Genomic DNA, 113,100 nt, shown 5'->3' with positions numbered 1-113,100 from the left:
CGAGCCGGTCAGCTCCGCGCTGGCCGACCGGGCGGCGGCGGCCGGGGTCAACATCGGGCGGGGCGCGCGGTTCGGGGTGGACCCGGGGACCTTCGAGCACCGGCTGAGGATTCCGTACACGCTGGGCGCGGAGCGGCTGGACGAGGGGGTACGGAGGCTCGCGGAGGCGTTTCACGGGGGCGTGCCGCTGCCTTCGGCGGTGGACCGGCCGTACTGGGTCGCTTGACGGGCCCCGGGCCCCGGGCCCCGGCCCGGGCCGCCCGGTGCGGGCAGTGGGCCCTGCGGGGCGGAGTCCCCTACCCGCCCTTCGCCCGTTCCCCGGGGCTGTGCCCCGGACCCCCTGGGGCTGTGCCCCGGACCCCCTGGGGCTGTGCCCCGGACCCCCTCGGGGCTGTGCCCCGGACCCCCTCGGGGCTCCGCCCCAGGCCCCGGTCCTCAAACCGCCGGACTGCTGGATTGCCTACGGTGTGCGGATCAGGCGGCGGGTCGCGGCCGCCGCCACCGCCGAGGTGCGGGAGTCGACGCCGAGTTTCGCGTAGATGTGGACCAGGTGGGACTTGACCGTGGCCTGGCTCAGGAAGAGCTGTTTGGAGATCTGCTGGTTCGACAGGCCGTCCGCGACCAGCTGGAGGACCTCCAGTTCGCGCTTGGTCAGGGCCTCGGCAGGCGTGCGCATGCGGTCCATCAGGCGCAGGGCCACCGCCGGGGCCAGCGCCGACTGGCCGCCCGCCGCGGTGCGGACCGCCGCCGCCAGTTCCTCCGGCGGGGCGTCCTTGAGGAGGTAGCCCGAGGCGCCCGCCTCCACCGCCGCCAGGATGTCCGCGTCCGTGTCGTACGTGGTCAGGACCAGCACCCGGGGGGACGGGGACCCGGCCGTGATCAGGGCCGTGGCCGCCGAGCCGTGCATGCCGCCGCCGGGGCCGAACTGGAGGTCCATCAGGACCACGTCGACCCCGGCGGAGGCGGCCAGCTCCACCGCCCGTTCCGCCGTCGCCGCCTCCGCCACCACCTCGAAGTCCGGCTCCGTGTCCAGCACCGCGCGCAGCCCGGCCCGGACCACCGGGTGGTCGTCGGCGAGGAGCAGCCGGATCGTCATGACAGGGCCTCCGCGGGCAGGGGAAGGGTGACGGCCACGGCGGTGCCCTGGCCGGGTGCGGATTCGACCGTGAACAGCCCGCTCAGGGTCTCGGCGCGCGAGCGCATCGCGGGCAGCCCGAACCCGCCGTCACCGGAGGGCGCGGACGTGGGGTCGAAGCCCTTGCCGTCGTCGACGATGTCCAGGGTCACCGAGGAGTCCATGAAGGTCAGGGTGATCTCGGCGCGCCCGGCCCCCGCGTGCCGCACCACATTGGCCAGCGCCGACTGCGCGATCCGCAGCAGCGCCACCTCGTAGGGCGTGGGCAGGGGGCGCGGGGTCCCGCTCAGGGAGAAGCGGACCCGGGGGCCCGGAGCCCCGGTGCACAGGCGTTCCAGCGCGGCCGGCAGCGACCCGTGCTCCAGGTCCGGAGGCGTGAGGGCCCGTACGAAGCGACGCGCCTCGGCGAGGTTCTCCTGCGCGGCCTCCCGGGCCCGGCCGATGTGCGCGAGCGCCGCCGAGCCCTCGGGCAGGCCGCGCTCGGCGGCCCGCAGGAGCAGCTGGATGGAGGACAGGCCCTGGGCGAGGGTGTCGTGGATCTCCCGGGCCAGGCGCTCCCGCTCCGCCAGGATCCCGGCGCTCCGCTCGGCCGCGGCCAGCTCGGCCCGGGTCGTGATGAGCTCCTCGATCAGCTCGCGCCGCCGCTCGCTCTCCCGGTACAGCGCCTGGTAGCCCAGGACGGTCGCCACCGCCACGGCGCCGCCCAGCAGCGGCCCGAGGAAGGCACCCGGGGTCACCGCGCTGCTGTGCGCCACGAACCCCCCGATCGCCGCGGCCGCCGTCGCCGCGACGGCCGCCACGCCCCAGCGCAGCCGCAGCAGGTGCAGCTCCAGGAAGTACAGCGGGAAGGCGATCCACAGCCCGTCGGGGGAGACCACCAGCAGCGCGGCCCAGGCCGCGCACAATCCGGCCAGCCACACCGCCCCGGCGCGCGCCGAGCGGTGCACCGCGGGGGTCCGTACGCCCGTGAGGTACACGCCGGCCAGTACCGCGCAGGCCGCGACCACCCAGCCCGCGCGCGGCGCGGAGTCGGCGACGGCCCGCCCGGCGGCGAGGGCGAGCAGGCCGAGGAGCAGGGCGTGCAGGCACAGCCGCAGGACGCGGGAGACGGGGGTGAGCGTGCGGACGCCGGGGTCGGCGCGTGCGGGGGACGGGAGGGGAGCAGTCATGTCCTGACCAGCGTAAGTCCGGGTCCGGGAGCCCCGGTCAACCAAAGGATTGATGTCTTGGTGCGCCCTTCGATACGAGGATCCCTACTGTGGCGCGATGCCTTGTGTCCACGCGGAAGACCAAGGTGGGGAACATGTTCGTCGCATGGAGAGATCTACGGTTCGCGAAGGGCCGTTTCGCCCTGATGGGCTCGGTCGTACTGCTGATCACGCTGCTGGTCGGCCTGCTGTCCGGGCTCACCGCCGGCCTGGCCCGGGAGAACATCTCGGCCATCACCGGCCTGCCCGCCACCACCCGCCTCGCGTTCGCCGCGCCCGCCGGGGACCAGAAGGTCTCCTTCACCAACTCCCAGGTGCCCGAGAAGGCCTGGCTGGCCTGGCGGGAGCAGCCCGGGGTGACCTCGGCGCAGCCGCTGGGCATCCGGACCACCAACGTCGTCGCGGGTGAGCGCACGGCGGGCGTGTCCGTCTTCGGCGTGGATCCGGCGGGCTCGCTGGCACCCCGGGGGAGCGGGCTCACCCAGGGCAAGGTGGTCCTCACCGAGAAGGCCGCCAAGGAGCTCGGCGGGCTGAGCGCCGGATCGAAGCTGCGGATCGGTCAGGTCGAGATGACCGTGGCCGCGGTCTCCGGCACCGCCGCCCACAGCCACACCCCGGTCGTCTGGATGGACCTCAACGACTGGCAGCGCGTCGGGAACCCCGGCACCTCCACCGACACCCTCGCCACCGTCGTGGCCCTGGACGGCAAGGACGGGGTGGACTGGGCGGCCGGCGACGCGGCCACCGCCACCCGGGCGCAGACCGTCGACGAGGCCCTGAGCGCGATCGGCTCCTACACCTCCGAGAACGGCTCGCTCCAGCTCATGCGCGGGTTCCTCTTCGCCATCTCGGCCCTCGTCATAGGAGCCTTCTTCACGGTGTGGACCATCCAGCGCAGCGGGGACATCGCGGTGCTGAAGGCACTGGGTGCCTCCACCCCGTACCTGCTCAAGGACGCCCTCGGGCAGGCCGTGGTGATGCTGGCGCTCGGCACCGGTGCGGGCACCGCGCTCGCGGCCGGGTTCGGAGCGCTGATCAGCGGCGGCGACGTGCCCTTCGTGCTCGACGCGGCCACCGTGCTGGTCCCGGCCGCCGTGATGATCGCGCTCGGCGCGCTGGGCGCCGCCCTGTCCATCCGGCGGATCACCGCCGTCGACCCCCTGACCGCTCTCGGGAGCGCCCGATGACCCTGCTCGTGGACGACGTGACCCTCACCTACCCGGACGGCGACGGCCGCCTCACGGCGCTGGACGCGGTCGGCCTGGAGGTGCCCGCCGGCACCCTGACGGCGGTGGTCGGCCCCTCCGGCTCCGGGAAGTCCAGCCTGCTGGCGGTCGCCGCCACCCTGGTCACGCCCGACAGCGGCCGGGTGGTCGTGGCGGGCCAGGACACCTCCGTGCTCTCCCCGGGCGAGAAGTCGGCGCTGCGCCGGGAGAGGATCGGCATCGTCTTCCAGCAGCCGAACCTGCTGGCCTCGCTCACCGCCGCCGAACAGCTCCAGGTCATGGCCCACCTCTCGGGCCGGCCCGCGCGGGCCCTGCGCCGGCGGGCCCTGGAGCTGCTGGACGCGGTGGGGCTGGCCGACAAGGCCGACAAGCGGCCGCACCAGCTCTCCGGGGGGCAGCGCCAGCGGATCAACATCGCCCGCGCCCTGATGAACGAGCCCGCCGTGCTCCTGGTCGACGAGCCCACCAGCGCGCTCGACCACGAGCGCGGCGCCGCGGTCCTGGACCTGCTGGTCACCCTCACCCGGGAGCGCTCCACCGCCACGGTGCTGGTCACCCACGACCACGCCCACCTGGAGCGGATGGACGCCGTGGCGCTGATGACGGACGGCCGTCTGACCCAGGGCGCGGACTCCGTCCCGGCGGCCTGACCGGCGCGATCACCCGCACAGCCCCCTTCCGGCGCCCGCCCGGAGGGGGCTGCCGTGCGCCCCGGCCGGCCCCGGAGCGCCGGGGGAGTACGCGAGAGCCCGGCGTCCCCTGGAGGGGCGCCGGGCTCTTTCGGGTCTACCGCCCGGCCAGGGCCTACGCCGGGTTCTGGCTCTGCAGGGCCACCGAGAGCTCCGCCGCCACGCCCTGGAGGATCGGCACGAAGGACTCGGCCACCGCCTCGGTCACCCGGCCGGCCGGGCCGGAGATGGAGATCGCGGCGGCGGTCGGGGAGTTCGGCACGGAGACCGCCAGGCAGCGGACTCCTATTTCCTGCTCGTTGTCGTCGACGGCGTAGCCCACCCGCCGGACGACCTCCAGGGCGTCCAGGAAGCCCTCGGGGGTGGTGATGGTCTTCTCGGTCGCGGCCGGCATCCCGGTGCGCGAGAGCAGGGCCCGTACCTCGTCCGCGGGGGTGTAGGCGAGCAGCGCCTTGCCCACGCCGGTGGAGTGCGGCAGCACCCGGCGGCCGACCTCGGTGAACATGCGCATCGAGTGCTTGGACGGCACCTGGGCGACGTAGACGATCTCGTCCCCGTCGAGCAGGGCCATGTTCGCGGTCTCGCCGGTCTCCTCCACCAGACGCGCCAGGTACGGGCGGGCCCAGGTGCCCAGGAGCCGCGACGCGGACTCGCCGAGGCGGATCAGCCGGGGTCCGAGGGAGTAACGTCGGTTGGGCTGCTGCCGGACATAGCCGCACGCCACGAGGGTGCGCATGAGGCGATGGATGGTGGGCAGCGGCAGACCACTGGCGGCGGAGAGCTCGCTGAGGCCGACCTCGCCCCCGGCGTCGGCCATGCGTTCGAGGAGATCGAAGGCGCGCTCGAGGGACTGGACGCCACCGCTGGCGGCGGTGGGCTTGGTGGAGGCGTCGGTGGTGCTGGCGCTGGACGTCGGCACGGGCGCGGTCCTTTCGGTGCTGGCAGGCAAGCAAGCAGCCTACCGGTCGGTCTGCGTCGGCCCTAGAGCCGGGGCACTGCCGTCCCCGCCGGTCAGAGGTGGTTTGTCCTGGTGGCGGACGTCCTCGGGAAGTTGCCCGTCCGGTTCCTGGTGGTGGTAGCTACATTCTGCATAGCGAAATCTTAATTCCATCCTGTGGAAACATCCAATTGCGGTACGTCGGCGTCGGTAGTCCGTCCGGGCGCTCTTGACTGGTTCCGCATCGACGTGAAGACTCCTTCAACAGAACGTTGAATTTCGCTCTGTGGAAGTAGATGGGGAGGTTCCGGTGTCCGACCTGGCTGTGGAACTGGTACTGCGCTCGACGCGCGTCATCACCCCCGAGGGGACGCGTGCCGCTTCGGTGGCCGTCGCCGGCGGGAAGATCGCGGCCGTGCTGCCGTACGAGGCCGACGTACCGGCCGGGGCCCGGCTGGAGGACTTCGGCGACGACGTGCTCCTCCCCGGCCTGGTCGACACCCACGTGCACGTGAACGACCCCGGTCGTACCGAGTGGGAAGGCTTCTGGACGGCCACCCGCGCCGCCGCGGCCGGTGGCATCACCACCATCATCGACATGCCGCTCAACTCGCTGCCGCCGACCACGACCACCGCCAACCTGGTGGTCAAGCAGGACGTGGCCCGCACCAAGGCGCACGTGGACGTCGGCTTCTGGGGCGGTGCGCTGCCGGACAACGTCAAGGACCTGCGCCCGATGCACGACGCCGGCGTCTTCGGCTTCAAGTGCTTCCTGTCGCCCTCCGGCGTCGACGAGTTCCCGCTCCTCGACCAGGAGCAGCTCGCCGCCTCGCTCGCCGAGATCACCGGCTTCGGCGGCCTGCTGATCGTGCACGCCGAGGACCCGCACCACCTGGAGTCCGCGCCGCAGAACGCGGGCCCCAAGTACGCCGACTTCCTGGCCTCCCGTCCCCAGGACGCCGAGAACACCGCGATCCAGAACCTGATCGACCAGGCGAAGCGACTGAACGCGCGCGTCCACGTCCTGCACCTGTCCTCCGCCTCCGCGCTGCCGCTGATCGCCGCGGCCAAGGCCGAGGGCGTGCAGATCACCGTCGAGTCCTGCCCGCACTTCCTCACCCTGACGGCCGAGGAAGTCCCGGACGGCGCCACCGAGTTCAAGTGCTGCCCGCCCATCCGCGAGTCCGCCAACCAGGACGTCCTGTGGGACGCGCTCGCCGACGGCACGATCGACTGCATCGTCTCCGACCACTCTCCCTCCACCGCGGACCTCAAGACCGGCGACTTCGCCACCGCGTGGGGCGGCATCTCCTCCCTCCAGCTGGGTCTTCCGGCCATCTGGACCGAGGCGAAGAAGCGCGGCCGCACCCTGGAGGACGTGGTCCGCTGGATGTCCGCCGCGCCGGCCGCCCTCGCCGGCCTGTCGGGCAAGGGCGCGATCGAGGCCGGCCGCGACGCCGACTTCGCCGTCCTGGCCCCTGAAGAAACGTTCACTGTGGACCCGGCCCACCTGCACCACCGCAACCAGGTCACGGCGTACGCGGGCAAGACCCTGCACGGCGTCGTGAAGTCCACCTGGCTGCGCGGTGCGCAGATCGCCGACCACGGCACCCCGTCCGAGCCCACCGGCCGACTCCTCGAAAGGCAGAACTGACAGTGGCGATTGAATCCTTCACCGGCAACGCGAACCCGTACGGAGGCGGCGACCCGTACGCGGACTACCGCAGCGCGGACTTCCCGTTCACCCAGTACGCGAACCTCGCCGCCCGTGAGCTCGGCGCCGGTGTCATCGAGGCCAACGACGAGTTCTTCGCCCAGCGCGAGAACCTGCTGATCTCCGAGGCCGCGCACTTCGACCCCGAGGACTTCGGTCACAAGGGCAAGGTCATGGACGGCTGGGAGACCCGCCGCCGCCGCGGCATCTCCGCCACCCAGCCCTGGCCGACCCCCGAGGACCACGACTGGGCGCTCGTCCGCCTGGGCGCCCCCGGCGTCATCCGCGGCATCGTCGTCGACACCGCCCACTTCCGCGGCAACATGCCGCAGGCCGTCTCCGTGGAGGCCACCAACTGGGAGGGCGCCCTCGCGCCGACCCCGGCGGAGCTCCAGGGCGACGACATCAAGTGGACGACCATCGTCGCCCGCACCCCGGTCGGCGGCCACGCGGCCAACGGCTTCGAGATCGACTCCGAGCAGCGCTTCACGCACCTGCGCGTCAACCAGCACCCCGACGGCGGCATCGCCCGCCTGCGCGTCTACGGCGAGGTCGTCCCCGACCCCAAGTGGCTCGCGGCGCTCGGCTCCTTCGACGTGGTGGCCCTGGAGAACGGCGGCTCCGTCCAGGACGCCTCCAACCGCTTCTACTCCCCGCCGACCAACACCATCAACCCGGGCCGCTCCCGCAAGATGGACGACGGCTGGGAGACCGCCCGCCGCCGCGACAACGGCAACGACTGGATCCGCTACCAGCTCGTCGCCGAGTCCGAGATCCGCGCCGTCGAGATCGACACCGCGTACCTCAAGGGCAACTCGGCCGGCTGGGCCTCGCTGTCCATCAAGACGGGCGAGGAGGGCGAGTGGACCGAGTTCCTGCCGCGCACCCGCCTGCAGCCCGACACCAACCACCGCTTCGTGCTCGACGCCCCGGCGGTCGGCACGCACGTGCGCATCGACATCTTCCCGGACGGCGGCTTCTCCCGCCTGCGCCTCTTCGGTGCGCTGACGGAGGCCGGCACCGCCGCGCACACCGCCCGCCACCAGGAGCTGGGCGGCTGACGCCACCCCTCGTGACCGCCCCGGGGGCCGACACCTCCGGGGCATGCGCGAACTCCCCGCAGGGGCGCACCGTTTCGACGGTGCGCCCCTGCGGCGTTCGTGCGGTGTGCGGTGTGCGCACCGCCAAGGGCCTCGGGCCCGTACGTCGTCGCCCCCGCGGGCCGTGCGGACCGCCGGGCCCGCTAGCCTGCCGGCTACAGCGGACGGCGGACACCCGGGGGGCCACGATGACGCAGAGCACGCCACGTACGAGGGAGCAGCGGCGCGAGGACGCGCTGGCCCGGTTCGGGAGCGACGTCGACGTGTGGGTCGCCACCGCCGACGCCACGGGCGTCCCGTGCCTCGTGCCCCTCTCCTTCCGGTGGGACGGCGAAAGCTTCCTGCTGTCGACCGGGCGCACCCTGCCCACCGGACGCAACCTCGCCGCGAGCGGCCGGGTGCGGCTGGCCTTCGGCGCGACCCGCGACGTGGTCCTCGTGAAGGGCACGGTGACCCGGCTGGAGGCGGCGGAACTCGCGCCCGGCGAGATCGAGGCCTTCGCGGCGCACTCCGGCTTCGACCCGAGCGCCCTCAAGACGCCCTACCCGTACTTCCGGGTGACGCCCGTGTGGATCCAGGCCTGGCGCGAGGCCGACGAGATCGCCGGACGCGACCTGATGAAGGACGGCCGCTGGCTGCCCTGACGGCCCCGTCCAGATCCTGACGGGTTGTGAGGCCATGCTGGTATGCACGGCCTTGACGCCCCGCCAGACTGTTTCGGATCGCCGGACCTTGACGGCCACCAGGCTGTGACGGGTCGGCCAAGCTGCGACGGCCGTGAGGCCTTTCCGACCCGCCAGGCCTTGGTGGCCCGTCACGCCCCGGCGGCCCGCCAGGGCGTGGCTGCCGTCGTGGCCGGCGCTGCACCCGGAGCCGCGGCGGGCTACGCCGCGTGGCCGCCGTCCACCGCGAACTCGGCGCCCGTGACGTACGTGGAGTCCGGGCCCGCCAGGAAGGACACCATGGCGGCCACCTCCTGCGCGGTGGCGAAGCGGCCCAGGGCCGTCATGGCCGACTGCGAGGCGGCGTAGGGGCCGTCCGCCGGGTTCATGTCGGTGTCCACCGGGCCCGGGTGGACCAGGTTCGCGGTGATCCCGCGCTCGCCGAGCTCGCGCGACAGGGCCTTGGTGAGGCCCGTCAGAGCCGCCTTGCTCATCGCGTACAGGGTGCCGCCCGGCCCCGGTACCCGCTGGGTCATGCAGCTGCCGATGGTGATGATCCGCCCGCCGCGGCCCATCCGGCCGGCCGCCGCCTGGGAGGCCAGGAAGGCACCCCGGACGTTGACCGAGAGGACCCGGTCCACGTCCGCGAGGGTGAGCCCCTCCAGCGGGCCGAGCACACCGGCCCCCGCGTTGTTCACCAGGACGTCGAGCCGGCCCAGGCCCCGTACCGTCTCCTCCACCGCCCCGGTGGCCCGCTCCGCGTCCCCCGAATCGGCGCGCAGCGCCAGGCCGCGCCGGCCGAGCGCCTCGATCTTGCCGACGACCTCCCGGGCGGCCTCCTCGTCGTTGACGTAGGTCAGGGCCACGTCGGCCCCGTCCTGCGCCAGCCGCAGCGCGGTCGCCGCGCCGATGCCCCTGCTGCCGCCGGTCACCAGGGCCACTGTGTTGCCGCCGTTCATGGTGTTCCTCCCGCTCGTGTGGTTGAGAGTTCAATGAAATCGTCCGGGGAGCAACGGCGCTGGCAGGAAACGGACATCGCGTTCGCGCGCGCCGGAGCGATGAGTCCGGGGCGGCCCGGGAGTCTGAACCCGTGACAGCGGACGTACCGGAGCCAAGGAGCGCAGTGCCATGGGAAAGCTGACCCTCACCACCTTCCTGACCCTCGACGGCGTGATGCAGGCCCCGGGGGGCCCGGAGGAGGACCCCAGCGGCGGGTTCGCGTACGGCGGGTGGCTCGTGCCCTTCGCCGACGAGGGCATGGGGGAGTTCATCACCGAGGTCTTCGACCGGGCCGGGGCCTTCCTCCTCGGGCGCCGGACGTACGAGATCTTCGCCGCGTACTGGCCGCAGCACGACGACCCGGCCGACCCGGTCGCGAGCAGACTGAACCGGCTGCCCAAGTACGTGGCCTCGACCACGCTCAAGGAGCCCGCCTGGGGCCCCGCCACCGCGATCGACGGGGAGCAGCTGCAGAGCGAGGTCGTACGGATCAAGGACGCGACCGAGGGGGAGGTGCAGGTCCACGGCAGCGGCGCGCTGGCCCGGTGGCTGCTGGCCCGGGACCTGGTGGACGAGCTGAACCTGCTGGTCTTCCCCGTCTTCCTGGGCGGCGGGCGCCGCCTCTTCCCGACGGGCGGGCTGCCGACGGCCTTCGAGCTGACGGGCTCCCGCACCACCTCGGCCGGCACGGCCATCCACAGCTACCGGCCGAAGGGACGCGCCGCGTTCGGCACCTTCGCGTGACACCGGGCCCGGCGGTCAAATGGCTCGACCGGCCGATCACGCTCGGGTAGCTTGAGTCCTTCCCCCGTGCGAGCCGCCGAAGTCTCCACCTGCCTTCTGCCGTTGGAGAACCGGTGTCCACCATCGCCGCCCCCGTACCCGTGCCGGTCGCCCCCCGCCGGGCCTGGCTCGCCGACCTGCCGGTCCTGCTGGTCGCCGTCGTCTGGGGCGGCAGCTACCTCGCCGCCAAGGGCGTCACCACCACGCACACCGTGATCGCGGTGCTCGTCCTGCGCTTCGCGCTGGTCCTGCCCGTCCTCGCCGTCGCCGGCCGTCGCAAGCTGCGCGCGCTGACCCCCGCCCAGCTGCGCGGCGCCGGCGCGCTGGGACTCGTACTCGGCGGGATCTTCCTGCTGGAGACCTACGGGGTCGTCCACACCTCCGCCACCAACGCCGGGCTCATCATCAGCCTGACCATGATCTTCACCCCGCTCGCCGAGTCGGCCGTCCGGCGCCGGGCCCCCTCGCCCGCCTTCCTCGGCGCCGCGGCCGTCTCCGTCTGCGGGGTCGTGCTGCTCACCCAGGGGGCGGGCTTCACCACCCCGAGCCTCGGCGACCTCCTCATCCTCGGCGCCGCGCTGGCGCGGACGGCGCACGTCCTGCTCATGTCCCGGATCAAGGCCGTGCAGGAGGCCGACTCGCTCTCCCTGACCACCGTCCAGCTCGGGAGCGCGGTCGCCGTGTTCGCCGTACTGGCCCTGATGCCCGGCACCGGCGCGAGCCCCTGGGCGGCCGCCGCCGATTTCGGCGCCGCCGAATGGGCCGGGCTCGCCTTCCTCTCCGTCTTCTGCACCCTGTTCGCCTTCTTCGTGCAGATGTGGGCCGTCCGCCGCACCTCCCCCTCCCGCGTCAGCCTGCTGCTCGGCACCGAGCCCCTGTGGGCCGCCGCGGCGGGCATCGCGCTCGGCGGCGAGCGGCTCGGCGCGGCCGGTTTCGCCGGGGTGGCACTCGTACTCGCGGGTACCGCATGGGGCCGGCGCGCTGCTGGCTGAACGAATGTCCGAAAGCCGCTCGGGACGGATCAACTCCCGGTCTAGTGTGGCGACATGCCGGTTCTGGACCTCAGTTCGATCGCCGAAGACTTCAACGAGAACCCGTACCCCCACTACGCACGCATGCGTGCCGAAGGGCCCGTCCACCGCGTGAAGGCGGCGGACGGCCAGGAGGTCTGGCTGATCGTCGGTCACCAGGAGGCCCGCCAGGCCCTCACCCACCCCGCGGTGTCCAAGAACTGGCTGGCCTCAGGGCTCTACACCGACCGGGAACGGACCGAGGCCAGCGCCAACATGATGCGCGCGGACCCGCCCGACCACACCCGGCTGCGCCGGCTGGTCTCCCGCTCCTTCGCCCCGGGCCGGATCGAGGGGCTGCGGCCGCGCGTCCAGGAGATCGTCGACGGACTGCTCGACGCGATGGAGGCCCTTCCCGAGCGCCGCGCCGACCTGATCGAGTCCTTCGCGCAGCCGCTCCCCATGACCGTGATCTGCGAACTCCTCGGGGTTCCGGAGGCCGACCGCGGAGCCTTCCACGGCTGGATCACCGAGATGGTCTCGCCCACCGGGGTCGAGTCGGAGAACGCGGCCGTGCGCGCCATGACCGCCTACACCTCCGGGCTCGTCGACGCCAGGATCTCCGAACCGGGGGAGGACCTGCTCAGCGACTGGGTCACCAGCCGGGGGGACGGCGGTGACCGGCTCTCGCGCCGGGAGCTGGTCGCCATGGCCGTCCTGATGATGGTCGGCGGGCACGAGACCACCGTGCACCTGGTCTCCAACGGGATGCGGGCGCTCCTCACCCACCCCGACGAGCTCGCCGCGCTGCGCGCCGACCCCGACGGGCTGATCGACGGGGCCGTCGAGGAGATCCTGCGCTACGACGGCCCGGTCGAGACGGCCACGTTCCGCTTCGCCGGCACCGATCTGGAGATCGGCGGCACCTTCATCGAGGCGGGCAGCGCCATCCTCGTCTCCCTCGCCGGAGCGGACCGGGACCCCGCCCGCTTCGACCGCCCCGACACCTTCGACATCCGCCGCCCCGGCCGCGGCGGGCACATCGCCTTCGGCCACGGCATCCACCACTGCGTCGCCGCCCCGCTCGGCCGGCTGGAGGGCCGGATCGCGATCCGGTCCCTGGTGGAGCGCTTCCCCGGCCTCCGGGAGGAGCCGGCCGTCCTGGAATGGGCGCCCGGGACCCTGGTCCGCGGGACGACCCGCCACCCGGTGCGCTGGTAGCCGCCGTGCCCGACGGCTCACGCACCCCGGGCATCCGGGCGCGCTCCCCGCAGATCCGGGCCCCGAGGATCCGCGCCTCGGAGCTCCGGGCCCCGGGACTGCGGGCCCCGGAACTCCGGGCCCCGAGGATCGGCGCCCCGGAACTCCGGGCCCCGGAACCCCGCGTCTCAGAGATCCGGGAGTTCTTCCAGGGCCACCCGGCGCCGCTCCCGCCGCGAGAGCTCGCAGGCCTCCGCCACCCGGAACGCGGCGAGCGCCTCGGGTCCGTCGCACGGATTGGGCCCCTCGCCCCGCACCAGCCGGACGAAGGCCGCCAGCTCGGCCTCGTAGGCGGGCGCGAAGCGTTCCAGGAACCCGGTCCACGGCTTGGTGGCCGGGGGCGGGCCCTGCGGTTCGGCCGAGGCGATCGGCGTACGGTCGTCCAGCCCCGTGGAGACCTGGTCCAGCTCCCCTGCCAGCTCCATCCGCACGTCGTACCCGGCGCCATTGCAGCGCGTACCGGTACTGGAGACCAGCGTCCCGTCGTCCAGCGTGAGGACGGCGGCCGCGGTGTCGATGTCGCCGGCCTCCCGGAAGCGGTCCGGTCCCGCGTCCGACCCGGTCGCGTACACCTCGCGGACCTCGCGCCCGGTCACCCAGCGGACCATGTCGAAATCGTGCACCAGGCAGTCCCGGAACAGCCCGCCCGAGCTCCGCAGGTACTCGGGGCCCGGCGGCGAGGGGTCCGCGGTCATGGTCCGTACGGTGTGCAGCCGGCCCAGGGCCCCGGAGCGGACCAGCTCGCGCGCCGTCGTGCAGCCCGCGTCGAAGCGGCGCATGAACCCGATCTGGAGCGTTCCGCCGGCCGCCGCCACCTCGCGGAGCACCGCCAGAGTGCGGGCCAGGTCCGGGGCGACCGGCTTCTCGCAGAACACCGGCAGCCCGCCGCGGACGGCCCGTACGACGAGGTCGGCGTGCCCCTCGGTGGCGCAGGTGACCACCAGCGCGTCCACGCCCCAGGTGAAGATCTGCTCGACGGTGGGCGCGGCGGTGGCCCCGAGCCGGTCGGCGAGGCGCACCGCCCGCGCGGGGTCGGCGTCGGCGAGCAGGAGCGAGCCCGCGTCCGCCTGCCGGGCCAGTGCCGACGCGTGGAAGGAACCGATCCGGCCCGTCCCGATGAGCCCGATGCGCATGCACTCAACGTGGCCCCGTCCGGGGGAGCTGTCAATCTGTCCCGCTGTGTCCGGCACGGTCCGCAATGGCCCCGATGACCTTGCATGGTGCACTGTGACGGATACTGGGCGGCTGCGGCTGGAAACATACGACCGTTTTGACGACCGGGTACCGCGGCGGGACAGCGCGCGCGGAGCGGCCCGACAAGCGAAAGGCACGGGCAGACGTGGCCAGGAATCGGACAGGGGTACGCCTCGTGGGCGCGGTGCTCGCGGCGGTACTGGGTGCCTCCCTCGCGGGCTGCAGCAGTACGGGCGGCAAGCGCGCCGAGGACCGCGCGAAGGCCGAGGCGGCGGGCCGGCCCGCCGTTTCCACCCCGCGCTGGACCTTCGCGATGGTCACCCACGCGGGCGACGGCGACACCTTCTGGGACATCGTGCAGAAGGGGGCCAAGGAGGCCGCGGCGAAGGACAACATCAACTTCGTCTACGCCCACGACGACCAGGCGCAGCAGCAGGCCCAGTTCGTCCAGAACGCCATCGACCAGAAGGTCGACGGGCTGATCGTCTCCCTCGCCAAGCCCGAGGCCCTCAAGGACGTCCTCGCCAAGGCCGTCAAGGCCGGCATCCCGGTGATCACGGTCAACTCCGGATCCGAGCAGTCCGCCGCGTACGGGGCGCTCACCCACATCGGCCAGGACGAGGCGATCGCCGGCGAGGCGGTCGGCACCGAGCTGGGCAAGCGCGGCCGCAAGAAGGCCGTCTGCGTCCTGCACGAGCAGGGCAACGTCGGCCACGAGCAGCGCTGCGCCGGGGCGAAGAAGACCTTCGCCGAGTCCGGCGGCACCATGGAGAACCTGTACGTGGAGGGCACCAACATGCCGTCCGTCCAGGCGGCCCTGCAGGCCAAGCTCCAGGCCGACCCCTCCGTCGACGCGATCGTCACCCTCGGCGCCCCCTTCGCCCCCACGGCCGTCAAGGCCAAGGAGGCGGCGGGCAGCAAGGCCGAGGTGGACACCTTCGACCTGAACGCCTCCGTGGCCCGCGACCTGAAGTCCGGCACCCTCGGATTCGCCGTCGACCAGCAGCCCTACCTCCAGGGCTACGAGGCCGTCGACCTGCTCTGGCTCTACCGCTACAACGCCGACGTGCTCGGCGGCGGCCGTCCGGTGCTCACCGGACCGCAGATCGTGACCGGGGCCGAGGCGGCCACCCTGGAGAAGTTCATCAACCGGGGCAGCCGATGAGCACCACCACCAAGGCCCCCGCCCCGGCCCCGGCCCCCCGCGACGAACGGCTCGCGCCCACCTCGCTGCTGCGCCGCCTGCTCGGCCGGCCCGAGCTCGGCGCGGTGGTCGGCGCGCTCGCCGTGTTCGTGTTCTTCTCCTTCGCCGCGGACAGCTTCCTGCGGGCCTCCAGCCTGAGCACGATCCTGTACTCGGCCTCCACCATCGGCATCATGGCCGTCCCGGTGGCCCTGCTCATGATCGGCGGCGAGTTCGACCTGTCCGCCGGGGTCATGGTCACCTCGTCGGCGCTGCTCAGCTCGATGTTCAGCTACCAGATGACCGCCAACGTCTGGGTGGGCGTCCTGGTGTCGCTGCTGGTCACCCTGGGGATCGGGTTCTTCAACGGGTTCATGCTGACCCGCACGAATCTGCCCAGCTTCATCATCACGCTCGGCACCTTCCTGATGCTGACCGGCCTGAACCTCGGCTTCACCAAGCTGATCAGCGGCTCGGTCTCCACCAAGACCATCGCCGACATGGAGGGCTTCTCCTCCGCCCGCGCGCTCTTCGCCTCGCAGTGGACCTTCGGCTCGGTCACCCTCAAGGTCACCATCCTGTGGTGGCTGGTCCTGGTCGCCGTGGCCACCTGGATCCTGCTGCGCACCCGGGCCGGGAACTGGATCTTCGCCGTCGGAGGCGGCGCGGACGCGGCCCGCGCGACCGGTGTCCCGGTCGTGAAGACCCGTATCGGCCTGTACATGGGCGTCGCGCTGTGCGCCTGGATCTCCGGGCAGCACATCCTCTTCTCGTTCGACGTGGTCCAGTCGGGCGAGGGCGTCGGCAACGAGTTCCTCTACATCATCGCGGCCGTCATCGGCGGCTGTCTGATGACCGGCGGCTACGGCTCGGCCATCGGCTCCGCCGTGGGCGCCTTCATCTTCGGCATGACCAGCAACGGCATCGTGTACGCCCAGTGGAACCCGGACTGGTTCAAGTTCTTCCTCGGCGCGATGCTGCTGCTGGCCACGCTGCTCAACGCATGGGTCCGCAAGCGGGCGGAGGCGAAGTGATGACGACCGATCCCGGAACCGCGGCGGTGTCCCCGGACCTGCCCGACCCCGCACCCGCCCTGGTGAAGCTGACCGACGTCAGCAAGTACTACGGCAACATCCGCGCCCTCCAGGGCGTCTCCCTGGAGGTCTCCGCCGGCGAGATCACCTGCGTCCTCGGCGACAACGGCGCCGGCAAGTCCACCCTCATCAAGATCATCGCGGGGCTGCACCGGCACGACGCCGGCACCTTCGAGATCGAGGGCGTGGAGACGGTGCTCGCCAACCCGCGCGCCGCCCTCGACCACGGCATCGCCACCGTCTACCAGGACCTCGCCGTGGTCCCGCTCATGCCCGTCTGGCGCAACTTCTTCCTCGGCTCCGAGCCCACCAAGGGCCGAGGCCCCTTCCGCCGGCTCGACGTGGAGCTCATGCGCGCGACCACCCGCGCCGAGCTGCTGCGCATGGGCATCGACCTGCGGGACGTGGACCAGCCCATCGGCACCCTGTCCGGCGGCGAGCGGCAGTGCGTGGCCATCGCCCGGGCCGTCCACTTCGGCGCGAAGGTCCTCGTACTCGACGAGCCCACCGCGGCCCTCGGCGTCAAGCAGTCCGGGGTGGTCCTGAAGTACGTGGCCGCGGCCCGTGACGCGGGTCTCGGCGTGGTCCTGATCACGCACAATCCGCACCACGCCCACCTGGTCGGGAACCGCTTCGTGCTGCTCAAGCGCGGCACCATGGCGGGCAGCCACACCCGCGAGTCGATCACCCTGGACGAGCTCACCCGGCAGATGGCGGGCGGCTCCGAGCTCGACGAACTGAGCCACGAACTGGAGCGGGTGGCAGAATCAGGACCCGACAGCACTTCCGGCCCCGCCACGGGCACCACCGCACCCTGAGGGACGACACGACTCGATGAGCACGTACCGGGACTTCACGCTCGCCCACCGGGGGGCGGCGCGGGGCACCGTCCTGCGGACCATCGGGACCCGTGAGCGCAGGTCGCACCTGACCGCACCGCGCGTTCCGACCGTCGGCATCGACATCGGCGGCACCAAGGTGATGGCCGGGGTCGTCGACGCCGACGGGGTCATCCTGGAGAAGATCCGGACCGAGACCCCGGACAAGTCCAAGAGCCCCAAGGTGGTCGAGGACACCATCGTCGAACTGGTCCTCGACCTCTCCGACCGGCACGACGTGCACGCGGTCGGCATCGGCGCCGCCGGCTGGGTCGACGCCGACCGCTCCCGCGTCCTGTTCGCCCCGCACCTGGCCTGGCGCGACGAGCCGCTGCGCGACGCCCTCCAGTCCCGGCTCGCGGTCCCGGTCATGGTGGACAACGATGCCAACACCGCCGCCTGGGCCGAATGGCGCTTCGGCGCCGGCCGGGGCGAGGACCACCTGGTCATGATCACTCTGGGCACCGGGATCGGCGGGGCCATCCTCGAAGGCGGCCAGGTCAAGCGCGGCCGCTACGGGGTCGCCGGCGAGTTCGGCCACATGCAGGTGGTCCCCGGGGGCCACCGGTGCCCCTGCGGCAACCGCGGCTGCTGGGAGCAGTACAGCTCCGGCAACGCCCTGGTCCGCGAGGCCCGCGAGCTGGCCGCCGCCGACTCCCCGGTCGCCCACAACCTCATCGCCCGGGTCGGCGGCAACGTCCAGGAGATCACCGGGCCGCTCATCACCGAGCTGGCCCGCGAGGGCGACGCCATGTGCGTCGAGCTCCTCCAGGACATCGGCCAGTGGCTCGGCGTCGGCATCGCCAACCTCGCGGCCGCCCTCGACCCCTCCTGCTTCGTCATCGGCGGCGGCGTCAGCGCCGCCGACGACCTGCTGATCGGCCCCGCCCGCGACGCCTTCCGCCGCCACCTCACCGGCCGCGGCTACCGCCCCGAGGCCCGCATCGCCAAGGCCCAGCTCGGCCCCGAGGCCGGCATGGTCGGCGCCGCCGACCTCTCCCGGCTCGTCGCCCGCCGCTTCCGCCGTGCCACGCGCCGGCGCGTGGAGCGGTACGAGCGCTACGCGCAGTTCGGCCGGCGCGACACCACCACCGGCCCCGAGGACCAGGAACAGCAGTGACACCGCCCTCCCTGCCCCGCCAGGCCCCGTCCCCCGACGAGCGGTCCGGCGGGCCGATCCCCGCCGAGGACCGCAGGCACGTGGTGCGGCGGCGCTGGATCACGGCGATCATCATCCTGCTGCTGGTCGGCGTCCCGGCGGGCTACCTCGCCGTCTCCGCCCAGCAGAGCCGCCAGAGCGGCCGCGACAAGGCCTCCAAGGTCGGCGCGGCCAAGGTCCGCACCGGCTGGCCCTCCAAGGTCCAGCGCAGCATCTACGAGGTCCCGATCCCGGCGACGGCCTCACGGGTCGGCTACCTGGAGACCAACAACTGGCACACGAGCCGGCTGTACGTGCAGTTCGGGCTGACCCCGGAGGAGCTCGACACCTTCCTGGCCGACGTCGGCACCAGCCGGGAGGCCCTGACCAGCGGGGTGTCCATCTCCTCGAGCGACACCAGGATCGCCGGCTGGAACTGGGGGCCGGAGGGCGACTGGCACGGGATCACCCTCGACGCCCCGGCCCGCCGGCCCACCCGTGACATCACCGTCGACCTCAGCCACCCCGGGTACCCCAAGGTCTACGTGGTCTCCACGACCGTGCCGTAGGCGCGGGCGCCCCCGCGGGTAGAGTGCGCCCCGGGGGCGGAGCCGTAGCGCAGAGGTCGTCGCGCGCGGTCTCCAAAACTGCGAGGACGCCGGTTCGAATCCGGTCGGCTCCGCCTTCCCGCAGTGCACCGGTGCCCGCGGCGCTAGCCTTGGATCATGAAGCTCACCAAGCGGCTGCACTCCTGCGTCCAGCTGGAGAAGGACGGGCGCGTGCTCGTCATCGACCCCGGCGCCTTCAGCGAACCGGACGCCGGCCTCGGCGCCGACGCCCTGCTCGTCACCCACGAACACCCCGACCACTTCGACGAGGGCCGGCTGCGCGCCGCCCTCGACGCGAACCCGGCGGCGGGGCTGTGGACCCTGCGCAGCGTCGCGGAGAAGCTCGCCCCCGCCTATCCGGGCCGCGTCCACACCGTGGGCCACGGGGACGCCTTCACCGCGGCCGGGTTCGAGGTCCAGGTGCACGGCGAACTGCACGCCGTGATCCACCCGGACATCCCGCGGATCACCAATGTCGGCTACCTGGTGGACGCTTCCGTCTTCCATCCGGGGGACGCGCTGACCGTGCCCGCGACCCCCGTCGAGACCCTCATGATCCCGGTGCACGCGCCCTGGAACAAGATCGCCGAAGTGATCGACTACGTCCGCGAGGTCAAGCCGCGCCAGACCCTCGCCATCCACGACGCCGGTCTGACCGACCTCGTGCTGCCGATCTACGCGAACCAGATCGGCAACCTCGGCGGGGCCGAGTACGGCCGGCTCACCCCGGGACACGCGGCCGAACTGTGACTGTCGGTGCCGGGCGGTAGGTTGGACGGCATGCGTATCGCCACGTTCAACGTCAACTCGATCACCGCCCGGCTGCCGCGCCTGCTGGCCTGGCTGGAGAGCTCCGCCGCCGATGTCGTGTGCATCCAGGAGACCAAGTGCTCCGCGGAGCAGTTCCCGTACGAGGAGCTCCGCGCCCTGGGCTACGAGTCGGCCGTCAACGCCACCGGCCGGTGGAACGGCGTGGCCCTGCTCTCCAAGGTCGGCCTGGAGGACGTGGTCGTGGGGCTGCCCGACGGGCCCGACTACGAGGGCGTCCAGGAGCCCCGCGCCATCTCCGCGACCTGCGGCGGCGTACGCGTCTGGTCGGTGTACGTGCCCAACGGCCGCGAGGTCGAGCACGACCACTACGGCTACAAGCTGGAATGGTTCCGGGCCCTGTCCGCCGCCATCGCCGAGGACGCGGCGGGGGAGCGCCCCTTCGCGGTGCTCGGCGACTTCAACGTGGCCCCGACCGACGAGGACGTCTACGACCCGGCGGTCTTCGCGGGTCTGACCCACGTCACCCCCGCCGAGCGGGCCGCCCTGGAGCAGCTGCGGGCGGCCGGGCTCTCCGACGTCTTCCCGCGCGCGCTCAAGTACGACCGGCCGTACACCTTCTGGGACTACCGGATGCTGGCCTTCCCGAAGAACCGCGGCATGCGCATCGACCTGGTCTACGGCAACCCGGCCTTCACCAAGGCCGTCACCGACTCCTACGTGGACCGCGAGGAGCGCAAGGGCAAGGGTGCCTCCGACCACGCACCGGTCGTCGTCGACCTGGAGCTCTAGACCGGCGGCCGGCTCCCGGCCCGACCCCGCCCGGCGGGAGCCCCGAAGCGTGCGAGGCAGCGCCGCACCCTCTTGAGGGCCTGCTCGTCGTGGCGGCCGGCGCGCACGGCCTCCCCGATGCACCGGGGATCGAGCCGCCCGCCGTCCGCGACGGCCGCGCCCAGCTCCACGTACTCCTGTCCGCGGTACCCGGGGTGCACCCGCAGCTCCCCGACGGAGAGTTCGAACCCGCCGTGCCACTCCAGCGGGCAGGGCAGGCGCAGGGCCGCGGCCTCCACCTCCGTGCCGCGGTAGCACGGGTCCAGGACCAGCGCCTCCACGTCACGGTCCAGCTCGACCGGTCCGTGCACCTGCGCCTCGACGTAGTCGTCCAGGTCGTCCTGGTCGTCGGCCTCGGCCAGGGCGATCAGCGCCATGCGGGACGCGACACCGAAGTCCGAGGGTTCGAGGAAGCTGTCGGGGTAGCAGAAGGTGGTCCGTGCCAGGGAGCCGGCGGTCAGCCGGAAGTGGGCGGACCCGAAGCGCGGTGCGCCGCCGGCCTGCTTGCGGCGGAAGTTCAGGGCCCCGTAGACGGGCCGCTCGTGCGCGGGCGCTTCGTCGTAGGCCTCGGCGAAGATCCTGCTCTCCCAGCGCCACCGGTCCCCGCCGGGGTGGGCGGTCAGACCGCCGTTGCTCACACCCGTGACGAACTGTGAGCGGTAGGTTCCCTCCCGTGCGAGGGCGTCGAGGATCGGCCTGCCCCGCACCTGCCGGTCCGGGTGGAAGTTGACGGTCACGCGCAGGGCCGGATCCACGGGATCGCCGGACGACAGCCCGGTGACGTGGAGAAGGGCCCGTTCCTGCGGGGTGGCCGGGGCCGTGGAGTTCATCGCGCCAGTCTCTCCGAAGGTGATCGTCCGGTGCGCGCGGATTGTGCACGCGGATGGTGCGCGCGGACGGTGCCCGCGGTCCGCCCCGCGGATTGTGCCCGGGGCCCCGTGATCCTCAGGCGCGCCCTATGGCCCGTCGTGGATCCTGGTGTCAGGCTGGCCCCATGAACATCCCTTTTCTGGCCAACTGGATCAACCGACATGAAACGGACCGGGGCGCGGGACTCGCCGCGGCCCTCGCGGACGATCCCGAGGGGATCAACGAGCTGTTCGCGGAATGCGAGATGCTGCGTGCCCACGCACGCTCCGCCGGGCTCGAACTCGACGAGAGCCCGGGGTCGTTGGAGGGGATCGACCAGCTGATGCCGCGCTGGCGCCGGGATCCGGAGGTCACCCCGTGGCTCGGCAACGACGCGGGCTTTTACCTCGGGACCGTGATCGTCCGCTCCGTCCCGGGAGCCGCCTGGCAGGTGTGGCCCAACGGGCAGCCGATGATCCGGCTGGCCTCGGGCCGCGAGCTGAACGTGGTCGAGTCGGGGGTGTCCTGGGCGATGACGGGCTCCCCCGAGCTCAGCCAGGCGTACGCCGAGGCCTCGGAGGGCTGAGCGGCCCGCGGAGGGCTGAGCCGCCCGCGGAGGGTGAGCGCCTTTGGCCGTACGTCGTCTCCGGAAGCACGATCTCCACGTAAGGCTGACCTCGCGGGCCTTTATGCGGCTTTTAGGCGTGTCGCGGTGAAGTGCCCTTCCGCGGCTGGATAGTTTGCGCTGACCTCGACACACCGACCAAGTGGGCAGGGCAGCGTATGGCCGTCGATCCGTTGATCGAGCTGCGGGACGTCAACAAGCACTTCGGACAACTGCACGTCCTCCAGGACATCAACCTCGTCGTCGGCCGCGGGGAGGTGGTGGTGGTCATCGGCCCCTCCGGCTCCGGGAAATCGACCCTGTGCCGGGCGATCAACCGGCTGGAGACCATCGAGTCGGGCACGATCACGCTCGACGGGAAGCCGCTGCCGGCCGAGGGCAAGGAGCTCGCCGCGCTCCGCGCGGACGTGGGGATGGTCTTCCAGTCCTTCAACCTCTTCGCGCACAAGACGGTCCTCGCCAACGTCTCCCTCGCCCAGATCAAGGTCAGGAAGCGCAAGAAGGACGAGGCGGACAAGCGCTCCCGCGAGCTGCTGGAGCGGGTCGGGCTCGCGAACCAGGCCGAGAAGTTCCCGGCCCAGCTCTCCGGTGGCCAGCAGCAGCGCGTGGCCATCGCCCGCGCGCTCGCCATGAACCCCAAGGCCCTCCTCTTCGACGAGCCCACCTCGGCGCTCGACCCGGAGATGATCAACGAGGTGCTGGAGGTCATGCAGCAGCTCGCCGCGGAGGGCATGACCATGGTCGTGGTCACCCACGAGATGGGCTTCGCCCGCTCCGCCGCCAACCGCGTCGTGTTCATGGCCGACGGAAAGATCGTCGAGGACCGCACCCCGGAGGCCTTCTTCACCGCCCCCGAGAGCGAGCGGGCCAAGGACTTCCTCTCCAAGATCCTCAAGCACTGAGGGGCGGCCCGATGACACACCCGACGCAACACGCTCGTACCCGCATCCGCTCCCGCGCCGCCGCCTTCGCCCTGGCCCTCGCCCTCGTCCTCGTGGGCGCCCTCGCAGGCTGCGGCAAGTCCGGCAGCCCGCCGGTCAAGGGCCCGCAGCCCGAGGACCTGCCCGTCTACCAGGTGGCGGCCGGCTTCCAGTTGCCGCAGTCCCCGACCTGGACGAAGGCCAAGAAGCGCGGCCACCTCGTGGTCGGCGTCAAGGAGGACCAGCCGTACATGGGGGAGAAGGACCCCGCGAGCGGCGGCTACTCCGGCTTCGACATCGAGATCGCCAAGATGATGTCCGCCTCGCTCGGCTTCGACCCCAAGACGATCGAGTTCAAGACCATCGCCTCCGCCAACCGCGAGACCGCCCTGCAGAACGGCCAGATCGACTACTACGTGGGCACCTACACGATCAACGACAACCGCAAGAAGCAGGTCGGCTTCGCCGGCCCCTACTTCATGGCCGGCCAGTCCCTGCTGGTGCGCAAGGGGGAGACGGACATCAAGGGCCCCGAGGACCTCGCCGGCAAGAAGGTCTGCTCGGCCGCCGGCTCCACCCCCTACCAGCGGCTCCAGAAGGAGTTCCCGCGCGCCGTCCTCGTCGCCTACGACACCTACTCGGTCTGCGTGGACAACCTGCTGACCTACCAGGTCGACGCCGTCTCCACCGACGACTCCATCCTCCTCGGCTACGCCGCCAAGGTCCCCGAGGAGCTCAAGGTGGTCGGCAAGCCCTTCTCCGAGGAGCCCTACGGCATCGGCGTCCCGCGCTCCGACAGCGCGCTGCGCTTCGCCCTCGACGACGCCCTCGCCGCGAACGAGAAGAACGGCAACTGGAAGAAGGCCTACGAGGCCACGCTCGGCCTCTCCGGAGAGCCCGCGCCCTCGCCGCCCGCCATCGACCGCTACCCGGCGAGCTGAGGGGAGAGCGCACCGCCATGGACGTACTCACGGAGAACTTCTCGCTCTACGGGAAGGGATTCCTCGGCACCGTGGAACTCACGTTCTACGCCTCCCTCCTGGCCCTGGTCCTCGGATTCCTGATGGCCTCCTTCCGCGTCGCCCCCGTCGGCTCCTTCCGGGTCTTCGGCACCGTCTGGGTGACCATCCTGCGCAACACCCCGCTCACCCTGCTCTTCTTCGCGGTCCTGCTCGGCCTGCCCCGCTTCGGCCTGGTCCTGCCCTTCCAGCTCTTCGCGGTGCTGGCCCTGGGCTGCTACACCTCGGCCTTCATCTGCGAGGTCCTGCGCTCCGGCATCAACACCGTGCCCAAGGGCCAGGGCGAGGCGGCCCGCAGCCTCGGCATGTCCTTCGGCCAGACCCTGGGCACCGTCGTCCTGCCCCAGGCCTTCCGCTCCGTCATCCCGCCCATCGGCTCCACGCTGATCGCGCTCGCCAAGAACTCCGCGATCGCCGGGGCCTTCAGCGTCACCGAGCTGCTGGGCACGTACAAGACCCTCAACGAGCTGGGCTACAGCATCATCTGGACCTTCGTCTGGATCGCGGTGGGCTACCTGATCATCACCCTGTCCATCAGCGCGCTGTTCAACGTGCTAGAAAAGCGCTACGGAGTCGCCCGATGACCGCGCACGCGCTCCGCGGTGACCTGGAGTCCACCGCCCTCTACGACCTGCCGGGCCCGCGCGCCCAGCGCCGCCACTTCTTCTACGGGATCGCCTCGACGGCCGTCATCCTCGCTCTCATCGGCTGGCTGCTCTACCTGCTCTTCGACACGAACCAGTTCACTGCGGCCAAGTGGACCCCCTTCGCGTACAAGGGCATCCAGGAGCTGCTGCTCAAGGGGCTCTGGAACACCCTCAAGGCCTTCGCCTACGCCTCGGTGCTCTCGCTCCTGCTCGGCGCGGTGCTCGCGACCGGCCGGCTCTCGGTCCACCGGCCCGTGCGCTGGCTGTCCACGCTGTGCGTGGAGTTCTTCCGGGCCATGCCGGTGCTGGTGATGATCTTCTTCATCTTCGTCGCGCTCAAGGTCCAGCCGCTGCCCGCGCTGGTCGCCGGACTGACCCTGTACAACGGCTCGGTGCTGGCCGAGGTCTTCCGGACGGGCATCAACTCCGTCGAGAAGGGCCAGCGCGAGGCCGCGTACGCCCTGGGCATGCGCAAGACCCAGGTGATGACCCACGTCCTGGCCCCGCAGGCGGTCCGGGCGATGCTGCCCACGATCATCAGCCAGCTCGTGGTCGCCCTGAAGGACACCTCGCTCGGCTACCTGATCACCTACGAGGAGTTCCTGCACGCGGGCAAACTGATCGCCTCCAACCTCGACTACGACCTGCCCTTCATCCCCGTCGTGATGATCATCTCGCCGATCTACATCGGGATGTGCATGCTCCTGTCCTGGTTCGCCACCTGGGTGGCCCGGCGCGAGCGGGGCAACCCCAAGACGAAGGCGGTCGGCATCGACATCGACACGGCCGACCCCTCGGCGGCGCTGCCGGGCCGGATCTGACCCGGAGGGCGCACCCCCCAGAGCCACACCCGGCCCGGCTGCAGCCGTGGATCACTGCTCGCGCAGCGGCACCGAGACGTACGAGGGATCGGTGCGCGGCGAGGAGAAGGTCAGTTGCGCGCCGGTCGGGTTGTGCTCGATGTACAGCGGGTCGACGGAGTCGACGACCACCGCCAGGCGGTGCCCGGCCGGGACGTCGTAGGCCGTGGAGAAGAGCTCCAGGTCCACGCCGAAGGGCCGGCCGGCCGGCCGGTCGTGGAAGGTGTACGGGGCGTTGCTGATCAGCTTCCCGATGCCGAGCGGGCCCACGTCGTAGAGGTACGCGACGAAGGTGCCGTCGGACTTCGACGGGGTGACGGTGGTGTGCACCCTCACCGTGCCCCGGACCCGGCGCTCCTCCTCGTGGCGCGGGGACTGCCAGACGGCGGCGAAGGCGCGGGGGAGCAGCGGGACGGAGGCGGCGGGGGGCGCCTGGGCGATCTGGTCGAACAGGCTGGAGAGCAGGACGATCCCGCCGTTGGCGCCGGAGTCGATGCCGGTGAACAGGTGCTCGCTGTCGGAGAGCATCAGCTTCTCGGTGCCGCCCGCGCCGACCGACTTCCAGTCGGCGTAGCCCTCGTACCCGCCGTCGCTGCGGGGCTTGATCTGCACCGGGGCCTCGGTGTCGACGCCGTTGGCCGCACCCTTGAGGTAGCGGTCGAACCAGCGGTGGGCGTTGGTCCAGGTGTCGTTGGGCAGGCCGAGGAGCCCGGTCGCCTCGGCGGTGGCGTGGTCGCCGGGGCGCAGCTCCAGGCGCTTGGGGCCGGTCAGCTTCTCGAAGAACTTGGCGTACTGGTTGGGCGGGAAGATGGTGTCGCCCCAGGCGTTGCCGAGCATGATGGCGGCGCCGTTGGCGTTGATCGCGTCCACCTTCTCGGCGGCGGAGCGCTTCTTGCCCCATTCGATCATCTGCGGTTCCCGGTCCAGCTTCGAGCCGAGGAAGTCGCCGAGGATCTGCTGGAGTTCGGGGCCGGGGCGCCCGGTGAGGAAGCCGGCGCCGCCGAGCAGGGCGGCGGCCTGGAGGTGCTGGGTGCGGCCGGAGTAGATGGACTCGATGAGATCGGCCCAGCCGCTGAGCGCGACCACGGCCTTGATGCGCGGATCGCTCGCCGAGGCCAGCAGGCTGATGCCGGCGCCGTACGAGACCCCGCCCATGCCGATGTGCGCGGCGTCGGCCGGGGTGTTCGCGAGCGCCCAGTCGATGACGGCCGAGACGTCGGCGATGTCTTTCGGGCCGGCGGTCTCGATCTCGCCGCCGGAGAGCCAGAAGCCGCGGGAGGTGTAACTGACCACCACGTAGCCGGAGTCGGCGAGCTGTTTGGCCTGGGCGATGTATTCGATCTGCGGCATGCCCCAGCTGGTCGGCAGCACGATCAGCGGATACGCCGTGCCGGCTGCGGCGCCCGCCGGGGTGAAGACGTTGCCCTTGAGGGTGATGCCGCCGGAGCCGGGGATGTCGTGGAAGCCGACCGCCGAAGAGGCTGCCGAGAGGGCGGCGGCCGGGGTGGCGGGGGCCGCCTGGGCCTGATGGGGGGCCAGGCCCAGGGCGGCTGCCGCGAGTACGGCTGCCATGGCGGCCGCGGTGCTGGTGGTGCGGACCGTGCGGACCATCGATCGCTCCTCGCGTGTGCCGGGTGTCAAAGTGACCCGACGGTAACGGGAGGGGATTACCGCTAGTAACCCGTGGGTAAGTTACGTGCCGGTAACGATTGAATGATGGTCAACTTCACGGAAGGGGGGGCGGTGTCGCCCCGCCGCCGCGGCGCACCGCCTCAGCCGACCTGCGGGGTCCCGGCGAGGGCGCTCCTGCTCTGCCACTGCTCCCAGCTCATGTTCCACTCGCCGTAGCCGTTGCCCGGGTCCGGGTTGCCCTTGGATCCCTGGCCCACGACCTCGAAGGGGTCACCGACCTGCGCCGCCGCGAAGAAGGCCTTGGCGTTGGCGTCGCTCATCCCCACGCAGCCGGAACTGGTGTTGGCGCGGCCGAAGTTGGCGGTGTTCCACGGCGCGGCGTGCACGTACATGCCCGACCAGGTCAGCCGGATCGAGTAGTCGACGTCCTTGTCGTAGGCGTCGCCCAGGCCCACGGTCTCGGAGTTCATCCGGATCGTGCCCTCCTTCGCCATCAGCACCATCTTCCCGTCCCAGGAGGCCTTCTTGCCGCCCGGAGTGCCGGCCGAGACCGGGATGGTGTCGACCGTCCGGCCGTCCTCGGTGACCGACATCTGCTTGGAGCTGAGGTCCACCTTGATCCGGCGGTCCTTGCCGATCTTGAACTCGGTGCTGTAGTCCTTCACGAACATCCCGCCGCCCGGGCCGGAGTCCACACCGTTCAGGTTCATCTGGACCTTCACGTCGGTGCCGGACTTCCAGTACTCCTTGGGGCGCCAGTCCACCCGGTCCCGGCCCGAGTAGTCCTTGATCCAGCCCCAGGAACCCACCGTGTTGTCCGTGGTGGTGACCTTGAGCCGCTTCTCCACCTCGGCCTTGTTCTTCACCGGGTTGTCGAAGACGATCGAGACCGGCATGGCCACACCCACGGTGCTGCCCTTGGAGACGTTGATCGAGACCTTGTTCACCTTGTCGGGAGCCGAGGTCTTGAACGCGGTGGTCGCGCTCTGGCTGTCGGTGTTCTGGGCCTCGACCTTGTACTCCGCCGAGGGCAGGGCATTGCCCTGCGAGGTCCAGGTCTTGCCGTCGGCGGATATCTGCCCGGGCAGCTCGCCGCCCTTGGCGTCCGTCACCTTCACCGAGGCGAGCTTCCCCTCCGCGATGGTCACGGTCACCGGCGCCCCCGCCTTGACCTGGTCGCCGGTGAGGTTCACCGAGACCGCCATGGCCGGCTTCTCCTTCATCTCCGCCTTGCCCCCGCCGCCCGCGGCGGCGCCACCGCCACCGCAGGCCGCCAGCGAGGCGGCCAGCAGAGCGGTACCGGCCACCAGTGCGGTGCGGCTGCGTACAGAGAAGACCCGGCGTGTGCGGCTCAACGAAAACCCCTCCGAAGTAATGATCGTCCGCAAAAGGAGATGCGAACGGGACAACTCTAGGTTGCGGGAGATCAGGAAAACTTCAGGATTTCCCATGTGACATGGACCGCAGCGATACGGTCATCGTCCGGTCACAATCGCCGAACACCGCGGTCACGGGCGCCTGTGAGAGTCCTGTGCAGCCACCGAATGGAGTGGACAGGACGTACAGGAAGGCCGGTCAGCCGTGTGTGCACTGCTCGTGACCCCCACCCAGCAGCACCAGACCCGAAGCCGGGACGGGGAGCTCACCGTGCGCTCCCTGTCCGTCCCGGAATATCAGGGATTCCTTTCCCGGGACGGCCGGGCCAGTTTTCTGCAGTACCCGTCCTGGGCCGGAGTAAAGGACCTTTGGCGGTCGGAAAGGGTCGGATGGCACTACCCCGGCGGTGAAATCCAAGGGGCCGGGCTCGTGCTCTTCCGCCAATTCCCCGGCACCCGCAAATACTTCGCCTATCTCCCCGAAGGACCCGTCGCCGACTGGGCCGACCCCGACATCGACCGCTGGCTGACCCCCCTCAAGAACCACCTCAAGGCCTCCGGCGCCTTCGCCGTCCGCATCGGCCCCACTCCCGCCTACCGCCGCTGGGACGCGGCCGCCGCCAAGGCGGGCACCGGCCCGGGCCGGCAGATCTCCGACGTGCTCGCCACCGAGGTCGACCCGGTCGGCGCCGCGCTCGCCGACCGGCTGCGCACCCGCGGCTGGAAGCGCTGCGGGGGCGAGGACGACGGCGACGCCCAGCCCCGCCACGTCTTCCGCGTCCCGCTCGCCGGACGCACCCTCGACGACCTGTGGTCGGGCCTGAACCAGGAGTGGCGGCGCAATGTGCGCAAGGCCACGAAGGCGGGGGTCGAGACGGTCGTCGGCGGCGCCGCCGAGCTGCCCGAGTTCTACCGGCTGCTGCGCATCACCGAGGAACGCGATGGCTTCCGCCTCGGCCGCTCCCTCGCGTACTACCAGCAGCAGTACGAGGTCCTCAACGCCGAGGAACCCGGCCGCATGCGCCTCTACCTGGGCGTTCACCAGGGCGAGATCCTCGCCGCGCACACCATGGTCGTGGCCGGCCGCCGGGTCTGGTACCAGACCGGAGCCTCCGCGGACCACCGCCGCGAGGTCCGCCCCAGCAACGCCCTGCAGTGGCGCATGATGTGCGACGCACATGCCCTCGGAGCGGACGAATACGACATGCGCGGGGTACCCTCCACCCTCGACCCCGACGAACGTTCCTTCGGGCTGCTGCGCTGGAAGCTCGGCACCGGCGGGCAGGTCGTCGAAACCCTCGGCGAGTGGGAGACCTCCATGGACGGATGCGCCAACACGGCCCTCTACAAGGCGTTCCAGGCGTACATGGCCCGCCGGTGACCCTCGCAGACCCCAGAGCGGCCGGCGCCCCGGCCGCGGCGGACACCCCCGACCCGGCAGGAACCGGCACCGGCACCCGCACCGACAGCGCGGCACCGAGGAAGACCTCGGTGCTGCGCAGCGGCGCGCTCATGGCCGCCGGCTCGATCGTCTCGCGCGCCACCGGCTTCGTCCGCTCCGCCGTGATCGGCGCCGCCCTCGGCACCGCCCTGCTCGGCGACGGCTACGCGGTCGCCAACACCGTCCCGAACATCCTGTACATCCTGCTCATCGGCGGCGCCCTCAACGCCGTCTTCGTGCCCGAGCTGGTCCGCGCCGCCAAGGAGCACGCCGACGGCGGCGCCGCCTACACCGACCGGCTGCTCACCGCCTGCACGGCCGCGCTGGTGGTCCTCACCGCCGCCGCCGTCGTGGCCGCCCCGCTGATCGTCTCGGCGTACACCGGCTACAGCGGCGGCCAGGAGTCCACCACCGTGGCCCTGGCCCGGTACTGCCTCCCGCAGATCCTGTTCTACGGGCTGTTCACGCTGCTGGGACAGGTGCTCAACGCCCGCGGCCGGTTCGGCGCCATGATGTGGACCCCGGTCCTCAACAACCTGGTCGTCATCGCCGTCTTCGCGCTCTACCTCGCCGTCTCGCACGGTTCCGCCGGGACGCTGAGCGCCTCCGACACCCGGCTGCTGGGCATCGGCACCACCGCCGGCATCGTCGTGCAGGCCCTCGGCCTGATCCCCTCGCTGCGCTCCGCCCGCTTCCGCTGGCGCCCCCGCTTCGACTGGCGCGGCAGCGGACTGGCCCGCCCGCTGCGCAACGCGGGCTGGCTCGTCATGCTCGTCCTGACCAACCAGATCGCGTACTGGGTCGTGACCCGGCTCTCCACCGCCACCGGCCGGCACGCCGTCGACCAGGGCGTCGCGGGCGGCGCCGGCTACCTCGCCTACAGCAACGCCTACCTGCTGTGGATGGTCCCGCAAGGCATCGTCACCGTCTCCCTCGTCACCGCCCTCATGCCCCGGATGAGCGGCGCCGCCACCGACGGCGACCTCGCGGCCGTGCGCAAGGACGTCTCCTACGCGCTGCGCTCCAGCGCGGCCCTGGTCGTCCCCGCCGCCGCGCTCTACGCCGCCCTCGCCCCCTGGGTGATGGGCGCCGTCTTCGAGCACGGCCGCACCGGCCCCGCCGACGTGGCCGTCATGGCCGGCATGCTCGCCGCCTTCGCACCGGGCCTCATCGCCTACTCCGCGCAGTACGTGCTCTCCCGCGGCTTCTACGCCCTCTCCGACACCCGGACCCCCTTCTTCCTCAACCTCACCATCGCCGCCCTCAACGCCGGGCTCTCGGCCACCGCGTACCTCCTGCTGCCGCCGCGCTGGGCGGTCACCGGCATGGCCGCGGCCTGCTCGGTCGCCTACATGGCGGGCGCGGCCGTCACCGCGTACGTCCTCGCCCGGCGGCTCGGCCCGCGCGCGGGGACCCGTACGGAACGCCGGAGCACCGCACTGCGGACCCACCTGCGGCTCCTCGCCGCCTGCGCCCCGGCGGCCGTCGCCGGGTACGCCGCCGCGCGGGCCGCCGAGCGGTTCGCGGACCTTCCCGGGATGCTCGGGAACATCACCGGGGCCCTGCTGGGAACCGTGGTGATCGCCGTCGTCGTCGTACTCCTCGCCCGCCCCCTGCGGATCGCGGAGATCACCGACCTGCTGGCCTCCGCACGGCGCAGAACCGGTCGCTAGACCGCCTGCGCCGTCCCGCTTCCGGCCGCCCATATCGGCCGAAAGCGGGAGGGGACCGATCGACGACCCTGGAATACTGACCCGATGCCACGCGTACTGCTGATCGAGGACGACCCTTCCATCCGGGAGGGCGTGGGCCTCGGCCTGCGCCGCAGAGGCCACGACGTGAGCGCCGCGGAGACCGGCGAGGCCGGACTCGACCTCATGGCGAGCTTCCATCCCGAGCTCGTCCTGCTCGACCTCATGCTGCCCGGCATCAACGGCGTCCAGGTCTGCCGCCGGATCCGCGAGACCAGCCAGGTCCCGATCATCATGCTCACCGCACGCGGGGACGACTTCGACATAGTCGTCGGCCTGGAGGCCGGAGCCGACGACTACATCGTCAAACCCGCCCGCACCGAGGTCATCGAAGCCCGCATCAAGGCGGTGCTGCGCCGCCTCACCGAACCCGCGGGCGGCCGCCCCGACGTGGAGTTCCACGGAGAGCTGGCCATCGACCGCGCCGGGCTCACCGTCGCCAGGAACGGCGAGCGCCTCCCCCTGGCCCCCAGCGAGATCAAGCTCCTGCTGCACCTGTCGGCCTCGCCCGAGCAGGTCTTCTCCCGCCAGCAGCTCCTCGAATACGTGTGGGAGCACAGCTACCACGCCGACGCCCGGCTGGTGGACGCCTGCGTACGCCGCCTGCGCCACAAGATCGAGGACCCCGAGGGCGCCCCCCGCTACATCCAGACCGTGCGCGGCTTCGGCTACCGCTTCGGCCCGCTGTAAGCGCCGCGCATGAGACGTTTCGCACCGCTGGGGCTGCGCACCCGGCTGATCGCCGCCTTCCTGCTGGTCGCCGCCATCTGCGCGGTGAGCACGGCCGCCCTCACCTACCAGCAGGCCCGCAACGCGATCCTCAAGCAGAGCCAGGACACCGCCGTCAGCACCCTGCGCGACCTGGTGGACTCCCAGTACACCCAACTGCCCATGGGACAGGCGGAACTCCAGCGGCTCGTCGGGGAACTGGGCAAACGCGGCCAGCCGCACCCCTGGATCGTCTACGGGGAGTACGGAAAGCTCCGCGCCACCTCCAACCAGGGCGGCCCGGCCACCTCTTCCTCCCTCACCGACCAGCTCCGCGGCCAGGTGGCCTCCCATCCCCACGGGGCCTTCCAGCGCGTCCGGGACCGGGCCGGCAACCTCTCCCTCGTCGTCGGCATGCCCGCCGTCTTCAAGTACGGCGAGGCCTACGAGACCACCGGGGCCGTCTTCTACGCGGTCGTGCCCCTGGACAGCGAACAGACCACCGTCGAGGCCCTGGTCGCCGCCGCCCGCACGGGCGCGGTACCGGGCCTGGCCATCGCCCTGATTCCCGCCCTGCTCGCGGCGCGCAGCGTCCTGAGACCCGTACGCGACATGCGCAAGGCCGCGCAGCGGCTGGGACGCGGCCGGCTCGACACCCGGATCGAGGTGCGCGGCGCCGACGAACTCGCCGGACTCGCCCGCACCTTCAACGAGACCGCCCGCGCACTCGAACAGTCGGTCAGCGAACTCCGGGAGGCCGAGGCCCGCGCCCGCCGCTTCGCCGCCGACGTCTCCCACGAACTGCGCACCCCGCTCGCCGGGATGCTCGCGGTCACCGAGGTGCTCGACGAGGGCGCCGAGGAACTCGACGCCGACACCGCCAAGGCACTGCGGCTGATCAGCGCCGAGACCGGGAAACTGGCCGTGCTCGTCGAGGACCTCATGGAGATCTCCCGCTTCGACGCCCGCGCCGCCGAGCTCAACCTCGACGAGGTCGACGTCGCCGAGGCCGTCACCAAGACCCTGGAACGCCGGCACTGGACCGACGGGCGGGTCACCACCGACCTGCCCCCGGACATCCGCGCCCGGCTCGACCCGCGCCGCTTCGACGTGGTCCTCGCCAACCTCGTGGGCAACGCCCTCAAACACGGCGGGACCCCGGTCCGCGTCGCCGTCCGCACCGCGACCGGGCCCGAGGGCGAGCGGCTGATCGTCGAGGTCGCCGACAGCGGGCCCGGCATCGCCCCCGAGGTGCTGCCGCACATCTTCGACCGCTTCTTCAAGGCCGACGCCGCCCGCACCCGCTCCACGGGCAGCGGCCTGGGCCTGGCCATCACCCTGGAGAACGTCCGCCTGCACGGCGGCACCCTGCGCGCGGCCAACGGCCCCGGCGGCGGCGCGCTCTTCACCCTCGACATGCCGCTGGAGGCCCGCGTATGACCCGGGTGCGCAGGGCCGCCGCCGCGGCCGCGCTGACCGTCCCGCTGCTGCTCGCCACCGGCTGCGGCATCGCCACCACCGGGGTCGTCGAGAGCGGCCGCGCCGGGACCGTGAAACTGGCCACCGCGCCGGACCCGGGCCTGCTGTACTTCATCGCGCCCGGCGGCGCGCTCGTCCCCGTCCCGGTCTCCGACCGGATGCAGCGGCCCGACATCGGCTTCACGATCCAGGTCCTGCTGGAGGGCCCGGGCGAGGCCGCGCGGGAAGCCGGTCTGACCACCGAGATCCCGGCGCCGGACAGGACCGCGGACGGCACGGACCGCGCCCGGGCGGCCGTCACGTCCGACGGCGACGGGAAGACCCTGCGCGTCGCCCTGCCCCTCCCGGTCGAGCCGCTGTCCGGAGCCGCCCTGCGCCAGCTGGCGTGCACGGCCCTCGCGGCGGCGCACACCAGCCCGGCCCCCGAGGTCCTCCTCACCGGCACCGACTCCAGGGAACGGCGCGCCGAGTGCGTCACCCTGCCGGGGACGGGCCAGGGCCGGGAGGGCTGACCTCCGGCGAGGTCCCGCCCGGCGGAGCCCCCTTGCGGGGCGGGCCGCTCCCCGCCACCGTGTGGCGCATGGACCAAGGACCGGCCCCCGACGTCTTCGACCCGCGCCTCTACGCCGAAGGCGTCCCGTACGACCGCTACCGCCTGCTCCGCGACCACCACCCGGTGGCCTGGCAGAGCGAGCCGGAGGTGCTCGGCTGGCCCGCCGGCCCCGGCTTCTGGGCCGTCACCCGGCACGCCGACGTGGTCCGGGTGCTGCGCGACCACCGGACGTACTCCTCGCACCTGGGCGCCACCCAGATCCGCGACCCCGACCCGGCCGACCTGCCGTTCCTGCGGCGCACCATGCTCAACCAGGATCCGCCCGACCACGGAACCCTGCGCCGGACCGTGGCCCGCGCCTTCACCCCGGCCCGCGTCGACGCCTTCGCCGCCCGGGTCAGGGGACGCGCCCGTACGCTGCTGCGCGCCGCCCGCGACGGCGCCGAGGACGGGGCCGCCGACGTGGTGCGCACCGTCACCGACGAGTACGCCCTGCTGAACCTCACCGACCTGCTGGGTGTGCCCGCGGCCGACCGGGGGCTGCTGCTGGAGTGGACCGTACGGATCATCGGGTACCAGGATCCCGAGGACGCCCCGGCGCCGCGGCTCGGCCCCGAGGGGAAACCGCTGAACCCGCGCTCGCCGGCGCTGCTGGGGGAGATGTTCGCCTACGCCCGCGAACTGGCCGCGTACAAACGGGCCCACCCCGGCGACGACGTGATGACCGCCCTCGCGCTCGCCGGACTCCAGGACGCGGAGCTGGAGATGTTCTTCTTCCTGCTCACCGTCGCGGGCAACGACACCGTGCGCAGCGCCGCGCCCGGCGGCCTGCTCGCCCTGGCCCGCGACCCGGACGCCTACGCCGCACTCGCCGCCGGCCGGGTCCCGCCGGACCGGGCCGTCGAGGAACTCCTGCGCGTGCACCCGCCGGTGCTGAGCTTCCGCCGTACCGCCGCCGCCGACACCCAGCTCGCCGGAGTGCGGATCCGGGCCGGTGACAAGGTGGTGGTCTTCCACGCCTCCGCCAACCACGACGAGCGCGTCTTCGCCGGGCCCGGCCGCCTCGACCTCGGCCGTGCCCCCAACCCGCACGTCTCCTTCGGGGACGGCCCGCACGTGTGCCTGGGCGCCCATTTCGCGCGGCTCCAGCTGCGCGTGCTCCACGAGGAGTGGACCGCGTCCATGCCGGCGCCCGAACTGGTCGGCCCGCCACGCCGGTTGGTGTCGAACTTCATCAACGGGATCACACGGCTGCCGCTGCGGGTGTCCGGGCCGGGCCGGTGACATCGGCGACGAGCTCGGTCACGTCGGGGCCGTAGGCATCGGAGTTGATCACCTTGAGCAGGACGCAGAAGGAGTCGTCCTTGTAGGAGTCGGCCAGCTTGCGGTGGTAGCGGGCCAGGTACCGGGCCGCGGCCTGATTGCTGATGGCGGTCTGCCCGCACAGCAGGAACACCGGCCGGGACCCCCGCCCGGTCGTCAGCCGCGCCAGCAGCACGTGCTCGACGAGGCCCTTCTGCCAGCGGTAGGTCTCCCCGCCGACGGTGATGGCCCCGCGATCCGGTACCGGCTCGCTGGAGACGATGATCCGCACCCCGGGCAGCATGGAGGCCAGATGGGCCGTGGTCCGGGCGTTCGAGGAGGGTCCGCCCACACAGAACTCGGCGCGTTCGCCGAAGCCCTGACGGGCCGCGTCGTGGGTGACGATCTGCACGTTCGCCCCGCAGTCCTTGATCAGGGCGGATATCTCCAGCAGCGCGAAGGCGTCGTTGCGGTGCAGGGAGGAATCGGTGCCGCCCATCTGCCGGTTGACCACGAACAGGCAGTCCGAGCCGGTCGGCAGTCCGAAGAAGGCCTGTTTGCGGCGCAGGGCGCGGCGCCACAGGTAGGTCCGGGTGAACCAGCCGAAACCTCCGCTGCATGCGGTGGCGATCACCCCGAGCACGATGTTGCGGACGTCCTCATTCATGCGGCGGATCGTAGCCGTCACGCCGCCGTCATGACGCGGTGGGTGCGCGGAAGTTAGGCTGCCGCTCCAAGGTCTGACAGGCAGTCGACTGGAGGAACCGAATGCGTGGTCCCGCCGCACGTACGTTAGCGCTCGTCGCGCTCGCCGGGGCGCTCGTCTCGACCGGGGCGGATGCCCCGTCGTCGCAGAGCGCCACCCCGCCGAAGGTCCCGGTGGCCGCCGGCTACGGAGGGGCCGTCGCCAGCGTCGACGCCGATGCCAGCGCGGCCGGCATCGCCGTCCTGCGCTCCGGCGGCAACGCCGTGGACGCCGCCGTCGCGACGGCCGCGGCGCTCGGGGTCACCGAGCCGTACTCCGCCGGCATCGGCGGGGGAGGGTACTTCGTGTACTACGACGCCCGCTCCGGCCGGGTCCGTACCATCGACGGCCGCGAAACCGCCCCGGCGACGGCGACCGCCGGGCTGTTCCAGGAGAACGGCCTGCCGATCCCCTTCGCCGAGGGCCAGACCAGCGGCCGCGGCGTCGGAGTCCCGGGCACCCCGGCGACCTGGCAGAGCGCGCTGGAGGCCTGGGGCACCCGTTCCCTGGGCCAACTCCTCAAGCCCGCCGAGAAACTGGCCCGCGAGGGCTTCACGGTGGACTCCACCTTCCGGGCCCAGACCGAACTGAACGAGGCCCGCTTCAGGGACTTCCCCGACACCAGGGAGCTCTTCCTGCCCGGCGGCGCCCTCCCGGTGGTCGGGTCCACCTTCAAGAACCCCGACCTGGCCGCCACGTACGCCGAACTCGGCCGCAAGGGCGCGGGCGCGCTCTACCGGGGCCGGCTGGCCGAGGACATCGTCCGGGCCGTGCGCACGCCCCCGGTGGACCCGGCCGCGACCCGCGTGGTCCGCTCCGGCGATCTGACCACCGGGGACCTGCGCGAGTACGAGACCAAGCGGCAGGACCCGACCCGGGTCGGCTACCGGGGCCTGGACGTGTACAGCATGGCCCCGTCCTCCTCCGGCGGCACCACCGTCGGCGAGGCACTGAACATCCTGGAGCGCACCGACCTCGGCTCGCTCACCGAAGCCCAGTACCTGCACCGCTTCATCGAGGCCTCCCGGATCTCCTTCGCCGACCGGGGCCGCTGGGTCGGCGACCCGGCCGCCGAGGACGTGCCCACGAGGGAGCTGCTCTCGCAGGCCTACGCGGACACCCGCGGCTGCCTCATCGACCCGGCCAAGGCCCTGACCAGCCCGCTGGCTCCGGGCGATCCCCGCCACCCGGTCGCCTGCGGCGGCTCCGGGCAGGCCGCCCCGACCACCTACGAGGGGGAGAACACCACGCACCTGACGGTCGCCGACCGCTGGGGCAACGTGGTCTCCTACACGCTGACCATCGAGTCCACCGGCGGCAGCGCCATCACCGTCCCGGGGCGCGGCTTCCTGCTCAACAACGAGCTGACCGACTTCTCCTTCGCCCCGGCGGCGCCGGGCGTCCCCGACCCGAACCTGCCGGGCCCCGGCAAGCGGCCGCGCTCGTCGATGTCGCCGACCATCGTGCTGGAGGACGGGCGCCCGGTGCTGGCGCTGGGCTCCCCGGGCGGGGCGACCATCATCACCACGGTGCTCCAGACCCTGACCGGGTACCTGGACCGCGGGCTGCCGCTGGTCGACGCCATCGCGGCGCCGCGGGCCAGCCAGCGCAACCAGAGCACCACCGAGCTGGAGCCGGGCCTGTGGAACAGCCCGGTCCGCGCCGAGCTGGCGGCCCTGGGGCAGGGATTCCGGCAGAACCCGGAGATCGGTGCGGCCACCGGGGTCCAGCGGCTGCCCGACGGGCGCTGGCTGGCCGCGGCCGAGACGAGCCGGCGGGGCGGGGGCTCGGCGATGGTCGTGCACCCGCACGGGAAGCAGTAGGCCTCAGAGGGCGGTGAGGATCCTCGGACCGGCGGCGGTGATCGCGACCGTGTGCTCGGCGTGCGCGGCGCGGGTGCCGTCGACGGTCCGCAGGGTCCAGCCGTCCGGGTCGCAGGCGTAGTCGTCCGTACCGCCCGCGATGAGCATCGGCTCGATCGCGATGACCATGCCGGCGCGCAGCTTCGTACCCTGCCCGGCCGGGCCCTCGTTGGGCACGCCCGGCTCCTCGTGCATGGAGCGTCCGATGCCGTGGCCGCCGAAGCCGTCGGGGATGCCGTACCCGGCGGTGCGGCAGACGGTGCCGATGGCGTGGGCGATGTCGCCGACGCGGTTGCCGTGCCGCGCGGCGGCGATGCCCGCGGCGAGGGCGGCCTCGGCGGTCTCGATGAGCCGCAGGTCGGCGGGGCGGGGCCGGCCGACCGTGAAGCTGACGGCCGCGTCGCCGACCCAGCCGTCCAGTTTCGCGCCGCAGTCGATGCTGACCAGGTCGCCGTCGCGCAGCCGGTAGTCGGTGGGGATGCCGTGCACGATCGCGTCGTTCACGGAGGCGCAGATGACGGCCGGGAAGGGAACCGGTGCGAACCGCGGCCGGTAGCCGAGGAAGGGCGAGCTCGCCCCGGCCTCGCGGAGCACCTCGCGCGCGGCGAGGTCGAGCTCCAGCAGGGAGACCCCTACGGCGGCCCGGTCCCGGGCGGCGGCGAGGGCGTGCGCGACGACGCGGCCGGCGGCGCGCATCAGGTCGATCGATCGGTCCGTCTTGAGTTCCATCATGCCAATAACTATACCGGTATAACTGTAACGGGATACTTATTGGGTCCCGGGGTAGTATGAGGGCATGGTCCGTACCCCCCTCACCCCCGAAGAGCGCGAACGCGGCGAGCGGCTCGGCGCCCTGTTGCGCACCGCCCGTGGCGGCCGCAGCATGGTCGAGATCGCGGCCAGCGCCGGGCTCTCCGCCGAAACCCTCCGCAAGATCGAGACCGGCCGGGCCCCGACCCCGGCCTTCTTCACCGTCGCCGCCCTGGCGGGGGCCCTCGGGCTCTCGCTGGACGAAGTGATGCGGCGCTGCACCCTCGTGCCCGTGTAAGGGGCTCCGGGTGGGCGGGCCACGGCCGTTCGGCCGACGGGCCCGCCCTTCGGCATGCCGTTAGGGCGGGCCCGGCGGGCCGAACGGCCCAATCGGCGGTGGGAGGGCCGGGGCGCGGGGCAAGCGTGAAGGCGTGTCAGACATGAACGCATCCACATCCAAGCGACTCGGCCTCGGACTCGTGGGCGCCCTCCTCGCGGGCGGCCTGCTGCTCGCGGCATGCGCCGCCCCCGAGGGCCGGGCCCACGCCAGGGACCCGGGCGAGGTGGTCTTCCGCCACCCGGGCGTCGTCGTCAGCCACACCCGGCTCCAGCACGCGAAGCAGATGGTCGCGGCCGGCAAGGAGCCGTGGAACTCCGCGTACCGGGCGCTGCTCAAGAGCCGCTACGCCTCGCTCGACTACCGGGCCCACCCGGCCGACGTGGTGCCCTGCCCCTTCAACTCGGGGCCGCAGTCCTGCCTCGACGAACGGCAGGACGCGATCGCCGCGTACACCCACGCCCTGCTGTGGTCGGTGAACGGCAAGGCCTCCCACGCCCGCAAGGCCGTGCAGATCATGGACGGCTGGTCCGCCGTGATGAAGCGTCACGCCGAGGACAACGCCGGCCTCCAGGCCGCCTGGTCGGGCTCCACCTGGGCGCGCGCCGCCGAGATCGTCCACGCCGACTACCCCGGCTGGGGCGCCGGGCGGGTCGCCCGCTTCAAGGAGATGCTGCGCACGGCCTATCTCCCGGCCGTCCGCGCGCAGGTGCCGGCGTACAACGGCAACTGGGAGCTGGCCATGACCGACGCCGCCCTCGGCATCTCCGTGTTCCTGGAGGACCGGGCCGTCTTCCAGGAGTCCCTGGACCGCTTCCGCGACCGCGTTCCCGCGTACTTCTACCTCAAGCGGGACGGCGCGCACCCGCTGGCGCCGCCGCGCACCGCCATCGACTCGCCGGAGAAGGTGACGGCGTACTGGTTCGGCCAGGCAACGTACGCCGACGGCGTCGCCCAGGAGACCTGCCGCAACCTGATGCACGTCGGCTACGCGCTCGCGGCGTCCGCGCACATCGCGGAGACGGCCTGGCACCAGGGAGTCGACCTGTACGGGGAACAGGGCGAGCGGCTCCGGGCGGCACTGGAGTTCCACGCGAAGTACCAGCTGGGTGAAGAGGCCCCCGCGTGGCTGTGCGGCGGGAAGCTGGAGCGCACGATGGGACCCGACCTGGAAGTCGCCCTCCAGCACTACGCGGTGCGGACGGGGGCGAAACTTCCGTACACCCGCGAGCTGGTCGAGAAGACGCGGCCGGCCGGGACGGACGACCTGTTCGTGGCGTGGGAGACCCTCACCCACGGGGAGCCGGCGCCGGCCGCCTGAGGCGGCCCTTCTCAGACGTCCACGGGGTGCCATTGCGTGCCGCCGTCGGCGTCCTGCCGCACGTGCCCGAACACCACGTCGGCGAAGTGGACGCCGAAGCCGATGGTGTCCGGCTCCGCCAGCTCGGCCACGAGCCGGCGGCGGTGGACGGCGGTGCGGGCGGGATCGTGGTCGAAGGCGGCGGACCACTCGGGGTGGTCGATCTGGACCGGTGAGTGCGCGGCGTCGCCGAAGGCGATCAGCCGTCGGCCGCCCCCGGTGACGACGTACTCGGCGTGCCCGTCGGTGTGGCCGGGAGCGATTCGCACGCGGACCCCGGGGAAGATCTCCTGCCCGTCGTCGACCGTGCGCACGCGCGGCGCGAGGGCGGCGGCCAGTTCGGCCGTGCCCTCGGCCGCGGAGGGGTCGAGGGCGGCCCACTCGGGTGCGGTGACCAGGTACTCGGCGCGGGGGAAGAGGGGCCGGCCGTCGCCGGGTACGGGGTGGAGGGCCCAGCCGACGTGGTCGGAGTGGAGGTGGGTGAAGGCCACGGCCTCGATGTCCGAGGGGGCGACGCCCAGTTCGGCCAGGCTGCCGGGGAGCGCGCCGCCGTGGATCGCATCGATGGGTCCGCCCGGGGTCCGGAAGCTCTGCGGGCCGATGCCCGCGTCGATCAGCAGTGCCCGGCCGCCGTGCTCCACGAGCAGGGCGCCGACGCTGCCCACGAGGTGGCCCGTGGCGTCCAGGTACTCGGGGTGGGCGGCCCATGCGTCGTCGGTGGTGTCGGGGAGCAGCTTCCGGGGCCGGAGCCGCACCTCGCCGTCCGGCACGTACGAGACCTTCGTGTCGCCCAGCCACAGCGAGCGGATCGCGGCCGGCCGGGTCAGTCGTTCCTCGCGCGTCGTCGTCACGTCCTGCATGTGAATCCCCTGGTGAGTAAGTGTCAGTCCACCGCCGGGTGGTCCGCCGGGTGGTGGGGCTAACCATAAGCATCAAGCTTGAATGATTCAAGTTGTAAATATGCTGGCTTGATGGACTTGCTAGACTGGAGCCATGACGACGCCTCCCGAGCACCAGGTCCTCGCCGAGCGGCAGCTGTGCGGGCTGGTGGACGGGCTGGCCCACCGGATCGCCGAGCACGTGCGCGAGCGCGCCGCCACCCTGGGCCTCACCCCGGCCCAGGCCACCGCGTTGCGGGAGATGAGCGGGCCCATGACCATGCGGGAGCTCGCCGAGCGCATGAGCTGCGAGCCCTCCAACGCCACCTTCGTCGTGGACAAGCTGGAGAAGCAGAGCCTGATCGAGCGGCACCCGCACCCCACCGACCGTCGCGCCAAACAGCTCGCCCTCACCCCCGGGGGCGCCGCTCTGCGCACCCGGCTCCTCGGCCTCCTCGCCGTGGACTCACCGGTGTCCGGACTCGCCCCGGAGGAGCAGGGCCTGCTGCGGAGCCTGCTGGAGCGCGCCGTCGCCCCGCGCTGACCGGACTCCCGCCGATCGGGCTCCCGCCGGCCGGGCTCCCGCCGGCCGGGCCGCGTAGGGCCGGGCCGCGTAGGGCCGGGCCGCGTAGGGCCGGGCCGCGTAGGGTCGGGCGCATGACGATCGAGGAGCTGGGCAGAGCGAGGTACGTCAGTCTCACCACCTTCCGCAAGAACGGCACGCCGGTGGCCACGCCGGTGTGGGCGGTGGCGGACGGCGACGAGCTGTACGTGTGGACGCGCGACGACGCGTGGAAGGTGAAGCGGATCCGCAACGACGGGCGGGTCACGGTCGTGGCCTGCGACGTACGCGGGCGGGTGGCCGAAGGGGCCGAGGCCGCCGAGGGTGAGGCGCGGCTGCTGGACGCGGACGGGCTGAAGCGGGTGCGGAAGCTGATGGGGCGCAAGTACACCTGGCAGTTCTGGATGCTGGACGTGCCGGCCGCCATCGTCCGGCGCGGGCGGCCGCACATCGCGATCGCCGTCAGGCTTGCCCCGCCCGCCGTCAACCTTTGAGACTCCTGTAGCCCGCCCGTAACGCGGGTGCGATCCAATGCGGGGATGGAGACCGCGACTTCGCAGGTGATCGGCCAACTCTCCGGATACATGCGGGGGTTGACACAGCGGCTGGATCCGGGGGCGGGCTGGTACGGGGAGTTCCTGCGGCGGGACCCGCAGGGCATGCGGGCCTGTCTGGACGGGGCCGCGATGCCGCCCTGGGACGTACTGGAGTCGCTGCTCGGCGACTTGGCGGCATCGACGGGCGCGGCGGCGCTCGAGCGGGAGGCGCGGTACGCGGCCGGTCTGCGGGCCGCGGCGGTCGGTGTCTGGGACCGGCTGCCGGGCGGTGTGGAGGAACTGCACACCCTGCTCGCCTCGGCCGCCGAGCAGCGGGCACGGGCCCGGGACGCCCTGCGCGTGCTGTCGGCGCGACTGGCGGAAACGGCGGACCCGGCGCAGGCGCAGGCCCTGTCGCGGGAACTCTCCTGGACCCGCGACGACGCCGCCCGCGCGGCGGCCCGCCACGACGACCTGACGACCCGCCTGGAGGCTGTGGCCCCGGGCCCGTCCGCGGGACCCCCGGCACCGGAACCCCTGACCGGGGTACCCGCCCAGCGCACCGCGGCATGGCCGGGCCCCCGGGACGCGGGGTGGCCGGGAGCACCGACGGCCGAGGCACCGGGCCGGGCGCCGGGGACGGCCTCGGACGAGGCGTCGAGGTGGTCGCCGGGCTCGGCCTCGGGTCGGGGGCCGGGCACGCCTTCGGACGTGGCGTCGGGCCGGGCGCCGGGGATGCCTTCGGGCGAGGCGGCCGCCCCCACCGCGGACCCCGTGCCGGACGGGGCGGCGGAGCCCGTCGGGCGGGCCGAGGGACGGTGGCTGCGCGGTGCGCGGCGCAGCGGCGGGGCCCGGTACGCAGGGGCTGCGGCGCCCGACGCCGGGGCCGTCACCGTGCCCCCGGGGCAGCCTTCGTCCGCCACGCCCCTGCGCGGCGCCCGCTTCGGCCGCCCCGCCCGCCCCGAGGCCGAACCGTCCCCGGCGGGGCATCCCGCCGCTCCGGCCGGTCCGGCACGCGGAACCCTGCGCGAGCCCGCCCGCGCGGGCTCCGAAGGCCCGTCCGCAGCTGCGGGCGACGCCGACCACGCTGGCTCCGGCCCCACGGCCGGGCACGCCGGAGCCGCGCCGACGGCGGACGGCGCCTGGCCCCCCGCCGAGGGCCGGCCGCACGGCGCACCCGGCCCCACGGGCCAGGGCACCCGCCCTCCCACGGCCCCGGCTTGGAGCGCGGGGCGCGCCCCAGCACCCGCTAGCGCACCAGCACCCGGCTGGGCTCCCGCCTCGGGCGGGCCTTCCCTGCCGGGCGGGGATTCCGCCTGGGGCAGGGGTGCCCGCTCCGGCGAGGCTCCCGTGCCCGACCGGGCTCCCGTGCCGGGCGGGGATTCCGCCTCGGGCGGGGCTCCCGTGCCCGGCGCGGCCTCCGCCTCCGGACCGGATCCCCGGCCTCACCCGCAGGGCCAGCGCGCTCCGTGGCCGGACCGCGCTCCCGACGGCTCCGCCCACTGGGCCGCCCCGACCCCGGGCGCCGGCCCGCAGGGCGTTTCCCCGGCGTGGGACGGCTCTGCCTCTGCCGACGGCCCGCAGGGTGCGTCCGCTCCGTGGCGCGCCCCGGCTTCCGCCGCCGACTCGGACGGTGCTTCCGCCCCGAGTGGCGGCCCGCAAGGCGCGTCCGCTCAGTGGCACGCCCCGGCGGCCGGCCTGCACGGCGGCTCCGCCCCGGGTGGCGGCCCGCAAGGCGCGTCCGTTCAGTGGCACGCCCCGGCCGCCGGCCTGCACGGTGGCTCCGCCGCGGGCGGGGGCTCGCACGGGGCGCCCGGCCAGTGGCGCGCCCCGGCTTCCGCCGCCGACTCGGACGGTGCTTCCGCCCCGGGCAGCGCCCCGCAAGGCCCCGCCCCGTGGGCCCGAGGTCCCCGGGGTCTCGTCGAGGGGCTCATCGCGTTGCGGAGTCAGGGGCGGAGCGGGGAGGCGCATGTGCTGCTCTGCGAGGCGGCTGCCGGGCCCGCCGGGGAGCTGGTGGTGCTGGGGGAGGAGCTGGGGCGGGCCGGGCTGGTTGCGGACTGGGCCACCCTGCTCTGGGAGGCGGCCTCGCTGCCGCCCGCGCGGTTCGCCGCGGCCGCCGCCGCGCTCGGGCCGGCCGACCGGGAGGCCCTGCTGCGTCAGGGTGCCGCCCGGCCGGCCGCCGAGATCGCCGAGGCCGCCCTCGTGCTCGCCGCGGCCGACCACGCGGAGGAGGCCGACGCGCTGCTCGCCGCCTTCGTGCGGGTGCGCACCGCCGAGGAGTCGGCCCGGCTCGCGCGCCGGGATCCCCGGTGGTTCGCGCCCCGGCTGCTCCGCGCCGCCGAAGCCCTCTCGGGGGCTCATCACCGCGACCTGTTGCACGCCCTTCGAGTCGCGAATCTGCCCGTCGGATGATCGGAAACGACCACGTGCCGACGTAACTCCTGCGTTTGGTGATCCACTACTCCAACCGCGCAACGCGGTCTTGCCCCGGGCCTGACCGAGGCCTACCTTCAACTCCCTACGCGCAGCCGTCGAACACCCTCTACGTGCGTAGAAGCCGGCGTACCCCGTCGCGAGGAGCAGCTCATGGCCCAAGTCGTCCGCGCCGCACTCGTCCAGGCCACCTGGACCGGAGACACCGAGTCGATGATCGCCAAACACGAGGAGCACGCCCGCCGGGCCGCTGCCCAGGGCGCGCAGATCATCGGCTTCCAGGAGGTCTTCAACGCCCCCTACTTCTGCCAGGTCCAGGAGCCCGAGCACTACCGCTGGGCCGAGGCCGTCCCCGACGGCCCCACCGTCCGGCGGATGCAGGCACTCGCCCGCGAGACCCGCATGGTGATCGTCGTACCGGTCTTCGAGCTGGAGTCCGAGGGCCACTACTACAACACCGCCGCCGTCATCGACGCCGACGGCAGCTACCTCGGCAAGTACCGCAAGCACCACATCCCCCAGGTCAGGGGCTTCTGGGAGAAGTACTACTTCCGCCCGGGCAACCTCGGCTTCCCGGTCTTCGACACCGCCGTCGGCCGCATCGGCGTCTACATCTGCTACGACCGCCACTTCCCGGAGGGCTGGCGCGAACTGGGCTTGAACGGAGCCCAGTTGGTCTACAACCCCTCCGCCACCTCCCGGGGCCTCTCCGGATACCTGTGGCAGCTGGAGCAGCCCGCCTCGGCCGTCGCCAACGAGTACTTCGTCGCCGCCATCAACCGCGTCGGCCAGGAGGAGTACGGCGACAATGACTTCTACGGCACCAGCTACTTCGTCGACCCGCGCGGCCAGTTCGTCGGGGAGGTCGCCAGCGACAAGGAGGAGGAACTCCTCGTCCGCGACCTCGACTTCGACCTGATCAAGGAGGTCCGCGACCAGTGGGCCTTCTACCGCGACCGCCGCCCCGACGCCTACGGAGGACTCGTACAGCCGTGACCAACCCGATCCCCCTGCACAGCCGGCACCGCTCCGTCCTGCCCGACTGGCTCGCGCTCTACTACGACCGCCCCCTCGAACTCACCCACGGCGAGGGCCGCCACGTCTGGGACGCGGACGGCAACCGCTACCTCGACTTCTTCGGCGGCATCCTCACCACGATGACCGCCCACGCCCTGCCCGAGGTCACCAAGGCCGTCTCCGAACAGGCCGCGCGGATCATCCACTCCTCCACCCTCTACCTCAACCGCCCGATGATCGAACTGGCCGAGCGCGTCTCGGCGTTGTCCGGCATCCCCGACGCCCGGGTCTTCTTCACCACCTCCGGCACCGAGGCCAACGACACCGCCCTGCTGCTCGCGACGACGTACCGCCGCTCCAACCAGATCCTGGCGATGCGCAACAGCTACCACGGCCGGTCCTTCTCCACCGTCTCCATCACCGGCAACCGCGGCTGGTCCCCGACCAGCCTCTCGCCGCTCCAGACGTACTACGTCCACGGCGCGGTCCGCACCCGCGGCCCCTTCGCCCACCTCGACGACGCCGCCTTCACCGCCGCGGCCGTCGCCGACCTGGAAGACGTACTGGGCCAGGCGCGCGGCGGGGTCGCTGCGCTCATCGCCGAGCCGATCCAGGGCGTGGGCGGCTTCACCTCGCCCCCCGACGGGCTCTACGGGTCCTTCCGCGAGGTGCTCGACCGGCACGGCATCCTCTGGATCAGCGACGAGGTGCAGACCGGGTGGGGCCGGACCGGCGAGCACTTCTGGGGCTGGCAGGCCCACGCCCAGAACGGCCCGCCGGACATCATCACCTTCGCCAAGGGCATCGGCAACGGCATGTCCATCGGCGGGGTCGTGGCCCGCGCCGAGGTGATGAACTGCCTCGACTCCAACTCCATCTCCACCTTCGGCGGTTCACCGGTCACCATGGCGGCCGGCGTGGCCAATCTCGGCTACCTCCTCGAACACGACCTGCAGGGCAACGCCCGCCGCGTCGGCGGCCTGCTGCTGGAGCGGCTGCGGGCCGTCGCCGCGACCGTGCCCGCCGTACGCGAGGTGCGCGGCCGGGGCCTGATGGCCGGACTGGAGCTGACGAAACCCGGCACCGACCAGGCCGACCCGGACGCGGCCGCCGCCGTACTGGAGGCCGCCCGGGCCGGCGGACTGCTGCTCGGCAAGGGCGGCGGCCACAACACCAGCGTGCTGCGCATCGCGCCGCCGCTCTCCCTCACCGTCGCCGAGGCGGAAGAGGGAGCGGACATCCTCGCCGAGGCCCTCCACACCCTCAACTAGTACCGGGGGAGACGTACATGAGCAGCATCCGCACCCTCATCCGAGGCGGCCTCGTCATCACCGCGTCCGACGAGCTCCACGCCGACGTGCTGATCGAGGACGGCCGGGTCGCCGCCCTCGCGGCACACGGCACGGTCGCGGCCGGGACGTGGACGGCCGACCGCACGATCGACGCGAGCGGGAAGTACGTCATCCCCGGCGGGGTCGACGCCCACACCCACATGGAACTGCCCTTCGGCGGCACCGCGGCCTCCGACACCTTCGAGACCGGCACCCGCGCCGCCGCCTGGGGCGGCACCACCACCATCGTGGACTTCGCCGTCCAGACACCGGGGCACGCCCTGCGGGAGGGCCTCGACACCTGGTACGCCAAGGCCGACGGCCAGTGCGCCGTCGACTACGCCTTCCACATGATCCTCTCGGACGTCAACGAGCGGACCCTGAAGGAGATGGACCACCTGGTGGGGGAGGGCGTGACCTCCTTCAAGCTGTTCATGGCCTACCCCGGGGTCTTCTACAGCGACGACGGCCAGATCCTGCGCGCGATGCAACGCGCCGCGGGCAACGGCGGGCTGATCATGATGCACGCCGAGAACGGCATCGCGATCGACGTGCTCGTCGAACAGGCCCTGGCCCGTGGGGAGACGGACCCGCGCCACCACGGCGAGGTCCGCAAGGTGCTCCTCGAAGCCGAGGCCACCCACCGGGCCATCCAGCTCGCGCGGGTGGCCGGCTCCCCGCTGTACGTGGTGCACGTCTCGGCGGAGGAGGCGGTCGCGGAGCTGGCCGCCGCCCGGGACAAGGGTCTGCCGGTCTTCGGCGAGACCTGCCCGCAGTACCTCTTCCTGTCCACCGACAACCTCGAAGAACCCGACTTCCAGGGCGCCAAGTACGTCTGCTCCACCCCGCTGCGCCCGCGCGAGCACCAGGCGGCGCTGTGGCGGGGGCTGCGGACCAACGACCTCCAGGTGGTCTCCACCGACCACTGCCCCTTCTGCTTCCGGGGCCAGAAGGAGCTGGGGCGCGGGGACTTCTCGAAGATCCCCAACGGGCTGCCGGGGGTGGAGAACCGCATGGACCTCCTCCACCAGGCCGTCCTGGAGGGGCACATCAGCCGCCGCCGCTGGATCGAGATCGCCTGCGCGACCCCGGCCCGGATGTTCGGCCTCTACCCCCAGAAGGGCACCATCGCGCCGGGTTCCGACGCCGACATCGTCCTCTACGATCCGCACGCCGAGCAGGTCATCTCCGCCGAGACGCACCACATGAACGTGGACTACTCGGCGTACGAGGGCAAGCGGATCACCGGACGCGTCGACACGGTCCTCTCGCGCGGCGAACTCGTCATCGACCGGCGGGAGTTCACGGGCCGGGCCGGTCACGGGGCCTTCATCCCCCGCTCCACCTGCCAGTACCTGTGAGCACCGCACGCAGCAAGGAGCAGCCAGCCATGGACTTCGGCCTCGTCCTGCAGACCGATCCGCCCGCCTCCCAGGTGATCAGCCTCATGAAGCGCGGCGAGCGCAACGGGTTCAGCTACGGCTGGACCTTCGACTCGGCCGTCCTGTGGCAGGAGCCGTTCGTCATCTACAGCCAGATCCTGGCCAACACGCAGCGCATGCACGTGGGTCCGATGGTCACCAACCCCGGGACGCGCACCTGGGAGGTGACCGCCTCCACCTTCGCGACCCTCAACGACATGTACGGCAACCGCACGGTCTGCGGCATCGGCCGCGGCGACTCGGCGATGCGGGTCGCCGGGCGCGCGCCCAACACGCTGGCCCGCCTCGGCGAGGCCATCGACGTCATCCGGGACCTCGCGGAGGGCCGCGAAGCGGTCGTCGACGGGAACCCGGTCAAGATCCCCTGGATCCGGGACGGGAATCTTCCGGTCTGGATGGCGGCCTACGGGCCGAAGGCCCTCGCCCTGGCCGGGCAGAAGGCGGACGGGTTCATCCTCCAGCTCGCCGACCCCTACCTCACCGAGTGGATGATCAAGGCGGTACGGCAGGCCGCCGTGGAGGCCGGCCGTGACCCCGACTCCCTCACCATCTGCGTGGCGGCCCCGGCGTACGTGGGGGACGACCTGGCGCACGCCCGCGACCAGTGCCGCTGGTTCGGCGGAATGGTCGGCAACCACGTCGCCGACCTGGTCACCCGCTACGGCGAGCACTCCTCGATGGTTCCGGACGAACTGACCGAGTACGTCAAGGCACGGCAGGGCTACGACTACAGCCACCACGGCCGGGCCGGGAACCCGTCCGCCGACTTCGTCCCCGACGAGATCGTCGACCGCTTCTGCCTCCTGGGCCCGGCCGAGGCCCACATCGAGAAGCTCCGGGCCCTGCGGGATCTCGGGGTGCACCAGTTCGCGCTCTACAACATGCACGACGCCAGGGAAGCGACCATCGACGCGTACGGCTCCGAGGTCATCCCGTCGTTCGGCTGACGTCCGCGAGCGACTCGGGGCGGTGCGGTGGGCGTGTCATCCCGGCGCGGCGGCGTTCGGCACGGTAGATCAGGCAGGACTCCCGCCAGATCAGGCAGGACTCCCGCCGAGCCCGACACCGTCCCGGAGGTCCCATGCCGAAGAGCGGCGCGCCCCGCACCGACGTTCCGCCCGAGGCACCCGCGCGGGCGCCGCTCGTTCTCGCTTCCCTGATCATCGTTGCCGCGGTCGCCAACCTGAACCTGTCGGTGGCCAATGTGGCACTGCCCGCGATCGGGAAGGCGTTCGATTCCTCCCAGACCTCGCTGAACCTGGTCGCCGTGGGGTACTCCCTGGGCCTCGCCGCATCGGTCCTCTACCTGGGGGCGATCGGCGACCGTCACGGACGCAAGCTGCTGCTGCTCCTCGGCACCGCTCTGTCCGTCCCCGCCTGCCTGCTCGCCGCGTCCGCGCCGAGCGACACGGTCCTGGTGATGGCCCGCATCCTCGGCGGGCTCTCGGCCGGCATGGCCTACCCGACCACCCTGGCGCTCATCACCGCCCTGTGGGCGGGGCCCGGGCGGACGAAGCCGATCGCGCTGTGGTCGGCCCTGGGCGGCGGCATCTCCATGCTCGGACCGGTGATCGCGGGCGCGCTGCTCGAACGCTTCTACTGGGGATCGGTGTTCCTGATCACCCTGCCCCTCGCCGTGGTCGCGCTGGTCATGGCCCTGCTGTTCGTCCCCGCACACGCCAACGAGTCGGCCGAACCGGTGGACAACCTCGGCGGCGTCCTGTCCGTCCTCCTGATCGCGGGACTGGTACTGGCGATCAATTTCGCCGCCGTCCCCCATCAGGGAGCACTGGTCGCCGGCCTCGTCGTGATCGCCCTGGCCGCCGGAGCGGCGTTCTTCCGGCGTCAGCGCCGGGCACCCAACCCGCTGTACGACCTCCACATCGCCGGACGGCGCACGTTCTGGGTCGCCGCGTGCGCGGGAATCATCGTCTACGGCGCCATGATGGGGTCGGCGTTCATCAGCCAGCAGTACCTGCAGAACGTGCTCGGGTACAACCCCGTCGAAGCCGGCGCCGCCATCCTCCCCCTCGTCGTGATGATGGTGCTCGTGGCGCCACGGTCCGCGAAGCTGGTCGAGACGCGCGGCGCCCGCACGACCCTGCTGATCGGCTACGCGTTCCTCTTCCTCGCCTTCGCCTGGATGCTGCTGTTCTGGGGCGAGCACAGCCGCTACTGGCACATCGGCCTGGCCTACGTGCTCACCGGCATCGGCGCCGGCCTCGCCGGGACGCCCGCGTCCCACTCGCTGACCGGATCGGTGCCCGTGCGGCGGGCCGGCATGGCCTCCGGCACCGCCGACCTGCAACGGGACCTCGGCGGGGCCGTCATGCAGTCCATCATGGGGCTGCTCCTCACCGCCGGCTACGCCTCGGCCTTCAGCGCGGCGATCGCCTCCTCCCGCGAGGGCAAGGACGTGTCGGACCAGGTCCAGAGCGAGCTGACGAAGTCGTTCGCCTCCGCCGGTCAGGTCGCCCAGCAGCACCCCCAGTACGCCGGCCAGATCGTCGAGGCGGCACGCCGGTCCTTCCTCCACGGCGACGACTGGGCGTACACCGTCGGCCTGGCGGCGATCGGCCTGGGCGCCCTGCTGATCTTCTTCATGTTCCCCCACCGGGACGCCGAGCGGGAACTCCTGGGGCGCTACTACGCCGAGGACCGCGCCTCCGCCGCCACCGGGAGCCCGCGCCCCAGTTGAGCCGTTCGGTTCGGGAGAGCACCCCATCGGGTCAGTGGCAGTCGCGCCACCGGGCCACGGCAACGCGGTGGTGCTGTCGTGGTGGCGATGAACAGCGCGCTCGCGATCCTGGCGGACCCCCCTCCGCAGCTGCTCCCCGCCCGCCAACTCATGGCCTTCACCCTGGCCTCCCACATCCTGCTCGTTCCCTTCGGCGTGGCTCTTCCCGCCATCACCCTGCTGATGCACTACCGCGGGCTGCGCAGGAGCGATCCGGTCGCCCTGCTGCTCGCGCGGCGCTGGTCGGCGGTCATGGCCGTGCAGTTCGCCATCGGCATCGTCACCGGGACCGTGCTCTCCTTCGAGTTCGGCCTGCTCTGGCCCGGCCTCATGGGCCGGTGGGGCGATGTCTTCGGCCTCGGGTTCGGGGTCGAGGCGTGGGCGTTCTTCCTGGAGGCGATCCTCATCGCCATCTACCTCTACGGCTGGCGGAAACTGAAGCCGTGGACGCACTTCTGGCTGGCCCTGCCCCTTCCGCTGACGGCCCTGCTGGGCGCGTTCGGCATCATCGCCGCGAACTCCTGGATGAACACGCCGCGCGGCTTCTCGCTCGACGCCGGCGGCAACCCCGTGGACATCGACGTCCGCAAGGCGATCTTCACGCCGATCTTCGGTCCCGAGTACTGGCACTTCGTGGCGGGTGTCGTCCTCACGGCGGGCTACGTCGTGGCCGGGGTGTACGCGGTGGGCTGGCTGCGCGGCCGGCGTGACCACTATCACCGGCTCGGCTTCACCGTTCCGTTCACCGTCGCCGCGATCCTCACCCCCGTGCAGTTCGTGCTCGGGGACTCCATCGCCCGCTCGGTCTTCCAGCAGCAGCCGGTGAAGTTCGCCGCCACCGAGCTGGTCTGGAAGACCGGCGCCCACCAGCCGGAGTACCTGTTCGGCCGCCTGCGCGAGGACGGAACGGTCTCCGGCGGGCTCAAGTTCCCCCAACTGGACTCGATCCTCGCCGGTTTCAGCCCGGACACCCGGGTGACGGGCCTGTCCTCGGTCCCCGCGAGCGACCGCCCCACGGCGACCCAGGCCACGATCGCCCACTGGGCCTTCGACATCATGGTGTCCATCGGGAGCGCGCTCCTCCTGCTCGCGCTCTGGTACGGCTGGTGCTGGCTGCGGCGACGCGACCTGCCGGGTTCCCCGTGGTTCTTCCGGTGCGCCGCCGTGGCGGGGGCGGCCTGCCTGCTGACGGTGGAATGCGGCTGGATCACCACCGAGGTGGGGCGCCAGCCCTGGATCGTGTACGAGAACATGCGGGTGTCCGAAGCCGTCACGGACACCCGGGCCGCGTCGCTGTGGACGATGCTCGCCGTCGTCATGGTGGTCTACGTACTGATCTTCGGCACCTTCCTGGGCGTCCTGCTCACGATGCGCACCCGCTGGCGGATCGCGGACGAACAAGAGGGCGGCGCCCTGGCCGCCGGCACTCCGGAAGGCGACGCCCCCTACGGGCCCCGCCGGGCGACCGTCGCGGCCGCACCGGATCACGATCACGGTTCCACTCGCGGTGACGGAGGAGGACGATGATCCAGGACGTCGTGGCCTGGGTGCTGCTGGGCGCGGTCGCCGCCTACGCCTGTGCGGGCGGGACGGACTACGGCGCCGGCTTCTGGGACCTCTTCGCGGGCGGCGCCGTACGGGGCAAGCGGCCCCGGTGGCTGATCGACCACGCCATGGAGCCCGTCTGGGAGACGAACAACGTCTGGCTCATCTTCGTCCTGGTGTTCATGTGGACGGGTTTCCCGGTCCTGTTCCAGACGCTCTTCACCGCCATGTGGCTGCCCCTGGCGCTCGCCACCCTGGGGCTCGTCCTGCGCGGTGCGGGCTTCGCGCTGCGCAAACCCATGACACGCCTCGCGCACCGCAAGATCTACGGCAGGACCTTCGCCGTTTCCTCCCTCCTGGTGCCCTTCTTCCTCGGGGCGGTCGTCGGCGGGCTGGCCACGGGCCGGGTCGCTCCGGGGGTGAAGGCGTCCGCGGACGCGTGGTCCAACGGGACCTCCGTGCTCTGCGGCCTGCTCACCGTCGCCGCGACGGCCTTCCTGGGAGCGGTGTTCCTCACCGCCGACGCCCGCCGCTTCGACGCCCCCGACCTCGTCCACTACTTCCGGCTGCGCGCGTGGTGCAGCCTCGGGTCCATCGCCGTCCTGACCGCCGTCGGCCTCGTCGTCACCCGCCACGACGCGCGCTACGTCCACGACGGCCTCACCAGCGGCGCAGGCCTCGCCTGCGTGCTGGGGGCCGCCGTCTGCGCCGTGGCCACCGCCGCGCTGCTCCTGCGCACGGCCACGGGGTGGGCGAGGATCACCGCGGTCGGGAGCGTCGCCCTCGTCGTCATCGCCTGGGGGCTGGCCCAGCGCCCGTACCTCATCCCCACCTCGCTGACCGTGGACCAGGCGGCCGGAGCGCCGACGACACTGCGCTGGCTGCTCCTGGTCACGGTCATCGCGATCGTGCTCGTCGGACCGCCGCTGGTCCTGCTCTACCGGCTGGACACCAGCGGCGCCCTGCAACCCCTCGCCGACAACGATCTGCGCCGCACGGCGGTGAACCGTGATCCGGGCCGGCACGGCTGACCACCCGGCCCTCCACGACGGCTCCGACATCATCCCCGGGTTCGCCCGATCCCCACGGCATCCCCACCACAGGTCCGGACGGTGATGGGAGCCGCCGCGGCGACCGCGGCGGTGGCCGCCCTTTCGGGGTCCGACCATTCGAGCAGGCGCAGGCCGTCCTGACCGGCCTTCAGTACCGCCTCCCTGCGGACCCACGACCGCAGCAGCGCGGAACCCGGATCCGTACGGGAGGCCGCCTCGCGGAGCTCCGACTCCGGGAGGAAGCGCCGGAGCATGTGCGGGGGCCCCGGGCGGCGGGCCGAGGGCTCGACGTCGATGCCGACGGCTCCCGGGGCGACGGCCGCCGCGACCAGCCCGTCGGCGTGGCTCATGCTGAGCCCGAGTCCCGGCCGGCCCGGCAGGTACGGGCGCCCGTGGCCGGTGCGCCCGCAGCCGGGGCAGAGCTGGGCCGGCTCCGATGCGCGCAGGGTCAGGCCCGTGTGGCGGGCCACGCACAGCCGCAGGAGCAGCCGGGCGGCCACCACCTCGCGGCGGCGTTCCCGTACCCGGATGCGGGCGAGCCGCTGCCGTTCCCAGGGCGCGAGCAGCGCCTCGTCCAGTCCGGGATGGGCGAGGACCTCCTGCGTGGTGGCCACGACGGCGAAGCCCGCGTCCCGGGGGCCGGCCACGGGAGGGCGGGGCCTTCAGCCGGCGGCGTTCAGGAAGCGTTCCTGAACCCGGCCGAGGGTGCGGAAGTCGTCGATGGTGACCTCCTGGAGGTCGATGGTGCTGCCGGAGAGTTCCTCCAGGAGGTCGATGAACTCCAGGAAGTCCATCGAATCGATGAGCCGTGCCTCGATGAGGTCCTCATCGGTGTCGATGGGGCCGTCGAGACCGGGGTTCTTCTCGTGCAGCCATGTCACGAGGTCTTCCATGGGAGTGCTCCTTTCAGGGGCGGGTCGCGGCGCGGAGCCGGTCCAGGGCCCCTTCGGGGGTGCCGTGGGCGAGGATCATGGCGTGCACCCAGCGCTCGACACCGAAGGCGACGCAGGCGCTGTACGCCGGGCCCTCGGAGCCCGCCCGGATGTCCAGCCGTTCGCCGAAGAAGTTGCGGTGACGGTTCACGGAGGCGATGGCGGTGCCGTCGGGGGCGCAGAACTCGTGCTTGACGGGGTCCAGGGCCATGAGCCGGGCCCGGGAGCCGCCCTTGTCGTAGAAGGGGTCGTCGGCCACGGCCCGGCTCAGTTCCAGTCCGAGCAGTGCGGCGGCCTCCCTCACGAACTCGGCGCCGTGTGCCAGGTGTTCGACCGCGCCCTCCTTGGTGCCGAGATACAGGACCTCGCGCATGTGGAAGCCCCACAGGCGGCGCAGTCCGTCGTAGTGGGTCTCGTTGCGGAAGCATCGCCCCGCGGCGGAGAGGCGCAGGCCCGCCTCGCCGATGTCCCTGCCCTCCAGGGAGAGCAGCAGTCCGTAACAGGTGGCGGAGGGCAGGAGGTACCCGGTCGGGCTCAGCGCCAGGTCTCCCGGCGTCCCGCCCGCGGCGAGAGCGTCGAAGGCCTCCGGGGCGAACCGGCCCGCGGAGACGCCGAGATGGGGGAAGTTCCGGAAGAAGTCGAGGCGTGCCAGGCCCTCCACGGAGAGCAGGGGAGGGCCGACGACCTCGGGCGCGTGGAGGCGGGCGGCCAGCCCGGTGAGCAGGCCGTCGAGTCCGTGCAGGAGCGCGGTCCGTACCGGATCCAGCGTGACCAGGCCCGCACCCGGGCTTCTCAGGCCGCCGTCCGGCAGCGCCGTGGTGCTGGGTGTGCTCATGGAATCCGCTCCCTCTGTGCGTGGGCGTGGGTGTCGCGAACAGTCTTCGGGTGCCGGCCGGACGGCGGGGAGGCATGCGTCACGGAGTCGTCGCCGACCGCGCGGCGCATGCGGTGGCGAACGGGCCGGCGGGTGTCCCGTGAGGGGGATCCGACTGCGCAAAGGGGACAGTAGGCCGTCGGCGCACCTATTGTCTAGACCAAATTTACCGGCCCCCGGAGTCACCCCCTTCTCCGCCCGTGAGCATCCCGGCGAGACAACTCCTGCTGTTGAGAACCTACTTGCCAGGGGCTATGGTCTAAACCAATCCGGTCGAACGTGCGCGCTCGCGGAACCGGGGCCGTCCGCGCCCGCCGCAGCGCCGGGCCACCTTCCCCGACTCCCGTTCTGGAGTGACCACATGACGACCCCTGCCCCCAGCCGGACCCGCCGCCCCCGCCTCCACCGGGCGGCCTCGGACGTGCCGTACTTCAGCGCGGACGGCGAGTCGTACCTGGCGCAGAGCACCCTGCGGGAGCTGAAGAAGTCCAGACCCCTGAGGGTCCTGTCCGAGGAGGACTTCGCCCACTGGCAGACCTACGGCTACGTCATCGTCCGCGAGGCCGTCCCCGCGCGGGTCGCGCAGCGGCTCCTCGACTTCACCTGGGAGTTCCAAGGCCTCGACCCGGACAGGCCGGACAGCTGGTACGAGGACCGGCCGATGCGCTCCGAGCTGGACCGGCAACTGCACGTGTACGGCTTCGTGGAGGCGTACCACCACCAGTTGCTGTGGGACAACCGACAGGCACAACGCGTCTACGACGCCTTCGTCGACGTGTGGGACTGCGAGGAACTGTGGGTCACCCAGGACCGGTTGAACCTCAACCCGCCCAACGTCAAGAACCGGGACCGCGCCCTCATCGAGCCCACGGACCGCGGTTTCGACATCGAACTCCACTGGGACATCGACACCACCCTCGGCGTCCCCCCGCAGCGGGTGCAGGGGATCATCGCGCTCAACGAGACCAGGGCGGAGTCGGGAGGCTTCCAGTGCTGCCCCGAACTGTTCCGCCGGTTCGAGGAGTGGAAGGCCGGCCGGCCCGCCGACCGGGACCCGCTGCGTCCCGACGTGGACCGTACGGAGTACCCCGTGGTCCGGCCCGACCTGTACCCCGGCGACCTGCTGATCTGGAACGGCCTGCTGGCCCACGGGGTGGCGCGCAACGGGTCCGCGGACCAGGTGCGCGCGGTCCAGTACCTGTCGATGATGCCCGCCCTGGAGGAGCACGAGCGGCTCAGGCGCTCCCGCGTCGAGTCCTGGCGGCACCTGCGGACCCCGCGCTGGAACCGCACGCTGGTCGGTGACCCCGTACTGCACGAGTCCAAGCGGTACCCCACGGCCGAGCTGAACGCACTCGGGAGCCGGCTGCTCGGCCTGACCTCCTGGCAGGACCCGGTCACCGCCCCGGAAGCGGGCGCGGGCGCGGGGGAGGCGGCATGCGCCGTGTCTGTCTGACCCTGCCGACCGACCGGGCCTGCACCGAGACCATCCTCGCCGTGGCCGAGGAAGCCGCTTACGGAGCCCGCGCGTTCGGCGCCGAGGTGCACCTCCTGATCCTCGACTCCTCCCCGGCCCCGGTCCTCGCCGAGCACCGCGCGACGGTGGCCGCGCTGTCACCGGCCCCCGGCGTGCTCGTGCACCACCTCGACGAGGACGAGCAGCGGGCCTTCCTGCGCGAGGTGACGGCCCGCTCCGGCGCCGGTGCACCGGAGCGGCTGCTCGGCCTGATGCTGCCCTCCGGCATCTCCTACGGGGCCTGCACCAACCGCGCCTTCCTCCTCGCCGAGGCCCTGGGATGCACGTCCGTGCACCGCCGGGACTCCGACAGCCGCTACCAGTACCTCGACGGCGGGCCCGTTTTCCCCCTGCGCCACGAGCTGACGGCCCTGGGACGCCGGGCGGCCGACGTTTCCGCCCTGGTGACCCGCAGCAGGCTCGACCCCGCCTGCGCGCACCGGCCCGTGGCCCTGGTCGGCGGCTCCTTCATCGGCGAGATGTCCGTCGACGTCGAGGAGATCCGCCGCCTCGACCCGGCCGTGTACGAGGAGGTCATCGGCCTCTCGGTGCCCGCCGGCCTCCCGGAGATCTGGCGCCGGAACCAGATCGAGCGGTCCTTCCGCGGCGCCGGAACCACCCCGTTCACGGGCGACCGCACCACACTGACCGCGGTCGCCCCGACGCAGGTCGACATGTGCAACATCGCCCTCGACCGGGAGGTCTACGGCCGGGTCCCGCTGCCACCCGCCACCGACACCATCGGCAGCGACTACTTCCTCACCCGCCTGGTCCACGACGCGCGCCTGCCCGGGGTCCTGCACAACCGGCACATCGTCAACTTCCACACGAAGGAACGCCGGACCGACGCCGGCTTCCTCGCCTACCAGATCAGGTTCGCCAAGTTCCTCCTCGCCGAGGGCCACTTCCAGAGCGTGTACGCCGCGACGAAGACGGCCGGTGACGCGCTGCTGGACACCGGCGGCCACGTGCGGGCCGATGCGGTCGCCGGCCTCGTCAGGGGCGGCATCCGCGTGGACCCCGCGGAGAACGCCGGACGCCTCGACGTCCTCGAACGCTCCTACCGGTCCCTCGGCGGCCGCTACGCCACCGCCGCCGACGCCCTCGCCGGACGCCGCGCCCAACTCCTCGACGAGGCGGGCCGGGACATGGAGGACTTCGCCCTCCTCGTAGACTCCTGGGCCCAGTTGACCCGGGCGGCCCGCGCGACGGCCCTAGCCACCGCACCGGCCGCCCCGCCAGCCGGCTCATCAGCAACCCCGGCGGTCGCCCCGGCGGTCGCCCCGCCGGTCCGTACGACGCTCGCGAGCGTCACCGTCGCGTACGCTGGCGGCCAGGTGCGCCGGGGCCCCGTCACCATGGGGCAGGCCAACATGATCCGCTGCATGCTGCGGGACGAACCCGAGCACATCAACATCCACGACGTGTGGCCCGTTCCCGAAGGCACCCGAACCGACGCCGTGATCGAGGCCCTGCGCACCCTGGTCGTGCGGCACGAGGCGCTCCGCACGACCTTCCCGCACGCCCCCGGCGAAACCCCCGGCGAACAAGTCGTCGCGGATCGGGGCACGTTCACGATGGCGGTCCTGGATCACCTCGAACTGCCGGACGGCGGCGCCGCGTACGCCGACTCGCTGGCCCGTGGGGCGCGCGTCGAACGCTTCCGGCTGGACCGGGACTTCCCCCTCCGCCCGACCCTGGTGACGCTGCGGGGTGCCCCGGCCTACGTCACCATGGCCGCCAGCCACGCCGTGACCGATGTCGGCGCCCTCACGGTCCTGCGACAGGAGTGGCTCACCCTGCTCGCCGGAACGCCGCTCGCCCCACCGTCCTCCCTCACCCCGCTCGACCTCGCGGCCGAAGAGGCGAGCCCCGCGGGCCTGCGCAAGTCCGCCGCCTCGCTGCGGCACTGGGAACGCGTCATCCGTACCGGCCCCCAGGCCATGTTCGCGGAACCGGGAGCCGAGGGCACCGAAGCGCCGATGCCGAGGCTCACCCTCCGGTCACGGCGGGCCGCCCGCGCCCTGGCCCGCGTGGCCGCCCGCACCGGAGCCCTGCCGTCCACCGTGCTGCTGACCGCCTGGGGCGCGCTCATCGCCCACCGCACGCGGCAGAGCGCGTGCGTCATGGCCGTCCCCACCTCCAACCGGTACCACCCCCGCCTCGCCCAGGCGGTGAACACCCTCTCCCAGGACGCCCTGCTCCTCCTCGACGTGCAGGTCCCGGCCTTCGACGCCCTGGTCAAGAAGGCCTGGGGGGCGGCGCTCAACGCCTACCGGCACAGCCAGTTCGACGCCCTCGCCCTCTGGGAGATGATCGGCGACACCACCTTCGCGCGCGGCAGCCGGTTCACGCGCGACGTGGTGTTCAACGACGTCAGCACGCTCCCGGCCGCCCCGTCCCCGCTCCCCGGGGACGCGGGCCGTGCGCGGCCCGAACCCGAGCTGGAGCTGACGTGGGGGCCGGAGCAGGTCCTGCCGACCCGCACCCTGACCTTCGTACGGGCCGTCGAACCGTCGGTGCACCTGGACCTGTGGGCGGATCCCGCCCTGTTCGGACGGGCCGAGGCGGAAGGCTTCCTCACCGGGCTCGTACGGCTCCTCGAAGAGGCCGCGGACCACGACGTACCGCTCGCCTCGCTCACCGGTGCGACGGGCGTCCGGCCGGTCGAACACGGGCCGGGATGGCACCGGATCGACGGCTGCTGGACCTCGCCGCCCCTGGTGGCGGCCACCCTGAGCCAGGCCCTCGCGGGCCTGCCCGTACACGTCACGGCGGACGCCCCCGACGACGGCGACGGCGCACCGCCCGGAGGCGGCCTCACGGCCTACATCGCCTCCGGCGGCACCCCGGTCACCCCGGCGCGGGCGCACGCCGCACTGATGGACGCCCTCCCCGGCCGCCCCGGCGTACTGGCTCCGCACCGGTACGTGATCGTCCAGGACCCGCCGGCGGAGGCGGACCGGAGCAGCGCATGGCTCCGTCAACAGATTCTCAGGGAAGGGACCGGCCGGCCTCCGGCGGATACGACATGACGATCGACGAGGCAACCGCGACACCGGAGCAGAGCTCCCCGCCCCCCAGCCCGTGGCGGTCGAACCGCTTCCGGCTGTTCTTCACCGCCCGCAGCACCTCACTGCTCGGCGACGGCATGCTCATGGTCTCCCTGACGACCGCCGTGCTCGGAGCGGGGTACGGGGCCGCCGGCGTGGGCTACGCGCTCGCCGCGTGGATGGCGCCGATCGTCGTGCTCGTCCTGGTCGGCGGGGTCCTCGCCGACCGCTTCACCCCGCAGGTGATGATGGTCGGCGCGGACGTGGTCCGCATGGTGGCCATGCTGACGCTCGCGGTCCTGCTGATCGCCACCGACATACGGCTGTGGCACATCATGGCGCTGCTCGCCCTCAGCGGCGCCGCGACCGCCATGTTCCAGCCGGGCCTGGCGAGCCTGGTGCCCCAGGTCGCCGAGGACATCCAGCGGGCCAACGCGCTCCTGAGGGTCTCCGAGGCCATCTGCACCCTCCTCGGCCCCGGCCTCGCGGGCCTGCTCGTCGCCTACTGGGACGTGGCGGGTTCCTTCCTGGTCATCGCGGCGGCCTACGCGTGCAGCGCCCTGGGCCTGGCGCCGCTGCGCAAGCTCGGCACCGCCCGGGACGAGAGCAACGACCCGCTGTGGCAGCGGCTGGCGACCGGCTGGCACGAGTTCCGCTCGCGTTCCTGGCTGTGGGGGGTCATCGCGATCTGGGCGGTGTACGGGCTCTTCGTGTTCGGGCCGGCGCTGCCGCTGGGCGCGGCCCTGCTGACCGAACAGCACGGCGCGGGCGGATACGGCTGGATCGCCTCGGCCGACGGCGCCGGCACGATCGTCGGCGGCCTGCTCGGCATGCGGGTCCGGCCGCGCCGCCCGCTGGTGGCGGGGGCCTGCGCCATGTTCTTCTTCTCCCTCAACCCGCTCGCCCCCGCGCTGGGCTGGTCCTTCACCCTGACCGCGGCCACCGGGGTCGTGGCCGGCTGCGGATTCGCCTTCTGGGGCGTGATGTGGGCGACCAGCGTGCAGTCCCACATCCCCCTGGCGGTCCTCAGCCGGGTCTCGGCCTACGACGTGGCCGGCTCCATCATGGTCATCCCGCTGGGCCGCGCCCTGGCCGGCCCGGCGGCGGAGGCCTACGGCGCGGACCGGGTCCTGCTCTTCTCCTCGGCCGTCGGCCTCGTCTGCATCGCCGCGATGCTCTGCGTCCCCGCGATCCGCGCCCTGACCCGCGCCCCCGACCGCCCCGCGGCACCGCCCGCGCCCGCCCCGCCCGTCCAGGAGGGCTGACGCGGCCGGGGGACGTGGGGCGAGCGGCCCGGGGCCCTCAGCCGGCCCCGGCCGCCCGCCCCGTCACGGGCGTCCGGATCTCTAGCCGCCCGCCGTCCGGGCCCGCTGGGCAAGGTCCGCGAGCACCTTCGCCGGCCGGGTGTCAGGCCGTACGGCTCCTCCGATGTTCTTCTTGAAGTCGGCGCTCACCGAGGCCCAGGACTTCTTGCCCACCGGGTACAGGCGTGAGGACGGCAGGGCGCGCAGGAACACCTTGAGCGGTGCGACCCCGGGGTCGTCGGAGTCGAGCATCCGCCGGTAGCCGCTCGTCGTCACCGGCAGCAGCCCGTACTTCGAGGTGAAGGCGGTGACGTTCTTCTCCTCGTACAGGAAGTCGAGGAACTGCCCGGCCTCCTTCGGGTGCCCGTTCTTGAAGGCCATGACCCAGTCGGCGACGCCCATCGCCTGCGGCTCCGAGGCGTCCGCGGCTGGCAGTGCGATCATCCCGAGCCTGATGCCCTTCGCGGTCGCCTGCTTCACCAGGGTGGGGTGGCCGTTGAGGATCCCGACCTCCCCGCGGGTGAAGGCGTCGAAGGCCTTCTGGCGGTCGAGCTTTCCCGGTTCCTCCGGCCCGGTCAGCCCGGCGCCGACCAGGTCCTCCCGCAGGAACTCGAAGGTCTTCACGTTCGCGGCCGAGTCGATGGCGTAGCTCTCGGAGTCGTTCGTCATGCCGCCACCGCCGGCGAGCATCCACTGCATCGACTCGGCCTGCGCCTCCTCCGGACCCAGGGGCAGCGCGATCGGCGTACGCACCCCGTCCCGCTTGAGCTTCTTCGCCGCCGCGGTGAGGTCGTCCCAGTTCCGGGGCTGCCAGGACGCGCCCTTGGTGATGACGCCCGCCTCCTCCAGGAGCTTGGTGTTGTAGAACATCAGCCGGGTCGACGCCACGAACGGGAGCCCGTACTGATTGCTGTGGATCCTGCCCGCCTGCGCGAGCGGTGTCAGCAGATCGGCCTCCGTGCGCACCGACAGGAGTTCGTCGGCCGCGTACAGCTTTCCGGCCGCCGCGTAGTCGGCGTAAGCGCCTATCTGCGCGATGTCGGGCGCGTGGCCCGCCCGGACCATCTCGGCGACCTTCGCGTCCACGTCGTTCCAGGACAGGACGCTGACCTCCACCCGCACGTCGGGGTGCGCCTGCTCGAAGCTGTAGGCCAGCTCCTTCCAGTACGGCTCGGAGGAGTTGGCCGGGCTGTCACCGTAGTCGGCGGCCACCACCCGCAGCACCACCTTCGCGGAGGCCGGATCGGACACGGTCCCGCAGCCGGCCAGCACCACCACCGCCAGACATCCGGCGCCGGACGTCCACCAACCACGACGCTTCACCCTCATGACCCACCCTTCTTCGCTCCCTTGCAGGGCGTAGGTCTACACCACTTTCACGCCGTCTTCACAGGGGTCTGCACGAACGAGTCCGCAGTGTGACCACAGCAAATCCCCCCGGATGCCGACCAGTTGTATCCGGCACGAACTTCCGGCCGGGCGTGCTGCGCGAAACCGGGGCGCCCGCGCATCCCCCGTGAGAGCTGCACGAGCCGTCCCGCCACGAGTGATCTCGTCCCCGGCCGAACTCGGCCTGCGCGACCGGGTCCAGGCCGTCGTCCCGGCCCACCGCCTCGCAGTGGTCCCGCTCTTCCTGACCGGTGCGGCGGTACGGGCCGCCGGCCCGGGGTAGGTTTCCCCGCGCGAGGCGGTCACTCGACGGGGGCCGGGAATCCGTGAACCCGGCCGGACCCACGACGACCCGCCGCCCCGACCGCGCAACAGGAAGCCGAGGCAGAACCAGGATGACCGAGGACCCCGCGAACGAGCCGCACACCCCCACCGACGCCGAGCGCGCGGCGCGCGCCCGGGTACGGGAGCAGGCCACCGGTCTGACCCACCACGACAGCGAGCAGGCATTCGAAGCCGCGGAGGCGGCCGCCGAGGAGGCCGCGGGCGATCTGGAACACGCCGACGCCGCCACCCGCGCCACCGTCGCGGAATGGCGGCGCATCACGGAGCTGCTCTTCGACCACGGCGGCCCGTACTCGCCCGACACGGATGCGTTCGTCCAGGGCCAGCTGGCGGCCCGCGAGGCCCATGCCGACGCCGAGTAGCCGGCCGAGGCCGCCCGGTCATCCGGCCCGCCGGTCAGCCTTCGGCCGGTGGCCCGGCCGAGCCGGTCAGCCGGTCGCCCGGACCTCCAGTGCCCCACTCCACACCGGGTCGCCGGCCGAGCGGCCGACCAGGATCTCGTAGGTTCCGGGCTCCGTGCGCCAGGCGCCCTCCGTCTGCGACCAGTGCCGCAGGGCCCGCGCCGGGATCTCCACGACGGCGGTCGCCGACGCGCCCGGTTCCGCGTGGACGGCGGCGTAGCCGGCGAACCAGCGGACGGGCCGCTCGACCGTGGACTGCGGACGGGCCAGGTAGACCTGCACGACCTCGCGGCCGGGCCGGGCGCCCGTGTTGCGCACCCCCACCCGGACCGTGAACGGGGAACCCTCCCCGATCTCGGCCGGGGCCCGGACCGCCCCGTACTCCCAGGTGGTGTAGCCCAGGCCGTGGCCGAACCAGTAGGCCGGCTCCTGGCCCGTGCGGAGCCAGGCCCGGTGGCCGATGTGCACGCCTTCGCCGTAGGCGAGGCGGCCGTCGACGGGACGGGCGTGGGTGACGGGGGCGTCGGTCAAGGCTGCCGCCCAGGTGGTGGGGAGGCGGCCGCCCGGCTCGGCGTCACCGAAGAGCAGGTCGGCGAGCCCGGTTCCGGCCTCCTGCCCCGGGAACCAGGTCAGGAGAGCGGCGCCCACCTCGTCGCGCCAGGGCAGCTCGACCGGGCCGCCGCTGTTGACCACGGCGATCGTGCGCCGGTTGACGGCCGCCACGGCGCGGACGAGGGCGTCCTGGTGGCCGCCCAGCGAGAGGCCGTCGCGGTCGTGGCCCTCGGTCTCGGTGTGCTCGGTTGTGCCGACGACCACGATCACGGCGTCCGCGTCGCGCGCCGCCCGCACCGCTTCGGCGAGGGCGTCCCCGGCCTCGGGCTCCGGTGGCGCCGCCGCGACGATCGTGGCGCGCCCGGCTCCGGGGACCAGCTCGCGCCGGGCCATCAGCAGAACGGGCCCGGTCGTGTCCAGGGCCGCCCGCGCCGTGTGCAGGGGCGGGTTCACATGGACGATGGCCGGGTCGTCGGTGGTGCAGGGGAACTCGCCTTCCAGGACGGTCCGTTCGCCGAGGGTGAGGCTCATCCGGCCGAAGCCGGCGATGCCGAAGGTCCATTCCCCCGCCGCCGGCGGCCGGATGAGCGCGCTGATCTCCACGGTCCGGGCCGCGGGACCCACCGGCGGTTCCAACTGGGTGCCGGACAGCCGGTGTTCGGCGTGGAGTTCGCGGCCGGCCCCGTCCAGGACGCGCAGCAGTACGCCCGGCTCGCCCGACCGCGGGTCTTCGCACCAGCCGGGGGCCAGGGGCGCCGGGGGAACGCCCAGTCCCGGACCCGGTACGTGCACGACCTCGGCCAGGCCGTCCAGCCGGGCGCGGATCCCGTCGAGCGGAGTGACCACGCGCGAGGGGAAGACCCCCGCACTGCCTCCGCCCTGCACCCGGGGAGAGGCGGCGTGCACGCCGATGACGGCGACCTTCGTCAGCGCCGCCGGGTCGAGCGGGAGCACCTCGCGGTTGGTCAGCAGGACGCAGCCGGCGGCCACGGTGCGGCGCAGCAGCGCCCGCGTGCCCTCCGGGCCGAACACCGCACTGCGCGGGCGCCGTTCCGCGTCGAGCGCGCCCACGCGTCCGGCCAGCCGCAGCAGGCGCCGCACCTTCTCGTCCACCACCTCCACCGGGACCCGGCCCTCCTCCACGGCCCGGACGAGGGAGGCCTCCCAGGGGCCCTGCGGTCCCGGCATCGCCAGGTCGAGCGCGGCAAGGGCCGGTTCCAGCGCCGAGCGCAGGGCCCCCCAGTCGGATACCACCACCCCGTCGAAGCCCCAGTCGCCCTTGAGCGGTTCGGCGAGCAGCGGACTGGCCGTCATCGTGGTGCCGTTCACCCCGTTGTAGCCGGCCATCACGAGCCATACGCCCGCCTCGACGGCAGCCTCGAACGGAGCCAGGTACACCTCGCGCAGCACCCGCTCGGACACCCGTACGTCCACGTGCATGCGGCCGGTCTCGGAGTCGTTCGCCACGTAGTGCTTGGCCGTGGCCGCCACCCCGGCCGCCTGGATGCCCCGGATCAGTGCGGCGCCCGTACGGCCGGTCAGGAGGGGATCCTCCGAGAAGCACTCGAAGTGGCGGCCGCCCAGCGGGGTGCGGTGCAGGTTGAGCGTGGGCGCCAGGACGACGTCCACGCCCTTGCGGACCGCCTCCGAAGCGAGCAGACCCCCCAGCTCCTCGGTCAGGCCCTCGTCCCACAGCGCGCCGATCGCGGACGCCGAGGGCAGCAGCGCGGAGGTGAGCCGCTCGTCCCAGGCCTCCCCCCGCACCCCGGCGGGGCCGTCGGAGGTCACCATCTCGCGCAGGCCGACGGCCTGTTCGCCGGCCGTGCGCCAGGTCGTGGCCCCGGACAGCAGTCGCACCTTCTGCACCAGATCGAGCTTCTCCAGCAGTCGATCGAGCGTGTCCTCGCTCATCCCCACCCCATTCACGTCGTCCCCACCCCGTCCGCTCCCACTCGTGGGAGAGCGCTCTCCCAAGCATTGGTGCGTACCACGTGCACCGTCAAGCCCCCTCCGGTTCCCGTCCCCGGCAAAAGGAGAAGACCCGGCTCTCCCCGTGGTCGGACGGGGAGAGCCGGGCCCGTACGGAGGGCCGGCCGCGTCAGGGCGGCCGGTACTCCGCGTTCAGTACCGCGCCGTCAGCGGGTCAGCTGTAGACGCCGAACTCGTAGAGGGAGTAACCCCAGGCGGTGCCGCGTGCGGTCAGGTTCAGCCGCACGTGGCGGGCGGTCGCCGACACGTTGATGGTGTCGATGTCACCGTTGCCGTTCGTGGTGGTCTGGACGGTGCGCCAGTTGGCGCCGTCGTCCGAGACCTGCACCTCGTAGGACTTGGCGTAGGCGGGGTCCCAGACCAGCTGCAGGGTGCGGATCGCCGTGGGAGCGCCGAGGTCCACCGCGATCCACTGCGGGTCGCTCCAGTCGCTGGCCCAGCGGGTGCTGGCCTTTCCGTCGGTCGCGTTGCCCGGCGCGCAGGGGCAGTCGCCGTACCCGGCCTGGAAGGAGGAGGCGGTCGCCGGCTTGTTCAGCGCCACGTTCGTGCCGCTCACGGGCGGGGCGACGACCTTGACGGACTTGGTCTCGATGCCCGCGTTGCCGCGGCCGTCCTCGGCCTGGATGTACACCTTCCACACGCCCAGCTTCTCGGGAGCCGTGACCGCGAAGGTCCCGTTGCCCGTCGAGCGCCACTGCGCCTCGACCAGCCGCTTGTCGCCGTTCGCGTAGTTGCCGCTGAGGAAGACCTTGTACGTCAGGGGGTCGTTCTGCGGGTCACTGATGTTGGCGCGGACGGTGAACTCCCCGCCCGCCGGGGCGTTGGAGGCCTTGTCGACGACCATGTTGCTGATGACCGGAGGGGTGTTGTCGCCCGCCGTCGACCCGGTGTACGCCTTCTTCACCGCGTAGTACGACAGCCGCCTGAGCCCGTCGGGCAGCAGGTTGAACCAGATGCCGCCGAAGTCGTGCTCGATGCCGTAGTGGAACATCGTGGCGCCCAGGGCGACGCCCTGGTGACCGGTGATGCAGTTCCAGGCGGTGGTGTACCCCTCGGCGGTCTGGACGTCGGTCTTCTGGTCGGGGATGCCGTTGGCGTCGTTGGGCACCTCCCACTCGCCGGCCGGACCCGTCTCGGTGATGATGTAGGGCTTGTTGTAGCCCCCGTCCACCCAGTCCTGCTTCACCTTGCAGATGTTGCCGTAGGAGTTCATCGAGTACAGGTCGAGGTCCGGGGCGTTGCGCTTGTAGTACGGCCACGCGCCCGTCCAGGCGTCGGTCGAGGTGACCGGGTGGTCCGGGTCGATGCTGTGGATCTTCTTGGCGACGTCGTTGACGAACGTGGTGTAGGCGTTGCGCTGCGCCTCCAGTTCGGTGCCGCTGTAGCAGTTCTGCAGGCCGAGGACGGATTCGTTGCCGACGTTCCACATCAGCGTGGCCGGGTGCGACTTGTAGGCGTCCACCCACTTCGCGAACTCGGTCAGCATGTTGCTCTTGTACGCGGCGTCGGTCACGTAGTTGACGCAGCCGCCCGCGCCGGGGCCGCCGCCGGGCTGCAGCCAGAACCCGTTGATGACCCGGATCCCGTTCGCCGCGGCCGTGTCGAGCAGGGGCTTGCTGGATGCGTCCGTGCCCCAGGTGCGGATGGTGTTGACGCCCATGGACTTCACGTCGGGCATGTACTTCGGGGCGTCGGCGAAGGACGGGCCCCAGGTGAGGCCCTTGACCGTGTACGGCTGCCCGCCCACGGTCAGCTGCCAGTTGCCCTGGGAGCCGGCCACGCGCACCGCGCCCTGGGCCGGGGGCTCCGCCGTGGTGGAGCCGTAGACCTGGAACTCCCAGAGGGAGTACCCGTAACCGCCGGAGCGGACCTGGCCGTTCATCCGGACGTAGCGGCCGCTGCCGGAGATGGCGATCTCGTCGGTGCCGCCGTCGCTGCCGGTGACGGCTTTGGCGGTGCGCCAGTTCGTGCCGTCGTCCGAGACCTGGATCTCGTAGTTCTTGCCGAACGCGCCCTCCCACGTGAGGACGACCCGGCTGAGGTTGCGGCTCGCGCCGAGGTCGACCTGGATCCATTCGGCGTCGCGCCACTGGCTGGCCCAGCGGGTGCCGGTGAGGTTCCCGTCGAACGCGGCGGCCGCCGAATAGCCCTCGCCCTCCTGGGAGGAGGCGGTGGCCGGCTTGCCCTGGGAGAGCAGGGTTTCCGCGGCGACCGCGGTGGGGGCGCCGGCCAGGGTCAGTGAGGACGCGAAGAGCGCGCCCAGGGCGACGAGGGCGGCGGCGCCGCGCGTGCGGCGGGGACTGGTTCTGATGGTGGGAGGGGGGAACATTGCGGCTCCTGGTGTCAATTGCGGGGGAATGCCCCTGGGCCGGGGCGCGGAGGTCGGTTCACCCGGCCCAGGGGAGTGGAGCGCGCCTCCGGCGGATCGGCGGAGACGGGTCGGGCGGTGGTGCCCCCGGGCCGCGGCGGCAGGGCGGAAACCGGGCCCGGGGTGTGGTGGGCCGGTTCCGTCGGGTGGGCGGAACCGGAGGGGGGCGGAGAGGCGGGGAAGGCCGAGGCGGCGGGGAAGGCGGGACGGCTAGGGGTACGAGACCACCGTGGAGGGAACCGTGGAGGTGCCGGCCGGGACCGTGGACGCCCCGGTGTCGTTGATGACGTGCTCGTAGTGGCCGTTGCCGCCGAGCGACACCGTCAGGAGGCTGTGGAACTTGATCCCCGGCTTGACGGGGGCCTTGAAGCCGTGGTCCTGGCGGATGTTCGGGTCCACGTTGTAGTTGCAGTAGCTGCCCAGGCCCCACGCCTCGTGGGTGGTCACCGAGTCGTCCACCCGGTAGGCGGCGTAGCCCTTGGTGGCGCCGTTCTGGATGGCGGCCTGGTTGGGGGCGTCGTAGGCCTTCTCGTTCTGGTAGAAGACCGTCTTGCCGCGCTCGCCGTACCACTCCACGTCGTACTTGTTGAAGTGCTCGACGAACAGGCCGGTGGCCAGGACGTCGTCACCGTTCACCCGCACCCCGTAGTCGGCGCGGTTGGTCTCCCAGCCCACGCCCTCGCCGTGGTCGGCGCGCCACACCCAGGTGTGATCGACGATGGCGTCGTCGCTGTTGATGACCATGCTGGTCGTCGCCTTGCCGGCGCCCGCCCCGCCGACGCGGATGTATACGTCCTGAACGGTCGTCGGGTTCGCGGTGTGGTCGGCGGAGGCTCCGGCCGGGCCGACCTCCAGCAGGGTCGGGGAGTTGACCGGTCCGGCGTCGATGAGGAAGCCGGCGAGCCTGACGCCGTCGACGTCGGCGACCTTCATGGCGGTCACCCCGTTGTCCGGGATGATCGTCGCCAGTCCCAGGCCGAGCACGATGGTGTTCGCGCGGTTCACATTGATGGTCCGGTCGACGTGGTAGACGCCGGGCGTGAACAGCAGGTTCAGGCCCTGGGCCAGCGCCTGGTTGATCGTGGCGGCGGTGGCGCCGGGCTTGACCACGTAGAACTGGCTGAGCGGGACCGAGTCGCCCTGCGGCGCGCCGTTGGCCCAGGTCGTGCCGCGGGCGTTGGTGCGCTTGGCCGGCGCGAACACCTTGTACTCGTTGCCGTCGACGTAGAGGTAGGGCTTCTCGCGGGAGACGGGTGTGGTGTCGAGCGTGGTGTAACGGGGCTCCGGGAATCCGGTGGCCGGGGCGCCCTCGACGCCGGAGAAGGTCTGGTTCCACACGCTGTTGGACCAGCCGCCGATGGTGCTGTCGCGGGTGTACCACTGCTGCTGCGAGTAGTTGCCGACCTGGCCGTCGACCTTGGAGTCGGCGATGTAGCCGCCGCTGGCCCAGCCGTATCCGCTCGGCGCCAAGTTGAGTGCGCCCTTGACGTGCATGCGGCGGAAGGAGGACGCCTGCGAGACCGCCCACCGGTTGGTGCCGTTGACCGGGTTGACGGTCAGGCCCTCCGCGCCGCGCCAGAAGTTCTGGGTCGCGTTGCCGTTGAACCAGCCCGCGTCGACCGTCACGTCACCGTTGATGGTGGTGTCGTCCGGGCGCAGGCCGAGGCCGGCGATCTGGGTGTAGAAGCCGATCTGGGCGTTGATGTTGTTGTACGTGCCCGGCTTGAGGAGGAAGGCGTGGCGGCCGCTGCCGAACTGCGCCGACTCCTGCTGCTGGAAGACCTGGTCCAACTGGGCCTGGATGCCCGGCGTGGAGGGGTCGATGACGTGCACGTTCGGGCCGAGGTCGCCGCCGCCCGGGAGGGCCGGGCCTCCTCCGTCGCCGGCGGTGGCGCCGTACACCTTGAACTCCCAGAGCGAGTAGCCGTAGCCGGTGGCCCGGGTGACGCCCTGCATGCGGACGTAGCGGGCGGTCCCGGTGATGTTCACGGTTTCGGTGCCGCCGGCGCCGGTGGTCGTGGCGTAGGCGGTGGTCCAGTCGGTGCCGTTGGTGGACAGCTCGATCCGGTAGGCCTTGGCGTAGGCGGCCTCCCACTGCAGGACGACCTTGCTCAGCTCGGTCGCCGTGCCGAGGTCCACCTGCAGCCACTGGGCGTCGGAGGCGGCGCTGGACCAGCGCGAGCCGTTGTTGCCGTCGACGGCGTCGGCCGCCGGGGTGCCGTAGTGCTCCTGGCTGGAGGCCGTGACGGCCTTGCCCTGGGAGAGCGGGACCGGCTCGGCCGAGGCGGCGGGTGACGACGGTGCCAGCGCGAGCAGGCTGCCGAAGAGGGCGGTCGTGACCGCCCCGACGATCCCCTTCCGGGGGGAAACGGGACGTCGTCTGCGGGGCGACGCATCGACAGGTATGCCAGTAGCAGGCATCGGTGCTCCTTTAACGAACCTGAAACGGGAGAGCGCTCTCCAGACCTTGCCCGTAACGCGATCGACCGGTCAAGGAGCTTGACGCCTTTTCTTTCGTCTTTCATTAAGTTCAGAGGCGGGGAGGGTGGCGGCCTGCTCGGCGTGCCGGACCGGCCGGGCCCGCGCACGCTGGACGCATGGCCGACCAGACGCAGGTCACGGTCCATCCCGTCGCCCCCGCCGGCGGCCGGAGGGTGACCGCACACGTCCACGGCACCGATTCGGTGCTCGGCGTGGCCCACGGCATGCCCGACGTGGCGGAGTTCCTGCGGCGGGCCGGCTGGCCCGACGAGGAGGACTGGCCGCCGGTCGTATGGCGCGGGGGAGGGCCGGCGGTCTGGGGAGACGGGCCGGACGGGGGCGCGTGACGCGACGCGACGTGACGCGGGGCGGGGCGGGGCGGCGCCGGGGCGTGGCCGCTCCGCACGCGGACGCACGGCAGCCCTCCCGTGGGGAGCCGGGAGGGCGCTGGGCCCGGGATGATCCGGAGCCACACCATAGGCACCGGAACGTGCGGGCCGGTAGGCATATGACAAGAGGCGTTCCGGATCTCGCCTCCGCCGCACACGGGGCCGCCCGGGCACGCGTGACGGCCCGCCTCAGCCTGCACCCCGTCCCGGGCCCCGCCGTCGACGGCCCCGCCGGGCCGGCCGTCCCGAGCCCGCGGAACGCCGCCGCCAGCCGGTCGCGGAACCCCGGGTGGCGGCGACGGGACGGCGTCCTGCGCGGCTGCGGATGGCCTTCGGGACCTAGGGGGCTGCGGCCCTGCGGGTGCGGATGGCCTCCCGGGCCTACGGGGCTGCGACCTGCGGCTGCCGATGGCCTTCGGGGTCTACGGGGCTGCGGCCCTGCGTACGGGCCTGCGGGTAGCTGCGCGGGCTTTGTCCCTGCGGCCCTCCGGTGACTATGGCGCTTGCAATGCCGGCGGGTCGGCGGACTTGAGGGCCCTGTGACTTGCGGTGTCTGTGGGCCTGCGGGCGGGCGAGGCCAGTGCCCCTACGGGGCTGCGGGCCTACGGCCTGCGAGGTCTGCGGGCCTGTGGTGACTGTAGGGCTTGCCATGGCGGCGGGCGGACGGGCCTGCGGGGCCTATGACTTGCGGTGTCTGTGGGCCTGCCGGTGGGCGAGGCCGGCGGTCTCTACGGGGCTGCGGGCCGGCAGCCTGCGGTGCCTGCGGTGCCTGCGGTGCCTGCGGTGCTTGCGGTGTCTATGGGGCCGCGGGGCCGCGGCCCTGGGGACCCGCGGCCCTGGGGCCTTGGGGGTCGACGAGGTCTGCGGGCCTGTGGTGACTGTGGCCCTTGCATTCGCGCCGGGCCGACGGGCCTGCGGGGCCTATGACTTGCGGTGCCTGCGCCTGCGGGCAGAAGAGGCAAGTGGCATCTACGGGGCTGCGGGTTACGGCCCGCGGGGTATACGAGGTTGCGGCCCCAGGGCCCGCGGCCCCGGTCGCCGAGGTCTGCGGGCGTGCGTGGCCGTGGGCCGCCGAGGCTTGCGGTGTCTGCGGGCCTGTGGGTAGCTCCGCGAGCCTATGGGCTGCGGACCTGTGGTGACTACGGAGCTTGCATGGGCGGCGGGCGGATGGGCCCGCGGCCCGAGTGCCGCTCCTACAGCACGGCAACGCATGACTTCAGATCGGCGGCCAGGAAGACCAGGTGGGTGCCTTCGGCGGTATCGACCCGTCCCAAGGCGACTGGGTCTTCTCCCGCACGCTGAAGATCCGGCAGCCCCTGTGCGAAGTCCTTGCAGGTGGATACGCCGTCCTGCGCCATGCATTCAGCCCGCCATGCGTAGATGTCGAGGTACTGGCGAGCTGGGTTCAGCTTCTCCCAGACCTTGAAGGCTGCCCCGGCCCGCAAGGCCAGGGCGGACCCATGGGCGGCGTCGGTTGCGTGTCGTTCGAGGGCAGCAGCCAGGGCTTCGCGATTCACGACGTGCAGCATGGCGTGCCGCGAGCGCCCGCGGTCGCCCGGCCAAGGCGAGGCCGGACCATCGAGATCGGCGCCAGCTCACCTGCAACGGCGGCCAGCCGGGTCCGTCTGGTCAAACTTCGGTGAGACCGGTGCATCTTCGATGAGACAGGACACCCATGACTTGCGGTCCCTGCGCCTGCAGGCAGACCAGGCCAACGATCTTTACGGGGCTGAGGGTCTGCGGGCTGCGTAGCCTACGGCCTGCGGTGCCCGCGGTGTCTGCGGGGTTGCGACCCCGGGCCCACGGCCCGCGGCCCCGGTCGACGAGGTCTGCGGGCATGCGTGGCCGTGGGCCGCCGAGGTCTGCGGCCCCACGGCCCTGGCGGTCGACGAGGCCTGCGGGGCGGTGGGTCGGCGAGGGCGGCGGTCTCTATGGGGTTGCGGGCTGCGTGGCTGCGGCCCTGCGGGGCCAGTGAGGCCTGCGCCTTGCCCGCGGCGCCGACGGTCTGCGGCCCTGCGGCCTGTGGTGGCTGCGGGCCGATGGCCCGACAGGACCCGCCGGGCCGTAGGCACCGTAGGCCGCGGGACCGTAGGCACCCGCCGACCCGCCGACCCGCCGACCCGCCGACCCGCCGACCCGCCGACCCGCCGACCCGCCGACCCGCCGACCCGCCGACCCGCCGACCCGCCGACCCGCAGGACCCGCCGGCCGCAGGGCCGCAGCCACCCTCAGGCCGCGCAGGACCCGTCGGCCCGCAGGCATCGCAGGGACCCGCCGGCCCGCAGGCCGCAGGTCGCATCCGCCCGCAGGCCGCGCAGGCACCCGTGGGCCGCAGGCATCGCAGGGACCCGCCGGGCCGCAGGCCGCAGGGCCGTAGCCGCCCGCAGGCCGCGCAGGCACCCGCGGGCCGATGGCCCGACAGGACCCGCCGGCCCGCAGCCACCCGCAGCCACCCGCCGCCCCCGCCCGCGCCGGAATCGGGGCCCCGCCCGCCCCGCTACGCGCCGCGTCGGCCGTGGCTGCGGACGATGTCCGCGTAGCGGTGGCCGCTGGTCTTCATGGTGCGCTTCTGGGTCGCGTAGTCGACGTGGACGAGGCCGAAGCGCTTGTCGTAGCCGTAGGCCCATTCGAAGTTGTCGAGGAGGGACCAGGCGTAGTAGCCGGCCAGCGGAGCGCCCTGGCGGGCGGCGCGGGCGCAGGCCGCCAGGTGCTGTTCGAGGTAGGAGGTGCGCCCGGGGTCGTCGACCGTGCCGTCGGGGGCGACGGTGTCGGGGAACGCGGAGCCGTTCTCGGTGACGTAGAGCTTCCGCACGCCGTAGTCGTTGGTGAGGCGCAGCAGCAGGGATTCGATGCCGTCGGCGTCGATCTGCCAGTCCAGCCCGGTGCGCGGTACGTCCGGGAGGCGGACCTCGCGGGCGAAGGGGACCGGGCCCTCGGGGTCGTTGGTGACGGTGGCGGGGAAGTAGTAGTTCAGGCCGTGCCAGTCGAGGGGCGCGGCGATGGTCTCCAGGTCGCCGGGGCGCTCGGGCAGCTCCACGCCGTACAGCTCGCGCATGTCGGTGGGGAAACCGCGTCCGTATACGGGGTCGAGCCACCAGCGGTTGGTGTGTCCGTCCATGCGGACGGCGGCGGCGAGGTCCTCGCGGTCCTCGGAGGCGGGTACCACCGTGGAGTGGTTGGTGACGAGGCCGATCTGCGCGCCGGGTGCCGCGGCACGCAGGGCCTGCGTGGCCAGGCCGTGGCCCAGCAGGAGGTGGTAGGAGGCGCGTACGGCGGCCGTCAGATCGGTGAGGCCGGGGGCCATGCGGCCTTCCAGGTGGCCGATCCAGCCCGAGCAGAGCGGTTCGTTGAGGGTGGCCCACTGGGTGACGCGGTCGCCGAGCCGCTCCGCGACCGCCGTGGTGTAGGTGGCCAGGTGCTCGGCGGTCTCGCGGACGGTCCAGCCGCCGCGGTCCTGCAGCGCCTGGGGGAGGTCCCAGTGGTAGAGGGTCACCGACGGGGTGATACCGGCTTCCAGGAGGCCGTCGATCACCCGGTCGTAGAAGTCGAGGCCCCGGGCGTTGACCGGTCCGGAGCCGTCGGGGACGATGCGCGGCCAGGCGATCGACATGCGGTAGGCGTTGGTGCCCAGTTGCTTCATGAGGGCGATGTCCTCGGGCCACCGGTGGTAGTGGTCGCAGGCCTCGTCACCGGTGTCGCCGTTGTCGATCTTGCCCGGGGTGTGGGAGAACGTGTCCCAGATGGACGGCCCCCGGCCGTCCTCCTTGACGGCTCCCTCTATCTGGTACGCGGAAGTGGCCGTGCCCCAGGCGAAGTCCTGGGGGAAGGCGCCGAGGTCAATGGAATCCGACACAGCAAGCCTTTCGAAGAGCAAGGGGAGGAGGGATGCCGGCTACTTGACGGCGCCGGCGGTCAGCCCGGTGACGAGGTAGCGCTGGAGGAGGAGGAAGCCGCCGACGACGGGCACGCTCACGACGAGGGAGGCGGCCATGACCTGGTTCCAGTACACGTCGTTCTGGGTCGAGTAGCCCTGCAGGCCCACCGCGAGGGTGCGGGTCGCGTCGTTGGTCATCACCGAGGCGAACAGCACCTCGCCCCAGGCCGTCATGAAGGCGTAGACGGCGACGGCGACGATGCCGGGGATCGCGGCGGGCACGATGACGCGGAAGAGGGCGCCCAGCGGACCGCAGCCGTCGACCTTGGCGGCCTCGTCGAGGTCCCGGGGGACCGAGTCGAAGTACCCGATGAGCATCCAGATCGAGAACGGCAGCGAGAACGTCAGGTAGGTGAGGATCAGCCCGGCGCGCGAGCCGAACAGCGCGATCCCGGTGGCGTTGCCGATGTTGACGTAGATGAGGAACAGCGGCAGCAGGAAGAGGATGCCGGGGAACATCTGCGTCGACAGCACCGTGACGGTGAAGACCCGCTTGCCCTTGAAGGAGTAGCGGCTGACGGCGTAGGCCGCGAAGATCGCGATGACGACGGAGAAGACGGTCGCCGAACCGGCCACGATCAGCGAGTTCATGAAGTAGTCGCCGAGGGGGACGGTCTTCCAGATGTCGAAGTACGGCTGGACCGTGAGGCCCGAGGGGATCCACTGGAACTTCCCCGACACGTCCTGCAGCGGCTTGAGCGAGCTGGAGATCATGACGTACACCGGCAGCAGGACGAATCCGGTGAGGAGCGTCAGGAAGACCAGCCGGCTCACGAGGAACGACTTGGGCGGCGCCATGGGCGACCGGGACTGCAGCGCCTGGGTGTGCTTAGGCATCGGTGGCGCTCCTTCCTCGGGAGGTGAGCAGCAGGTAGAGGCCGGTCACCACGAGCAGGAACAGCAGCAGCAGGACGGACATCGCGGAGCCGGTGCCGAAGTTCCAGGTCTGGAACGAGGACTGGTAGATGTGGATGGAGATCAGGTCGGCCGAGGCCGGCGCCGATTTCCCGAACAGGACGAACGGCGTGTTGAAGTCGTTGAACGTCCACAGGAACAGCACCAGGATCAGCACCTGGTTGACCGGGCGCAGCGACGGGAGCGTGATGCGGCGGATCTGCTGCCAGACGCCCGCCCCGTCCAGGGCCGCGGCCTCGTAGATCTCGCGGGGGATGTTCTGCAGGCCCGCCATCATGATGAGGAAGGCGAAGGGCCAGCCCTTCCAGACCGAGACGACCAGCAGGGTGACGAAGGCGTTGTCGCCGATGAGCCAGAACGTCGGGCTGTCGGTGAGTCCGAGCTGGTCGTGGATGACGTGGTTCACCAGGCCGTTGTCGCGCTGGAACATGAACGCCCAGGTGATGACGGCGGCGTAGACGGGCAGCGCGTACGGCACCAGGAAGATGGTGCGCAGGATGCCGCGGCCCTTGAACGTCTCCTGCATGAAGATCGCGGCCGCCGTGCCGATCAGCCAGCACAGGCCCACGGAGAAGAAGGTGAACAGGCACGTGGTGAAGAAGGAGCTCAGCAGTGCCTGGCCGACCGGTGCGTCGAAGTCGACGGTGAGCGCGTAGTTGTCGAGGCCGGACCAGGGCGCGTTGCCCCAGTCGCGGAGGTAGAACTGGGTGAGCTCCTTGAAGCTGACCACGATGCCGATGACCATCGGGATCAGGTGGACGAGGAGTTCGAGGACGAGCGCGGGGAGCAGGAGCAGGTACGGCAGGGAGAGGCGGCGCAGCCGCCCGGAGCGGCGCGTGCGGGGCGCCGCTCCGGGGGTGTTCCTGCCTGCCGTCCGCTTGCCCGTGCGAGGGGGTGCGGTGGTCGTCATGAGGTGTCCGTGCCTACTTCTTGGGCATCTGCTGCTGGGCCTTCTCGAGCTTGGCCTTCACCGACTCCACGGTGACCGGACGGCCGGCCGCCGCGTCGGCGAAGAGCTCCTTGACCGCGGTGCCCACCACCGTCTCGAACTGCGACTCCTCGGGGACCTGCGGGAGGGCGGAGGCGCTCTTGGCGAGCGTGTCGCGCAGGACGGCCAGGCCGGGGGTGTTGAACGCGGGGTCCGTCTGGGCGGACTTGACCGGCGGGATGGAGCCGTAGGCCTTGTTGAGGACCTTCTGCTCCTCGTCACCGGTCATGAAGTTCACGAACTTCGTGGCGCCGTCGATGTTCTTGGTGTTCTTGAAGACGGCCATGTTGATGCCGGCGACCATGGAGTTGGTGGACGTTCCCGTGCCCGGCGCACCGGACTGCACGGGCGCGGGGACCACGCCCCACTCGTCCTCCTTCATGCCCTGCGCGGCGAAGGTGGCCGACGCGGTCTGCCACAGCACCATGGCGGTCTTGCCCTTGGCGAAGTCGCTCAGTGACTGGTTCTGGGAGTACTCGGCGTTGCCCTTGGCGACGATCTGCGCGTCGGCCATCAGGTCGACGTACTGCTTCACGGCCTTGACCGCGCCGTCGGAGGTGAAGTCGGCCTTGCCGTCGGCGGTGAAGAAGTCCGCGCCGTGCTGCTTGCCCAGGACGAAGACCTGGTGGATGTTGTTGGAGAGGTTGGAGCCCTCGACGCCGAGTCCGGCCTTGCCGTCCTTGGTCAGCTGCTTGCCGGTGGCGATCACCTCGTCCCAGGTGGTCGGCGGCTTGGTGACGCCGGCGTCCGCGAACGCCTTCTTGTTGTAGTAGAGGGCGTAGGCCATGGAGTACAGCGGTACGGCCGCGGGGTCCTGGCCCTGGACGCCGGTGGAGCCGAGCGCCGACTCCACGAAGCGGTCCTTGCCGCCGATCTTCTCGAAGTTCTTCGCGTCCCACGGCAGCAGCGCGCCGCTGGCCTGCAGCGAGGCGCTCCAGGTGTTGCCGATGTTCAGGACGTCGGGGCCCTGGCCGGAGGTGGTCGCGGTCAGGATGCGGTTGAGCAGGTCGCCCCACGGCACGACCTCGAGCTTGACCTTGATGCCGGTCTGCTTCTCGAACTTGTCGAGCTCGGGCTGGAGGACCTGCTTGTCGACCTCCAGGCTCGATCCCTGGTTGGAGGCCCAGTAGGTCAGCGTCTTCGGCTGCTCGTTGGACCCGCTCCCGTCGGTGGAGCCACCGCCACCACAGGCGGCCGCCCCGAGGACGAGGGAGAGGGTGACGGCGCCTACCGCTGCGACTCTGATTCTGCGCATGGCTCCATGGGCCTTTCAGGAAGGAACGGGATGCCGACTGCGGGGTGGGGGGCGGACGTTCCGCGGTCAGCCCCCAAAACCACATGGCTTAATTTAGGATGTGAGTTAAACCTCAAGCGAAGGACTCGTCAAGAGCGTTCACGCAGGTATCTTGCAGGTACGGGCATCGATGACAGGGGACAGAGTGCGAGTACGCAGCGGCCGGACAGTGCGTGACCTGCGGCGGGAGAACCGGACCGCCGTATTGCAACGGTTGTATTTCGACGGTCCCCTGAGCCGCTTCTCCCTGGGTCCCGCCACGGGGCTGAGCTCCGGGTCGATCAGCAACGTGGTCGCGGAGCTGGTCACGGACGGCCTGGTGGAGGAGGCCGGGAGCGTCGAGTCCGCCGGCGGGCGCCCCCGGACCCTGCTCCGCGTCAGCCCGGACAGCGGCTACATGATCGGCGTGGACGTGGGCGAGACCCGCATCCGCATCGAGCTCTTCGACCTGACCCTGACCGAACTCGCACGCGTGGAGCGCCCCCTGGAGGCGGCGGGACCCCGCCGCATCGACCGCTACGACGTCGCCGTCGTCGTGAGGCACCTGCGCGAGGGCATCGCCGAGGTCCTGACCGCGGCCGGCATCGCACCCGAGCGGCTCCTCGGCGTCGGCATCGGCGTGCCCGGCATCGTGGCCAGGACCGCGGACGGCGCCGTCGTCCACGGCCAGACCATCGGCTGGGACGCGGTTCCCCTGGAGCGGATGCTCCGCGACTCCCACCTGCTGCCCGAAACCGTCCCGTACTACATCGACAACGGGGCCAAGACCCTCGGCCAGGCCGAGATGTGGTTCGGCGCCGGACGCGGGGCGCACAACGCCGTCGTCGTGCTCTTCGGCTCCGGCGTCGGCGCCTGCGTGGTCAGCGACGACACCCGCACCGGCCGCGCCATCGAGTGGGGCCACCTGACCGTGCGCGTCCGCGGCCGCCGCTGCCGCTGCGGCGCTCAGGGCTGCCTGGAGGCGTACGCGGGCGCGGAAGCCCTCCTGGAACGCTGGGCGGAGGCCGGCGGGTGCCCGCCGGCCGACGCCGACGAGGAGACCGCCCTGACCGCGATGCTCGCCGCGGCCTACCCCTCACCGGGCGAGGACGGCGCCACCCCGCAGGCCGACGCGACGGCCCTGGCCGTCCTGGAGGAGACCGCCGAGTACCTCGGGGCGGGCTTCTCCGACCTGATCAACCTGTTCCAGCCCGAACGCATCCTCGTCGGCGGCTGGGCCGGCCTGCAGCTCGGCACCCGCTTCCTGGACTCCGTACGGTCCTACGCCACCTCCTACGCCCTGTCGTACCCGGCGGCCAACGTCCGCGTCGACCTGGGCACCTTCGGCCCCGACGCCGTCACCGTCGGCGCGGGCATCCTGCCGCTCGCCGACTTCTTCGCCCGCGGCGGCCACCGCTCGGAACCCGAACGCGAGGAGCCGTTGCCGGCCTGGCGCACCACGCTGCAGGAGCGGGCCGCACACTGAGCGCACGGACCGAGCCTACGCACGGAGCCCCCGCAGGGAGCCCGCCCACGGAGCCGCGTACTGAGCCCGCGCAAGGCGAGCCCCCGGCCCACCCGCCTCAGATAGGGGCGGGCCGGGGCGCCTGCGCTCCCGAGGCGGGCGCGCTACCGCTCCAGGGGCGCCAGCCCGTCACCGGCGGGGGACACCCGGCGCCCCGCGTGGTCGAAGACGTACAGCTGCGCGAGATCGACCAGCAGCGGGATCTGGGCGCCCACCCGGACCCGGACGTGCGGTCCCGTGCGCACGACGAGGTCGCTGCGCACCGCCCCCAGCCGTTCGGGAGCGGCGCCCGCGTCGGGCCCGTACGCGGATTCCGGCTGCGCGTCCAGGACCGCGACGGACCCCGGCCCCGCCCCCGACAGCCGTCCCACGGCCCGGTCCCTGAGCTTGCCGAGGCCGCTCTGCTGCTGCCGCCGGAGCCGGCGTCGGGGCGCGGCCGGGTGCCGCGCCGACTCCAGCTCCGCCACCCCCGCGGGGCGCGAGCCGGTGTCCACGTGGACCAGGGCCTCGTGCCCCTGGTACTCGACGTGCTCGACGATGCCCGTCATCGCCACCTCGCCCGGCCGCGCCTGGCTCGGCGGGGCGATCCTGACGGCCTCCGAGCGCAGGCCGACGATGACCGGACGGCCCTGCTGGATCCGCAGCAACTGGTGGTCGGTGCTCAGGGGTTGGGGAAGGGCGAGCCGGTGGCGCCCCAGATCGATCCACATGCCCGCGCCCAGCGGCGCGTGGACGACGGCCTGGAGGAGGCTGATGCGGGGCGTGCCGATGAACGCCGCCACGAACACGTTCGCCGGCAGGGCGTAGGTGTCCCGCGGTGAGCTGACCTGCTGGAGGACGCCGCCGCGCATGACCGCCACCCGGTGCCCCAGCGACATGGCCTCCGACTGGTCGTGCGTGACGTAGACCGTGGTGACGCCCAACTCGGCGGTCAGCCGGGCGATTTCCGCCCGCAGGTGGCCGCGCAGCTTCGAGTCCAGGCTGGAGAGGGGCTCGTCCATCAGGAACACCGACGGCCGGCGGGAGATGGCCCGGCCCATCGCGACCCGCTGGCGCTCGCCGCCGGAGAGCTGCCCGGGGAAGCGGTCGAGGAGGTCCTCGATGCCCAGCATCCGGGCCGTTGCCTCCACTTGGGGCTCGTGGTCCCCGCGGGGGTCGCGCAGCTTGAGCGGGAAACCGATGTTGGCGCGGCCCGTCATGTTCGGATACAGCGCGAAGCTCTGGAACACCATCGCGATGTCCCGCTGGCTCGGCGGCATGTGGTTGGCGTACTCGCCGTCGAGGAACAGCGCGCCCTCGGTGATCTCCTCCAGCCCCGCGATCATCCGCAGGACGGTGGACTTGCCGCAGCCCGAAGGCCCCAGCAGAACCAGGAACTCGCCCGGCTCGACGGTGAGGGAGACGCGCTCGACGGCGAGGGAATCGCGCCCGTATCTCTTGCTGACATCGCGCAACGCGATGGAACGACTCATAACGGTCCGCCCGGGGCTGGGATGGGGAGGGAGAGGGGGGTGGGGGAGTTGAGGACAGAAGCTAGCTCAGCCCACCCCGTGAGGGAACGCCTTGGCGCAACCTCGCGGAATCCAGCCACGGTCCGCGCGGCCGATGTGTGTCCCGTACCGGGAAAACTCGCCCTTTCCTCCTACGAGTTGACCGCCGGTTTCTTGACCTCGCCCATGGGCGGGCGCTAGGTTCCCGCCAAGGGAGAGCGCTCTCCCGTGCGATGCGATCCGTTCCGGAGGACAAGGCCGAGAACGAGGCCGCGAACGAGGCCGAGGGCGACGGACCGCCCGCCGAGCGGAGGACACGCGCGATGAAGCGGACGCCGACCGACGAGCAGATCGCGCGCGCCGCCGCCCACGCCCGGGGCCCCGGCACCAGGGTGCTGGAGAGCCGGGAACTGGCGGGCGGCACCTTCAACTCCGTCCACCTGCTCACCCTGTCCGCACCACCCGGCGGGCGGCGGACCACGGCCGTACTCAAGGTCGGGCCCCCCAGCGGCACCCCCCTCATGACCTACGAGCACCAACTGATGCGCACGGAGGCCGAGTTCTACCGTCGCGCCGCGGCCGTACCGGGCCTGCCCGTGCCCGGAGTCATGGCCGCCGGCTTCGACCGGACCGCCGTCGACGGCGACTACCTCCTGATGACCCGCCTGCACGGCGAACCCTGGAACCGGCTGCGCCCCGGCATCGGCGCCGAGGACCAGACCAGGCTCCGCACCGACCTGGGCCGTCTCCTCCGCGCGCTCCACCGGGTGAGGGGTTCCTCCTTCGGCTACCCGTACGGGAATCCGCCGGCCGGCGCCGCGGCGAGCTGGCGGACCGCCTTCGAGGGCATGCTGGCCGACGTCTGCGCGGACGCCCGCCGCTTCAGGCCCCCACTGCCCGTCGACCCCGACGAGGTCCTCCGCCTCGTACGCACCCGGGGCCGGCTCCTCGACCGGGTGACGGCCCCCTCGCTGGTCCACTTCGACCTGTGGGAGGGCAACATCCTGCTCGCGGAACGGGACGGACGGCTGGAGATCACCGGCATCCTCGACGGCGAACGCTCCTTCTGGGGCGATCCGCTCGCCGACCTCGTCTCCACCGCGCTCTTCGACGACATCGCCCGGGACCCGGCCTTCCTGGCCGGCTACCGCCCCGCCCCGCTCACGCCCGACGAGCGCCGCCGGATCGCGATGTACCGCGCCTACCTGGCCCTGACCGTCCTCATCGAAGGCGTCCCCCGCGGCTACGACCCACAGGAGCGGGCGCCCCTCACCGCCCTGGCCGCCGACGACCTGCGTGCCGCCCTGGACCTCCTGCGGTAGGCCGTCGCCCCGGCGCTCACCGGCCCGTCGAAACCGTCCCCGGCACGGTCTCCGCCTGCGCCTCCGCTTCCGCCGGTGCCTCCGCGACCGCCGCCGTGAAGCCCGGGGGGACGGCCACGTTCGTCAGGGACCAGCCCTGCGGACCCATCGACGGGGTGTCGCCGGTGCCCACGTAGTCGAGGGCCAGGCCCCGGGCCAGCCCGATGCCCAGGCCCTTGAGGTACGCCTCCTTGCGGACCCAGACCCGGCCGAAGGCCGCGGGCCGCTCCTCCGGGGCCAGGGCCTCCAGCTCCGCGGCCTCCCGCGGGTGCAGCTGCCCGGCGAGCTCGGCCACGGCCGATGCCGCGGGCAGCGTCTCCACATCGGCCCCCACCGGCACCGGGCCCAGGGCGATCAGCGCGAGCCGGCCGCTGTGCGACAGGGAGAAGTGGACGGGCCCGTCCCCGGACACCGGCCGGCCGTGGGGGCCGCCGCAGGAGGGGCACGGCGCGCGGGTGATCCGTACGCGGCCCGGGGGAAGGTCCAGCCGGGACCCGAGCAGCACCCGCAGCGCCACGTGCGAGGCGACGTAGCGCCGCCGGTCCTCCTCGCGTTTGAAGGCGGCCGCCCGCTGCTGCTCGGCCGGGTCGAGGACCTCCTGGGCCAGCCGGGCGGCCGCGCGGTCCCGGTCGTCGGTGTCGACCAGCCACACGGCCGTGGAGGCGGCCGGCGGGGGCGGTTGCACGGCGGACGGGAACGGCGCACCGATCGTGAGGACATGGGGCGTGAGCACGATCGATCGGTCTCCTGAGTCGTTGCCGGTGGTCGGCAGGCCGGACCTCAGTGTGCCGCGTTCTGCACCAGCGTGGCGATCAGGGCCTCGTCCGCCGCCGTGAGCCGCGGCAGCGCGAAGGAGGTCGGCCACATGGAGCCCTCGTCGAGGTGCGCCTGATCGCTGAAGCCGAGCGTCGCGTAGCGCGCCTTGAACTTCTCGGCGCTCTGGAAGAAGCAGACCACCTTGCCGTCCCGGGCGTACGCGGGCATCCCGTACCAGAGCTTCGGCGCGAGGCCGGGCGCGCTCGCCTTGACGACGGCGTGGATCCGCTCCGCCATGACCCGGTCGGAGTCCTGCATGTCGGCGATCTTCGCGACCACGGCGGCTTCCTCCTCCGCCGCCTTGTCGGCGCGTGATCCCCGGCGTGCGGACGCCGCCTTCAGTTCCTTGGCGTGCTCCTTCATCGCGGAGCGCTCCTCGTCCGTGAATCCGTCGAACGTGCTCTGCGCGGGCTTGCGGGTGGTGGCCATGGCGGTGTTCCTCACGGGAGTCGGGGAGGCGGGGAGTTGGGGAGTCTGGGAGTCGGCGTGACGGTGTGCCGGTGTGCCGGGCTGGGCCGTCCAACCAGTGGGGGCCGGGGCGGCCCGGGCGGGCCGGGCCCGTCAGCCCCAGGCGCCGGCGATCTGGCGGGTCGTGGCGTTGAGCCGGTTGAAGAGGTTCGTGACGCCGATCATCAGGACGAGCGCGGCGAGCTGCTTCTCGTCGAAGTAGGTGGCGGCCGTGTCCCAGACCTCGTCGCTCACCGCGTCGGGACGGTCGGCCAGCCGGGTCGCGGCCTCGGCCAGCAGCAGGGCCGCCCGCTCCTCCTCGGTGAAGTACGGGGTCTCGCGCCAGACGGCGACCGTGGCCAGCCGCTCCTCGCTCACCCCGGCCTTGCGGGCCGCCTTGGCGCCGCTGTCGACGCAGGAGCTGCAGTTGTTGATCTGGCTCACCCGCAGGTGCACCAGCTCCAGCGTCTGCCCGTCCACCCCGCCGGTGTGCACGGCCTTGAAGATCTCCTGGATGGGCTGCATCGCGCCGGACAGGACGACGGCGGGGTTCTTCATGCGGGACTGCATCTCGGTGTGCTCCTCTGCTGGTCTTCCGGTGTTCCGGTCCTCCGGTTTCCCGGCCTTCCGGTTCCCCCCTCGGGGTGTGACTCCATAACAGCCGCAGCGGCCCGCGGCGGCGATGCCGGTGGGACACCCTGGGACAGGCGGAACATCCTTGACCAGCGAAGATGCGGCCCCGGATAATTCGGGCGCGGCGGGACAGGGATACGGGGGGAACCGTGGACATGGAACGGCGGACGGCCGGGGCCGACCCGCAGGACGAGCTGGCCGCACGGCTGCGTGCGCTCCAGGAGCTGTCCGGGCTGGGCGTACGGGCCCTCGCGCGGGACGTGGGACTGAGCTCCTCCTCGCTCTCGCGCTACCTGAGCGGCCGGACGGCGCCGCCCTGGACCGCGGTGGTCGCCCTCTGCCGACGGGTCAAACGCGACCCCCGCCCGCTGCGCCCCCTCTGGGAGCGGGGGGCCTCCAACCCGCTGCCGGCGCCCCCGAAGGCCAGCCGGCAGGTCCAGCCGAGGCCCCGTAACGATCTGCCGCGCGACGCCGCCGACTTCACCGGACGCGAGGCCCAACTCGCTGCCGTACTCGACGCGGTGGCCAGTCACCGGGGCGTCGCCGTCGACGGCATGGCGGGCGTGGGCAAGACCTGCCTCGCGGTGCACGCCGCGCACCGGCTGGCCGCCGACTACCCGGACGCCCAGCTCTACGTGGACCTGCACGGATTCACCGAGGGCCGGGACCCCCTCGATCCCGACTCGGCGCTGCGGATGCTGCTCGGGGCGCTCGACGTGCCGTCCGAGAGGGTGCCGCAGGAGGGCCTCGAACAGCTGGCGGCCTGCTGGCGCGCCGAACTGGCGGGCCGGCGCGCCCTCGTGGTCATCGACAACGCGGCCGACGCGGAGCAGGTCCGCCCGCTGCTGCCCGGCGCCGGCGATTCCGTCGTGCTGATCACGAGCCGCAACCGGCTGGTGGGACTGGACGAGGTGCCCCCGGTGTCGCTGGAGGTGCTCGGCCCGCTGGAGAGCGCCGAACTGCTCGCCCGGGCCAGCGGGGACTCCGGCGGCCCCGAGGGCCGCCTCGCCCGCGAACCGGATGCCGCCGCCGAGGTGCTGCGGCTGTGCGGCCACCTGCCGCTGGCCCTGCGGCTGGCCGCGGCCCGGCTGCGGCACCGGCCGGGCTGGACGGTGGGCATCCTCGTGGAGCGGCTCGCGGAGGGTGCGAGCGAGTTCGACACCGCCTTCGCCATGTCCGTACGCCAACTCGACCGGGGCCAGGCCCGGTTGTTCCGGACCCTGGGTCTGCTGCCCGGCGGCTCCTTCGACGCGTACGCGGCCGCGGCGCTGGCGGACGTACCGCTGCGCGACGCCCGGGAGATGCTGGAGGACCTGGTCGACGCGCACCTGGTCCAGCAGCCGACGGCGGGCCGCTACCGGCTGCACGACCTGGTGCACCAGCACGCACGGGGCGCCTGGGCGCGGCAGGACTCCCCGGCCGAACGGGAGCGTGCGCTGGGCCGTTTCCTCGACTACTTCGTGCACGCGGCCGCCGCGGCCGACGCCGCGATGCCGGTGCTCTCGCCGGGACGGCCGCCCTCGGCGGGCCTGCCCCCGGCCGCGCTGCCGCGGTTCACCGACAAGCACGCGGCCTGCGCCTGGCTCGCCTCGGAGTACGAGACGATGATCGCCGCCTTCGAGACGGCCGTCGCCGTCGGGGCGGACGCGCACGTGTGCGAGCTGCCGCGGTTCCTGCGGGCGTACTTCGCACGGCGCTGCGGTACGACCCACCTCAACCACCTCTTCGAACGCTCACTGGCCGCCGCCGAACGCCTGGGAGACCCGCTGCGCCTGGCGGAGGCCTACAGCGACCTGGGCTTCGCGCGCTACAACGCGGGCCGGATGGCCGAGGCCGAGACCGCGTACGAGGCGGCCGGGGTACGGGCGGCCCAGGCGGGGGACGTCCGCTCGGAAGCCGAACTGGCCCTGCGCCGCGGCTATCTGAGCTGGGACCGGGGGAGCGCCGGGGAGCCGCTCGCACTGTTCCGGCTGGCGGGGAAGCTGTACGGCGAAGCCGGCCTCCCGGCGGGCGCGGCGCACGCGGCCGCCGCGGAGGCCTGGGCGCTGCTCCAGCTGGGAGAGCACGAGGAAGCCGCGCGCCGGGCCCACGACGTGCTGGAGGTGTCCCACCCGGACCCGGCGTGGCCGCCCGCCCTGACGGCCCGCATCACCCTCGGCGTGGCCATCGCGCAGGAGCGGCCCGAGGAGGCGTCGCAGCACCTGCGCCGGGCGCTGGCCCTGGCCCGCGAGGACGGGCACGTGAACAACGAGGCGTGGTCCCTCAACTGCCTGGGCGTCGCGCTGCGCCGGATGGGCCGGTACGACGAGGCCCTGGCCAGCCACCGCGAGGCGTTCGCGCTGCTGGACGAGCTGTTCGAGGAGCACTGGAAGGTCCGCTTCCTGGGCGGCTACGCCGAGACCTGCCGGCTCGCCGGACTGCCCGAGGAGGCCCTGCGGCTGCACCGGCGGACGCTGGAGCTGGCCCCCGCGCTCGGCTGCCGGCACGAGGAGGCGCTGGCGCACGAGGGGATCGCGGCCCTCCTCGACGGCACGGACCCGGCCGCGGCCGCCGGGCACCGCACGGCGGGGCGCTCGCTCCGGGAGGAGCTCGCCGCCGCGGCGTGCTGACCGGATCGTCCCGATGCTGTTGCAGGACTCCGGGCGGGCCTGACAGCCTGATTCCGAGCCGGCCCGACCAGCGGCCGGCCGGACCCGGGGGGACCACCATGAACACCAGAGCCGCCGCCATGGCCGCCGCCACCGCCACGGCCGCTTTCGCCCTGGCCGTGCTGGGCGCGGGCCCGGCCCTCGCGGACAACCACAGCACCGTGGCACCGCACGGCACCGTCGGGACGCTCGGCGCGCAGGGCCCGCAGTACCTCCAGGGCGACCAGGGCGACCAGGGCCCGGAGTCCCTCACCGGCGGCGACTTCGCGCACTAGACGGCCGGTCCCGGCGGGCCTGTCACGGAGGGTTACGGCGTCTCCGGCCCCCAGCCGTTGGGGCAGGGGGCAGAGGGGGGAGAGACGGCAGGTGTGCTCGGGGCCTGCGGGGCGGGGCCGTAGGCGTAGGCCACGAAGTCCTTGAGCTCCGGGCCCCAGTAGGGCCACGCGTGGTCGCCCGCGCCCCGGCAGTAGCGGTGGGTGACCGCGCGGTCCTTCAGGTCCTGGTGGAGCGCCGCGGTCATCGCGCCGATCTCCTTCTCCCCCGTACCGCCCGTGCCCCCCGCGTACAGGGCCAACTTCCCGCCGTACGAGGCGTACTTGCCGTCGAGCGCCAGGTTGACCGGGTTCTGCCCCGGCCAGGTGCTCGGCGGGCCGAAGACCGTGGCCATCCGGTACGGGGTGTCGCCGGTCACCCGGAACGTCCCGTCGAACAGGCCGGTCCACAGGATCGAAGCCCCCACCGTCCAGGTGGAGTTGGCGATGATGCTCTGCGCGCCCGGGTCGTAGATGTCCGTACCGGGGGAGAAGGCGCCGACGGCGGAGAACAGCTCCGGGTGGCGGCCGGCGTAGCGCAGGGCCCCGTAGCCGCCCATCGAGACGCCGGCGATCGCGCGCCCGGAGGCCGCTCGCACGGTGTTGAAGTTGGCGTCGATCCACGGGACCAGCTGCTGGATGTGGAAGGTCTCCCACTGCGGGGCGAAGAAGCCGTCCGTGTGCCCGGGCCAGTCGCTGTACCAGCCGGCCTTGCCGCCCTCCGGCATCACGACGATGCCCTTGAAGGCGGAGTCCTTCAGGTTCGCCGTGACATTGCCCTCGTCGGTCTTCGACCACTGCTCCACGTCGCCCGTGCCCCCGTGCAGCAGGTACAGCACGGGGTAGGGGTGCGCCGGGTCCCGCTGGTAGTCCTCCGGCAGCAGGACGCGTACCCGCACCGGCACCTGGACCGGATCGATCGAGGGGGTGCCGCCGTGCGCGGCGAAGACGGCGGCGGAGGTCACGGAGGCGTCGCCCATGCGTTCACTCTGTCCCGCGGCCACCGACCAGGTGCGCAGGGTCAGCCCGGCCGCGTTCGGCGCGGGCAGCGAGGGCAGGACGGACGCGGCGCCCACGGGGGCGGCGGGCGCGGTGACCACGAGCACGGCCGCGGCGGTGGCGGCGGTCGCGAGCAGGGCTGCTGCGCGGCGCAGGGGGAGCGGGAGGAGGGTGCGGGAGGAGGGGGCGGGGCGGCGCATGAGGGCTCCCAGACGGTGGTGTGGGGGAGGGGGGAGGGCCGGGCCCGGCCGGTGTAGCACGGGCGGCCGGAACCCACCAGGAGGCGGACCGGGTTCCGGTCCCCGCGGACCGGTCCGCACCTGTCCCGCGCCCCACCGGCCCCCGCCCGCCCCGCCCTCCCCACTCTCGCCGGCCCTCACCGCCCGCCCCTGCCCTCACCGCCCGCTGCCGACCGGTGCCGGACCGTATCCACCCGTGTCTCCGTCCCCTCTCTCCCCCCGGGGAGGCGTTCACCCGCGGTCCACCCGGGGGCCTGCCGCCCGCCGGGTCCGGCGGTGGGGTTTGTCAGCCGGGCGTGCTTTGCTGGAGGCATGATCGATGAATTCCTCGCCCGGAACCTGCCCGACGTCGACGAAGCCGTGCGCAAGGCGGCGGCGATCGAGATCATGCCGAGATTCCGCCAGCTCGCGGACCACGAGGTGGACCAGAAGAGCGGCCCGCACGACCTGGTGACCGACGCCGACCGCAAGGCCGAGGAGTACCTCACGGCGGCCCTGACCCGGCTGCTGCCCGGCTCCGCGGTGGTGGGCGAGGAGGCGGTGCACGCCGACCCCGGGGTGTACGGGGCGCTGCGCGGCGACGCCCCGGTGTGGATCGTCGACCCCGTCGACGGGACCCGGCAGTTCGTGCACGGGGAGGCGGCGTTCTGCACCCTGGTCGCGCTCGCGCACCGCGGGGAGCTCCTCGCCTCCTGGACCTTCGCCCCGGCGCTGGAGGAGATGGCCACCGCCGTGCGCGGACAGGGCGCGTACGTCAACGGCGAGCGGATCCTGAGCGGTTCGCCGCGGCCCGGCGCCGAGCTGCGGGTCGCGACCGCGCACCCGCTGTACACCACCGAGGAGGAACGGCGCGTCCTGGCGCGCCTCGACGTACCCGGGGTGACCTCGCGGGCCTGCGGTTCCGCGGGCCTGGAGTACCTGAAGGTCGCCCGGGGGGAAATGGACGGCCTGGCCTTCAACTGGCCCTCCGCATGGGACCACGCGGCCGGGCTGCTGCTGGTCGCCGAGGCGGGCGGTGCCCAGAGCACCGTCGACGGGGTCCCCTTCCGGGTGGACCGCGACAACGCCCTGCCGTTCGCGGTCGGCCGCGACGAGGCCACGGCCATACGGATCCGGGAGCTGCTGCGGGGCGTGTGACGCACGGGCCCGGCCCGCGCCCGGCACCCGGCCGGACCCGCGGGCTGAGCCCAGGGCGAACGGAGTGGGCGCGGATCGCGAAGCCGCCCATGGACAGGCGCAATACCCTGGGGGCGGTGCCGCCGCCGGACGAAGGAGTCGCAAGTGCCGTCGATCCTCGATGCGGTCGTGGTGGGGGCCGGGCCCAACGGGCTGACGGCCGCCGTTGAACTGGCCCGGCGCGGCTTCTCCGTGGCCGTCTTCGAAGCCGCGGACACCGTCGGCGGCGGGGCCCGGACCGAGGAGCTCACCCTCCCCGGCTTCCGGCACGACCCCTGCTCCGCGGTGCACCCGCTCGGCGCCGGCTCCCCGGTCTTCTCCACCATGCCCCTCGAGCGGTACGGGCTGGAGTGGCTGCACGCCCCGCTGCCCATGGCGCACCCCTTCGACGACGGCACCGCGGCCGTGCTCTCCCGCTCCGTCGCGCAGACGGCCGCGTCCTTCGGGCCGCGCGACGCGGGCACGTACCGGCGGCTGGTGGAGCCGTTCCTCGGCAAGTGGGACACCCTGGCCCGCGACTTCATGTCGCTGCCGGACACCGCGCTGCCCCGTGACCCGCTCACCCTCGCCCGCTTCGGGCTGGCCGGGCTGCCGCCCTCCACCTGGCTGCTGAGCCGCTTCCGCGACGACCGTGCCCGCGCCCTGTTCGCCGGTCTCGTCGCGCACGTCATCGCCCCGCTCGGCGGGATCGCGACCAGCGCCGTCGGCCTGGTCTTCGCCCTCGCCGCCCACGCGAACGGCTGGCCGATGCCGCGCGGCGGCTCGCAGTCGGTCTCCGACGCCCTCGCCGGATACCTGCGCGACCTCGGCGGAACCGTGCACACCGGGTTCGAGGTCAAGCGGCTCGACGACCTGCCGCCGGCCCGGGCGTACGTCTTCGACACCTCCCCGACCGCGCTGGCCCGCATCGCCGGCCTGGGCCGGGTGTACGACGGCTACCGCTACGGGGCCTCCGTGTTCAAGCTGGACTACGCCTTGGACGGCCCCGTCCCCTGGACCGCCGAGGAGCCGCGCCGGGCCGGCACCGTCCAGATCGGTCCGCGCACCCGCGACATCGACGCGGCCCTGCAACTGGCCTCCGGCGGGCGGGTCCCGCGCACCCCCTTCCTGATCGCCGCCCAGCCCAGCCTGGCCGACCCGGGCCGGGCGCCCGAGGGCAAGCACACCTTCTGGGTGTACGGGCACGTACCGGCGGGCTGGGGCGGCGACCTCACCGAAGCCGTCGAACGCCAACTGGAGCGCTTCGCACCCGGGTTCCGCGATCTGGTGCTCGCCCGCGCCACGGCCGGCCCGCCGCAGCTCGCCGCCCGCAACCCGAACTACGTCGGCGGCGACATCGCCTGCGGAGCCGCCTCCGGGCTCCAGCTCCTGCTGCGCCCCAGGCTCACCCTGTCCCCGTACAACACGCCGCACCCGGCGGTGTTCCTGTGCTCCTCGGCCACCCCGCCCGGCCCCGGAGTGCACGGCATGTCGGGCCACAACGCGGCCAAGGCCGTCTGGCGCCACCTGCGGGCGAAGGGCGCGTAGGGGCGCCTGGAGACGGTTCGCGATCAGCCGGCGTCCGCGGCTACCCGAAAGCGGCCTTGTGGGGGCCGATCGAAGGGTCGAGTTCGTGGAGCATCTTCCGGGCGTCCTCCAGGATCCCGGCGGTGCACAGGACCCGCCAGTCCGCGTAGGCGGGGGACTGCGCCAGCGCGGTCCGCAGGAAGCCGGTCTCGGCCTCGCCCAGCAGCCCCGCCAGGCGGGCCCGTACTTCGGGCGGGGGAGCGTCCTCCCGTACGTGTACGTCGGCCAGGTCGCCCAGCATCGCGGCGAGCGAGGCCAGCACCCCGTCCAGCCCGGCCGGGGCGTCGGCCCGCAGGGGCAGCAGGTGCGCGTCGTGCTGCGCCCAGTGCAGGGCGGGCGGGCGGCCTTCGCGGAAGGTCAGGTTGTACAGGCCGCGGGTGATCCCCCGGACCTGATGCCCGACGTGGTCCAGGCACTGGGTGGCCTCGGCGAGCCGGTCCAGACGGGGCCGCGCGAGCCGGCCGCGCGGCCGCCAGCGGATCGCGTCCTCGGCCTCGCGGACGGCCTGGCGCACCGTGTCGAGCTCCTTGGACAGCGAGCGGGCCCGCCGGACCCAGTCCCCGGTGCGCGCGGCCCAGTCCTCCTCGGCCAGGCCCCGGGCGATCTCGGTCAGCAGCGCGGCCATCTGCCGGTTCAGCCGGGCCAGTTCCTCGCCCGCCCGGCGGGTGAATCCGGGAGCGGGCAGCGCGAGCCCGATGCACGTGCCGACGAGCACCCCGATGACGTTGTCCTCCAGCCGCGAGGCCCCGTACCCGAAGCTGGTGGCGGCGCCCATCACGAGCACCCCGGTGATGGCGATCTGGTGCATCTGCGAACCGAGGTTCATCGCGCGTCCCGCGTACATGCCGACGAGGACCACGAGGAAGACGCTCACCGTGTTCGTCCCGATGGTGGCGGTGGCCGTTACGCCGAGCAGGAAGCCGAACAGGATGCCGGCCGCCCGCTGCAGGCTCTTGCGCGCGGTGGCGAAGGGCGTGGTCTGTGCGGCCAGCACGGCGCCGACGGGGGCGAGCGAGGCCGAATCGGAGTGCAGCAGCACGGCGGCGATCCACCAGGAGAGTCCCGCCGCGATCGCGGCGCGCACGACCATGCTTCCGTCACCGAAGCCGGCGGTCATCCGGGACCGCAGGCCGTCCGCCGCCGACGTCTTGCCCGATACCTTCACTTTGGGGACCTTACGTCACACGATGCGGAGCCGGGCTCAGGCGCTGATGCCGGCGGGGGCGGGGGCGGGGGCGGGGGTAGGGGCAGGGGCCGCGGCCGTCTCCGGCGCGACGCTCCGTGCGGTGACGGCCGTACGGCGGGACCGGGCCCAGAACGCGAGGGTCGCGCACAGCAGCAGGGCGGCCGTGGTGTCCTGCCCCCAGGCGCCCCGCTCCGTGAGCAGGACCGCCAGGGCGGCCACGAGCCCCGCCGCGGGCAGTGTCAGGACCCAGGACACGAGCATGGCCCGCACGGTCGTGCGGCTCAGGACCCCGCCCGGGGTCGCGAGTCCGGCTCCGGAGACGCTGCCGGTGACGGCGTGCGTGGTCGACACCGCGAAGCCCAGGTGGGAGGCGGTCAGCAGGACGGCCGCCGCGCTCGTCTGGGCCGTGCAGCCCTGCCGCGGGCCGAGCCGGGTCAGGCCCGTGCCGAGCGTGCGGATGATGCGCCAGCCGCCCGTGTAGGTGCCCAGCGCCATCGTGAGCCCCGCGGCGACGACGACCCACAGCGGGGGCCCGGATCCGGCGGGCAGGGAGCCCGCCGTGACCAGCGTCAGCGTGATCACGCCCATGGTCTTCTGCCCGTCGCCCGTGCCGTGCGCCAGGGACACCAGGGCGGCCGCGAGCACCTGCCCGGCGCGGGCACCGCGGCCGCTCCCCGCACCCGCTCCCGTACTGGAGCCCGCTCCCGTACCGGCTCCCGCGCCGTCCGGGCCGCGCACTGCTCCGCCCAGCCGGCCGGCCGTGCGCGTGGCCGCGTACGCCACGAGTCCGCCGATCAGCGGAGACAGTGCGGCGGGGACGAGGATCTTGCCGACCACGGCCATCCCGTTGACCCCCTGGAATCCCACCGAGGCGACGGTGGCGCCGATCAGCCCGCCCACGAGGGCGTGCGAGGAACTGCTGGGAATTCCGAGGAGCCAGGTCACCAGATTCCACAGAATGGCCCCCGTCAGGGCCGCGAGGATCACCGGCGGACGTATTCCGGCGTGCTCGTCGATGATCCCCCCGGAAATCGTCTTGGCGACCGCCACCGAGACGAAGGCACCCGCGAGATTGCACACCGCCGACAGGGCCACGGCGACCTTGGGGCGCAGCGCGCCGGTGGCGATGGCGGTGGCCACGGCGTTCGCCGTGTCGTGGAACCCGTTGGTGAAGTCGAAGAGCAGGGCCACCGCGATGGTGATCGCGATGAGCGTCGTGGAGGAGTCCATGAGTGCGCGTCTCTGCGAGTGGAGTGGGAACGTCTGAACCTTAGGCTCGCAGGACCGGCCGGACCGGCCTCCCGGGTAAACGGAGAACGAATAAAGCGGCGCTAAGTATAGAGGCGCAAAAATGCCGGGAAAATTGGCAAAGAATTCCCTCCGGGATTCCCGGGACCGCCCTTGTGTGACGGGCCTCGCGGTCTTTCGTCCCGTGCGGTCCGGGTCCTTCCGTCTTTTCTTTCCGGGGGTTTTCCTTTCCGGCGGAGATGCATCGGTGTTCGATGTAATCTCGGAAGGTGGGGGCCGGGCCGGAAGGAGCCCCCGCGCATGTCGTTCCCGTTCCCGTTCCCGTCCGTGTCCGCCCTGCCCGCCCTCCTCCTGCGGGAGCGGGCCCGGCCCGCCTGGGTGCGCTCGCGCCCCGGCGCCTGGCGGCCGGCGGTGGCCACCGTCTGCTTCGGCGCCTTCATGGGCCAGCTCGACGCCAGCATCGTGACCATGACCTATCCCGGGGTACGGGCCGATTTCGGGGTCCCCCTCGCGGGCGTCGAATGGGTCTCGCTGGCCTATCTGCTCACCCTCGTGGCCCTGTTGGTGCCCGTGGGCCGGCTCTCCGACGCCCACGGCCGCAAACTCTCCTACCTCTACGGCTTCGCGCTCTTCACCGCGGCTTCCGCGGCCTGCGGCTTCGCCCCGACCCTCCTCGCCCTCATCGGGTTCCGGGTGGTCCAGGCCGTGGGCGCGGCCATGCTCCAGGCCAACAGCGTCGCCCTGGTGAAGACCGGCACGCCCGCCGCCCGGCTGCGGACCGCGCTCGGCGTACAGGCCGCCGCCCAGGCCCTCGGACTGGCGCTCGGCCCCACCGTCGGCGCCGCGCTCGTGGCCGGGCCCGGCTGGCGCTGGACCTACTGGATCAACGTGCCCGTCGGGCTGATCGCCCTGGCCGCCGGGCACTACCTGCTCCCGCGCACCCGCGACCGGGCTCCCGTACGCCGCTTCGACCGGGCCGGGGTCCTGTGGCTCGCCACCGCCACCGCCGCCCTGCTGGTCGCGCTCAGCTCCCTGTCGGGGCTCCACGTGCCCGGCGGGACGGGGCCGGCCGCCGGCGCGGTCGCCCTCGCGGCCACCGCCGCACTCGTCCGCCAGGAGCGGCGCGCCCCGGCGCCCCTGATCGACCCGGCGCTGCTGCGGATCCCCGGGATCCGGGGCGGGCTCGTGGCGGCGCTGTGCGGATACCTCGTCCTGTTCGGCCCCCTGGTGCTGGTGCCCGTACTGCTCCTCGGGTCCGGGCACGGCGTGCTCGTCGCCGGAACGGTCCTCACCGCCCTGCCCGCCGGGTTCGCGCTCGTCGCGGTGGGCGGCGACCGGGCCCTGCCCGCCTCCGTCACCGACCGGGCGCGCTGCCGGTACGGAGCCGCGCTGACGGGCTGCGCCCTGGCCGCACCGCTCCTCGTGGCGCCCGCGCCCGTACCGCTCGGCTGCGCGCTCGGCGTACTCGGCCTGGGCCTCGGCCTGTTCGCCCCCGCCAACAACGCCCTCGTGATGCGGGCGGTGCCCGAGGAGGCTCCGGGCACCGGCGGCGGCCTGATCAACATGGCCCGCGGGCTCGGTACCGCGATCGGCGTCGCCCTCGTCACCCTGGCCCTGCACACGGGCGCCGGCGGCGGGCGCCTCGCCGTGCTGATCCTGCTGGCCGCGGCCCTCGCCATGGCCGCCGCTGGGTCCGGGAGGGGGCCCGGGAGGGGGCCTGGGAGGGGGCCTGGGAAAGGGGCCGGGAGGGCCCCGGGAGCCGTGCCGTCCCCGGCCGCGGCGGCGCAGCGCGAGTAGCGTGGTCCGTATGGCACCCATGCCGGGCACGCCCGGCGCCTCCGACGCGCGGCCCGGCGCGGGCTCCCCCGACGCCCGGGAGCTGACCGCCGCCGTCACCCGCCTGCGCCGCGCACTGCGCGCCTCGATCCGTACGGAGTACCCCTGGGAGCAGCTCCCCATGGCCCAGGTGGAACTCCTCCAGGTCTGCGTCGAGCACTCCCCGGTCCGCGTCAGCGAACTCGCCGCCCGCCAGCGCCTCGCCCAGTCCACGGTGAGCGGACTCGTCGCCACGATGGCCACGAACGGGCTGGTGACCCGCGCGGTGGACAGCGAGGACCGGCGCGCCGCGGCCGTCAGCGCCACCGACGCCGGCCGGCTGCGGCTGGCCTCCTGGACCCGCGCCCACGAACGCCGCCTGGAACAGGCGCTGACGGCCCTGCCTGACGCCGACCGCGAGGCGCTCCGCGCGGCCCTGCCGGCCCTGGCTCGCCTCGCCGCCCGCCTGGAGGACGGCGACGGCGAGGCCGGGTAGGGGCATGCGGCGCGGGGCGGTTCGGGTTCCCCAAGCCGCCCCGAAGCGAGGGAGCTTCGACGTTTCCTCGGCCCGTCGCGGTAGGCCTCGTACCGTTCGCCGGCCGGCTGCGCCGGTACCCCTGCCCGGCCCGAGCCGCGTACCGTCCCGCGAGATACGAGAAGGGAATCCGATGCCGCGCATCACGCTCGTCCAGGGCGACATCACCGCCGAGGAGGCCGACGCGGTGGTCAACGCCGCGAACTCCTCGCTCCTCGGCGGCGGCGGGGTCGACGGGGCCATCCACCGGCGCGGAGGCCCGGAGATCCTCGCGGCCTGCGAGGACCTGCGGCGCTCCCACTACGGCAAGGGCCTGCCGACGGGCCGCGCCGTCGCCACCACGGCCGGCAGGCTCCCGGCGGAGCACGTGATCCACACGGTCGGACCGGTCTGGTCGCGCGAGGAGGACCGCTCGGAACTGCTGGCCTCCTGCTACCGGGAGTCGCTGCGGGTCGCCGACGAGCTGGGAGCCCGTACGGTCGCCTTCCCCGCGATCTCCACCGGCATCTACGGCTGGCCGATGGACGACGGGGCGCGGATCGCGGTGGAAACCGTACGGGCGGCCCGGACCGGGGTGGAGGAGGTGCGGTTCGTCCTCTTCGACGAGCGCGCCTACGCGGCCTTCGCGGCAGCGGTGGACGCCTGAGGGGGCGGCCCGACCGGCTCAGGAAGCCGGTGATCGCCTCGAAGGGCCCGGGGCGGGCCGCGGGTACGTCCGGGACTGCTTGACGCTGCCGTACGCGAAGCTCGACTCGATCGAGGCGATCCCGGGGATGGCGTGGATCCGGTGGCGCACCAGGGCTTCGTAGGCTTCGAGGTCCTCGATGACGACGCGGAGCAGGTAGTCACTGCTGCCCGCCATCAGGTAGCAGTCCTGGATGTGCTCGATGACCGCGACGTGCTCCTCGAACAGCCGCACCGCTTCCGCCGTGTGGCGTTCGAGGCGGATCCGGACGAACACGGTGACCGGGAGCCCGAAGGCGACCTGGTCGACCATGGCGGTGTAGCCGCGGATGAGGCCCGCTTCCTCCAGGCGCCGGACCCGGCGCAGGCAGGGCGACGGGGAGAGCCGGACGCGGTCGGCCAGATCCTGGTTCGACAGGCGCCCGTCGGCCTGCAATTCCCTGATGATCTGCAGATCCACTGCGTCCACGGGTCACTCCTTGGCAGATTCTGCCCCAAACGTATGTCCGAGAGGCAGAACTGGCAATCGGCTGCCCCGCCCCAAGCCCTAGCGTTGCCCTGGAACGGACCGGACCGGTCCGCTCTCAGAGGCTGGAGCAATTTCCTTGGTCGCGACGAACACCACCCCGGCGACCGCGCCTCCCGACGCGGCGGGCCCGAAGGCCGGACACCCCGGCCGTTTCGGGCTCTCCCCGCAGGCCGAAGGCCTGCTGGCCCTCCTGCTGACCGTGGCCATCTGGGCGGCCTTCGCGCTCAGCGCCCGCGCCCTGAGCGCCTCCTCCCTGCTGCCCGCCGACGCGGCCCTGCTGCGGTTCGGTGTCCCGCTCCTCGTCCTGCTCCCGGCCCTGTGGCGACGCCGTCGCCGCATCGCGGCGGTGCGGCCGGGCGTCGCACTCAAGATCATCTGCGGTGCGGGGGTGCCCTTCTTCCTGGCGGCGATGCACGGCGGCGCGCTGACGTCCGCGGCCTTCGTCGGCTCGATCGTCCCCGGGATGGTTCCGCTGTTCGTCTCCGCCCTCATGGTCCGCCGCGGACACGGAGTGCCCAGGGGAGCACAGGCGGCCGGGCTCGCGCTGATCGCGGCCGGTGTCGCCGCCCTCGTCTGGCGCTACGTCGTCCCGGTGGACACGGACGTCCTCGCGGGGACCGGCACGCTCCTGGTGGCCAGCGGGCTGTGGGCCCTCTACACGGTGGGACTGCGCGAGGTGGACCTCGATCCCGTCGGATCGATCGGACTGCTGTGCCTGCCCTCCTTCGCCGTGATCGCGGTCCTGGCCCTGACCGGGGTGCTCCCGACCGGCATCGCACACGCCGCCGGCAGCGACATCCTGCTGTTCCTCGTGGTGCAGGGACTCGGAGTCGGGCTGTGCGCGGGCCTGCTGTACGCCTTCGCCATCCGCAGGCTGGGCGCCGAACGCAGCTCCGTCGTCGGCAGCCTCAGCCCCGTCGCCGTCGTCCTGCTCGCCGTCCCCCTGCTCGGTGAGTCGCCGACCCCCGCCGTCCTCGTCGGCGTACCCCTCATCACCGCCGGCGTCGTCCTCGCCAACCGCCGCCCCCGACCCAAGGTGCCCGCAGATGCTTGAGCTCCTCCCGCCGCCCCCCACCGACCCGCTGTGGGACCTGACCTACGAGTTCGGCACCGACGAGCGGCCCGAGCGCCTGAACCTCGTCCTCGGCGTCTACCGGGACCGGACGGGAGCCACGCCCGTCATGGCCGCCGTACGCGAGGCCGAACTGCGCCTGGCGGAGCGCTCGGAGTCCAAGGAGTACCGCGGGCTCTCCGGCAACGCCGCCTTCAACCGCTCCCTGCTGGACCTGGTCCTGGGCCCGGGCCCGGGCGGACCGGCCGACCGGGCCGCGGCCGTCCAGACCGTCGCGGGCTCCGGCGCACTGCGGCTGCTGGCCGATCTGATCTGCCGTACCCGACCCGGCACCACGGTGTGGGTCAGCGATCCGGCCTACGTCAACCACCGGCCAATCCTGGAGGCCGCCGGGCTGACGGTCCGCCCGTACGGCTGGCGCGACGCCGAGGGCGGCTTCGACACGGACGGCGTGCTGCGGGAACTGCGCGAGGCCCGGCGGGGCGACGTCGTCCTGCTCCAGGGGTGCTGTCACAACCCCACGGGCGTGGACCCGCTGCCGGCCGACTGGGAGGCGCTGGCCGACTCGGCCGTCCGCGGCGGCTGGGTGCCCTTCGTCGACCTCGCCTACCACGGGCTCGGCGACGGCCTGGAGGCCGACCTGCGAGCCACGCGGATGCTGGCGGCGCGCGTGCCGGAGACGCTGATCGCCGTCAGCTGCTCCAAGAACTTCGGCCTCTACAACGACCGCGTCGGCTGCGCGATCGTCGTCGGCGCCTCGGACCGGGCCGTGCGGCACGCCGAGACGGCCTTGCAGAACGCCGCCCGGACGCTGTACTCGATGCCGCCCGAGCACGGCGCGGCCGTCGTGACCACGATCCTGGAGGACGAGGGCCTACGGGCCGCCTGGCGGGCGGAACTGGAGGAAATGCGGCGCCGGATCATGGCCAACCGGGCCGACCTGGCCGCCCACTTGAGCGCGCTGGGCCGTGCGGACGAGGCGCGGTCGCTGGCGCTGCAGAAGGGGATGTTCTCCATGCTGCCGCTCACGCCGCACCAGATGCTCCGACTGCGCCGTCAGCACGCCGTCTACGGCGCCACCTCGGGGCGGATCAACATCGCGGGCATCCCCGCGGACCGGATCCCCCGCCTCGCGCAGGGCATCGCGGCGGTCCTCGACCCGGCGGACACGCGCCGGACGGTCCTGCCGGCCTGAATCGCGCGGGTGTCCGGCGGTCACTCCTTCGGCGGGGCCAGGCGGGCCACCACCTCGGCGAGGTCCTCGCAGACCTCCTCGATCTTCAGGCGGACGTTGTCCTGCTCCGTGACCAGGGCCGCCAGCAGCAGCGCGGTCAGGGCGGCCGCTCCGTTGAGCGCCTGGAGGTTGACCATGACCTCCAAGAGGGTGTGGTGGGCGAACGGCCCGACGCGGTCCGTCGCCGCCGTGATCGCCAGGACGGACACGAGGAGGGCGCACGGTGCGCTCCCGGGGAGCCGGAAGCGCACCGCGGCCCAGATGAGCAGCGGGAAGACGAGGAACAGCAGGGACAGGGAGCTGCGGGTGAAGGTGAGGGTGACGGCGCCGACCGCCACCGCCAGAGCCGCCGCCTCGGCCGCCCGGTACGGGTCCCGGGGCAGCCGGGCCCGGGGCAGGACCAGCAGCAGCGGGGTCACCAGCAGGACGCCCATGGTGTCGCCGGCCCACCAGGCCGCCCACACCGGCCAGAAACTCGACAGCAGCAGGTTGCCGGTGAGCACCAGCGTCCAGGTCCCGGCGGTGGCGCTGATCAGCATCGGCGCCAGACCGCCCAGGAACACCAGCGCCAGCCCGTCCCGCAGCCGGTCCAGTTCGGGGCGGAAGTCCACCCGGCGCAGCAGCGCGTAGGCGCACAGCGGGGCCAGGGTGTTGCCCGCGACGATCCCGAGGTCGTCGAGGTCGAACGCACTGAGCCGCTCGATGGCGAGGTAGGTCCCGAGCGCGATGCCCGGCCAGACCCGGGGCCCGAACCACAGCAGACAGGCCACCGCGATCCCGGTCGGAGGCCACAGGGGCGTGACGATGCCCCCCTCGACCGTCACGTGCCGCAGCAGGCCGAGCCGGCCGGTCGCGTAATAGGCGGCGGCCACGCCGAGGATCCGGAGCAGGGCTCCGGCCGGACGTCGCCATTCCACGGTGCGCACCACAGCATCAGACAACGGCCCGGGCGTCCCGGCCGGACGTGACACGCGTGGACGCGCGGCGGGTTGCCGGGGGAGGGGTCAGCGGGGCCGGGCCCCGTCGTGGCTGAGGACGAGCACGGCGGCGTCGTCCGCGTGGCCGGTGAAATCGGCCACCTTCATCACCTCCGCGGCCAGCTCGTCGGGATCGCCCCCCGCCGACCTGCCGACGATCCGGGCCACGCGCTCCAGCCCCTCCTCGATCGGGAACGACGGCCCCTCGACCACCCCGTCGGTGACCAGGACGATGGAGCCCGCCTCCGTCAGCCGCCGGCGGGTCACCGGGTACCGGACCCCGGGGACCGTGCCCAGCGGCGGACCGCCGGGGTCCTCGGCGATGCCGCTGCGGCCGTCCGCGGTGGCCCATACGGTGGGGGTGTGCCCGGCCCGGGCGGCCTGGAGCTCCCGCGTCCGCGGATCGAAGCGCAGCAGACTGCAGGTCGCGAACAGCTCGCTGTCCATCGAGAGCAGTACGTCGTTGGCCCGGCTCAGCACCTCGCCGGGATCGACGACGACGGCCGCGACGGCGCGCAGACACACCCGGACCTGCCCCATGAAGGCCGTGGCCGCCACATCGTGCCCCTGTACGTCGCCCATGGAGAAGGCGAAGGCCCCTCCGGGCACCGCGAAGCCGTCGTACCAGTCACCGCCGATGTCCAGCCCCTGCCGGGCGGGCGCGTACCGGGCCGCGGTCCTCAGCCCGGGGGCCACGGGAAGCGAGGCGGGGAGCAGTTCGCGCTGCAGGGCCTCGGCCAGCTCCACCCGGGCCTGCTGGAGCTCCGCGCCTTCCCGCGCCTGGGCGGTGAGCCGGCCCAGCATGCTCAGCAGATCCTCGCTGGCGGGCCGGGCAGGCTGGCGCCGGGTCACGGGCCGCTCCGGGGTACGTCCATGTGCCTCTGCTTCCGCTGCGCGAAAGACCCGGGCCCATCATATTTCGGCTCGGTGTGCGGCGCCCGGGCAGCCGGGGAGGGCGGAGGACCGGAGGCTTCAGGCCACCGAGAAAAGCCGGCCGTATCCCGTGACCGGGTCGGTCGGGGTGGCCGCCGCGCGCAGGGCCGCCCACAGGAGCGTCTGGTTCGCGGTCAGGACCGGGCGTCCCAGAGTGGCCTCCAGGGCCGCGATCGCCCCGACGGCGCGGAAGCCGTTGCCGCCGATGACGACCGCGTCCGCCGTGTCGGGGACGTGCGCGGCCACCCAGTCGTGCAGGGCCCGCGGCCCGATGAGGGTCTGCCCGCTGGGCAGGCCGCAGGGCGCGGCGTACGGGACCTCGAACCCGGTGTCCTCGTAGTAGCCCCGGCCCAGGTCGCTCAGCGTCTCGTCGAACCACGGCGGGTCCACGAGGGCGGGCCGCCCGGCCCCCAGCGCCCGCAGTGCCTTCACGGTGGCGGCGCAGGTGGCGACCACGGGCAGCCCGTGGGTGCGCTCGCGCAGCCGGTCCAGCATGTACCCCTCCCCGCGCGGGCCGATGACGTAGGCGGAGCTGGTGAAGGCGTAGGCGATCACCGACACCGGGGCGGCCGCCAGCAGCTCGGCGGCGTCGTCCACGTGCGGGGGCTCGGCGAAGGCCCGTACCGGGGCGAGCGGGATGGTGGGGTCGATCGCGCCGCCGCGCCCCATCGCGCGGAACGGCACCCGCGCGGCGTGCAGGCCCACGTCGGCCGGAGCCATGGCGCGCAGCTCCGACTCGGGGCCGACGTCGGCGTGCGGGGTGAGGACGCCGAGGCGGACGCGCGCGTCCCACCCGTCGGGCTGCCACATGGCGTGTTCCTCTCGGAGGCCGGGAGATACCGGGAGATGCGGGAGATACGGGAGATCTCCTACTGTGTCACCGCCCGGGCCCCCGGGGTGCCCGGCCGCGCCGGGTGCGGGGCCGCGCCGCGAGCGGGGTGCCGGCCTCCCGGATGTCCACAGGCCGAGGGGATCCGGGCGGATGTGTCCGAGGAGGTCGCTAGGCTTCTGGGATGACCCCTTCGGAAGCAGCCGTCGAGATCCCCGACGCCCAGCAGGTGCTCCACCGCGTCTTCGGGTACGACTCGTTCCGCGGCGAGCAGCAGCAGATCATCGAGCACGTCGCCGGCGGCGGCGACGCGCTGGTGCTGATGCCGACCGGCGGCGGCAAATCGCTCTGCTACCAGATCCCGGCGCTGGTCAGAGCGGGCACCGGAGTGGTGATCTCCCCGCTGATCGCCCTGATGCAGGACCAGGTGGACGCCCTCAACGCGCTCGGGGTGCGGGCCGGGTTCCTCAATTCGACGCAGCTGTCCGACGACCGGCGCGCGGTGGAGCAGGCCTTCCTCGCCGGCGAGCTCGACCTGCTCTATCTGGCGCCCGAGCGGCTGCGCACCGAGGGGACGCAGCGGCTGCTCGACCGGGGCACGGTCTCCCTCTTCGCCATCGACGAGGCGCACTGCGTCGCCCAGTGGGGCCACGACTTCCGGCCCGACTACCTCGCGCTGTCCATGCTGCACGAGCGCTGGCCGAAGGTGCCCCGGATCGCGCTGACCGCGACGGCCACCGAGGCCACGCACGCCGAGATCGCGGCGCGCCTCGGCCTCCAGGAGGCCCGCCACTTCGTGGCCGGCTTCGACCGGCCGAACATCCAGTACCGGATCGTGGCGAAGAACAACCCGGTCAAGCAGCTGCTGGAGCTGATCCGCACCGAGCACCCCGGGGACGCCGGGGTCGTGTACTGCCTCTCGCGCGCATCGGTGGAGAAGACGGCGGCCGCCCTGGCCGAGCAGGGCATCGACGCCGTGCCGTACCACGCGGGCATGGACTCCCGGGCGCGCGCGGCGAACCAGTCGAAGTTCCTGCGGGAGGACGGGGTCGTGGTGGTGGCCACGATCGCGTTCGGCATGGGCATCGACAAGCCGGACGTGCGCTTCGTGGCCCACCTGGACCTGCCCAAGTCCGTCGAGGGCTACTACCAGGAGACCGGCCGCGCGGGCCGCGACGGCGAGCCGGCCACGGCCTGGCTGGCGTACGGGCTCCAGGACGTGGTGCAGCAGCGCAAGATGATCGAGGGCTCCGAGGGCGACGAGGCGCACCGCCGTGCGCTGGCCGGGCACCTGGAGGCGATGCTCGCGCTGTGCGAGACGGTCGGCTGCCGCCGGGTGCGGCTGCTGGCGTACTTCGGGCAGACCGGAGCGCCGGACTGCGGGAACTGCGACACCTGCCTGACGCCGGCCGAGTCCTGGGACGGGACGGTGGCGGCGCAGAAGCTGCTGTCCACGGTGTGGCGGCTGGCCAAGGAGCGCCGGCAGAAGTTCGGTGCCGGCCAGATCATCGACATCCTCCAGGGCAAGAAGACGGCCAAGGTCATCCAGTTCGACCACGACGGGCTCTCGGTGTTCGGCATCGGGGCGGACCTGGGCACGAACGAATGGCGCGGGGTCGTGCGGCAGCTGCTGGCGCTCGGACTGCTGGCGGTGGAGGGCGACTACGGCACGCTGGTGCTGACCGAGGCCAGCGGCGAGGTGCTGGGCGGCCGCCGGAGCGTGCCGATGCGCAAGGAGGCGGCGCCCGCGCCCGGCTCCTCCCGCCGCGAGTCCGGCGGATCGCGCAAGGGCGGCCGGGTGCCGGTCGACCTGCCGGCGGCCGCCGTGCCGGTGTTCGAGTCCCTGCGCGCGTGGCGCGCCGAGACCGCGAAGGAGCAGGGCGTGCCGGCGTACGTCGTCTTCCACGACGCGACGCTGCGGGAGATCGCGACGCAGCTGCCCGCGACGGTCGCTGAGCTGGGCACGATCAGCGGTGTCGGCGAGGCGAAGCTCGCCAAGTACGCCGAGGGCATCCTGAAGACCCTGGGCGGCGCACAGCCCGAGCCGGGCGCGGCGGCGGGTCCCGCAGCGGCCCCCGGCGCCCCGGCCGCCGTGGTCACCCGGGCCGCCGCGGCGGTCCCGGCGGCCCCGGCCGCCCCGGCCGCCCCGGCCGGGCCCGCCCCCGCCGTGCCCGCTCAGGCGCAGCCGGCCCCGCGGGCGGAGGAGTCGCTCTTCGGCCCGGAGGACGAGGACATCGACCCGCCGTGGGACGACTGGGAGTAGCGGCCCCGTCGCGGGGCGTCCGGCACGACGCAGCGCCGGGCGGCTGAGGCTCGGATAGGGTGAATCGGTAGGAATCGGGCCCCCTGGGGTGAGGTCGGCGCATTGGACACGTACCAGGAGACGAGCGAGGTACCGGAACAGCCGGTGGCTGCTGTCGGGTACGCGGGCGTACTGAGCGAGCTGCTGCCGATCGCCCTGTGGCGTGAGGACGCCGACGGGCTGGTCGTCGAATGGTCGCTGGCCGCCCAGGACCTGCTCGGCCACCGCCCCGAGGACATCCTCGGCCGGGCGGGCGCCGACGTGCTCGTCCCCGACGCCAACCACGAACTCGCCGACCAGCTCACCCGCCGGGTCCAGGCCGGGGAGACGGTCGTCGGCACCCTGCCCGTGCGTCACCGCGACGGGCACCAGGTCACCATGGAGATGTGGATCCTGCCCTCCCCGGATTCCCAGGGGCGCACCGGGTCCATGCTCATCGCCGTGGAGACCACCGAGGTCCTGCGGATGCGCGATGCGCTCGCCGCGCTGCAGAGCCTGTTCACCCAGTCGCCGATCGGCCTCGGCACCCTCGGCCCGGACCTGCGCTTCCTGCGCGTCAACGACGCCCTCGCCCGGATGAACGGCGTGTCCGCCGCCGAGCACGTGGGCAAACGGCTCACCGAGGTCGTGCCCGGGGTCAACGCCACCGCGCTCGAACGGCTCATGGCCAAGGTGCTGGAGTGCGGCTCCGCCGTCGTGGACGTGCGCCGCACCGGCCGCACCCCCGCCGACCCCGACCACGACCGGACCTGGTCCTGCTCCTACGCCCCGCTGCTGGACGGTTCCGGGCGGCGGCTCGGCCTGATCGCCTCCCTCATCGACATCACCGACGGGCAGCGCGCCCAGGCGGAGGCGGAGCGGGCCCGCAGCCGGTTCGCCCTGCTCTCCGAGGCCGGTACCCGCATCGGTACCACCCTGGACCTGCGGCAGACCGCCCAGGAGCTCGCGGACGTGCTGGTGCCGCAGCTCGCGGACTCGGCCGACGTGCAGCTCCTGGAAGCCGTACTGGACCCGGACGAGGCCGGCGCGTCCACCCGCGGCCTGCTGCGCCGCCTGGCCGCCGTCTTCCCGGACCCGGCCGCGCCCACCGCCAAACTCGTCGCCGGGCAGACCTTCCAGATCCCGGCGCACACCGCGTACGAGCAGGTCATCACCGAGGGCCAGGCCATGAACCTGTTCACGGCCGACATCCCGGCCCTGATCAAGGATCCGCGCGCGGCCGCGCTGCGCGCCTATCTGGCCACCCTCGGCTGCGCCCGGATGGTGCCGCTGGTGGCCCGCGGGCGGGTGCTCGGGGTGGTGGTGGTGACCCGGGAGCGCGGGCGCGACGTCTTCGACCACGAGGACTGCGTGCTCATCGACGAGGTCGTCGCCCGGGCGGCCCTGAACATCGACAACGCCCGGATGTACACGACCCAGCGCGCGGCGGCCCTGACGCTCCAGCGGAGCCTGAGCAACAACGCGCTGCCCGAGGTCGCCGGCCTGGAGCTGACCGGCCGCTACCTGCCGGCCAGCGACCACGACGTCGGCGGGGACTGGTTCGACGTGATCGAGCTGCCGGACGGCCGGACCGGCCTGGTGATCGGCGACGTGATGGGCCACGGCATCCACGCGGCCGCGGTCATGGGCCAGCTGCGGACCTCCGTACGGACCCTGGCGCGGCATCAGGTGACCCCGGAGCAGATGCTCCGCTCGCTGGACGCGGTGGTGGCCGATCTCGGCGAGGACGAGATGGCCACCTGCGTCTACGCCGTCCACGACCCGGTGACGGGCGTGTGCGTCATCGCCCGCGCCGGACACCCGCCGCCGGCCGTGGTCACGGCGGCCGGGGCGGTGACCTTCCTCGACGGCCCGCCGGGAACCCCGCTCGGCACGGGCGGACGGGAGTTCCGCACGCAGGAGGTCCGGCTCGACCCGGGCAGCGTGCTCGTGCTCTACACCGACGGCCTCATCGAATCCCGGGACCGGGACCTGGACGAGGGCATGGCGGGACTGGCGGACGCCCTGAGGGGGGCGGGGGAGCCGCTGGAGGCCCTCTGCGACACGATCCTGGAACGGCTCCTCCCGGAGGCCCCGCAGGACGACGTGGCGGTGCTGCTGGCCCGGATGCGCTGATTGCACTAGTGCGATAATGGTTTGCCTCTAGTGCAAGCCTGGATTATCTTCGCTGCCATGCCTGCTCCCACTGCCATGCCTGCGACGACTGCCATGCCCGCTACCACGGCCAAGGCGCCGTCCCCCGTCACGCTCACCGGTCGCCACGTCCGTCTGGAGCCGCTGACCGGACGCCATCTCCCCGACCTGTTCGAGGCCGGCGGCCGCGACGAGGAGGTCTGGCGCTGGCTGGGCGGCTCCGCGCCGCGGACGCTGGAGGAGCTGAGCGCCAGGCTCGACATCGTGCTCCACGGCGACTACCTCCCCTTCGCCGTCATCCACCTCGAAAGCGGCAAGGCCGTCGGCTGGACCACGTACCTCGACATCAGCCCGGCCGACGAATGCCTGGAGATCGGCTGGACCTGGTACGGGCGCGCGTACTGGCGCAGCGCCGTCAACACCGAGACCAAGCTGCTGCTGCTCGCCCACGCCTTCGAAGACCTCGGCATGGGCCGGGTCCAGCTCAAGACGGACCACCTCAACACCCGCTCCCAGGCCGCGATCGCCCGCCTCGGAGCGCAGCGCGAAGGCGTCCTGCGCCGCCACCGGCGGCGCCCGGACGGCACCTGGCGCGACAGCGTGTACTTCTCCCTGCTGGCCTCCGAATGGCCGGAGGCCAAGGCCCGGCTGTCCGCCCGGCTCTGAAGCCCGGTCTGAAGCCCGGGTCCGCTGCCGCCGGTCCGCAGCCGCCCCCCCCGGCTACCAGGCCAGGTCTTCCAGGGCGTCCAGGTCCAGGACGGCCGGGGGCGCCGGCTCGGCCGCGCCCGTCAGGGGGAGCTCCGCCCAGATCACCTTGCCCCGCTCCGTGTACCGGGTGCCCCAGCGCTCCGCGTACTGGGCGACGAGGAACAGGCCGCGCCCGCCCTCGTCGGTGGTGGCCGCGTAGCGCAGGTGCGGCGAGGTGCTGCTGCCGTCGGAGATCTCGCAGATCAGGGTGCGGTCCCGGAGCAGCCGGACCCTGATCGGCGGGGTCCCGTAGCGGATGGCGTTGGTGATCAGCTCGCTGAGGATCAGCTCGGCGGTGAAGGTGACGTCGCCCAGCCCCCACGCGGTGAGCTGCGCGGAGCCCGCCCGGCGGACCCGGGACACGTCCGAGGGGTCCGGGAGCACCTCCCACTCCGCGATCCGCTCGGCCGGGAGCCGCCGGGTGTCGGCGATGAGCAGGGCGATGTCATCGCTCGGCGCCGGGAACAGCAGCGAGGCCAGTACGTCGGAACAGGCCTGGTCGGGGCTGCGGCCGGGCCGGGACAGGGCCTCGGTCAGCAGGTCGAGGCCGGTGTCGAAGTCCCGGTCGCGGTCCTCCAGCAGCCCGTCGGTGAACAGCACGAGCCGGCTCGCCTCGGGCAGCCACAGCTCCACCGCCTCGAAGGGCATCCCGCCGACGCCCAGCGGCAGCCCGATCGGCAGCTCGGGGTACTCGACGTAACCGTCGGGCCCGACGAGGGCCGGGCCGGGGTGCCCGGCGCTGGCCATGGCGCAGTGGCCCGACACCGGGTCGTACACCGCGTACAGGCAGGTCGCCCCGGTGACACCGGCGGACTCGCCCTCGCCGGCGTCCTCGTCGGCCGAGGACTCGTCCTGGTCGATCCGGTCGATGAGCTCGTCGAGGTGGCCCAGCAGCTCGTCGGGCGGCATGTCGAGCGTGGAGAAGTTGTGCACGGCGGTCCGCAGCCGGCCCATGGTGGCGGCGGCGTGCACCCCGTGCCCCACCACGTCGCCGACGACCAGCGCGACCCGGGCCCCGGCGAGCGGGATCACGTCGAACCAGTCCCCGCCCACCCCCGCCTTCGCGGGCAGGTACCGGAAGGCGACGTCCACCGCGCTCAGATCGGGCAGCGCCCGCGGCAGCAGGCTGCGCTGCAGGGTCACCGCCACCGCGTGCTCGCGCGTGAAGCGGCGGGCGTTGTCGATGGAGACCGCCGCGCGCGCCGCCAGCTCCTCGGCGAAGGACAGGTCCTCCTCGTCGAAGGACTCGGGGGTGTCGGCCCGCCAGAAGTTGGCCATGCCCAGGACCACCCCGCGCGCCTGGAGCGGTACGGAGACCAGCGAGTGCAGCCCGTAGTCCAGGGCCACCCGGGTGCCGTCCTCGTCCTGGGCCCGCCAGCCGAAGGCGGCGTTCAGATCGGCCGCCAGGACCGCCCGCCCCGCGTCCAGGGCCGCCGCCATCGGCGCGGTCGCCACCACGAACCGGATGACGTCGCCCACCGGCTGGAGCGGGGAGTCGGCGCGGATCCCGCTGATGGCGGCCCGGCGCATCTCGGTGTGCGTGCCGCTGCCGGGCTCCTCGCCGCGCAGCACCGGCTCCAGCAGCTCGACGGTGACGAAGTCCGCGAACCGGGGGACCGCGACCTCGGAGAGCTCCTCGGCGGTGCGCACCACGTCCAGGGTGGTCCCGATGCGCACGCCGGCGTCGTAGAGCAGCTGGAGGCGGTCGCGGGCGACCGCGGCCCGGCCCGAGAGCGCGGCGAGCTCGGTGGAGTCGCGCAGGGTGGTCACGGTGCCCGTCGGGCGGCCCCCGTAGGGCTTGGTGGGGCGTACGTTCACGGCGAGGAGCCGGTCGCCCGCCCGGTGGACCTCGTCGGTGGCGGCCCGCCCGGAGGCCAGCAGCGCGGCCGTGGTCGGATCCAGGCCGAGCTCGCCCACGTGCCGCGTCTCGGCGTCGGCGGGCAGGTCGAGGAGGCGGCGGGCCTCGTCGTTGGCGAGCAGCAGCCGGCCCTCGGCGTCGATGATCAGGACGCCCTCGCGGACGGCGTGCAGAACCGCTTCGTGGTGTTCGTTCATCCGGGTCATCTCGGCCTCGCCGAGGCCCCGGGTCTGGCGTCGCAGCCTGCGGCTGACGAGGGCCGCGCCGCCGGTGCCCAGGAGCAGGGCGCCGGTGGCCGCGCCGAGGAGCAGGGGCAGCTGGCCCTCGACCCCGTCGCCCACGTTGGCGACCTCGATGCCGGTGGAGACCAGGCCGACCACCTTGCCCGAGGCGTCCCGCACGGGGACGACGGCACGGACCGCGTCGCTCGGCTTGCCCTCGAACGTCTCGGTGAAGGCCTGACCGGCCGCGGCGCGCGAGAGGTCACCGGTGGCGCGCTGTCCGATGAGCTCGGGGCGGGAGTCGGTGTACCGGATCCCGTCGGGGGTCATGACGGCGATGAAATCGACGCCCGAGGCCCGGCGGGCGCCTTCGGCCAGCGGCTGGAGCACGGCGGTGGGGTCGGCGGACTTCAGGGCGGCCGGGAGGCCGGGGGCGTGCGCGAACCCCTCGGCGGCGGCGAGGGAGCGGTTGCGGGCGTCGCGCTGGCTGTCGTACCGGGCCTGGAAGAACAGGGCCGTCGCGGCGGCCGTGATCAGCACCAGTACGAGGACGGCCTGGAGGGCGAAGACCTGGCCGGCGACGCTGCGGGTGCCGGGCGAGAGGTGCGCGAACAGCCGGGAGCGTCCGGGCCCGGTTCCGGGTGGGGACCCGTCCTCGGGAGGGGGCCTGTCCTCGGGCGCTCCTTCGGAGCCCCTGGTCGGGCCAAAACGTCCGGTCATGAGCCATTTCTAACACTGTCGGCGGGGTTTGGGGGAGGCCCTGGGGGTCCTGGTGCGGTAGCGGCCGCACGGTACGCGCGGGGGCTCGTGCCCACGTACGAGGTGAAGTGCTGGCGGAAGGTGACCTCGCTGGCGAATCCGGCCCGCCGGGCCACCTCGGTGACCGGGTGATCGGTGCGCTCCAGCAGTTTGCGGGCTTCGTCCAGACGGTGGCCGAGGAGCCATTTGTGCGGGGTGGTGCCGGTGGCCGCGGCGAAGTGCCGGGCGAAGGACCGCGGGGACATTCCGGCCCACCGGGCCAGGGTCGCCACGTCCAGCGCCTCGTGCAGCCGCCCGAGCGCCCGCTCCCGTACGACGGCCAGCGCCTCGGCGGTCCGGTCGGCGACCGGGGTCGGGCGGTCCAGGTACTGGGCGTGCTCGCCGGTGCGGAAGGGGCCGGTCACCATCGCGCGGGCGATGGCCGCGGCCGCCTCGGAGCCGTGGGCCTCGCGGACCAGGTGCAGACAGAGGTCGATGCCGGAGGCGACTCCGGCGGAGGTCCACAGCCCGTCGTCCCCGACGTAGAGCGGGGCCTCCTCGACGCGCACGGCGGGGTACCGGCCGGCCAGGGCGGGGGCCAGCGACCAGTGCGTCACGGCCCGCCGGCCGGCCAGCAGCCCGGCCTCGGCGAGGATGAAGGCGCCGGCGCACAGGGCGGCCACCACGATGCCCCGGGCGTGGGCGTCCCGCAGGGCGGCGAGGACCGGTTCGGGCGTCGGGTCGCTCGGCCGGTCCAGCGCGGGGACCACGACGAGGTCGGCGCCGGCGAGCCAGTCGAGCCCGCGGTCCGGGGTCAGGGTGAGCCCGCCGGGGAGCGGGATCGGCCCGGCGGCGAGGGCGCACCGGCGCAGCTCGAAGGGCGGTACCCCGCGGTGGCCGCGGTCGTGCCCCCAGACCTCGGTGATGACGGCCAGGTCGAAAGCGCGGATGCCGGGCTGAACGACGATCGCGACGCGGTGCATGGCGTGAGTGTGCCACGGTGGCCCCGCCCCGGGGGAGGGCCGAGCCCCCGGAAAATCCCGCCGACACGCCCCCGACCTGCGGCTGAGCCCCCCTGCGCAGCTCGTCGGGCCCGGACTGCCATGGTGGCAGGATCCCATCGGTTCGCGGGTTCGGCGGTACTGGTTCGCAAGCGCGGCCCGGCCCAGGATGAGGGCATGACGAACGAGAACGCGATCGACATCGAGATCACCGCGAACAGCGCCCTGCTGGTCATCGACGTCCAGCAGGGCTTCGACGACGCCGGCTTCTGGGGCCCGCGCAACAACCCGGCCGCCGAGGAGAACATCGCCGCGCTGATGGATGCCTGGCAGGAGACCGGCCGCCCGGTCGTGCTCGTGCAGCACGCCTCCCGCACCCCCGGCTCGGTCCTCGCGCCGGACCGGCCCGGCTACGCCTTCAAGGACTTCGTCGCCGAGCGGGCCGGCGGGGCCGCACTGCACCTCACGAAGTCCGTGAACTCCTCCTTCTACGGCACCCCGGACCTGGCCGACTGGCTCACCACCCAGGGCGTCGGACAGCTCGTCATCTCCGGCATCCAGACGAACATGTGCGTGGAGACCACGGCACGCATGGCCGGGAACCTGGGCTACGAGGTCCTCGTGCCGCTCGACGCCACGCACACCTTCGACCTGGCCGCGGGACCGGGCCCGGACGCGCCCCGCCTGACGGCGGACCAGCTCGCCGCCGCCACCGCGGTCAACCTCCAGGGCGGCGGCTTCGCCCGGATCACCACCACCGCGCAGCTGCTGACCGCGGCCCGCACCCCGATTCCGGCCCCCGCCCGGGCCTGACCCCTGCCGGGCCTGACCCCTGCCGGGCCTGACCCTGCCGGGCCTGACCCTGCCGGGCGGGGCCCTGCGGGGTGCTGGTCGTTGAGCATGACCAGCGGCCCGAAGAAGTTGTTCCAGCTCGCGGTGAAGGAGAAGAGGAAGAGGGTCATGAAGCCGGGCAGGAGC

Annotated in this window: 96 protein-coding genes, 1 tRNA gene and 3 pseudogenes (1 of these 100 only partly in view); 63 read left to right on the top strand and 37 right to left on the bottom strand. The window is 72.9% G+C overall.

What is annotated here, in order from left to right; translation table 11 throughout:
* On the top strand, positions 1-226 hold the final stretch of the coding sequence (gene yczR / locus ACWCP2_RS17895) for a MocR-like transcription factor YczR (RefSeq protein ID WP_450909537.1). Its footprint begins 1,262 nt before the window's first position; 226 of the gene's 1,488 nt are visible here — the last part of the coding sequence; its start codon lies beyond the left edge, outside the window; the stop codon is at positions 224-226.
* A gap of 234 nt (positions 227-460) precedes the next feature.
* On the opposite strand, the gene ACWCP2_RS17890 is transcribed toward yczR, so the two are convergent.
* The gene (locus ACWCP2_RS17890; RefSeq protein WP_450909536.1) at positions 461-1,096 is read right to left on the bottom strand and encodes a response regulator; all 636 of its coding nucleotides are present in this window, start codon (positions 1,094-1,096) and stop codon (positions 461-463) included.
* Positions 1,093-2,304, bottom strand: coding sequence for a sensor histidine kinase (locus ACWCP2_RS17885; RefSeq protein ID WP_450909535.1), 1,212 nt, complete (start codon positions 2,302-2,304; stop codon positions 1,093-1,095). The genes ACWCP2_RS17890 and ACWCP2_RS17885 overlap by 4 nt, the downstream gene beginning before the upstream one ends.
* A gap of 134 nt (positions 2,305-2,438) precedes the next feature.
* On the opposite strand from ACWCP2_RS17885, the gene ACWCP2_RS17880 reads away from it, so the two are divergent.
* Together ACWCP2_RS17880 and ACWCP2_RS17875 are read left to right on the top strand one after the other, a co-directional pair.
* Positions 2,439-3,530, top strand: a complete 1,092-nt coding sequence (locus tag ACWCP2_RS17880) for an ABC transporter permease (RefSeq protein ID WP_450909534.1) — start codon at positions 2,439-2,441, stop codon at positions 3,528-3,530.
* Positions 3,527-4,219 carry an ABC transporter ATP-binding protein gene (locus ACWCP2_RS17875; RefSeq protein WP_450909533.1) on the top strand — a complete coding sequence of 231 codons (693 nt, stop codon included), beginning with the start codon at positions 3,527-3,529 and terminating at the stop codon, positions 4,217-4,219. The genes ACWCP2_RS17880 and ACWCP2_RS17875 overlap by 4 nt, the downstream gene beginning before the upstream one ends.
* Positions 4,220-4,373: 154 nt before the next feature.
* Here ACWCP2_RS17875 and ACWCP2_RS17870 read toward each other — a convergent pair whose 3' ends face one another.
* Positions 4,374-5,177, bottom strand: coding sequence for an IclR family transcriptional regulator (locus ACWCP2_RS17870; protein ID WP_250740510.1), 804 nt, complete (start codon positions 5,175-5,177; stop codon positions 4,374-4,376).
* A gap of 337 nt (positions 5,178-5,514) precedes the next feature.
* Between ACWCP2_RS17870 and allB the strand changes: the two genes are divergently transcribed.
* From allB to ACWCP2_RS17855, 3 genes are all read left to right on the top strand, one after another.
* Positions 5,515-6,849, top strand: a complete 1,335-nt coding sequence (gene allB, locus ACWCP2_RS17865; RefSeq protein ID WP_450909555.1) for an allantoinase AllB — start codon at positions 5,515-5,517, stop codon at positions 6,847-6,849.
* Positions 6,850-6,851: 2 nt separating this feature from the next.
* The gene (alc, locus tag ACWCP2_RS17860; RefSeq protein ID WP_266885207.1) at positions 6,852-7,970 is read left to right on the top strand and encodes an allantoicase; all 1,119 of its coding nucleotides are present in this window, start codon (positions 6,852-6,854) and stop codon (positions 7,968-7,970) included.
* A 227-nt stretch (positions 7,971-8,197) separates the two neighbouring features.
* On the top strand, positions 8,198-8,653 hold the full coding sequence (locus ACWCP2_RS17855) for a pyridoxamine 5'-phosphate oxidase family protein (RefSeq protein WP_450909532.1): 456 nt from the start codon (positions 8,198-8,200) through the stop codon (positions 8,651-8,653).
* Positions 8,654-8,892: 239 nt separating this feature from the next.
* Here ACWCP2_RS17855 and ACWCP2_RS17850 read toward each other — a convergent pair whose 3' ends face one another.
* The gene (locus ACWCP2_RS17850) at positions 8,893-9,630 is read right to left on the bottom strand and encodes an SDR family oxidoreductase (protein ID WP_450909531.1); all 738 of its coding nucleotides are present in this window, start codon (positions 9,628-9,630) and stop codon (positions 8,893-8,895) included.
* A gap of 169 nt (positions 9,631-9,799) precedes the next feature.
* Here ACWCP2_RS17850 and ACWCP2_RS17845 point away from each other — a divergent pair, with 169 nt between their 5' ends.
* The 3 genes from ACWCP2_RS17845 (at position 9,800) to ACWCP2_RS17835 (ending at position 12,684) form a co-directional block, all read left to right on the top strand.
* The gene (locus tag ACWCP2_RS17845; protein ID WP_450909530.1) at positions 9,800-10,414 is read left to right on the top strand and encodes a dihydrofolate reductase family protein; all 615 of its coding nucleotides are present in this window, start codon (positions 9,800-9,802) and stop codon (positions 10,412-10,414) included.
* A gap of 113 nt (positions 10,415-10,527) precedes the next feature.
* Positions 10,528-11,445 carry a DMT family transporter gene (locus tag ACWCP2_RS17840; RefSeq protein ID WP_450909529.1) on the top strand — a complete coding sequence of 306 codons (918 nt, stop codon included), beginning with the start codon at positions 10,528-10,530 and terminating at the stop codon, positions 11,443-11,445.
* Positions 11,446-11,499: 54 nt separating this feature from the next.
* Positions 11,500-12,684, top strand: a complete 1,185-nt coding sequence (locus ACWCP2_RS17835) for a cytochrome P450 family protein (protein WP_450909528.1) — start codon at positions 11,500-11,502, stop codon at positions 12,682-12,684.
* Positions 12,685-12,851: 167 nt separating this feature from the next.
* On the opposite strand, the gene ACWCP2_RS17830 is transcribed toward ACWCP2_RS17835, so the two are convergent.
* Entirely contained in the window at positions 12,852-13,856 is a 1,005-nt protein-coding gene (locus ACWCP2_RS17830) for a Gfo/Idh/MocA family protein (RefSeq protein ID WP_450909527.1), read from the bottom strand.
* Positions 13,857-14,062: 206 nt separating this feature from the next.
* Between ACWCP2_RS17830 and ACWCP2_RS17825 the strand changes: the two genes are divergently transcribed.
* The 8 genes from ACWCP2_RS17825 to ACWCP2_RS17790 all read left to right on the top strand — a co-directional run bounded on the left by ACWCP2_RS17825 (position 14,063) and on the right by ACWCP2_RS17790 (position 20,378).
* Positions 14,063-15,082, top strand: a complete 1,020-nt coding sequence (locus ACWCP2_RS17825) for a sugar ABC transporter substrate-binding protein (RefSeq protein WP_450909526.1) — start codon at positions 14,063-14,065, stop codon at positions 15,080-15,082.
* Positions 15,079-16,134 (top strand): ABC transporter permease, encoded by a 1,056-nt coding sequence (locus ACWCP2_RS17820; protein ID WP_450909525.1) that lies wholly within the window; start codon positions 15,079-15,081, stop codon positions 16,132-16,134. Before ACWCP2_RS17825 ends, ACWCP2_RS17820 begins: the two co-directional genes overlap by 4 nt.
* A complete protein-coding gene (locus tag ACWCP2_RS17815; protein ID WP_450909524.1) occupies positions 16,134-17,012 on the top strand; it encodes an ATP-binding cassette domain-containing protein in 879 nt (292 codons plus the stop codon). Before ACWCP2_RS17820 ends, ACWCP2_RS17815 begins: the two co-directional genes overlap by 1 nt.
* 16 nt (positions 17,013-17,028) lie before the next feature.
* Positions 17,029-18,192 (top strand): ROK family glucokinase, encoded by a 1,164-nt coding sequence (locus ACWCP2_RS17810; protein WP_450909523.1) that lies wholly within the window; start codon positions 17,029-17,031, stop codon positions 18,190-18,192.
* Positions 18,189-18,779: a hypothetical protein gene (locus tag ACWCP2_RS17805; RefSeq protein WP_450909522.1), complete on the top strand. Its 591-nt coding sequence runs from the start codon at positions 18,189-18,191 to the stop codon at positions 18,777-18,779. The genes ACWCP2_RS17810 and ACWCP2_RS17805 overlap by 4 nt, the downstream gene beginning before the upstream one ends.
* Before the next feature lie 38 nt (positions 18,780-18,817).
* Positions 18,818-18,892, top strand: a tRNA-Trp gene (locus ACWCP2_RS17800).
* A gap of 43 nt (positions 18,893-18,935) precedes the next feature.
* Positions 18,936-19,568, top strand: a complete 633-nt coding sequence (locus ACWCP2_RS17795; protein ID WP_450909521.1) for an MBL fold metallo-hydrolase — start codon at positions 18,936-18,938, stop codon at positions 19,566-19,568.
* Positions 19,569-19,598: 30 nt separating this feature from the next.
* On the top strand, positions 19,599-20,378 hold the full coding sequence (locus tag ACWCP2_RS17790) for an exodeoxyribonuclease III (protein WP_450909520.1): 780 nt from the start codon (positions 19,599-19,601) through the stop codon (positions 20,376-20,378).
* Here the strand turns inward: ACWCP2_RS17790 and ACWCP2_RS17785 are convergent.
* Positions 20,375-21,247: a DUF3626 domain-containing protein gene (locus tag ACWCP2_RS17785; protein ID WP_450909519.1), complete on the bottom strand. Its 873-nt coding sequence runs from the start codon at positions 21,245-21,247 to the stop codon at positions 20,375-20,377. The genes ACWCP2_RS17790 and ACWCP2_RS17785 overlap by 4 nt on opposite strands.
* A 164-nt stretch (positions 21,248-21,411) precedes the next feature.
* Here ACWCP2_RS17785 and ACWCP2_RS17780 point away from each other — a divergent pair, with 164 nt between their 5' ends.
* The 5 genes from ACWCP2_RS17780 (at position 21,412) to ACWCP2_RS17760 (ending at position 25,298) form a co-directional block, all read left to right on the top strand.
* Positions 21,412-21,852, top strand: coding sequence for a DUF6278 family protein (locus ACWCP2_RS17780; protein WP_450909518.1), 441 nt, complete (start codon positions 21,412-21,414; stop codon positions 21,850-21,852).
* Positions 21,853-22,049: 197 nt separating this feature from the next.
* On the top strand, positions 22,050-22,793 hold the full coding sequence (locus tag ACWCP2_RS17775; protein ID WP_450909517.1) for an amino acid ABC transporter ATP-binding protein: 744 nt from the start codon (positions 22,050-22,052) through the stop codon (positions 22,791-22,793).
* An 11-nt stretch (positions 22,794-22,804) separates the two neighbouring features.
* Entirely contained in the window at positions 22,805-23,752 is a 948-nt protein-coding gene (locus ACWCP2_RS17770) for a glutamate ABC transporter substrate-binding protein (protein WP_450909516.1), read from the top strand.
* A gap of 17 nt (positions 23,753-23,769) precedes the next feature.
* Entirely contained in the window at positions 23,770-24,414 is a 645-nt protein-coding gene (locus ACWCP2_RS17765) for an amino acid ABC transporter permease (RefSeq protein ID WP_450909515.1), read from the top strand.
* On the top strand, positions 24,411-25,298 hold the full coding sequence (locus ACWCP2_RS17760; protein ID WP_450909514.1) for an amino acid ABC transporter permease: 888 nt from the start codon (positions 24,411-24,413) through the stop codon (positions 25,296-25,298). Before ACWCP2_RS17765 ends, ACWCP2_RS17760 begins: the two co-directional genes overlap by 4 nt.
* A 51-nt stretch (positions 25,299-25,349) precedes the next feature.
* On the opposite strand, the gene ACWCP2_RS17755 is transcribed toward ACWCP2_RS17760, so the two are convergent.
* Positions 25,350-26,948, bottom strand: a complete 1,599-nt coding sequence (locus ACWCP2_RS17755; RefSeq protein WP_450909513.1) for a CocE/NonD family hydrolase — start codon at positions 26,946-26,948, stop codon at positions 25,350-25,352.
* Positions 26,949-27,109: 161 nt separating this feature from the next.
* Positions 27,110-28,324 (bottom strand): Ig-like domain-containing protein, encoded by a 1,215-nt coding sequence (locus ACWCP2_RS17750; RefSeq protein ID WP_450909512.1) that lies wholly within the window; start codon positions 28,322-28,324, stop codon positions 27,110-27,112.
* Between the two features lie 292 nt (positions 28,325-28,616).
* Here ACWCP2_RS17750 and ACWCP2_RS17745 point away from each other — a divergent pair, with 292 nt between their 5' ends.
* The 6 genes from ACWCP2_RS17745 (at position 28,617) to ACWCP2_RS17720 (ending at position 35,561) form a co-directional block, all read left to right on the top strand.
* Positions 28,617-29,726, top strand: coding sequence for a lipid II:glycine glycyltransferase FemX (locus ACWCP2_RS17745; protein ID WP_450909554.1), 1,110 nt, complete (start codon positions 28,617-28,619; stop codon positions 29,724-29,726).
* The gene (gene murJ, locus ACWCP2_RS17740; RefSeq protein ID WP_450909511.1) at positions 29,672-31,459 is read left to right on the top strand and encodes a murein biosynthesis integral membrane protein MurJ; all 1,788 of its coding nucleotides are present in this window, start codon (positions 29,672-29,674) and stop codon (positions 31,457-31,459) included. Before ACWCP2_RS17745 ends, murJ begins: the two co-directional genes overlap by 55 nt.
* A gap of 84 nt (positions 31,460-31,543) precedes the next feature.
* Entirely contained in the window at positions 31,544-32,227 is a 684-nt protein-coding gene (locus tag ACWCP2_RS17735) for a response regulator (RefSeq protein WP_450909510.1), read from the top strand.
* Between the two features lie 9 nt (positions 32,228-32,236).
* Positions 32,237-33,685: an ATP-binding protein gene (locus ACWCP2_RS17730; protein WP_450909509.1), complete on the top strand. Its 1,449-nt coding sequence runs from the start codon at positions 32,237-32,239 to the stop codon at positions 33,683-33,685.
* The gene (locus ACWCP2_RS17725) at positions 33,682-34,236 is read left to right on the top strand and encodes a hypothetical protein (RefSeq protein WP_450909508.1); all 555 of its coding nucleotides are present in this window, start codon (positions 33,682-33,684) and stop codon (positions 34,234-34,236) included. Before ACWCP2_RS17730 ends, ACWCP2_RS17725 begins: the two co-directional genes overlap by 4 nt.
* Positions 34,237-34,304: 68 nt before the next feature.
* Positions 34,305-35,561, top strand: coding sequence for a cytochrome P450 (locus ACWCP2_RS17720; RefSeq protein ID WP_450909507.1), 1,257 nt, complete (start codon positions 34,305-34,307; stop codon positions 35,559-35,561).
* On the opposite strand, the gene ACWCP2_RS17715 is transcribed toward ACWCP2_RS17720, so the two are convergent.
* Positions 35,521-36,246 (bottom strand): hypothetical protein, encoded by a 726-nt coding sequence (locus tag ACWCP2_RS17715; RefSeq protein ID WP_450909506.1) that lies wholly within the window; start codon positions 36,244-36,246, stop codon positions 35,521-35,523. The two genes, ACWCP2_RS17720 and ACWCP2_RS17715, sit on opposite strands and share 41 nt — an antisense overlap.
* Positions 36,247-36,347: 101 nt before the next feature.
* On the opposite strand from ACWCP2_RS17715, the gene ggt reads away from it, so the two are divergent.
* Positions 36,348-38,147, top strand: coding sequence for a gamma-glutamyltransferase (gene ggt / locus ACWCP2_RS17710; protein WP_450909505.1), 1,800 nt, complete (start codon positions 36,348-36,350; stop codon positions 38,145-38,147).
* A gap of 3 nt (positions 38,148-38,150) precedes the next feature.
* On the opposite strand, the gene map is transcribed toward ggt, so the two are convergent.
* Complete coding sequence (map, locus tag ACWCP2_RS17705; protein ID WP_450909504.1) at positions 38,151-38,918, bottom strand: type I methionyl aminopeptidase; 768 nt, start codon at positions 38,916-38,918, stop codon at positions 38,151-38,153.
* Between the two features lie 64 nt (positions 38,919-38,982).
* Here map and ACWCP2_RS17700 point away from each other — a divergent pair, with 64 nt between their 5' ends.
* Positions 38,983-39,234, top strand: a complete 252-nt coding sequence (locus tag ACWCP2_RS17700; protein WP_450909503.1) for a helix-turn-helix domain-containing protein — start codon at positions 38,983-38,985, stop codon at positions 39,232-39,234.
* A 142-nt stretch (positions 39,235-39,376) separates the two neighbouring features.
* Positions 39,377-40,594, top strand: coding sequence for an alginate lyase family protein (locus tag ACWCP2_RS17695; RefSeq protein ID WP_450909502.1), 1,218 nt, complete (start codon positions 39,377-39,379; stop codon positions 40,592-40,594).
* Positions 40,595-40,605: 11 nt separating this feature from the next.
* On the opposite strand, the gene ACWCP2_RS17690 is transcribed toward ACWCP2_RS17695, so the two are convergent.
* Positions 40,606-41,493, bottom strand: coding sequence for an MBL fold metallo-hydrolase (locus ACWCP2_RS17690; RefSeq protein ID WP_450909501.1), 888 nt, complete (start codon positions 41,491-41,493; stop codon positions 40,606-40,608).
* A gap of 133 nt (positions 41,494-41,626) precedes the next feature.
* On the opposite strand from ACWCP2_RS17690, the gene ACWCP2_RS17685 reads away from it, so the two are divergent.
* The 10 genes from ACWCP2_RS17685 (at position 41,627) to ACWCP2_RS17640 (ending at position 54,145) form a co-directional block, all read left to right on the top strand.
* Complete coding sequence (locus ACWCP2_RS17685) at positions 41,627-42,055, top strand: MarR family winged helix-turn-helix transcriptional regulator (RefSeq protein ID WP_450909500.1); 429 nt, start codon at positions 41,627-41,629, stop codon at positions 42,053-42,055.
* A 113-nt stretch (positions 42,056-42,168) separates the two neighbouring features.
* Positions 42,169-42,567 carry a PPOX class F420-dependent oxidoreductase gene (locus ACWCP2_RS17680; RefSeq protein WP_450909499.1) on the top strand — a complete coding sequence of 133 codons (399 nt, stop codon included), beginning with the start codon at positions 42,169-42,171 and terminating at the stop codon, positions 42,565-42,567.
* A gap of 45 nt (positions 42,568-42,612) precedes the next feature.
* Positions 42,613-45,021, top strand: a complete 2,409-nt coding sequence (locus ACWCP2_RS17675; protein ID WP_450909498.1) for a hypothetical protein — start codon at positions 42,613-42,615, stop codon at positions 45,019-45,021.
* Between the two features lie 174 nt (positions 45,022-45,195).
* A complete protein-coding gene (locus ACWCP2_RS17670) occupies positions 45,196-46,038 on the top strand; it encodes a nitrilase-related carbon-nitrogen hydrolase (protein ID WP_450909497.1) in 843 nt (280 codons plus the stop codon).
* Positions 46,035-47,330, top strand: coding sequence for an aspartate aminotransferase family protein (locus tag ACWCP2_RS17665; protein WP_450909496.1), 1,296 nt, complete (start codon positions 46,035-46,037; stop codon positions 47,328-47,330). The genes ACWCP2_RS17670 and ACWCP2_RS17665 overlap by 4 nt, the downstream gene beginning before the upstream one ends.
* 17 nt (positions 47,331-47,347) lie before the next feature.
* Positions 47,348-48,751, top strand: coding sequence for a dihydropyrimidinase (gene hydA, locus ACWCP2_RS17660; protein ID WP_450909495.1), 1,404 nt, complete (start codon positions 47,348-47,350; stop codon positions 48,749-48,751).
* A 29-nt stretch (positions 48,752-48,780) separates the two neighbouring features.
* Entirely contained in the window at positions 48,781-49,779 is a 999-nt protein-coding gene (locus ACWCP2_RS17655) for a TIGR03842 family LLM class F420-dependent oxidoreductase (protein WP_450909494.1), read from the top strand.
* 134 nt (positions 49,780-49,913) lie between these two features.
* Entirely contained in the window at positions 49,914-51,530 is a 1,617-nt protein-coding gene (locus tag ACWCP2_RS17650; RefSeq protein ID WP_450909493.1) for an MFS transporter, read from the top strand.
* Between the two features lie 87 nt (positions 51,531-51,617).
* Positions 51,618-53,096: a cytochrome ubiquinol oxidase subunit I gene (locus tag ACWCP2_RS17645; protein ID WP_450909492.1), complete on the top strand. Its 1,479-nt coding sequence runs from the start codon at positions 51,618-51,620 to the stop codon at positions 53,094-53,096.
* Positions 53,093-54,145, top strand: coding sequence for a cytochrome d ubiquinol oxidase subunit II (locus ACWCP2_RS17640; RefSeq protein ID WP_450909491.1), 1,053 nt, complete (start codon positions 53,093-53,095; stop codon positions 54,143-54,145). Before ACWCP2_RS17645 ends, ACWCP2_RS17640 begins: the two co-directional genes overlap by 4 nt.
* 29 nt (positions 54,146-54,174) lie before the next feature.
* Here ACWCP2_RS17640 and ACWCP2_RS17635 read toward each other — a convergent pair whose 3' ends face one another.
* Genes ACWCP2_RS17635 through ACWCP2_RS17625 form a run of 3 tightly spaced genes read right to left on the bottom strand, consistent with a single transcriptional unit; the run spans position 54,175 to position 55,933 of the window.
* The gene (locus tag ACWCP2_RS17635) at positions 54,175-54,813 is read right to left on the bottom strand and encodes a 4'-phosphopantetheinyl transferase superfamily protein (RefSeq protein ID WP_450909490.1); all 639 of its coding nucleotides are present in this window, start codon (positions 54,811-54,813) and stop codon (positions 54,175-54,177) included.
* A 15-nt stretch (positions 54,814-54,828) separates the two neighbouring features.
* Positions 54,829-55,059 (bottom strand): acyl carrier protein, encoded by a 231-nt coding sequence (locus ACWCP2_RS17630; protein ID WP_450909489.1) that lies wholly within the window; start codon positions 55,057-55,059, stop codon positions 54,829-54,831.
* 13 nt (positions 55,060-55,072) lie between these two features.
* Entirely contained in the window at positions 55,073-55,933 is an 861-nt protein-coding gene (locus ACWCP2_RS17625; protein WP_450909488.1) for a hypothetical protein, read from the bottom strand.
* Between the two features lie 400 nt (positions 55,934-56,333).
* On the opposite strand from ACWCP2_RS17625, the gene ACWCP2_RS17620 reads away from it, so the two are divergent.
* The 4 genes and pseudogenes from ACWCP2_RS17620 to ACWCP2_RS17605 all read left to right on the top strand — a co-directional run bounded on the left by ACWCP2_RS17620 (position 56,334) and on the right by ACWCP2_RS17605 (position 61,806).
* Positions 56,334-57,428: a phytanoyl-CoA dioxygenase family protein gene (locus ACWCP2_RS17620; RefSeq protein ID WP_450909487.1), complete on the top strand. Its 1,095-nt coding sequence runs from the start codon at positions 56,334-56,336 to the stop codon at positions 57,426-57,428.
* Positions 57,410-58,708 (top strand): annotated as a pseudogene (locus tag ACWCP2_RS17615) (DUF6271 family protein); the annotation flags it as partial. The gene ACWCP2_RS17620 and the pseudogene ACWCP2_RS17615, both read left to right, overlap by 19 nt.
* Positions 58,709-58,825: 117 nt before the next feature.
* Positions 58,826-60,502: pseudogene (locus tag ACWCP2_RS17610) on the top strand (condensation domain-containing protein); the annotation flags it as partial.
* 17 nt (positions 60,503-60,519) lie between these two features.
* Positions 60,520-61,806, top strand: a complete 1,287-nt coding sequence (locus ACWCP2_RS17605) for an MFS transporter (RefSeq protein ID WP_450909486.1) — start codon at positions 60,520-60,522, stop codon at positions 61,804-61,806.
* Between the two features lie 81 nt (positions 61,807-61,887).
* On the opposite strand, the gene ACWCP2_RS17600 is transcribed toward ACWCP2_RS17605, so the two are convergent.
* Positions 61,888-63,174: an ABC transporter substrate-binding protein gene (locus tag ACWCP2_RS17600; protein ID WP_450909485.1), complete on the bottom strand. Its 1,287-nt coding sequence runs from the start codon at positions 63,172-63,174 to the stop codon at positions 61,888-61,890.
* A 217-nt stretch (positions 63,175-63,391) separates the two neighbouring features.
* Between ACWCP2_RS17600 and ACWCP2_RS17595 the strand changes: the two genes are divergently transcribed.
* Both ACWCP2_RS17595 and ACWCP2_RS17590 read left to right on the top strand, forming a co-directional pair.
* The gene (locus tag ACWCP2_RS17595) at positions 63,392-63,517 is read left to right on the top strand and encodes a hypothetical protein (protein WP_450909484.1); all 126 of its coding nucleotides are present in this window, start codon (positions 63,392-63,394) and stop codon (positions 63,515-63,517) included.
* 112 nt (positions 63,518-63,629) lie between these two features.
* Positions 63,630-63,941: a hypothetical protein gene (locus ACWCP2_RS17590; RefSeq protein WP_450909483.1), complete on the top strand. Its 312-nt coding sequence runs from the start codon at positions 63,630-63,632 to the stop codon at positions 63,939-63,941.
* A gap of 66 nt (positions 63,942-64,007) precedes the next feature.
* Here the strand turns inward: ACWCP2_RS17590 and ACWCP2_RS17585 are convergent, their stop codons facing one another.
* The 3 genes from ACWCP2_RS17585 to ACWCP2_RS17575 all read right to left on the bottom strand — a co-directional run bounded on the left by ACWCP2_RS17585 (position 64,008) and on the right by ACWCP2_RS17575 (position 71,310).
* Positions 64,008-66,443: a glycoside hydrolase family 3 C-terminal domain-containing protein gene (locus tag ACWCP2_RS17585; RefSeq protein ID WP_450909482.1), complete on the bottom strand. Its 2,436-nt coding sequence runs from the start codon at positions 66,441-66,443 to the stop codon at positions 64,008-64,010.
* A 232-nt stretch (positions 66,444-66,675) separates the two neighbouring features.
* Positions 66,676-68,850 carry a discoidin domain-containing protein gene (locus tag ACWCP2_RS17580; RefSeq protein WP_450909481.1) on the bottom strand — a complete coding sequence of 725 codons (2,175 nt, stop codon included), beginning with the start codon at positions 68,848-68,850 and terminating at the stop codon, positions 66,676-66,678.
* 249 nt (positions 68,851-69,099) lie between these two features.
* Entirely contained in the window at positions 69,100-71,310 is a 2,211-nt protein-coding gene (locus ACWCP2_RS17575; RefSeq protein ID WP_450909480.1) for a discoidin domain-containing protein, read from the bottom strand.
* 176 nt (positions 71,311-71,486) lie between these two features.
* Here ACWCP2_RS17575 and ACWCP2_RS17570 point away from each other — a divergent pair, with 176 nt between their 5' ends.
* Entirely contained in the window at positions 71,487-71,717 is a 231-nt protein-coding gene (locus ACWCP2_RS17570) for a hypothetical protein (protein ID WP_450909479.1), read from the top strand.
* A gap of 1,235 nt (positions 71,718-72,952) precedes the next feature.
* Here the strand turns inward: ACWCP2_RS17570 and ACWCP2_RS17565 are convergent.
* The 5 genes from ACWCP2_RS17565 to ACWCP2_RS17545 form a co-directional block, all read right to left on the bottom strand.
* Positions 72,953-73,276 (bottom strand): hypothetical protein, encoded by a 324-nt coding sequence (locus ACWCP2_RS17565; protein WP_450909478.1) that lies wholly within the window; start codon positions 73,274-73,276, stop codon positions 72,953-72,955.
* A 980-nt stretch (positions 73,277-74,256) separates the two neighbouring features.
* On the bottom strand, positions 74,257-75,612 hold the full coding sequence (locus tag ACWCP2_RS17560) for a GH1 family beta-glucosidase (protein WP_450909477.1): 1,356 nt from the start codon (positions 75,610-75,612) through the stop codon (positions 74,257-74,259).
* A 39-nt stretch (positions 75,613-75,651) separates the two neighbouring features.
* On the bottom strand, positions 75,652-76,491 hold the full coding sequence (locus ACWCP2_RS17555) for a carbohydrate ABC transporter permease (protein ID WP_450909553.1): 840 nt from the start codon (positions 76,489-76,491) through the stop codon (positions 75,652-75,654).
* A 31-nt stretch (positions 76,492-76,522) separates the two neighbouring features.
* Positions 76,523-77,518 carry a carbohydrate ABC transporter permease gene (locus ACWCP2_RS17550; protein ID WP_450909476.1) on the bottom strand — a complete coding sequence of 332 codons (996 nt, stop codon included), beginning with the start codon at positions 77,516-77,518 and terminating at the stop codon, positions 76,523-76,525.
* Positions 77,519-77,531: 13 nt separating this feature from the next.
* Entirely contained in the window at positions 77,532-78,851 is a 1,320-nt protein-coding gene (locus tag ACWCP2_RS17545; protein ID WP_450909475.1) for an ABC transporter substrate-binding protein, read from the bottom strand.
* Between the two features lie 184 nt (positions 78,852-79,035).
* Here ACWCP2_RS17545 and ACWCP2_RS17540 point away from each other — a divergent pair, with 184 nt between their 5' ends.
* Positions 79,036-80,355 (top strand): ROK family protein, encoded by a 1,320-nt coding sequence (locus tag ACWCP2_RS17540; RefSeq protein ID WP_450909474.1) that lies wholly within the window; start codon positions 79,036-79,038, stop codon positions 80,353-80,355.
* 143 nt (positions 80,356-80,498) lie between these two features.
* Here the strand turns inward: ACWCP2_RS17540 and ACWCP2_RS17535 are convergent, their stop codons facing one another.
* Positions 80,499-81,866, bottom strand: a complete 1,368-nt coding sequence (locus tag ACWCP2_RS17535; RefSeq protein WP_450909473.1) for an ABC transporter ATP-binding protein — start codon at positions 81,864-81,866, stop codon at positions 80,499-80,501.
* A 251-nt stretch (positions 81,867-82,117) separates the two neighbouring features.
* Between ACWCP2_RS17535 and ACWCP2_RS17530 the strand changes: the two genes are divergently transcribed.
* The gene (locus ACWCP2_RS17530) at positions 82,118-83,206 is read left to right on the top strand and encodes a phosphotransferase family protein (protein ID WP_450909472.1); all 1,089 of its coding nucleotides are present in this window, start codon (positions 82,118-82,120) and stop codon (positions 83,204-83,206) included.
* 16 nt (positions 83,207-83,222) lie between these two features.
* On the opposite strand, the gene ACWCP2_RS17525 is transcribed toward ACWCP2_RS17530, so the two are convergent.
* From ACWCP2_RS17525 to ACWCP2_RS17515, 3 genes are all read right to left on the bottom strand, one after another.
* Positions 83,223-83,978 carry a 4'-phosphopantetheinyl transferase family protein gene (locus ACWCP2_RS17525; protein ID WP_450909471.1) on the bottom strand — a complete coding sequence of 252 codons (756 nt, stop codon included), beginning with the start codon at positions 83,976-83,978 and terminating at the stop codon, positions 83,223-83,225.
* Positions 83,979-84,025: 47 nt separating this feature from the next.
* Positions 84,026-84,490 carry an iron chaperone gene (locus tag ACWCP2_RS17520; protein WP_450909470.1) on the bottom strand — a complete coding sequence of 155 codons (465 nt, stop codon included), beginning with the start codon at positions 84,488-84,490 and terminating at the stop codon, positions 84,026-84,028.
* 132 nt (positions 84,491-84,622) lie between these two features.
* Positions 84,623-85,078, bottom strand: a complete 456-nt coding sequence (locus ACWCP2_RS17515; protein ID WP_450909469.1) for a carboxymuconolactone decarboxylase family protein — start codon at positions 85,076-85,078, stop codon at positions 84,623-84,625.
* 218 nt (positions 85,079-85,296) lie between these two features.
* Here ACWCP2_RS17515 and ACWCP2_RS17510 point away from each other — a divergent pair, with 218 nt between their 5' ends.
* Entirely contained in the window at positions 85,297-87,750 is a 2,454-nt protein-coding gene (locus tag ACWCP2_RS17510) for an ATP-binding protein (RefSeq protein WP_450909468.1), read from the top strand.
* Between the two features lie 98 nt (positions 87,751-87,848).
* Entirely contained in the window at positions 87,849-88,064 is a 216-nt protein-coding gene (locus ACWCP2_RS17505; protein WP_450909467.1) for a hypothetical protein, read from the top strand.
* Positions 88,065-88,096: 32 nt separating this feature from the next.
* On the opposite strand, the gene ACWCP2_RS17500 is transcribed toward ACWCP2_RS17505, so the two are convergent.
* Positions 88,097-89,299, bottom strand: coding sequence for an alpha/beta hydrolase (locus tag ACWCP2_RS17500; protein WP_450909466.1), 1,203 nt, complete (start codon positions 89,297-89,299; stop codon positions 88,097-88,099).
* Between the two features lie 351 nt (positions 89,300-89,650).
* Here ACWCP2_RS17500 and ACWCP2_RS17495 point away from each other — a divergent pair, with 351 nt between their 5' ends.
* Both ACWCP2_RS17495 and ACWCP2_RS17490 read left to right on the top strand, forming a co-directional pair.
* Positions 89,651-90,475, top strand: a complete 825-nt coding sequence (locus ACWCP2_RS17495; RefSeq protein ID WP_450909465.1) for an inositol monophosphatase family protein — start codon at positions 89,651-89,653, stop codon at positions 90,473-90,475.
* 144 nt (positions 90,476-90,619) lie between these two features.
* Complete coding sequence (locus tag ACWCP2_RS17490) at positions 90,620-92,041, top strand: phytoene desaturase family protein (RefSeq protein WP_450909464.1); 1,422 nt, start codon at positions 90,620-90,622, stop codon at positions 92,039-92,041.
* A 40-nt stretch (positions 92,042-92,081) separates the two neighbouring features.
* Here the strand turns inward: ACWCP2_RS17490 and ACWCP2_RS17485 are convergent, their stop codons facing one another.
* Together ACWCP2_RS17485 and ACWCP2_RS17480 are read right to left on the bottom strand one after the other, a co-directional pair.
* Positions 92,082-93,245, bottom strand: a complete 1,164-nt coding sequence (locus tag ACWCP2_RS17485; RefSeq protein ID WP_450909463.1) for an FUSC family protein — start codon at positions 93,243-93,245, stop codon at positions 92,082-92,084.
* Positions 93,246-93,281: 36 nt separating this feature from the next.
* On the bottom strand, positions 93,282-94,496 hold the full coding sequence (locus ACWCP2_RS17480) for an anion permease (RefSeq protein ID WP_450909462.1): 1,215 nt from the start codon (positions 94,494-94,496) through the stop codon (positions 93,282-93,284).
* 318 nt (positions 94,497-94,814) lie between these two features.
* Between ACWCP2_RS17480 and ACWCP2_RS17475 the strand changes: the two genes are divergently transcribed.
* The 3 genes from ACWCP2_RS17475 to ACWCP2_RS17465 all read left to right on the top strand — a co-directional run bounded on the left by ACWCP2_RS17475 (position 94,815) and on the right by ACWCP2_RS17465 (position 97,510).
* Positions 94,815-96,311: an MFS transporter gene (locus tag ACWCP2_RS17475; protein ID WP_450909461.1), complete on the top strand. Its 1,497-nt coding sequence runs from the start codon at positions 94,815-94,817 to the stop codon at positions 96,309-96,311.
* 10 nt (positions 96,312-96,321) lie between these two features.
* A complete protein-coding gene (locus ACWCP2_RS17470; RefSeq protein WP_450909460.1) occupies positions 96,322-96,825 on the top strand; it encodes a MarR family winged helix-turn-helix transcriptional regulator in 504 nt (167 codons plus the stop codon).
* Positions 96,826-96,997: 172 nt separating this feature from the next.
* Positions 96,998-97,510, top strand: a complete 513-nt coding sequence (locus tag ACWCP2_RS17465) for an O-acetyl-ADP-ribose deacetylase (protein ID WP_450909459.1) — start codon at positions 96,998-97,000, stop codon at positions 97,508-97,510.
* 18 nt (positions 97,511-97,528) lie between these two features.
* Here the strand turns inward: ACWCP2_RS17465 and ACWCP2_RS17460 are convergent, their stop codons facing one another.
* Positions 97,529-98,017, bottom strand: a complete 489-nt coding sequence (locus ACWCP2_RS17460; protein WP_450909458.1) for an Lrp/AsnC family transcriptional regulator — start codon at positions 98,015-98,017, stop codon at positions 97,529-97,531.
* A gap of 136 nt (positions 98,018-98,153) precedes the next feature.
* On the opposite strand from ACWCP2_RS17460, the gene ACWCP2_RS17455 reads away from it, so the two are divergent.
* Complete coding sequence (locus ACWCP2_RS17455) at positions 98,154-99,131, top strand: DMT family transporter (RefSeq protein WP_450909457.1); 978 nt, start codon at positions 98,154-98,156, stop codon at positions 99,129-99,131.
* Positions 99,124-100,344, top strand: coding sequence for an amino acid aminotransferase (locus ACWCP2_RS17450; protein ID WP_450909456.1), 1,221 nt, complete (start codon positions 99,124-99,126; stop codon positions 100,342-100,344). The genes ACWCP2_RS17455 and ACWCP2_RS17450 overlap by 8 nt, the downstream gene beginning before the upstream one ends.
* Positions 100,345-100,364: 20 nt before the next feature.
* Here the strand turns inward: ACWCP2_RS17450 and ACWCP2_RS17445 are convergent, their stop codons facing one another.
* From ACWCP2_RS17445 to ACWCP2_RS17435, 3 genes are all read right to left on the bottom strand, one after another.
* The gene (locus ACWCP2_RS17445) at positions 100,365-101,312 is read right to left on the bottom strand and encodes an MASE1 domain-containing protein (protein WP_450909455.1); all 948 of its coding nucleotides are present in this window, start codon (positions 101,310-101,312) and stop codon (positions 100,365-100,367) included.
* A gap of 75 nt (positions 101,313-101,387) precedes the next feature.
* Positions 101,388-102,164 (bottom strand): PP2C family protein-serine/threonine phosphatase, encoded by a 777-nt coding sequence (locus ACWCP2_RS17440; protein ID WP_450909552.1) that lies wholly within the window; start codon positions 102,162-102,164, stop codon positions 101,388-101,390.
* Positions 102,165-102,332: 168 nt separating this feature from the next.
* On the bottom strand, positions 102,333-103,103 hold the full coding sequence (locus ACWCP2_RS17435; RefSeq protein ID WP_450909454.1) for a maleate cis-trans isomerase family protein: 771 nt from the start codon (positions 103,101-103,103) through the stop codon (positions 102,333-102,335).
* 203 nt (positions 103,104-103,306) lie between these two features.
* On the opposite strand from ACWCP2_RS17435, the gene recQ reads away from it, so the two are divergent.
* The 3 genes from recQ (at position 103,307) to ACWCP2_RS17420 (ending at position 108,223) form a co-directional block, all read left to right on the top strand.
* Positions 103,307-105,385, top strand: coding sequence for a DNA helicase RecQ (gene recQ, locus ACWCP2_RS17430; protein ID WP_450909453.1), 2,079 nt, complete (start codon positions 103,307-103,309; stop codon positions 105,383-105,385).
* Between the two features lie 102 nt (positions 105,386-105,487).
* Entirely contained in the window at positions 105,488-107,539 is a 2,052-nt protein-coding gene (locus ACWCP2_RS17425) for a SpoIIE family protein phosphatase (protein WP_450909452.1), read from the top strand.
* Positions 107,540-107,632: 93 nt separating this feature from the next.
* Positions 107,633-108,223 carry a GNAT family N-acetyltransferase gene (locus ACWCP2_RS17420; RefSeq protein ID WP_450909451.1) on the top strand — a complete coding sequence of 197 codons (591 nt, stop codon included), beginning with the start codon at positions 107,633-107,635 and terminating at the stop codon, positions 108,221-108,223.
* Between the two features lie 54 nt (positions 108,224-108,277).
* On the opposite strand, the gene ACWCP2_RS17415 is transcribed toward ACWCP2_RS17420, so the two are convergent.
* Together ACWCP2_RS17415 and ACWCP2_RS17410 are read right to left on the bottom strand one after the other, a co-directional pair.
* A complete protein-coding gene (locus ACWCP2_RS17415) occupies positions 108,278-111,103 on the bottom strand; it encodes a SpoIIE family protein phosphatase (protein WP_450909450.1) in 2,826 nt (941 codons plus the stop codon).
* Positions 111,100-112,104, bottom strand: a complete 1,005-nt coding sequence (locus ACWCP2_RS17410) for a GlxA family transcriptional regulator (RefSeq protein ID WP_450909449.1) — start codon at positions 112,102-112,104, stop codon at positions 111,100-111,102. The genes ACWCP2_RS17415 and ACWCP2_RS17410 overlap by 4 nt, the downstream gene beginning before the upstream one ends.
* A 195-nt stretch (positions 112,105-112,299) precedes the next feature.
* Here ACWCP2_RS17410 and ACWCP2_RS17405 point away from each other — a divergent pair, with 195 nt between their 5' ends.
* Positions 112,300-112,935: a cysteine hydrolase family protein gene (locus ACWCP2_RS17405; RefSeq protein WP_450909448.1), complete on the top strand. Its 636-nt coding sequence runs from the start codon at positions 112,300-112,302 to the stop codon at positions 112,933-112,935.
* Between the two features lie 77 nt (positions 112,936-113,012).
* On the opposite strand, the pseudogene ACWCP2_RS17400 reads toward ACWCP2_RS17405, so the two are convergent.
* Positions 113,013-113,100 (bottom strand): annotated as a pseudogene (locus ACWCP2_RS17400) (carbohydrate ABC transporter permease); the annotation flags it as partial.

The sequence above is a fragment of the Streptomyces sp. NPDC002104 genome (genome assembly GCF_053593795.1).
The sequence above is the reverse complement of the archived record's forward strand: the minus strand, read 5'-3'. Positions and strand labels throughout refer to the sequence as shown.

Coding starts and splice junctions, on each gene's coding strand:
- ACWCP2_RS17550 (WP_450909476.1), bottom strand. CDS start 77,518: ATGACGACCACCGCACCCCCTCGCACGGGCAAGCGGACGGCAGGCAGG.
- murJ (WP_450909511.1), top strand. CDS start 29,672: ATGCGCCAACACGGCCCTCTACAAGGCGTTCCAGGCGTACATGGCCCG.
- ACWCP2_RS17820 (WP_450909525.1), top strand. CDS start 15,079: ATGAGCACCACCACCAAGGCCCCCGCCCCGGCCCCGGCCCCCCGCGAC.
- ACWCP2_RS17685 (WP_450909500.1), top strand. CDS start 41,627: ATGACGACGCCTCCCGAGCACCAGGTCCTCGCCGAGCGGCAGCTGTGC.
- ACWCP2_RS17620 (WP_450909487.1), top strand. CDS start 56,334: ATGACGACCCCTGCCCCCAGCCGGACCCGCCGCCCCCGCCTCCACCGG.
- ACWCP2_RS17625 (WP_450909488.1), bottom strand. CDS start 55,933: ATGAGCACACCCAGCACCACGGCGCTGCCGGACGGCGGCCTGAGAAGC.
- ACWCP2_RS17875 (WP_450909533.1), top strand. CDS start 3,527: ATGACCCTGCTCGTGGACGACGTGACCCTCACCTACCCGGACGGCGAC.
- ACWCP2_RS17730 (WP_450909509.1), top strand. CDS start 32,237: ATGAGACGTTTCGCACCGCTGGGGCTGCGCACCCGGCTGATCGCCGCC.
- ACWCP2_RS17725 (WP_450909508.1), top strand. CDS start 33,682: ATGACCCGGGTGCGCAGGGCCGCCGCCGCGGCCGCGCTGACCGTCCCG.
- ACWCP2_RS17785 (WP_450909519.1), bottom strand. CDS start 21,247: ATGAACTCCACGGCCCCGGCCACCCCGCAGGAACGGGCCCTTCTCCAC.
- ACWCP2_RS17675 (WP_450909498.1), top strand. CDS start 42,613: ATGGAGACCGCGACTTCGCAGGTGATCGGCCAACTCTCCGGATACATG.
- ACWCP2_RS17650 (WP_450909493.1), top strand. CDS start 49,914: ATGCCGAAGAGCGGCGCGCCCCGCACCGACGTTCCGCCCGAGGCACCC.
- map (WP_450909504.1), bottom strand. CDS start 38,918: ATGATGGAACTCAAGACGGACCGATCGATCGACCTGATGCGCGCCGCC.
- ACWCP2_RS17510 (WP_450909468.1), top strand. CDS start 85,297: ATGGAACGGCGGACGGCCGGGGCCGACCCGCAGGACGAGCTGGCCGCA.
- ACWCP2_RS17415 (WP_450909450.1), bottom strand. CDS start 111,103: ATGACCGGACGTTTTGGCCCGACCAGGGGCTCCGAAGGAGCGCCCGAG.
- ACWCP2_RS17700 (WP_450909503.1), top strand. CDS start 38,983: ATGGTCCGTACCCCCCTCACCCCCGAAGAGCGCGAACGCGGCGAGCGG.
- ACWCP2_RS17475 (WP_450909461.1), top strand. CDS start 94,815: ATGTCGTTCCCGTTCCCGTTCCCGTCCGTGTCCGCCCTGCCCGCCCTC.
- ACWCP2_RS17605 (WP_450909486.1), top strand. CDS start 60,520: ATGACGATCGACGAGGCAACCGCGACACCGGAGCAGAGCTCCCCGCCC.
- ggt (WP_450909505.1), top strand. CDS start 36,348: ATGCGTGGTCCCGCCGCACGTACGTTAGCGCTCGTCGCGCTCGCCGGG.
- ACWCP2_RS17890 (WP_450909536.1), bottom strand. CDS start 1,096: ATGACGATCCGGCTGCTCCTCGCCGACGACCACCCGGTGGTCCGGGCC.
- ACWCP2_RS17735 (WP_450909510.1), top strand. CDS start 31,544: ATGCCACGCGTACTGCTGATCGAGGACGACCCTTCCATCCGGGAGGGC.
- ACWCP2_RS17880 (WP_450909534.1), top strand. CDS start 2,439: ATGTTCGTCGCATGGAGAGATCTACGGTTCGCGAAGGGCCGTTTCGCC.
- ACWCP2_RS17545 (WP_450909475.1), bottom strand. CDS start 78,851: ATGCGCAGAATCAGAGTCGCAGCGGTAGGCGCCGTCACCCTCTCCCTC.
- ACWCP2_RS17470 (WP_450909460.1), top strand. CDS start 96,322: ATGGCACCCATGCCGGGCACGCCCGGCGCCTCCGACGCGCGGCCCGGC.
- ACWCP2_RS17810 (WP_450909523.1), top strand. CDS start 17,029: ATGAGCACGTACCGGGACTTCACGCTCGCCCACCGGGGGGCGGCGCGG.
- ACWCP2_RS17815 (WP_450909524.1), top strand. CDS start 16,134: ATGACGACCGATCCCGGAACCGCGGCGGTGTCCCCGGACCTGCCCGAC.
- ACWCP2_RS17465 (WP_450909459.1), top strand. CDS start 96,998: ATGCCGCGCATCACGCTCGTCCAGGGCGACATCACCGCCGAGGAGGCC.
- ACWCP2_RS17885 (WP_450909535.1), bottom strand. CDS start 2,304: ATGACTGCTCCCCTCCCGTCCCCCGCACGCGCCGACCCCGGCGTCCGC.
- ACWCP2_RS17790 (WP_450909520.1), top strand. CDS start 19,599: ATGCGTATCGCCACGTTCAACGTCAACTCGATCACCGCCCGGCTGCCG.
- ACWCP2_RS17780 (WP_450909518.1), top strand. CDS start 21,412: ATGAACATCCCTTTTCTGGCCAACTGGATCAACCGACATGAAACGGAC.
- ACWCP2_RS17645 (WP_450909492.1), top strand. CDS start 51,618: ATGAACAGCGCGCTCGCGATCCTGGCGGACCCCCCTCCGCAGCTGCTC.
- ACWCP2_RS17580 (WP_450909481.1), bottom strand. CDS start 68,850: ATGTTCCCCCCTCCCACCATCAGAACCAGTCCCCGCCGCACGCGCGGC.
- ACWCP2_RS17440 (WP_450909552.1), bottom strand. CDS start 102,164: ATGCTGGGCCGGCTCACCGCCCAGGCGCGGGAAGGCGCGGAGCTCCAG.
- ACWCP2_RS17435 (WP_450909454.1), bottom strand. CDS start 103,103: ATGTGGCAGCCCGACGGGTGGGACGCGCGCGTCCGCCTCGGCGTCCTC.
- ACWCP2_RS17590 (WP_450909483.1), top strand. CDS start 63,630: ATGACCGAGGACCCCGCGAACGAGCCGCACACCCCCACCGACGCCGAG.
- ACWCP2_RS17570 (WP_450909479.1), top strand. CDS start 71,487: ATGGCCGACCAGACGCAGGTCACGGTCCATCCCGTCGCCCCCGCCGGC.
- ACWCP2_RS17690 (WP_450909501.1), bottom strand. CDS start 41,493: ATGCAGGACGTGACGACGACGCGCGAGGAACGACTGACCCGGCCGGCC.
- ACWCP2_RS17850 (WP_450909531.1), bottom strand. CDS start 9,630: ATGAACGGCGGCAACACAGTGGCCCTGGTGACCGGCGGCAGCAGGGGC.
- ACWCP2_RS17845 (WP_450909530.1), top strand. CDS start 9,800: ATGGGAAAGCTGACCCTCACCACCTTCCTGACCCTCGACGGCGTGATG.
- ACWCP2_RS17765 (WP_450909515.1), top strand. CDS start 23,770: ATGGACGTACTCACGGAGAACTTCTCGCTCTACGGGAAGGGATTCCTC.
- ACWCP2_RS17720 (WP_450909507.1), top strand. CDS start 34,305: ATGGACCAAGGACCGGCCCCCGACGTCTTCGACCCGCGCCTCTACGCC.
- ACWCP2_RS17795 (WP_450909521.1), top strand. CDS start 18,936: ATGAAGCTCACCAAGCGGCTGCACTCCTGCGTCCAGCTGGAGAAGGAC.
- ACWCP2_RS17855 (WP_450909532.1), top strand. CDS start 8,198: ATGACGCAGAGCACGCCACGTACGAGGGAGCAGCGGCGCGAGGACGCG.
- ACWCP2_RS17480 (WP_450909462.1), bottom strand. CDS start 94,496: ATGGACTCCTCCACGACGCTCATCGCGATCACCATCGCGGTGGCCCTG.
- ACWCP2_RS17520 (WP_450909470.1), bottom strand. CDS start 84,490: ATGGCCACCACCCGCAAGCCCGCGCAGAGCACGTTCGACGGATTCACG.
- ACWCP2_RS17515 (WP_450909469.1), bottom strand. CDS start 85,078: ATGCAGTCCCGCATGAAGAACCCCGCCGTCGTCCTGTCCGGCGCGATG.
- ACWCP2_RS17630 (WP_450909489.1), bottom strand. CDS start 55,059: ATGGAAGACCTCGTGACATGGCTGCACGAGAAGAACCCCGGTCTCGAC.
- ACWCP2_RS17835 (WP_450909528.1), top strand. CDS start 11,500: ATGCCGGTTCTGGACCTCAGTTCGATCGCCGAAGACTTCAACGAGAAC.
- hydA (WP_450909495.1), top strand. CDS start 47,348: ATGAGCAGCATCCGCACCCTCATCCGAGGCGGCCTCGTCATCACCGCG.
- ACWCP2_RS17680 (WP_450909499.1), top strand. CDS start 42,169: ATGACGATCGAGGAGCTGGGCAGAGCGAGGTACGTCAGTCTCACCACC.
- ACWCP2_RS17755 (WP_450909513.1), bottom strand. CDS start 26,948: ATGGTCCGCACGGTCCGCACCACCAGCACCGCGGCCGCCATGGCAGCC.
- ACWCP2_RS17830 (WP_450909527.1), bottom strand. CDS start 13,856: ATGCGCATCGGGCTCATCGGGACGGGCCGGATCGGTTCCTTCCACGCG.
- ACWCP2_RS17760 (WP_450909514.1), top strand. CDS start 24,411: ATGACCGCGCACGCGCTCCGCGGTGACCTGGAGTCCACCGCCCTCTAC.
- ACWCP2_RS17715 (WP_450909506.1), bottom strand. CDS start 36,246: ATGAATGAGGACGTCCGCAACATCGTGCTCGGGGTGATCGCCACCGCA.
- ACWCP2_RS17600 (WP_450909485.1), bottom strand. CDS start 63,174: ATGAGGGTGAAGCGTCGTGGTTGGTGGACGTCCGGCGCCGGATGTCTG.
- ACWCP2_RS17585 (WP_450909482.1), bottom strand. CDS start 66,443: ATGAGCGAGGACACGCTCGATCGACTGCTGGAGAAGCTCGATCTGGTG.
- ACWCP2_RS17775 (WP_450909517.1), top strand. CDS start 22,050: ATGGCCGTCGATCCGTTGATCGAGCTGCGGGACGTCAACAAGCACTTC.
- ACWCP2_RS17575 (WP_450909480.1), bottom strand. CDS start 71,310: ATGCCTGCTACTGGCATACCTGTCGATGCGTCGCCCCGCAGACGACGT.
- ACWCP2_RS17770 (WP_450909516.1), top strand. CDS start 22,805: ATGACACACCCGACGCAACACGCTCGTACCCGCATCCGCTCCCGCGCC.
- ACWCP2_RS17495 (WP_450909465.1), top strand. CDS start 89,651: ATGATCGATGAATTCCTCGCCCGGAACCTGCCCGACGTCGACGAAGCC.
- ACWCP2_RS17535 (WP_450909473.1), bottom strand. CDS start 81,866: ATGAGTCGTTCCATCGCGTTGCGCGATGTCAGCAAGAGATACGGGCGC.
- ACWCP2_RS17450 (WP_450909456.1), top strand. CDS start 99,124: ATGCTTGAGCTCCTCCCGCCGCCCCCCACCGACCCGCTGTGGGACCTG.
- recQ (WP_450909453.1), top strand. CDS start 103,307: ATGACCCCTTCGGAAGCAGCCGTCGAGATCCCCGACGCCCAGCAGGTG.
- ACWCP2_RS17500 (WP_450909466.1), bottom strand. CDS start 89,299: ATGCGCCGCCCCGCCCCCTCCTCCCGCACCCTCCTCCCGCTCCCCCTG.
- ACWCP2_RS17410 (WP_450909449.1), bottom strand. CDS start 112,104: ATGCACCGCGTCGCGATCGTCGTTCAGCCCGGCATCCGCGCTTTCGAC.
- ACWCP2_RS17530 (WP_450909472.1), top strand. CDS start 82,118: ATGCGATCCGTTCCGGAGGACAAGGCCGAGAACGAGGCCGCGAACGAG.
- ACWCP2_RS17505 (WP_450909467.1), top strand. CDS start 87,849: ATGAACACCAGAGCCGCCGCCATGGCCGCCGCCACCGCCACGGCCGCT.
- ACWCP2_RS17420 (WP_450909451.1), top strand. CDS start 107,633: ATGCCCGCTACCACGGCCAAGGCGCCGTCCCCCGTCACGCTCACCGGT.
- ACWCP2_RS17670 (WP_450909497.1), top strand. CDS start 45,196: ATGGCCCAAGTCGTCCGCGCCGCACTCGTCCAGGCCACCTGGACCGGA.
- ACWCP2_RS17655 (WP_450909494.1), top strand. CDS start 48,781: ATGGACTTCGGCCTCGTCCTGCAGACCGATCCGCCCGCCTCCCAGGTG.
- ACWCP2_RS17640 (WP_450909491.1), top strand. CDS start 53,093: ATGATCCAGGACGTCGTGGCCTGGGTGCTGCTGGGCGCGGTCGCCGCC.
- ACWCP2_RS17555 (WP_450909553.1), bottom strand. CDS start 76,491: ATGGCGCCGCCCAAGTCGTTCCTCGTGAGCCGGCTGGTCTTCCTGACG.
- ACWCP2_RS17405 (WP_450909448.1), top strand. CDS start 112,300: ATGACGAACGAGAACGCGATCGACATCGAGATCACCGCGAACAGCGCC.
- ACWCP2_RS17695 (WP_450909502.1), top strand. CDS start 39,377: ATGAACGCATCCACATCCAAGCGACTCGGCCTCGGACTCGTGGGCGCC.